This window comes from Paraplanobispora siamensis, assembly GCF_016863175.1.
Lineage (GTDB): Bacteria > Actinomycetota > Actinomycetes > Streptosporangiales > Streptosporangiaceae > Planobispora > Planobispora siamensis.
This window is the reverse complement of record NZ_BOOJ01000033.1, coordinates 56,021-169,595: the sequence shown is the minus strand read 5'-3', so window position 1 is coordinate 169,595 and position 113,575 is coordinate 56,021. Positions and strand designations below refer to the sequence as shown.

The window sequence follows — 113,575 nt, the reverse complement described above, 5'->3', positions numbered from 1 at the left end:
CGCAACTGGCTGCAGACGGCCAGGGCGGCCGTCGAGATCGACCTCCTCACCCCCGACGACCTGCACTTCCTTTGGCTGCCGATGTCCCACTCGTTCGGCAAGCTGCTGGAGGCCGTGGTGATCGCGGCGGGCACGCCGACCGCGATCGACGGCCGCCTGGACCGCATCGCGGCCAACCTGGGCGAGCTGCGGCCCACCGTGATGGCCGCCGCGCCCCGGATCTTCGAGAAGATCCACAACACCGTGACCGCGACCGTGCAGAACGAGGGCGGGATCAAGCTCAGGCTGTTCCGCTGGGCGCGCGCCACCGGCCTGGAGGTCAGCCGCGCCCGGCAGGAGGGCCGTGCCCCGTCCGCCGCCCTGCGCGCCCGGTACGCGATCGCCGACCGGCTCGTCTTCGCCAAGCTCCGCGCCAGGTTCGGCGGGCGGGTGCGCTACTTCATCTCCGGCTCGGCGCCCCTGTCGCTGGAGATGGCGGAGTTCTTCGACGCGGCCGGGCTGCCGATCCTGGAGGGGTACGGCCTGACCGAGTCCTCGGCCGGCAGCTTCGTCAACCTGCCGGGGAAGGTGAAGTTCGGCACGGTCGGCCCGCCGCTGCCCGGCGTCACCGTGCGGATCGCCGACGACGGCGAGATCCTGATCGGCGGGCACGGGATCATGCGCGGTTACCACGGGCTGCCCGAGGAGACCGCCGAGGCGCTCCAGGACGGCTGGCTGCACACCGGCGACATCGGCGAGCTCGACGAGGCCGGGCGGCTGCGCATCACCGACCGCAAGAAGGAGCTGATCAAGACCTCCGGCGGCAAGTACGTCGCGCCCCAGCACCTGGAGGGCCGCATCAAGGCCGCCTGCCCGTTCCTGTCCCACGTCGTGGTCCACGGCGACCGGCGCAACTACTGCACGGCCCTGGTGACGCTGGACCCGGACGTGGTCACCGCCTGGGCCAAGTCCGAGGGCCTGCCCGAGGACCCGGCCGAGCTGGCCTCGCTGCCCGCGCTGCGCGAGAAGGTGCGGGTGGCGATCGACACGGTCAACGCCGGCCTGGCCAGCTACGAGACCATCAAGGACTTCGCGATCCTGCCCGCCGACTTCACCGTGGAGAGCGGCGAGCTGACGCCCAGCATGAAGGTCCGCCGCCGCGAGGTGGAGGACCGCTACAAGGACGTCCTGGACTCTCTGTACGACAAAGCGGTCAAACCAGCCTGAGGTATGACCGGAAAATGAACACGGGCTGAATTCTCCCGGATATCGCCCTGCAGGCGCCGCACCCCTTTTCCTGGCCTCCAATAATCCCCATTACAGGGGATTTTCAGGAAAAGGGGTGAAATGAAACGATCGATCGGCGTCGTCCTGGCGCTGTTGCTCGGCGCCGCGGTCGTGACGGCGGTCGTCCTCGGTAACGGGGACGGCGGCCCGGCCGTGGTGCGGGGTGTGATCGGATCGGAGAAGAAGCCGTTCTTCGACGACCCCAGGGTCCGCGCGGCGTTCGACAGGCACGGGCTGCGGGTGGAGGTGGACACCGCCGGCTCCCGGCAGATCGCGACCGAGGTCGGGCTCGACGACTACGCCTTCGCGTTCCCCTCCAGCCTGCCCGCGGCGGAGAAGATCAAGAAGGATCGGGGGGTCTCCCGGGTCTTCTCCCCCTTCTACTCGCCGATGACCGTGGCGACCTTCCAGCCGATCGTCGAGGTGCTGACCGAGGCGGGGCTGGTGCGCGACTCCGGGCGGGGCTACCAGGTGCTCGACATGGCCCGGTATCTGGAGCTGGTGGCCGAGGGGGCCCGGTGGGACAGGTTCCCCGGCAACACCGCCTACCCGGCGCGCAAGCGGGTGCTGCTGACCACCACCGACGTCAGGACCTCCAACTCCGCGGCCATGTACCTGGCGATGACCAGCTACGTGGCCAACGGCGAGGACGTGGTCACCACCGCCGAGCAGGTGCCCGGGGTGGCCGAGAAGGTCGCGCCGGTCTTCCTCGACCAGGGCTACTCGCAGTCCTCGACCGAGGCGCCGTTCGAGGACTATCTGGTGATGGGCTCGGGCAAGACGCCGATGGTCGTCACCTACGAGGCCCAGTACCTGTCGCGCCTGTTCTCCGGCGACGGCTCGATCACCCCCGAGATGCGGCTGCTCTACCCCGCGCCCACCGTGCTCAGCAAGCACACGCTGGTGCCGCTCACCGAGCAGGGCGGCGAGGTCGGCCGGCTGCTGACCGAGGACCCCGGGCTGCGCCGCCTGGCCGCCGAGCACGGCTTCCGCACCGCCGATCCCAAGACCTTCGCGGACCTGGTCGCCGAGCGCAGGGCCGCCGTCCCCCGCGACCTCGTGGACGTGGTCGAGCCCCCCGTCTACGAGCGCCTGGAACAGCTGATCACCGCCATCGACCGGCTCTACGCCGGCGGCGCCGTACCGCAGGCCGAAGGAGGATCCTGACCGTGGCTCACGACACGGCCGCGAACACGCCCGGGGACACGACGGGCCGCGGGGGCGCGGACACCACCGGCGTCGGCCTCACGCCCACCCCGCCCGACCTGACGCTCACCCCGCCCACGCCGGTGACCGCCGTCCCCGCCGAGCGCGCCGCGACCATGCTGCCGCTGCCCGACGGCCGCGCCGACGAGCTGGCCGCCAAGGCCCGGGACTTCGCCGCGGAGCTGGCCGGGACGGACCCCCGGGTGCCGGAGTTCACCCGCAAGGTGCACGACATCTCCTCGATGGGCGGCTCGGAGATCCGCGCCGCCTCCCAGGTGGCCAACCGCATGCTCAAGCGTCCCGTCGCCGCCCTGGCCTCGGCCAAGGGTGAGGCGGCCGACGCCCAGAGCCGGGTGGCCGGGCAGCTGGCGGCGCTGCGCCGTACGGTGGTGGACCTCGACCCGAAGCAGGCGGCGAGCGGGACGCGCAGGCTGCTCGGGCTGATCCCCTTCGGCGACCGGCTGCGCGACTACTTCGCCAGGTACCAGAACGCGCAGAAGCACATCGACGACATCATCCGGGCGCTGAAGTCCGGCCGGGACGAGCTGCTGAAGGACAACGCCGCGATCGAGGGCGAGAAGGCGAACCTGTGGGAGGCGATGACCCGCCTGCAGGAGTACGCGGTGATGGCCGCCGCACTGGACGCCGCCCTGGAGGAGCGCCTGCTCCATCTGGAGGCCGCCGACCCGGACAGGGCGACCGCGCTGCGCTCCGACGCGCTGTTCACCGTACGGCAGAAGCACCAGGACGTCCTCACCCAGCTGGCCGTCTCCGCCCAGGGCTATCTCGCCCTGGACCTGGTCCGCAAGAACAACCTGGAGCTCATCAAGGGCGTGGGCCGGGCGACCACCACGACGGTCGCCGCGCTGCGCACCGCGGTCACGGTGGCCCAGGCGCTGGCCAACCAGAAGCTGGTGCTCGACCAGATCGGCGCGCTCAACGCCACGACGAGCGACCTGATCCTGGCCACCAGCGAGATGCTGCGCACCCAGGCGGGCGCCATCCAGAACCAGGCGGCCTCCACCACGGTGGACATGGACTCCCTGCGCCGGGCCTTCGACAACGTCTACGCCACCATGGACATGATCGACTCCTTCCGCGCCCAGGCCGTGGAGAGCATGGCGGTCACCGTCCAGAGCCTCGGCGGCGAACTGGAACACGCCAGGACCTACCTGGAGCGGGCCGCGGAGGAGGGCCGATGACCGCCCGGCCGTTCCTGGGAGCGGCGCTGGCGCTGGCTCTCGTGCTCGGCCTGGCCGCGTGCGGGCCCGACGACATCGGCGATGATCCGGACACCCTGCGGATCCTGGCCGGCAGCGAGGTCAAGGACCTCGAACCCCTGCTGTCCCGATCCGGGCTCAAGGTGAAGATCTCCTACACCGGCACCCTGGACGGCGCCGAGCAGGTGGCCGGCGGCGGCGCCGACGGCAGGTACGACGCAGTCTGGTTCTCCTCCAACCGCTACCTGTCGCTGATCGACGGGGCGCCCGCCCGGCTGTCCACCGAGACCAGGATCATGGTCTCCCCCGTGCTGCTCGGCCTGCGGACCGCCAAGGCCCGGGAGCTCGGCTGGCAGGACGGCAAGGCGAGCTGGAAGCAGATCGCCACCGCCGCCCGGGAGGGGAAGTTCACCTTCGGCATGGCGAACCCGGCCTCGTCCAACTCCGGCTTCTCCGCGCTGGTCGGCGTGGCCGCCGCGCTGTCGGACGCCGGGGAGGCCCTCGACGCCGCGCAGGTCTCGGCGGTCACGCCGGAGCTGAAGGAGTTCTTCTCCGCCCAGCGGCTGACCGCGGGGTCGTCGGGCTGGCTGGCCGACGCCTACGCCCGGCAGGGCGGGGTGGACGGCATCGTGAACTACGAGTCGGTGCTGCTGGGCTTGAAGGACCTCACGCTCGTCTACCCGGAGGACGGCGTGGTCACCGCCGACTACCCGCTGACCCTGCTGGCCTCCGCGCCGCCGGAGAAGCGGGAGCTGTACGGCAGGCTCGCCGCCTGGCTGCGCACGCCGGACACGCAGCGGGAGATCATGACCACCACCCACCGGCGGCCGGTCGTGCCCGAGGTCGAGCCCGGACCGGAGTTCGGCACGGCGCCGCTGCTGGAGCTGCCCTTCCCCAACCGCAGGGCCGCCGCCGACCAGCTGATCACCGCCTACCTCGACGAGGCGCGGGTGCCCGCGCACGCCCTGTTCGTGCTGGACACCTCCGGCTCGATGCAGGGCGAGCGCATCGAGGCGCTGCGCGAGGCCCTGGTCATGCTGACCGGCGCCGACCGCTCGGCCTCCGGGACGTTCTCCCGGTTCCGCAGCCGCGAGACCGTGACCATGATCCCGTTCAACGACGGCGTCGAGGCGTCGCGCACCTTCACGCTGCCCGCGGGCGACCCCGGACCGGTGCTGGAGGAGATCGAGGGGTACGCCCAGGGCCTCGGCGCCGACGGCGGGACCGCGATCTACGACGGGCTGCGGGCCGCCTACACCGAGAGCACCCGGGCCGACCCGGACCACTACACCTCGATCGTGCTCATGACCGACGGCGAGAACACCGACGGCGCCTCGCTGGAGGACTTCGAGTCCCTGTACCGGACGCTGCCCGAGGGGCGCCGGCCCCGGACCTTCGTCGTGCTGTTCGGGGAGAGCGACGTGGAGGAGATGAACGCGGTCGCCGAGCTGACCGGGGGCGCCGTCTTCGACGCCCGCGACGGCTCGCTGGCCGCGGCGTTCAAGGAGATCCGTGGCTACCAGTGAGCGGGGAGGCCGCGCACATGCTTGACCGGGTGGTCGGGTACCTCGGCTCGACCAGGAACATCATCGGCTGTGCGCTCGCCCTGGCCGGCCTGCTGGCGCACTTCCTCGGCCTGGCCGGCGCGTTCTGGCCCGTGGTGGTGGCCGGGTTGTACGGCGTGGGCGCGCTGCTGGCCCCGGCGGACCGGACCCGGGCGGCCGTCTCCTACGCCGAGGCCGAGACCGGCCCGCTCCGGGCGGAGCTGGAGGCGCTGCTGGGCCGGGTGCGCGGCTCGGGGCGCTTCCCGGTCGACGTGGTGGCACGGGTCGAGGCCCTGGCCGAGGTGATCGCCGGGGTGCTGGACCGGGCGGAGGCGCTGACCACCTCCCCCGACCACCTGCACGTCGTCTCCCAGACGATCCGCGACTATCTGCCCTCGGGCCTGGAGGCCTACGCCAACCTGCCCCCCGCCTACGCGCTCACCCGCCGCGGCGACCGGGAGCGCAGCGCCCACGAGGAGCTGCTGGTCCAGCTCGACCTGCTGGACTCGGCCCTGCGCACGGTGGCCGAGGCGGTGCACCGGGGCGACGAGCAGGCCCTGCGCGATCAGAGCCGCTTCCTGCGCGACCGCTTCGGCCCCTCCGCCCTCGACCTGTGACCTGAGGCCCGCCAGACGGCGATCCAGGCCGCCTCGGCGGCGGCGTCGAGCAGGTAGGTGGGGCGGATCCGCCCGCTCGGCACGTAGATCAGGTCGATGGCCAGCAGGGTCGCCGAGGTGGCGATCCCGATCCGCCGGGCGTGCCGGACGCCGCCGGGCTCGCCCGCGGCGCGCAGCTGCGACCAGCCCACCCCGACCAGCAGCCCGGCCACCGTACGGACCAGCCAGTCGTCCTCCTTGGGGCCGAAGACCTTCTCGAAGCTGGGCAGGTGCACCAGCGGCCAGACTCCCGACAACACGTTGAACACTCCGTGCGCCCGGGCGAGCGCGGCACCGCCCGGGTCCTTCGCAGCGTCGTCTCCCATGGCCCGCCGATGCCCGATTGTCATCCCGGCAAACCCCCCGCCGAGCAGGGGGGCGGCGGCCGCCGTGAGGCGGACCCCGCCACCCTCCTGGTTTCTCCCCGGCGGGGCGGGTAGGCCACGCCTGCCGGAAGAAGTCTGAAAAAAGGAGATCGACATGGTCAAGGCCCACCCGCGCCCCGAGGCGATGGAGGAGAACGACGTCGTCGACCTGCTGCTGGCCCAGCACTCCCTGATCAGGGACATGTTCGACGAGGTGGAGAAGGCCTCGGCCGCCGAGCGGCCGGAGGCCTTCCAGCGGCTGGTCCGGCTGCTGGCGGTGCACGAGACGGCCGAGGAGGAGATCGTCCACCCCTACGCCCGCAGGAAGCTGGACGGCGGGGACGCCGTGGTCGACGACCGCCTGGCCGAGGAGCACGAGGCCAAGCAGCTGCTGATGAAGATGGACCAGGCCGGTCCCGAGGACCCGCAGTTCATGGAGAACCTGCTGCTGCTGCGCGCGGCCGTGGAGGCGCACGCCCGCAGCGAGGAGCGCTACGAGTTCCAGAAGCTGCGCGCCTACGCCTCCGACGCCGAGCGCCGCGCCATGGCGGCCGGGGTCAAGGCGGCCGAGGCGATGGCCCCGACCCACCCCCACCCGGGGACCGAGTCGGCGACCAAGAACCTGCTGATCGGCACGCCGGTCGCGATGATGGACCGGGTCCGCGACGTGATCCGCCAGGCGATGGGCAAGCAGGGCTGAGGCGGTATCCGCCGGGCGCCGCATCCAGCGCGGCACCCCGGCAGGCGGCCCCGGCAACGCGCCGGACACGGCAGGGCCCGCGACCTCCGGACGAGGTCGCGGGCCCTGCCGTGTCGGCGCCCGGGGGGAGCGAGTGTCAGCGGTCGGCGCGCAGACTGTGGACGGGGTGCGGCCCGTCGGTCTCGTGCCGGTACTCCCGTCCGGCCTTGTTGCGGTTCTCGACGATCACCTGCTCGCTGGGCGCCTGGGACGCGTCGCCGCCGTGGATCGCCTCCTGCATCTGCTCGAAGCGCTCGTGCATGTCCTGCACGTAGCCGGTGCCGATCGTGGTGAAGTCGATCTGCGTGGCCAGCAGCTCTCGCAGGTAGGCCTTGTTCGGCTCGAAGGTCACCGGGGCCGGCAGCTGCGGGGCGACGACCTCCTGGGGGTCGCGGCCGTCGTGCCGCTTGAACAGCTCGGCGGCGATGCGCAGGTGCTCCAGCTCCATGTTGAGGTGCAGCTCCCAGATCGCCTTGACCTTCGGGTCGGACTCGGTCTCCATGAAGGAGTGGTACATGTAGCACTCGTTGTACTCGTGGTTGAGCAGCATCTCCCACCAGGTCTCGCCCGGGTCCACCAGTGACTCGTAGTGGGTGACGTGCTCCTCCTCGATCAGCCCGATCTCCTGGTAGAGCTGGCGGGCGATCGGCTCCATGTAGGTGGGGCCGACGTTCATGTAGAAGTTCATGGTCTGCTGCTCGGCGGCCATGATGGTCAGCGCGTGCAGCTTGGAGATCGGGGCGGCCGCGGTCTTGTCGTACGGCTCGCGCAGGTTGTCGATCGGGTTGCGGTGGTGCAGGTAGGTGGGCCGGCCCGGGGTGACCTCGGTGAGGTTGTCGACGATCTTCTCCGCCTTGCGGTGCTCGATCATCTCGTACAGGTTGGCGTAGCGGTACAGGTGGTCGAAGTCCTCCAGCACGCCGAACTGGTAGGCCTGCTTCAGGTAGGGGTCGGGCTCCATCCGGGCCACCCACGCGGTCAGGTCGACCGCGACCTGCTCGTAGGCGATCGTGGTCTCCAGCACCGAGGCCAGACCGGGCAGCAGCCAGTTGACCACCTTCTGCTGCTGGGCCTCGATGTAGCGGACCTGGGCCAGCTGCTGCTTGACCAGCGGATCCGGGCAGTGCCGGGCGAACTGGTGACTGAACAGGATCGCTTCGACCTCGATGCCGTTCATGGCGATGATCCGGCACCGGGTGTAGGGGTCGGCGTGGTCGGGGTCGATCGGCGTGACGTTCAGCTCGCGCCAGTTGCGCAGCTGGCGGTCCAGCGGGATACCCCGTTCGCGCAGCGGGTTGAAGGTCATGCGTGCTCTCCTCGTTGATTGACCGGCACGGACTGCCTGCCGTACCCCGTTCGGGAGAGCCGTACCGCCCGGCGCCCGCCCCGCCGCGAGGGCGGGCGCTCCCGGCTGGTCAAGACCGAGAAAAATCATCGTCCCCGGCAGGCCCGCCGGGTCAGTCGTCGTCGGCGGAGCCCGGCGCGGGGTCGCTCAGGTCGTGCCCGCGCTCGGTCAGCTCGGCCTCGATCGCGGCGCACACGGTCTCCACCACGGCGACCCGGGCGTAGCGCTTGTCGTCGCCGGGGATCACGTGCCAGGGGGCGTCCGGGTGGTCGGTCCGCTCCAGCATCTCCTCCACCGCGACCTCGTACTCGGCGCGCTTGTCGCGGTTGCGCCAGTCCTCGTCGGTGAGCTTCCAGACCCGCAGCGGGTCGCCGGCCCGGTCCTGGAAACGGCGCAGCTGCTCCTCCTCGGAGACGTGCATCCAGAACTTGACCATGATCATGCCCTCGGCGGCGAGGGTGCGCTCGAACTCCACGATCTCCCCGTAGGCGCGCGACCACTGCTCCTCGGTGGCGAAGCCCTCCACGCGCTCCACCAGCACCCGCCCGTACCAGGAGCGGTCGAGTACGGCCATGCCGCCCCAGCCGGGCAGCACGGGCCAGAAGCGCCACAGGAAGTGGTGACGCTTCTCGTCGTAGGTCGGGGCCGCGAACTGGGCGACCCGCACGTGCCGGGGGTCGAGCGGGCGGACCAGCCGCTTGATCGCCCCGCCCTTGCCGGAGGCGTCCCATCCCTCGAACACCACGCACAGCGGGGGGCCGATGCGCTTGTCGCCGATCTGCCCGCCGAGCATCAGCCGCAGCCGCAGCAGGCGGTGCAGCGCGGCGTCGAGCCGCTCACCGGCGGCCTTCTTCGGGAGCTTGGCGGACAGATCAACTTCAGCCAGTCGTTTCATGCTCCAAGCGTCGCATGTTTCACTTCACGGTGATCCGGAAGACCGCGTCTCCCGAGTAACGCCTGCTCTGCTCGTCGGCGGGGACGCGGTCGGCCGCGCAGCGCCAGCAGTTGGTGAGCGTGACCATGGTCGTGCCGCGCCGCTTGGCGTTGAAGACGAAGTAGCGGGTGCCGCCCGACCCGGCCGCCTCGGACGGGCCCTCGTACTCGTCGCTGATGAAGGAGGCCACCTTCACGTCCGGCAGCGGCCCCATCCGCCAGCTGTCGCCGATGGAGGCGTTGTCCTCGACGGCCAGGGCGAAGCGCGCGCCGGGCGTGAGCTCCACCTCGGCCGTCCTGCCGACCCCGCCCTCGACGATCTTCCCGTAGTGGGAGACGGCCGAGCCCGCGCCGCACCCCGTCCCGCCCGCCACGACCAGCGCCGCCGTCAGCAGGGCGGCCGCCTTCCGGTATCTCACGGGGACCAGGCTATCGAGGCGTCCCCTCGGTGCCGTCCCGCTCCTCCAGCGGCGCCCAGGGGAACAGGCGGCGCAGGGTGGCCTCGCTCAGCTCGGGCGGCGGGGTGAAGGGCAGGCCGAGACCGAGGCAGGCGTCGTAGGTGTGCACGAGCATCTCGTCGCACGCCACGCCCGCGAACCCCGAGACGTCGGCCATGCCGTACGGGTGCCAGCCGCGCGTCCCCTCGGGTGCGCCCCGCGCCACCCGGGCCAGCACCGTGGCGAAGACCTCGACGGTGGCGCTCAGCTCCCCCGGCGGGCTCTCCGGGCGCACCCGCAGGTCCATGGTGCTCAGCTCGCGCTCGCCCGCCGCCAGGTCGTTCGCCTCCATCGGGCGATCATGTCAGAGGCGGCCGCGGTAGACCTCGCGGGCCCGGTCGTACAGGGCCAGGTGGTCGGCGAGCTGCTCCTCGCTCTCGAACCTGCCCTCCTCGCGGACCAGCGCCTCCAGCCCGTCCAGCCACTCCAGGCACCAGCGGACGTCCTCGGGGCGGGCCACGTGGCGGCCGTCCACATCCAGGTAGACCGGGCTGGTGTGGGCGTGCACGCCCGTGGGGTGGAAGCTGCGCTCGTGCGGCCCGCCGCAGACGACCGCGACCACGTAGGTCGGCTCGTCCACGGCCAGCTCGACGGTCAGCCAGCCGCCCGAGCCCTCGGCGAACACCCCGTCGGCGGTGCGGATCTCCAGCCGCTCCACCTCGGGCCCGACCGTCCTGACGGTGATCGTCACCCGGGCCCCCGGCCGCACGTCCAGCGTGTCGCCGGGGCCGTGCCCGTCCACGGTCAGCTCCACCCACGGCCCGGTGGTGGCGAAGGTACGGCCCCGCCGTACCGCCTCGGCGAACGAGGCCGCGGTGAGCGTGCCCTGCACCCGGGCGTAGACCCGCTCCCAGCCGGGCGGGCTGGACTGGCTGCCCCGGCGGGCGAAGGAGACCATGCTGTCGGTCCCCGCGGTGACCGCCAGCCGGTTGCCGGCCCCGATCAGGCGCCGGTAGACCAGCGCGGTGGCCTCCACCGAGGAGTGGTTGAGCACGTCGAGGCTGTCGACGAGGCCCAGCGCCGCGTCGGCGACGATCTCCCGGGAGGAGCAGTTGCGCCGCCACAGCAGCACCTTGTCCGGGCCGTCGGTCTCGGCGAACGGGACGTGGAAGGGGTGGCTGTAGCCGGTGATCGCCCCCAGGTCGCGCAGCTCCCGGCAGGCCTCGCTGTTGGGCGGCCAGTCGGCCGTGCCCAGGAAGCCGGTGTGGAAGCGGGAGGGCGGCGCGCCGGGCCCGAAGGCGTAGAAGTGGCCGAGCAGGTCGTTGCGGTACTCGACGCCGATCCTGGCCAGGTGGGTGGCGTCGGACCAGGGCAGGTCCCGGCCCGCCCAGTGCTCCAGCGCCTCGGCGTCGTAGACCCGTTCGGAGGAGACGTTCCCGGCCACCAGGTTGAGCACGTGCAGGTCCTCGCCGTGCTGCATGGCCGCCGCGAGCGCGGGGGTGCCGACCATGTCCCCGGCCCAGTTGAGGTGGACGTGCATGTCCCCGCCGTACCAGCCCTTGGCCGCCGCGTCGTAGAGCCGCCGGGGGGCGAGCTCGACCAGCGTCTCCCGCCCCGCGACGGGCGTCACCTCGGCCTGCGCGGATTCGTACTCCATGCCGCGCGAGACGCGGACCGTCAGCGGCTCGGCCGGGACCTCCAGCACCACGTCGTCGCCGTGGAAGTAGGGCAGCACGTGGGCGTCGCGCCGGTGCGGGGCGTCCTCGGGGTACCAGCCCTGGCCGTGCTCGCCGTACACGCTCCACCGGCACGGCAGTCCCGCGCGCAGCCGCAGCCGGGCGGGGACGGCCGGGCGGGTCAGGGCCGCGAGGTCGACCGGCTCGCCGTCGGCGACGACCCGGGCGGCCGAGGTGACCTCGACCAGGCGGGCGCCGCGCGGGCCGATCTCGTGGGCCCGGCCGTCCACCAGCACGGTCGCCGGTTCCTCGCGGGCCGAGTCGATCAGCAGCGCCGTGCGCAGGGTCCGCCCGGGCAGTACGGCCTGCGCCTTGGCCTCCAGCTTGACGCCGTCCCCGGTCAGCCGCAGCGCCGCGAGGTTGTCGAGCACCTCCCCGGCCAGGACGTTGCGGATCACCTCGTCCATGTCGAGCGCGGCGAGGTCGTCCTCCAGCTCCCTGAGGTCGGCGCCCGGGTTGCGCGCGGCGGCCATGCCGTAGCACACGCCCCAGAAGTCGCGCGGGCCCATCAGGTAGGCGTCGGTGGCCATGGACTTCACATAGAAGATGGGGTCCTCGCCCCAGGTGACACCGTGCTCCGCCAGCAGCTTGCGATAGTCGTCCAGTGCCCGGGCCATGGCCGGGGACGTACTCGGATCGTCACACATGGGCGTCTCCGCGCATCAGTCCTTCCATGATCGCCGTTATGGTGACATGACGAACACACAGCGCTAGAACCCCGCCTGTCAGACGGGTGTGTTTTTCTCCACCAAGGTAGAGAAATATCCCTACTTGATGGTCTCCAGCTGCCCCGGGCCGGAGGGGGATTTGCCGAGCCGCACCTTCATCGCGTGCTCCACCAGGGTGATGAGGACGTCCTTGCCGGAGGCCCGCCTGCGCGCGTCGCAGAGCATGACCGGGACGTCGGGAGGGAGGGTCAGCCCGAGCCGTACCTCGTCCAGGTCGTAGCGGCGGGCGCCGTCGAAGCAGTTCACCGCCACGATGAAGGGCGTCTGCCGGCGCTCGAAGTAGTCCAGGGAGGGGAAGCAGTCGGCCAGCCTGCGGGTGTCGGCCAGCACGACCGCGCCCAGCGCGCCCAGCGCCAGCTCGTCCCAGAGGAACCAGAAGCGCTCCTGGCCCGGGGTGCCGAACAGGTAGAGGCGGTAGGCGTCGCCGATGGTGATGCGGCCGAAGTCCATCGCGACGGTCGTGGTGGCCTTGCCCTCCACGCCCGACAGGTCGTCGACGCCGACGCTGCGGTCCGTCAGCGTCTCCTCGGTGCGCAGCGGCTCGATCTCGGAGACCGCGCCGACCAGGGTGGTCTTGCCCGCCCCGAAGCCCCCGGCGACCAGGATCTTGATCGCCTTGGGCAGGACCGCCTGCCCGGCGGCGCGGCTAGAGCGCACGGAGTCCATCGAGCACCGCCCTGTACATCCTCTCGTCTTGCATGTCCGTCTCCGACTGTGGTTCTTGCAGGGTGACGAGCCCGTGGTCGAGCAGGTCGCTGAGCAGGACGCGGACGGTGCCCGCCGGGAGGTCGACGTGCGCCGCGATCTCCGCCACCGACTGCGGCTGCCGGCACAGGCGCAGGATGGCGTGGCACTCCGGAGTCACGCCCAGCTCCCCGGGGGACGGGGCGCGGACGGTGACCGCCAGGGTGATGAGGTCGAACCGGCCGCGGGTGGGCTCGGTCCGGCCGCGGGTGAGGACGTACGGCCGGACGATCGGTCCCGCCTCCTCGCCGATCCACTGGGCGTCGGGATGCTCGTCGCGAGGGTTCATCGCAGAGCGTCGCCCCCGTCGGCGGAGCCCGCCGTCCGTGCGGGCGAGGTGAGGTACTGGCCGACCCGGGTGACGAGCATGGCCATCTCGTAGGCGACGAGGCCGACGTCGGCGTCGTCCGCGCAGAGCACCGCCAGGCAGGCGCCCTTGCCCGCGGTGGACACGATCAGGTACGCCGAGCGCATCTCGATGATGGTCTGGCGCACCGCGCCGCCCCTGACCCGGTCGCTGACCCCCCTGCCCAGGCTCTGGATGGCCGAGCCGACCGCGGCCAGGTGCTCGGCGTCGGCGGGGTCGAGTCCCGCCGAGGCCGCCATCAGCAGGCCGTCGGTGGAGAAGACGATTCCGTGCTCGGCTTCCGTCACGCGTGTGACCAGGTCGTCCAGCAACCAGGCCAGATCGGTGGCGGGTCCTGTTCCCTGCACCACTCGTTGTCCTCTTTCTGCCGGCCGCCACCGGGTTCCGGCGGCTCGTCGGCGCGGGGTCTCGTGCGCGAATCGCGATCATCGTCCGGGGTCACATGGGTGGCCGATCGTCCTGCGCGCGGTCACCCCCCTCGATCAGCAGCTGCGCCGCCTCGGAGCGGCCCCGGCGGGTGCCGGCCTGGAAGGAGGAGAAGGCCGCGCGGATCTCCTCCGGCGAGCGCTCGTCGTCGTCCCCGCCCTCCTCCTGCGCCGGCGGGGGCACGGCCTCCTGCTCGCGCAGGGGCTCGGCGAGGTGGGTCTGGGGCACGCGCCTCGGCAGGCCGCCGGGGGTGTGGCTGGTGTCGGGCACCGGCATGATCGACGGCGCCGACGCCGGTGGCGCCGGTACGGACTCCGCGCTCACGTTCCCTCCCTGGACCGGCCCGGGAGCGGGCCCGGACGCCGCCGGCCCCTCCGGGCCCACGTGCGCCGTGGCCATCGGCGTCTGCGGGTTCACGTGCGCCGTCATCGCCGGCACCTCCGAATTCACCGACGCCGTGGTCATCGGCGCCTCCGGCCTCACGTACGCCGGCGCCGTGCCCGTGCCCGGGTGCGGGTGCGGGGCCCGGCCGGGCACCTCGGCGGGCTGCGGGGGCGGCTGGGCGAGCGCCGTACGGGCGCCCTCCCCGACCGCCGGACGGACTCCTTCCGCGACCGCCGGACGGGCGTGGGCGGCGTCCGCGTGGGTCCGGAGGGTCTCCGCGCGGGCGGCGGCCACGGCCGGCTCCGCGGGCCGCGTGCCGGGGACGCCCTCTCCGGCGGGGACGCCGCCGTCGCTGATCAGCCCCTGCGGGATCAGGACGATGACGGTCGTGCCGCCGTACGGCGAGGCCTTGAACGTCACCCTGATGCCGTGCCGTTCGGCCAGGCGGCTGACCACGTACAGTCCCAGGCGGGCGTTGCCCGACAGCTTGAGCTCCGGCGGGTTGGCGATGCGCTCGTTGGCCGCGGCGATGTCCTGCGGGCCCATGCCCAGGCCCCGGTCCTCGATCTCCACCGCGTACCCGTGGGCCACGACGCTCCCGCTGACCTTGACCGTCGTGTAGGGCGGCGAGAAGGAGGCGGCGTTCTCGACCAGTTCGGCCACCAGGTGGATGACGTCGCCGACGGCCCGGCCGTCCAGCGACACCTCGCCCATGGGCAGCACGTCCACCCGGGTGTAGTCCTCGATCTCGGCCAGTGCGCCGCGCACCACGTCGAGCATCGGGACCGCCTCCCGCCAGGCGCGGCCCGGGGCCGCCCCCGACAGGACGAGGAGGTTCTCCGCGTAGCGGCGCATGCGGGTGGCCAGGTGGTCCAGCCGGAACAGGTCCCGCAGCTCCTGCGGGTCCTGCTCGCGCCGCTCCATGGCGTCCAGCACGTTCAGCTGGCGGTGCACGAGGCCCTGGGTGCGGCGGGCGAGGTTGCGCAGGATGTCGGCGATGTCGCGCCGGAGCTGGGCCTGCTCGGCGGCCACCTTGATCGCGGTCTGCTGGACGGCGTTGAAGGCCCTGCCGACCTGGCCGATCTGGTCGTCGCCGAACTCCAGCGGCGGCGCCTCGGCGGCCACGTCCACGTGCTCGCCGTGGCCGATGCGGTCCACCACGCCGGGCAGCCGCTTGTCGGCCAGCTCCCAGGCCGCGGTCCGCAGCTTCTCCAGCTGCTGGACCAGTGCGCGGGCGGTGGTGATGGCCAGGACGACCGAGGCGATGACGGCGACCAGGCCCAGGCCGCCGGCGAGCACGAGCCGGACGATGACGCCGGTGGCCACCGGCACGGCGCGCTCCACCACGCCGCTGCCGGCGGTGAGCACGGTCTGCGCGAACCTCGACAGCGCGGGCTGGGCGTCGCCGCTCCACTTGACCGCGTCGACCAGCCCGAGCGCCACCGCGTTCCGGTTCTCGATGAGCAGGTCCTCCATGGCGGCCAGCCGGACGAACTGCTGGCTGTCGGCCATCTTGCGGTAGGCGTCCTGGTCGGCGGCCGGCAGCTCCGCCACCGCCTGGCCGAGCATGAAGCGCCGGGTGCCGACGATCTGCGTGAAGCGGACGCGGTCGTCGTCGCTGAACCGTCCGGCGGTCAGGGCGCCCATCACCAGGGCGTCCTCCTGGGCCAGCATGTCACGGGCCCGGTTCATCGTGATGAGCGTCCGGGTGTCCTTGGCGAGTTCGTCGTCGTCCAGCGTGGCCAGCGAGTCGTAGACGCGGAAGACGGCGTCGACGACGCCGGTGAACGCCGCGATCGTCCGGGTGCGGTCCGCGCGGCCGTCGTCGATCGCCTTTCGCATGGCCTCCAGGCCGTCCAGCAACCGGATGGTCTCGGCGATGCGGCGATCGAGGGCCGCGCTCCCCAGCAACTCCACGCCGTTGGAGGAGGTGCGCCTGCGGAAGTCGGCGCCGGCCTCGTTGGTGCGTTTGCGCTGAGCGGTCAGCGCCTCCGACCGGGCCTCCGTTCCCGGCTCGCCGAGCATGATCGCGGTGAGTCTGCGCTCGGCCTGCAGTTCGACGATGAGCCGCTCGCCGGGCTCGGCCACATCGGAGTTGAGCGTGGCCACGCCCAGCATGTTCACACCGTCACGGACGGTTACCCAGGCGGTGAATGCCCAGAGTGCGGTGAGTGACACCAGAAGCGCCGTGACCTTGGTCCGCAAGCGCGCGTTGCGCAAGCGCATGGCATCCACCCCGAGAACAGGAAAAGAGCGAGCAATTTCAGCAATCGGCAAATGTGCCGAATAGCCAACACAAGTCACGGCTCAGCGGGATATCCCACCTCACACCCGCCGAACCCTAGCAATGTCCATAAACACACTCAAGGCAGAGGGGAATGAATGATGCCTTCTGTCCCTTTTGTAGGTTTACGGTGGATTTTCAGAGCGGGTCAGAATCTGGTAAGGCCAGCGTCCGCTCCGTCAGATGGAGCGCCCCCAGCACCGCCGCACGGACGATCGTCACCGGCAGGTACAGGTCCTTGTCGACCCACAGAGGCGGCGCCTGCCGGTCACGCAGCTCCAGCAGCCGGCGGTACCCGCGCTCCACGGCATCCCGCGGCCCCGGCCGGTCCCCCGCCGGTGCGCCGGTGAGCGCTCCCGCGAGCGACGTGGCCGGCGACCCGGCGGGCGAGCCGGTGAGCAGCAGGGTCTGCAGCGCGTAGGCGGTCTCCTCGGCGGTGCCCTCCCACCGGCCCCACGACCCGTCCGGACGCTGACCGCCGAGCACCCAGTCCACCGCGCGTCCCACCGCGCCCGCCGACTCGGGGCCGCCGAACTCGTGCAGCGCGATCGCGCAGCAGGCCGTGGCGTAGTACGGCGAGGCGTGCCAGCGGTCCGGCCAGCTCCCGTCACCCCGCTGGAGACCGCGCAGCCAGGCCGACAGCTTGGCCACGACGGCCGTGTGGCGGGGCTCCCCGCCGCGGCGCCGCACGTACTCCCCGAAGGCGTCCAGGACGTGCGCGTTGGTCGTCGGGGACATCCCCTCCTCCCCGCGCCAGGTGCAGAAGTGGGTCTCCGTCTCGAACGACCACAGCCCCCGGGGCTCGTGCGGCTCACCGAGCAGCGCCAGAGCGTGCAGCGCGACGGAGGTGGTGTCGGCGTCGGCCGGCAGCCCCGGCCCGGTGGCCGCCCCCTCGGGGGCCAGCGCCTCCCGCAGGCTCGCCGCCAGCTCGGGCGGCACGTCCACCGGGACCCCGGCACGCCGCAGCCAGCTCAGCGTCCACCCGCGCTCGAACAGGGTGATCGGGAAGGCGCAGGGCACCGGCCCGCCGGAGCGCGCCACCACCGCCTCCAGATACCGCCGGACCGCGGCCTCCCGCTCCGACCGCTCCGGACCGTCCGGTACGGCACCGTCCGCCGCCCGCCGATCCTGCGAGCCGTACGGCGTGGCCTCGTGCACGGACGCCTGCTCCCGCGCGCCGTACCGCGCGGCCAGCCAGGCGGCGCTCGCGGCGGGTGAGGCGCCGACGGCCGCCATCGCGCCGGGCATCGGGGTGGGGGCGACCCCGCAGGCGGCCGCCGCCTCGTGGCCCGCGATCTCCAGTGCGTGCACCAGCTTCTGCGGGACCGCCGCGCCGGAGGCCAGCAGGGCCCGGACCGACGTCAGCCTGGCCTTGCCCATGCCCGGCGGCAGCTCCGGTCCACGGCCCCCGGGACGGCCCTCGCCGGGCAGCCCGGCCTCGAGGTGGCCTTCGATCAAGTCCAGCAGGGACGGCACGATCAGCTCGATCGCCGGCAGGTCCGGCAGGGGCGTGCCGCCGTACGGTCCCTCCTGGAGGGCTTCCAGCCCGCGGGCGGCGGCCTTGGCCAGGAGTCCGGGATCGGCGTGGGAGGCCTCGCGCCGCAGCTCGGCCAGCAGCGCCTCGACCGCGCTCAGGGTGGGCACCAGGGCGTACCCGCCGGGCGGGCCCCAGGCGCCGTCCGCGCGCTGGGCGTCGAGCAGGTAGTCGACCCGGCCGGCGTGGCCCGCCAGCCACGGGGCCAGGCTCACCACCCGGCCCGTCTCGTACGGCGAGGCCGACACCCGGCCCCAGGGCTCGGCCAGCAGCCCGGCCACCAGCTCCCGGGCCTCCGCGACCACGCCGGCTCCCGGTCCGCCCGCCTCCGCGACCACGTCAGTCCTCGGACCGCCCGCCCCCGGCGGAGCCTCCGATCCGGGCGCCCCGGCAGGCGCGGACGGCCGGACCGGGGCATCGGTGGATCCGACGGGCAGGCCCGTACGGCTCACAGCGTCCCCCAGTAGTCGCCCACCTGGTAGAACCCCGCGCAGAAGTCCATCTGCCGCTCCATGTAGGCGGCCAGTCCCGGGTGGGCGCCGCGCAGCGGGGCGAGCAGCTCGCGGGCCCCGGCGGCGAGCTCGGCGACCCGCCGCTCCACCTCCTCGCGGCCGGCGCCCAGCAGCAGGGCGTTGAGGTCGCCCCAGGCGACGTCCCGCTCGTAGGTGCCCAGGTCGTTGAGGAGGCGGATGACCCGCTGCACGGCCCGGCCCGCCTCGCGCAGCGGTCCGATGCCGGCGACCGGGTCCTGACCGGTGACGTGGATCCAGTGGGCGGTGAAGGCGAAGGAGAAGCCCAGGTTGTCGGCGTTGTCGAGATATTCGTCCAGGGTCGGCGTGACCCCGTCGGCCTTCCAGCGCCACTCCGCGAGCATCCCCTCCAGCATGCACCTGAGCTCGTCGCGCCAGACCGGCCCGAGCGCCGCGAAGGCCGGTGAGGCGGCGAGCTCGTCGCGGACGTCGGCGAGCATGCGCGTGAGGTCGTCGCCGGGGAAGGGCGGGGCGCCGGCCGCCACGTCCAGGCACCGCCGGGCGATGTCCTCCACCTCGGCCCGCGAGGTGGCGGCGTAGTCGACCAGCCAGTCCAGGCCGAACGCCCACAGGGAGGTCTTGTTCGCCATCCGCAGCTGGTCGGGGGTGAACCACGGGCCGCTGAAGGCCATGGCCAGTGAGAGCGTGCTGTACAGGGCGGCGTCGAACGGCTTGGCGGAGAACAGGTCCGGATAGGTCTTGGCCCACTCGCGCATGTCCCGCTGGGAGCGGCCGGCGCCGGCGCAGATCGTTCCGCACTCCGCCGCCGTCGGCCGGGCGGCGGGATCGGGCTGGATCGTCATCGGGCGACCGCGCTCCGATCGTGTCCGGCCACGGCGCTCCGGCCGCGCCGGGCGAAGGACACGCCCAGCTCGATCCTTCCCTTGGGGCGCAGCGAGGCGGCCCAGGCCACGGTGTACGGCCCCGGAGTACGCACCGACAGGCGGAAGCGGCTGAGGATGGAGGCCACGATGAGCGGCGCCTCGACGTAGAACAGGTGCTCGCCCAGGCACTTGTGCGGGCCGCCGCCGAAGGGGAAGTAGGAATAGCGGTGCCGGCGCTCCCCGCCTGCGGTCTTCTCCGATGCGAACCGCTCGGGGTCGAACTCGTCGGGGCGCTCCCAGAACTCCTCCAGCCGCTGCGTGGCGTAGGGAGTGATCAGCACCGTCGAACCGCGTTTGATCCGCACACCGCCGATCTCCGCGTCCTCCATGACGTGCCGGGGCACCAGCCAGCCCGACGGGTACAGCCGCAAGGATTCCAGCAGGACCATCCGCGTGTAGGCGAGCTGCGGGACATGCTCGGCGCGGGCGGGCCCGTCCCCCACCACCTCGTCGATCTCCGCCTGGAGCCGGGCCGCGATGTCCGGGTGCCCGTCCAGCAGCAGCCACAGCCAGGTGAGGATCATCGCGGTGGTCTCCGACGCGGCGGTGTACACGCTCACCAGGGCGTCGCGGATCTGCTTGGCGGTGAGCCGCTCGCCGTTCTCGTCGGTGAAGCGGCAGAGCACGGAGACGATGTCGAGGTTGTCGTCGGGGTGGGCCATCGCCTCGCGAACGACCGGGTACACCACGTCGTCGATCTGCTTGATGCCCCTCAGGCAGGCCCGGTCACGCGGGATCCTGATGAAGTAGGGCATGAACGGCATGAGGAAGCGGTAGACGAGCGAGTGGGACACCAGGTCGATGGCGGGGATGATGCGCTCGGCGTCCTGCCGGCTCAGCTTGTCCCCGAACAGCACCCGGTTGACGATGTAGGTGATGATGCCCGACATCTCGGTGGTGGCGTCGATGTCCCGCCCGGTCCGGGCGTGCTCGTCCCACTCCTCGATGCGCCCGGCCACGCGGGCGGCCATCTCCTCGGCGAGCGTGGCGATGTACCTCGTGGTGAACAGGGGCTGCAGGATCGCCCGGCTGGTGCGCCAGTGTTCGCCGTCACTCATGATGCCGTGGCCGAACAGCCGCTCCAGCGGCCGCCAGAACATCCCCACCCGCTGGTAGTTCGTCCACTCCAGGCGCATCACCTGCTGGACGTGGTCGGGGTGGGTCACCAGGTAGGGCCGGAACGGGCCGAGATTCAGCCGGACGACCTGGCCCTCGGCCTCCCGCGCGAACTCCAGCAGCGCGCCCGCCGGGTCGTGCATGAGCCTGCGCACGGTCCTGCGCATAGGGATGGACCTCACCCGCCGGACGGATCCGGCCCCCACGTCGATCGCCATGCCAAGCGTCTCCCACCTCGCGTGAGCGAATCCGCGCAGCGCGGAACACCGTCCGCGTGGCCACGCGGGCGGGACGGCACACCGGGAACCGGGACACCGCTCCGTGCCCCTTCTCCACCCGGGAACGGGTCAGGACCGATCGGCCGCCGGTCCCCCGGACGTTCCCGGGCTTCGCCGTACACCCCTTAGGGGCGTTACACGCTAAAAACGCATCGCATCACAGCATTCGCATTTTCTCCGGATGAAGTATCACATGATCCACTAGTCGTGATCAAGCTCGCATCCAATCCGAATTATCTCTACATCCGGACAAACAGCACTGTTAACGCTAAGTTAACGAGAGTTCCGCGAAGGGACTTTCCGGATTCTCCGGTACGGTCACCCGGCGTGACGGCCGAGCTGTTGCGGGGATCCGCCCTCCCGCAGGAAAGCCGCGAGGATGCGGTCGGCGGCCAGGGCGGGCGTGAGCGTGCCGTCGAGGACCCCGCGCTCGGCCTCGGCGGCGGCCGCCGCCACCGCCGGATGGTCGTGCAGCCGCCGCAGGAGCCGGTCGGTGACCATGGACCAGGTCCAGCCGACCTGCTGGCGCCGCCTCTTGTCGGCCAGCTCGCCGGAGGCCTCCAGGGCGTCGCGGTGCGCGACGATCTGCCGCCACAGCTCCTCCAGCCCGGCGCCCTCCCGCCCGCTGCACGTCAGCACCGGCACCGCCCGCTCCGAGCGCAGCAGCCGCAGCGCCCCGGCCAGTTCCCTGGCGGCCCGGCGGGCGTCCATCTCGTGCGGGCCGTCGGCCTTGTTGACCGCGATCACGTCGGCCAGCTCCAGCACGCCCTTCTTGATGCCCTGGAGCTGGTCGCCGGTCCTGGCCAGCGCCAGCAGCAGGAAGGTGTCCACCATGTCCGCCACGGCGGTCTCCGACTGCCCGACGCCCACGGTCTCCACCAGGACGACGTCGTAGCCGGCCGCCTCGACGACGACCATGGCCTCCCGGGTCGCCTTGGCGACCCCGCCGAGGGTGCCGGAGGTGGGCGAGGGCCGGATGAAGGCGTTGTCGTCGACCGCCAGCCGGGCCATCCGGGTCTTGTCGCCCAGCACGCTGCCGCCGGTCCGGGTGGAGGAGGGGTCCACCGCGAGCACCGCCACCCGGTGGCCCTCCCCCGTCAGCAGGGTGCCGAGCGCGTCGATGAACGTGGACTTGCCCACGCCGGGCACGCCGGAGACGCCCACCCGGCGGGCCCGGCCGGCCAGCGGGGTCAGCTCGACGAGCAGCCGCTGCGCCAGCTCCCGGTGGTCGGCCCTGGTGGACTCCACGAGGGTGACGGCCCGGCCGATCCAGCGCCGGGAGCCCGAGCGCACCCCCCGGACGTAGTCCTCAAGAGTGCTCACGGCTCAGGACCCCGTCACGGCGTACGGCCTCACCGCACGCGGCCTCAGGACTCATGACCCAGCCGGGCCGACAGCTCCGCCAGCAGGCCCAGGGCTGCCTCGGCGATCACGGTGCCCGGCGGGAAGACCGCCGAGGCCCCGGCCGCGCGCAGCTCCTCGACGTCGCCCGGCGGGATGACGCCGCCGACGACGATCATGATGTCCTCGGCGTCCAGGTCGGCCAGGGCCCGCCTCAGCGCGGGCACCAGGGTCAGGTGCCCGGCCGCCAGCGAGGAGACGCCGACCACGTGCACGTCGGCCTCGACCGCCTGGCGGGCGACCTCCTCGGGCGTCTGGAACAGCGGGCCGACGTCGACGTCGAAGCCGAGGTCGGCGAAGGCCGTGGCGATCACCTTCTGGCCCCGGTCGTGGCCGTCCTGGCCCATCTTGGCCACCAGGATGCGCGGGCGGCGCCCTTCGGCCCGCTCGAACGCGGCGCACGCCGTACGGACCTCGTCCACGCCGGACCCCACCTCCTCGCGGTACACCCCGGAGATCGTACGGATCTGGCCGGCGTGCCGCCCGAAGACCTTCTCCAGCGCGTCGGAGATCTCCCCGACCGTGGCCTTGGCCCGGGCCGCGTCCACGGCCAGCGCGAGCAGGTTCTGCTCCAGGCCGGGCGCGCGGGTGCCGTTCACCGCGGCGTCGGCGGCCTTCGTCAGGGCTGCGAGCGCCTCCTCCACCGCGCGCGGGTCGCGCTCGGCGCGCAGCCGGCGCAGCTTGTCCAGCTGGCTGGCCCGCACGGCGGTGTTGTCGACCTTGAGCACCTCGATCGGCTCGTCGGCGTCGGGGCGGTACTTGTTGACGCCGATGACCGGCTGCCGTCCCGAGTCGATGCGCGCCTGGGTGCGGGCGGCGGCCTCCTCGATGCGGAGCTTGGGCAGCCCGGCGTCGATGGCCCTGGCCATGCCGCCGGCCGCCTCGACCTCCTCGATGTGCGCCCGCGCCTTGGCGGCCAGCTCGTGGGTGAGCCGCTCGACGTAGTAGGAGCCGCCCCACGGATCGATCACCCGGCAGGTGCCCGACTCCTGCTGCAGCAGCAGCTGGGTGTTGCGGGCGATGCGCGCGGAGAAGTCGGTGGGCAGCGCCAGCGCCTCGTCCAGGGCGTTGGTGTGCAGCGACTGGGTGTGGCCCTGGGTGGCGGCCATCGCCTCGACGCAGGTGCGCACCACGTTGTTGAACACGTCCTGCGCGGTGAGCGACCAGCCGGAGGTCTGGGAGTGGGTGCGCAGCGACAGCGACTTGGGGTTCTTCGCGCCGAACCCCGCCACCAGCTCCGACCACAGCAGGCGGGCGGCCCGCAGTTTGGCGACCTCCATGAAGAAGTTCATGCCGATGCACCAGAAGAACGACAGGCGCGGCGCGAACCGGTCGACGTCCAGCCCGGCCTCGACGCCCGCCCGCAGGTACTCCACGCCGTCGGCGAGGGTGTAGGCCAGCTCCAGGTCGCACGTGGCCCCGGCCTCCTGGATGTGGTACCCGGAGATCGAGATCGAGTTGAACTTCGGCATCCGCTCGCTGGTGAAGGCGAAGATGTCGGAGATGATCCGCATCGACGGCCCCGGCGGGTAGATGTAGGTGTTGCGGACCATGAACTCCTTGAGGATGTCGTTCTGGATGGTCCCGGCCAGCTGCTCGGGCGCCACCCCCTGCTCCTCGGCGGCCACGATGTACAGCGCCAGGATCGGCAGCACCGCGCCGTTCATGGTCATCGACACGCTCATCCTGTCCAGGGGGATCCCGTCGAACAGCTGCCGCATGTCGTAGATCGAGTCGATCGCCACGCCCGCCATGCCGACGTCGCCGGCCACGCGCGGGTGGTCGGAGTCGTAGCCCCGGTGGGTGGCCAGGTCGAAGGCGACCGACAGGCCCTTCTGCCCGGCGGCCAGGTTGCGCCGGTAGAAGGCGTTGGACTCCTCGGCGGTGGAGAACCCGGCGTACTGCCGGATGGTCCACGGCTGGTTGACGTACATCGTCGGGTACGGCCCGCGCAGGTACGGCACCGCGCCCGGATAGGTGTGCGGGAAGTCCAGATCGGCGATGTCGGCGGCCGTGTAGAGCGGCTTGACCGCGATCCCCTCCGGGGTGTCCCACACCAGATCGCCGGGGCCGTGACCGGTCTCCTCCCGTACGGCCCGCGCCCACCGGTCCGGATCGCCCGGTACGGCGTCCGTCCGGCCGCCCAGCTCAATTCCCGAAAAATCCGGAATCACCGGGTCACCTCCAGGTCGTCGAAGGTCTCGCGGAGCACGGCGAGGGCGTCGCACCCGGCGAAGATCGTGGCGTCCACTCCCCCGTAGGATCCCTTCCCCGCCAGCCACACCTTCCGCGCCCCGGCCGCGCGCAGCGCCGCGGCCACGGCCTCGGCGTGCTCGCCGTACAGCCGGTCGCTGGAGCACAGGCACGCGACCGGCGTGCCGCTCGCGGTGAACGCGGCGGCGATCCGCTCCGGATCGGTCTCCGGTCCGGACAGGACGGTGGCGATGCCCCCGGCCTGGAACAGGTTGGCCGCGAACGAGGCCCGGGCCGTGTGCGCGGCCACCGGGCCGATGGTCGCCAGGAAGACGCTCGGCCGGGTCTCCTGCGCGTCGGCCAGGTCTCGCAGCGCCTCGAAGTCCTGCGCGTAGGCGATCCGCGGCAGCCCGTCGCCGGTCCGCCCGCTCTCCCCCGCCGCCGTGTCCGGCCGGGGCGCCCGTACCGGGATCCGCTCGTTGAGGTCGGGGAACTCGCTGACGCCGGTGATGGGGTCGCGGCGGTGGGCGATGTTGGCCATCCGCCGCTCGCGGGTGCCGGCCAGGCGGCCGGCGACCAGGCCCGAGTCCAGGGCCGCGGCCATGCCGCCCGCGCGCTCGATCTCCCGGAACCACTCCCAGGCCCGGCCCGCGAGGTCCTCGGTGAGCCGCTCGACGTAGAAGGAGCCGCCCGCCGGGTCGGTCACCCGGGCGACGTGCGCCTCCTCCACCAGCAGCGAGTGGGTGTTGCGCGCGATCCGGCGGGAGAAGGCGTCGGGCAGGCCGAGCCGGGTGTCGAACGGCTGGACGGTCACCGCGTCGGCGCCGCCGACCCCGGCGGCGAAGCAGGCCAGGGTGGTGCGGAGCATGTTCACCCACGGGTCCCTGGCCGTCATCATGGCCGAACTGGTCACCGCGTGCTGCGCCTGCCCCGCCCCGTCCACTCCGCAGACCTCGGCCACCCGCGCCCAGAGCCGGCGCGCCGCGCGGAGCTTGGCGACGGTGAGGAACTGGTCGGCGGTGGCGGCGTAGCGGAACTCCAGCTGCCCGAACGCCTGCTCCGGGGTGAGCCCGCCGTCCGTCAGCGCCCGCAGGTAGGCGACACCGGCGGCGATCGAGCAGCCCAGCTCCTCGGCGTCGCTCCCGCCCGCGTCGTGGTACGGCGTCGCGTCCACGACCATCGCCCGCACCCCCGGGAACTCCGCCACGCACCTGCGGGCCAGCTCCACCGCCTCCGCGAGCTCCACGGGCCCCGCGGGCGCGCCGGTGCGGGCACGCAGGCCCAGGGGATCGGCGCCGAGGGCGGCGGTGAGGGCGGTGGAGGCCTTCTCGGCCGGCCCCGCCCTGCGGGCCGCGAGCGCGAACAGGGCCTCGGCGGCCTCGCGGGTGCGCCCGCCCGCCTCCAGCGTCACCGAGATGAGCTCCAGGTGGACCCGCTCCAGCACCTTCGGCAGGTCCTGCGGCTCCAGGGCGAGCCAGAGCGAGGTGACCCCGCTCTCCAGGTCGGCGAGGACGGCCTCGGGGTCGGGCACCTCGTGGCGCTGCCGTACGTCCCAGCCGCCGGCCACCGGGCGGGAGCCGCGCGTGTGGGGCGCCAGGCCCGGCAGGCCGGGGTCGCCCGGCAGGTCGGACAGATCGTAGAGCGGCGCGACGGTCACCCCGTCATAGGTGACCGAGGCCAGCGCCTCCTCCGGAGTGGGGGCCTCCACCCCGGACTTGCGCAGCACTCCCAGCGCCAGCTCCCGCCACTGCTCGCGCGTGGCCGACGGGAACGGCGGAGAGGAGGCGGGCGACGGGGACGCTGCGGCCGGTCGGGGCTCCTCGGGCGGCACGGTCATGCACCGGATAGTAAGCGGCCCCCGTCCAGAACATTACTTCGGGGGCCGCTTGGCGCGTTCCCGGGCGTTCAGGTGACGGGCTCCTCCCAGGAGGCGTTCCAGGTGGCGCGGTCGACCTCCCCGGTCACGGGCAGGCCCTTCTCCCGCTGGAACTTCCGGGCGACCTCGCGGGACTGCGCGCCGTACAGGCCGTCGACGTCGATGTTCCAGCCGCGCGTGCGCATCTGCTGCTGCCAGGTGCGCACGTCCTCGCCGACCATGACCGGCGGGTACTTGAGCGTCCGGCCGGGGAAGGAGGGGTGGGGCTCGGGCGGATCGGGGTCTCCGCCGCCGCCGGGCCGGGGCGCGCCCCGCCTCACCCACGCGTAGAGCGCCTCGCCCGGGCAGGAGGTCGCGTAGCCGTCACGGTGGCCCTTGATCTCCCGGCCGGCGCCGCCGCGGTCGCGGAGGTATTCGACGGCGTCGAGGATGCCGTGCAGCATCTCGTCGTTCGGCTGGACCAGGCCGGAGGAGCCGACCAGGCCGAGCACCGCGTAGTGGTCGCTGTTGAGCCCGGAGCCGTTGGCGGCGGGAAGGCGCTTGGGACCGCGCCCCATGAACACCTTGCGATGCGGACAAGCGATCATGGAGTAGCCGATGTCCATCCATCCGTTGCCGTCCATGTGCTGGTTCTGGATGGACTTCACCAGCGACACGCACTTCGCGTGGTCGCCGACGATCGCCGGGTCGACCCGTCCCCCCGTGTAGTGAACCTTCACCCCTCTCGTCGAGCTGAGCGAGGAGTAGGAACCGCTCGGCGAGCGGGCACCCCATTCACGACGGGACACGAGGTCGATGGCCACAAAAATCTCCAGGGGGTCGAGCAATGGTGGCTAACCGGAGCGTAATAGGTGACGCGGCGCGTGACGGGAGGTTTACCGATTGATTTACCCAGGCTCCTACGTCGCGACTCCGGAAACGGACGATCGCTGACTTTCCGTGAAGTGGCCAGCTAAACCCGCAGCCCTATCCCCGTTCCCGCCCGTGTCGCTAGCCTTGACCGCGTGCCCACGGCTCCGCTGACCCCCGACGACCCCGACAGGCTCGGTGAGTTCCGGCTGGCCGGAAGGCTCGGCGAGGGCGGCCAGGGCGTCGTCTACCTCGCCTACGGCTCCGACGGGCGGCCGGTGGCGGTCAAGCTGCTGTTCCGCTCCGACGCCGAGACGCGCAGGCGGCTGACCAGGGAGCTGTCGGCCCTGGGGAGCGTCGCCCCGTTCTGCACCGCGCGCGTGCTGGACGCCTCGGTGGACGGGCCCCGGCCCTACGTGGTGAGCGAGTTCGTCGACGGCCCCTCCCTTGAGCAGCGGGTCGGCCGGCACGGGCCGCTGCGCGGCGGCGAACTGGAACGCCTGGTCGTCGGCACGGCCACCGCCCTGGCGGCGATCCACGCGGCCGGGGTCGTGCACCGCGACTTCAAGCCGTCCAACGTGCTGCTCGGCCCGGACGGCCCCCGCGTGGTGGACTTCGGCATCGCCAGGGCCGACGGCCCGGCGACCCAGACCTCCGGCCTGATCGGCACCCCCGCCTACCTGTCCCCCGAGCAGATCTCCGGCTCCCAGGCCTCGCCCGCCTCCGACGTGTTCGCCTGGGCGGCCACCATGGTCTACGCGGCGAGCGGCAGGTCGCCCTTCGGCGCCGACACCGTGCCCGCCGTACTGCACCGCGTCATGACCCACCACCCCGAACTGTCGGCCCTGCCCGCCCGCTACCGGGGACTGATCGCCTCCTGCCTGGACAAGGACCCGGCCCACCGCCCGGGGGCCCGCGCCCTGATGGTCAGCCTGATAGACCCCGGGGCGGGGACCGCGCCCTCGACCGAGGACCTGGCCAGGATCGGCAGCGAGATGGCCTCCCCCACCGGCGCCCCGCACGACCCCCGCGGCCACGCCGTACCCGGCCCCCATCCCGCCGCCCCGCCCCGCCACGCCGCCTCCGGTGCCCCGGGGGCCGGCGCCCGCCTCTCCGACCCGGGACGGACGGGCCCCGGATCCTCCGCGCTCACCACCCGGCCGGGACGGAGACGTCGCCGGGGTCTCGTGGTCGGCTCGGTCCTGGTGGCGGTGTCCGCCCTGGTCGTCGCCGGGATCGTCGCCTGGACGGTCCTCGGCGACCGCACCGGTGACGCCCTCGGCGGCGGGACCATGTCGGCCACCGGGTCCGCGTCCGCCGGGCCGACGGGAGACGCCACGGGGAACGCCGCGGGGGAAACCGCCTCCGCGCAACCCGAGAAGACGGGAGAGAGCACCGCGCCCCCGGCGAACGCCCCGAAGATCCCGGACTCCTTCGCCGGGGAGTGGGCCGGTGACGGCATCACCTCCACCAATCCCCTCGCGTCCGGGGCGAAGCGGATCGAGGTCGAGCTTCAGGCGGGCAGGAGCGACGCGGGCTGGGCCGAGCCGGGCAGCAGGTGCACCGGGCGGATCACCTTGCAGCGCGTCGAGCAGGACACCCTGGTCTTCGCGCTGGGAGCCGAAACCGGCTGCGTTCCGGGGACGGTCTGGCTGGCCAGGAAGGACGACCGGCTCACCTACACCTGGAAGGACGAGCCGGGGCTCGGCCTCGTCACCGAGACCGGCGAGCTGTCCAGGACCTCGTGACGCCGGGACGCGGCGGAAAACCCTTCGACCTGTACGGCGGTGACCGGGATCATGGTCGTCATGTCCGTGCTGAAGGAGGTACGTTTCGCACCGGAGCAGCGCCCGGCGGAGCTGCCGATGAACATCTGGCTCGACGACGGCGACACCGCGGTCGACGTCATCGACGCCCTCGCGCTGTCCCCGTTCGCCTCGGGCGACCAGCCCTGGTCCCGTACGGTCGGCCTGGAGCGGGTGCGTTCCGACGCCTCTCTCATGCCCGCCGCCGGGACGCTCGTGCGCTCCGCGAGGGAGGACGACGGCCGTGACTCGCGCCTGATCGTCGGCGAGGGCTGGACGCTGCGCGTGGTCCGCTACAAGAACCGCTCCGCCACGCTCAGCGTGAGCGCGATCAGCGACGAGCTCGCCAGGGCGGTCCTGGAGGAGATCACCGAGGACGCGACGGAGCCCGCTCCGGAGAGCGACCACGTCGAGATGGGCTTCTGGTGGCGGGGCGGCCACGGCAGCCGCCGCTCGGGCAAGCCGATCACCACCACGCCGTGGGAGAGGATCAGGGGCAACTACGCCCGGTCGCTGCACGACCCGCTCTCCCGGCTGATGTCCGTCACCCCGGACGAGGTGCGCGGCCGCCTGGTGCTGCTGCACGGCCCGCCCGGCACCGGCAAGACCACCCTGCTGCGCACCCTCGCCCACGAGTGGCGGTCGTGGTGCCAGGTCGACTGCGTCCTGGACCCCGAGCTGCTGTTCGGCTCCCCCGGCTACCTGATGGAGGTGGCGGTCGGCTCCGACTGCGGCGACGGTGACGGCGGCAAGTGGCGCCTGCTGGTCCTGGAGGACTGCGACGAGCTGATCAGGGGCGGGGCCAAGGAGGCGACGGGGCAGGGCCTGTCCCGCCTGCTCAACCTCACCGACGGCCTCCTCGGCCAGGGCCGCGACGTGCTGGTGGCCATCACCACCAACGAGGATCTGGCCCGCCTGCACCCGGCCGTGGTCCGCCCCGGCCGCTGCCTGGCCCAGATCGAGGTGGGCGCGCTGCCGTACGACGAGGCGTCCGCCTGGCTCGGCACCGGCGAGGGCGTCCCCGCCTCGGGTGCCACGCTCGCCGAGCTGTTCGCCCTCCGCGAGGGCGTGGCCGCCCAGTCCACGGCCCCCGACACCACCGGCCTGTACCTCTAGATCACCTCTGGATCCCGGTGGCGATTCACCGGCCGAGCAGGTTCACCAGCTGAGCAGCAGGGCCAGGGCGAGAGCGAGCAGGAGGGAGTCGAGCCGGTCCAGCAGCCCGCCGGCGCCCGCCAGCCAGGAGGCCGAGTCCTTGACCTCGGCGCCCCGCTTGACCATCGACTCCAGCAGGTCACCCAGCGGGGCGCCGAACGCCACGGCGACCGCCAGGGCGGGGGTGAACGCGCCCAGCAGGGCCAGCACCCCCAGGCCCGCGGCGGTCCCGGCCAGGACACCGCTCCAGTGCTTGGCCGGTGACAGCGGCGAAAGACGCGGCCCGCCCAGCGACCGGCCGCCGAACGAGGCGATGACGTCGGCGACCGACACCGCGGCGAACAGCGCCAGGGCGGCCGGGCCGAGCAGGACCACTCCGATCAACGGGGCGAACCAGACGACGCCGAGCACGCCCAGGCACAACCGGTTCAACCCGCCGGCCGCGTCACCGGACAGCAGCGGGACCAGGGCGACGGCCAGGACGGCGGCGGCGAACAGCCGGGGCAGCTGCGCCGGGGCCAGCCAGGCGGTCACCGGCAGCGCGGCCACGGCGACGCCGAGCACCACCCGGTCCGGTACGGGCAACCGGGTCAGCAGGCCGTACTCGGCGGCGCACACCACGCCCACCGCCGCGGCGAGGGCGGCGGCCCCGCCGGGACCCGCGTACAGGATGGCGACCACCGCGGGTACGGCCACCGCCCAGACACACCACCGCAGGATGTACTCCCGCCGCCGGGACAGCGCGACGGCGACGCCGCCGATCACGAGCGCGGCGGCGATGTAGGGGACCAGATCCCCGACATCGGTCACCCCGCCGCCCGTCACGCCGTGTTCCGCAGATCGCGCCGCAGGTCATGCAGCGCCGCGGCGACGGTCGCGGCGATCCGGGCGTTGGCCGTGGCCTCGCGCACCGCGATCCGTACCGTCCTGCCTTCGAAGACCGGCGACATCGGCGACAGGTCGCGCAGGAACACGCCCTGATCGCGGCACCGGCGGACCAGGCGGGCGGCGCCGGGACCACCGTACGGCAGCGTGAGCAGGACGAAGTTGGCCACCGCTTCCTGCACGTGCACGTCCTCGCCGGCCGCGGCGAGCGCGGCGGCCAGCCCGGTGCGCAGAGTCCCGGTCCGCGCCCAGCGGCCGGCGTAGTATCCGGGGTCGCGCAGGGCGTGAACCGCGGCGATCTGCGCGGGCAGGCTCACCGCCCAGGGCGGACTCCAGCGGCGCAGCTCGGTCGCGAGCCGCTCGGGTGCGGTGAGATAGGCCGCCCGCAGGCCCGACAGCGCGTACATCTTGGACATGGAGGTGCACACGACGGTGTTGTCGGCACTCGCGGCGTACGGTTCCAGGGACTGGCCCGGTCCGGCGTAGCCGACGTAGGCCTCGTCGATCCAGAACCGGGTCCCGCCCGGCGCCGCCGCCAGCACCTCGCGTAAGTCGGCCGGGTCGAGGTGCACCCCGGTGGGGTTGTTGGGATTGACGACGACCACCAGGTCGTAGCGTTCGCGCAGGGTGTCGGCGAGGCGGTCCGGGTCGATCCGCCAGCCCTCCTCGCGCCGGAGTGCGAACCGGTCGGCGCGGGCGCCGATCACCTGCTCGACCACGTGGGCGTACTCGCCGTAGGAGGGGTCGACCAGCAGCACCCGGGAGGAGGCGTCCAGCCAGCCGCGGAACGCGCGGAAGATCAGGTCGGATGAGCCGGCCCCGACGGCGACGGTCTCGGTGGGGAGGCCTCGGCGGACGCCGATCTCCTCGATGAGCCCCTCGGCCCGCGCGGGCGGGGAGGTGCGCGTGATCCAGTCCTGGTGGGCGGCCAGAGCCGCGGCGACGCCGGGGGCGGGCGGGAACCAGGCGTCGAGTACGTCGGCGGGCACGACGTCGCCGTGCGCCTGGAGGGTGTCGAAGCGACGGCCCAGCGCTTCGATCGAGCTGCCGCCGTGCTCGCAGGCGTCCGTGGCGGGCAGGAAGGGCGTATCCAGGCTCCAGCGCACCTCCGGTTCCAGGGCGCGCAGCAGCGGGCCGTACGTCCGCAGCGTCCGCTCGGCGAGGTCGGCCACCTCACCGGTCAGCAACTCGAAGGTCAGCTTCCCCGAACGCACCGGCGCGCCGGTGGAGCTCAGCCCCAGCTCCAGGTACATCGGCAGGAGCTCGCTGCGGCCCAGGGCCACGACGGTACGGCCTCCGTGCGCCATCACCCAGCGCAGCGCCGCGTACATCAGCAGTTTCCCGGTCAGCGCGCCGCGCCGGTCCGGCTCCACGGTCAGGATGCGGATCTCGAACACCCCGTCCCGGTTCAGGACGGGGTGCTCCTCACGCCGGAGGTACTTGTCGATCGAGTAGCGTCCCCGCCACGGGGGCGTCACGCTGATGAACCCGACGGGCCGCCCCCGCCGGGCCGCCACGATGTAGACGTTGCCCTCGTCGAGCTCGTCGCTCAGCCGTCCGGCGTCGTTGACGGCGTGCTGGCCGAGCTCCCGGGCGTACACCTCATGACGGAGCCGGTAGATCCACTCGCGATCGGCCCGCGATCCCGGGCGCAGTTCCAGCTCATCGGCGTCCACGGCCATGGCCTCCCTCAGTGTTCGACGGCCTTTCCGCTTCTCCCCGGACCCGACACCGGAGATGATCGATCGTCGATGGAACCAGCCTGCGCCCATCGTCGCCGATTCGTGGTGAGGCGCGGACGCAAGGATTGTCGGCTCGTCCAATTTGTGGAGTTATACGTAGTGACACGCTGAGCGCCGTGGACGGCGTGCCGGGCAACGACACGCTGAACGGCAGCGCGGGCACCGACAGGTCCTGTCCGCCGCGGGCGACGCCGAAACCGCCTGCGAGCTCAACTAGCCGGCTCAGGACGTTCACGGCATCCGCGGGAGCGGCGGGTCAGTCGTCAGGAGCGGGTGAGGAAGGCGTGCAGGCGGCGGCACTGCCGGGTGAGGCGGTTGGTAGCAGCCCCGACGGCGGCCGCCGCGACCTCGGGGATCTCCCCGCGCGCCCCGGCCCATCCCGCGGTGGCGACGCCCAGCTCGGCCAAGCCCGGCAGCCCGCGGGGCGGTTCCTGCCCGGTGACGGGGAGCAGCCGGGGAAGCATCGCGGCGACCACCCTCCAGACATCCCGGTAGGCACCTTGATGGGCGGCCTGCGCCAGCACCGGGATGATCTCACCGAGAGCGAGCCCGTCCCACCGGACCCTGTACGCGAGCTGCTCGCCCAAGTCGGCGGCGGGCAACCGGCCGCGGGCCGCGAGGGTGAGCAGTTCACTCAGGGCGGCGTCACGGTCGTGGCCGGTGAGCCGGTGCGCGATCAGCAGGGCGAGCGCGGGCCCGTCGGGGCCGTCCGACCAGGCCAGCTCCGCCATGGACCGGAGCTCCGCTCCGGCCCTGTCCCGGCTCGGCAGCAGATACGCCAGCAGGTGCGCGGCGACCACCTCGCGGTGCGAGGGCATGACGGCCGCCCACCAGCCCATGTGCCCACCGTCCCCGGGCTCGCGCCCGGCACCGCCCATCAGGGCGTCGACCAGGTGCAGGCCCGTCGGGACGGCCTCGACCGACACCCTGTCCGTACGGTGCCCGTACAGCTTCGCCGATGCCAGGGCGGACAGGAACTCCGTCCGCCCGTCTGCGGCGCCGTTCCAGCGCACCGTCACCACGGGGTCGGGCAGCGGTCCCTCGGCGAGCCGTCGCGCGGCCCGCCGTCCCGCCCGTGAGGTCAGCCGCTCCGCACGCGTCACGACCTCCGCGTCCACCTGTCGCGGCAGCCGCAGCAGCGCCTGCTGGAAGTCGGCCTCCAGCGGCTCGGTCCCCGCCGCCTCCAGCTCCTCCAGCCGGGCCAGCAGTTCCTCCGCCTCCAGATGCCCGCTGGAGAGGGTGGGGGTGGCCAGCAACAGCGGAGGCAGCCGGTCCGCCACGAGCGCGTCGAAGATCTCCGCGCATCGCAGCAGGAGGACCCGGTGCGGGGCCGAGATCGTCCCCCCGCCGGGAATCCGGCGCGCGGCACGACCCGGTCCTCTGGCCTCCTCGTCCCGGCGCGCGGCGATGACGACCGTCCTCGGGGCGACCTGCGGGGGCCGGCTCCAGAACTGCTCCGCCCCGGGCTCGGCGACCTCCCAGCAGAGGGCACAGATCCAGTCGTCCACCCAGCGCCAGCTGCTCTTACGGAAGATTCGCAGACCGGGCCGGGGCGGGTTCGCCTCAAGGTACGCGCGCAGGCCCCCGGGATCGCGGGCGAGGAGGCGGACGAACCCGGCGAGACAGCGTTCGGCGGCGGCCCAGCCTCCGGAGTCCCGCAGGAGGTCCAGTTCCTCGGCGGTGCCGGGCGGCGGCGGGAGCGGCAGGATCGGCGGCGGGGCGGGAAGCTCCGGAGGGACGGGCTCCTCCTGCGGAGCGCTCCGGCCGGGCGCCACCGGCCACGCCTCGGAGGACCCGGAGGAAGACGACGCCTCGACGGACGCGAGGGACGCGCTTCCGAAGGCGACCGCCAGCCGGGCCGCCGTCAGCCGGGTGGCGGGGTCCGGCGGGAGGGCGGCGACCGCCTCGGTGAGAAGCTCCGCCGCCGGCGGGGTGAAGCGCCCAGCGTGCTTGACCGCGATCCGGGCCGCGTACTCACGGACGTCGGATTCCTCGTGTCCCAGGGCGGTGGCCAGCGCCGGGGCCAGGTCGCCGGCCAGACCGGGCTCGCGACGGACGGCCCGGTCGAGCCAGGTCAGCCCGGCCCGCGCCAGTTTGCGCTCCGGCCGGAACACCGCCGACTCCACGCCCTCGACCAGATCCGCCGGATCGAGCTCCGCGAGGCCGGGGGCCTCCCGGGCGTGACGCAGGGCGAGTTCGGCGACCGGGCCGGGTGCGGCGGGGATCAGCCGCAGGTAGTCGCGGGTGTGGACGGCGGTCTCGGCGGGGAGCGGGCCCAGCGCCCGGTGGAGCCGGACGAAGAACCGCAGGTCCGCGGCCTCTCCCCCGCGCAGGAAACGGCGGACGCACCCGTCCAGCAGCATCTCGCGCGAGACCGTGCCGTCGGCTGCCGCCCTGACGAGGCGGGCCAGCAGCGAGCCATAGCGGTTGCCGTCGTCCCAGCTCAGCGACCTGCCGACGCCCTCGGCCTCGAAGAGCCTGGGCGCCATCACCGCCAGCAGCGGGTCTCCGGCGAGGCCGCCCTCCCGCGGAGCGCCCCGTTCGTTCGCCCAGGCGACGACCAGTGGATCGTGCGGGGGCGGCTCGACCCCCAAGGCGCGCAGGAGGTCCAGGACGAGGGACGCGTCGCGGTCCGGGCGCACCCGTGACGCCAGCCGTACGACCACGTCGGCCTGCCACTCCCGGGGCCGCCGGGCCAGCACCCCGGCCAGCGGGCCCGCCCCACGCACCGAGGTGAACTCGGCCCGCCCCAGCCACGAGGCCGCGGCCGCCGCGCCGCCGATCGTACCCGCCCCGGCCACGAGCATCGCCTCTCCCCGCGCGCCGAGGTCGGCCCAGACCACCTCCCGGGTCGCCCACATCGCGCGCAGATGACCAGGCAGCTCCGCGGCGATCTCCCGGCGCTCCGCAGCGCTGAGCGTGGCGACCCGCTCGGCCACCGCCCCGGTTCTCCCCGAGCCGATTAGCTCCCTGATCTCCGCCCAGGCTCCCTGCACGCCGTACGGCCCCGCCTCGCTCATGGCTTCTCCCCCGCCTCTCCCGTGGACGCGAGCAGGTCGCGCAGGCGGCGGCACTCCTGCAGGAGCCGGTTGTCGCCCCGGCGGGCGGCGACCGCCGTGACCTCGGGGATCTCTCCCCGGGCCCCGGCCCAGCCGGCGAGTCTGCGGGCGAAGGTGAGGAACTCCAGCAGGACCTTGCGGGGCCGCTCGCCGCGGGCGGGGAGGACCGCGGGCAGGATCGCGGCGGTCATCGTCCAGGCGTCGCGGACGGCGCCCTGCCGTACGGTGTCCTCCAGAACCGCCTGCACGTTCTCGATCGTGGCCCAGGATCTGCGCACCCACTGCCCGAGCTCCGCTCCGAGGTGTGCGGCGGGCAGCGCCCCGGTGGCAGCGAGGTGCTGCAGAGCGCGGAGCGGGTGCACCGACACGCCCCCGGCGAGCCGCTCGGCCAGGAGCAGGGCCATCGCCTGCCCGGCCGGGCCCTGCAGCGTGGCGAGATCGGTGAGCCGCCAGTGGAGGGATCCGGTTCCGCGGTAGTACCAGAACCGGATCGGGACCAGGTGCGCGGCGAGCACCTCCCGGTGGGACGGCAGGACGCCCGGCCACCAGTCCTCACACTTGCCGTAGTACCCGTACGCCTCCTCGGCGATCGGGATCGGCGAGGCCAGCAGCTCGGCGAGGAGCGTGTCGAGGGCGCGCCCGAGCGTCCCGGAGCCGTCGGCCGCGGGACCGGCCGGGGTGATGGAGACCACCGCCATCGCCTGCCAGCGCTTGAGCTCTCCATCCGGCTCCCGCTCGTCGAGCCAGTGCCCGGCCGGGCGCTCGCCTCCCGTCCACCACTCCGGCGCCGCGTTCCCCTGCCACCAGCTGCTCTCCTGCCCGGGGGCGCAGAACCACCGGACGGTCACCTCCGGGTCGGGCAGTCCCTCCCCGGCCAGCCACCGGGCCGCTTCGCGTCCGGCGGCGGAGGTCAGCGCGGCGGCCCGGGCCGTCACAGCCGGGTCGATCGTCCGGGGCAGCCGCAGGAGCGCCTGCAGCAGATCCGATGGGAGCGGCTCCGCCCCGGCCTCCTCCAGCTCCGCCAGCCGGGCGACCAGCTCGGCCGGGTCCAGGTGGCCGGTGTCGAGCGTGGGCGTGGCCAGCAGCAGCGGCGGGAGCGTGCCCTCCCGCAGCGCGGTGAGGATCTCCGCGTACCGGTGCAGGATGAACCGGTGCGGCGCGGAAGCCTCCCGCGCTTCGGGGATGTGCTCCGGGGCCGGCCGGGCCGGCGCGGACAGGGACGGGAATCCGGCCGCCTGGCTGATCCCGTTCAGGAATCGCACGGCCCCGTACAGCAAGGCGGACCCCCAGGAATCGTCCGGGGAGCCGGCCTCCCGGGGCTCGTCCGGGAAGGCGGACCCCTCCGGGACGTACCCCACCCCGGGCTGGACGAGCTCTGCCGCGAGCGCGGCGGCCCACTCTTCCGGATACCACCACAGCCGCCTGTCCACGATCGGGGTCCGGTGCGCGGCCAGGGCGTCGCGGAGCCCGGTCCGGTCCCGCGCGGCGTGGCGGACGAATCCGGCGAGGAACAGTTCGGCGGCGGCCCAGTCGTTCTTCCCGTACAGCGCGGCCACCGCCTGCGGCGTCTCCGGCACCGGCGGGAACGCCGCGGCTGAGGGCAGCCTGGGGATCTCTCGAGGTTCGAGGATCTCCTCGGGCTCCGGCTCGGGTGCGGGCTCCTCCTGGAGCTCCCCGCCGAAGACCGCCGCCATCCGGTTGTGCAGGTCGGGCGGGAGCTGCCCGGTCGCCTCCCGCAGCGTCTGGGCGCCGAGCGGGGTGAAGGCGGCGGCGTGCTTGACCGCCAGGCGCACCGCCCGGTCCTGTACGGCGCGCGCCTGGTGTCCCAGGGCCGAGGCCAGCGCCGGGGTCAGGTCGTCGGCCCGCTCCGGATCCGCCTTCAGCCACTCCTCCAGCCAGGCCAGCCCGTCCCGCACCAGGCCGCTCTCGGCCCGGAACAGCAGCCCCTCCAGCGCCTCCGCCACATCGGCCGGATCCAGCGCTTCCGCGCCCCGATCCCGGTCCGGCGCACCCACGACCCCGGCCGCCTCGGCGCCCGGCTCCACAGGGCCCGTGCCCAGGCGGCGCAGGTGCCTGAGCGCCGGCTCCGCCACCGGGCCCGGCGCCACCGGCAGCAGCCGCAGGTAGTCCCGTGCCCGCGCGGCCACCTCGACCTCCGACGGCTCCAGCAGCTCGTGCAGGCGGGCGAAGAAGCGCAGGTCGACGGCGTCCCCGCCGCGCAGGAACCGGCCTGTGCAACCGTCCAGCAGCGTCTCCCGGGAGATCCGGCCCTGCGCGGCCAGAGCCGTCAGCACCCCCAGCCAGGAGTCCGGCGCGGGCGGGTCGGCACGCTCCTCCCGCAGCGCCCGGCCGACCCCCTCCGCCTGGAAGATCCTCGGCACCAGCACGTCGAGCAGCGGGTCCTCCCGCAGCCGGTCGGCGTCCGGGGTCATCGTCACCCAGCCCACCACCAGCGGGTCGTGCTCGGGCGGCGCCGCGCCGAGCTGCCGGAACAGCTCCAGCGCCAGCGGCAGGTGCCGGTCGACCGGGTCGCCGTGCCACTCCACCTGCCCGCGGACGACCCTGACCTTCAGCGCCAGCCGTACCGCCAGGTCGGCCCGCCACTCGGCCGGGCGCGACGCGACGGCCCGCGCCACCGGCCCGGGGGCGTCGGCGGGCGACCGCCAGCGGCCGAAGTCGCGCCGGTTGAGCCAGGAGACCACCGCCGCCACGCCCTCGATCGTGCCCGCGCCGGCGGCGCGCATCGGGTCGATCCAGGAGTCGCGTTCGGCGAAGTACGTGTCGGGGCCCGAGCCGTCCAGCCAGTCGTGGTGCAGGTTGCCCGCCCAGCGGTAGCGGCCCTCCCGGGGAAGCCCGCGCTCGGCGGCATACCGGTCGAACTCCGCCTGCCCCATGTTCATCGCCTCGACACGCTCGACGCGCAGCCGGAGCTGCTTCTCCTCGGCGGCGTGGTGCGCCGCCTCCCGCGCCGCGTCGATGTGGCCGGGCAGCGCCCGGGCGACCTCGCGCCGCTCCGCCTTGCCCAGCTCCGCGACCCGGGTCGCGACCTTGTCCGCGTCGCCCGCGTCGATGAGCGCGCGGACCTCCTCCCACACGCTCACGCCGGGACCTCACGGACTGCGATGCGGGCGGCGAGCACGTGCTTGCAGGGGCCGCGTGAGCCCCGGTGGTCGTACCACCACTCGCAGGTGCACGAGCCCTCCTCCATCCGGACCCGGCGCACGCCGCCGTCCGTGGTGACCTCGGCGGAGTCCGCGCCGGTCAGCCGGACGGCTCCGGCCCCGACGAGCTTGCGGGCGGAGGTGAGGCGGGGGTTGAGCGCCGCGACGTGGGCGCGGTCGTAGGGGAGTTCGCGGTGGAAGTGGGCGGCCTCGGCGAGGTCGTAGCCGACCCGGCCCGCGGTGCCGAGCTGGGTGAGGGCGGCGCGGACACGCTCGACGGACAGGCCGGAGCGCTCGGCGAGCACGCCGAGCTCCAGGGTGGGCTCGAAGTTGAGCAGGACGCCGATCAGGTCGGCGTCGTCGGCGGTCTCCTCGCGGGACAGGTCGTCCAGGACCGCGCCCTCGCCGGAGAAACCGCGCCAGGCCTGCGGGGACAGGGCCAGCGTGTAGCGCATCCCGGGCAGCTCCAGCTCCCAGGCGCTGGAGCCCGAGCCGTCGGCGGGGCCGTACACCCGCAGGGCCTTGGCGAAGCGCAGCAGCCGCGTCATCGTCGCCAGCCGCCCGACCCCGGCCAGGTGGACGCCGCCCGCCCCGGCCCGGTCCGTCACCCGCAGCTCCCGCCAGGCCAGCACCGCCCACACCTCGGCCGAGGCCCGCTTGGGCAGGCCGCGCAGGAACCGTACGGCCTGCGGACCGGGCAGCTCGGCGCGCAGGTCGAAGCCGGAGGCGATCACCTGCACCTCGGCGAAACCGCGCAGCCACCGGCCGGGCAGCGGCACCTTCTTCTCCACGACCGCGCCGTCGGCGGTGGTCACGGTCAGCTCGTCGGGGCCGACGCCCACGTGCAGCGGGTCCCGGCCGCCTACCCTGGCCAGCGCCTCGCGCAGCGGGTTGTTGACGTCCACGTTGGTGGTGCCCCGGTCGAACACCTCGCCGTCGAGGGCGGGGCCGAGCACGTCGAGGCGGGCGTACACGCCGCCGCAGGCGGAGAAGGACTCGAAGCGGAGCCGGTCGCCGCCGCAGGTCACCACGGGGTCGCGGGTGAAGCCGGGCTGCGGCTTGTGGTAGCGGGCCAGCGCCACGTCGGCCACCGCGAGCAGCCCCGCCGCGGCGGGCGCGGCCTGGGTGAGCAGCCCGCTGAAGAAGCGGGGATGGTCGAGGAAACCCGTGGCCGTCCTGCCGCCGGAGGTCGACAGTCCCAGGTGGCCCTCCGCGAGGGTGGAGGGTCCGGCGTAGGAGTACGCCTGTACCGCGTTCGTCATGCCGCGGACAGTAGAGCCGTTCACCGACAAAACCGAATCCGAGCCCGCCGCCGGAACAGCCGTGACGGAACCGATACGGCTCCGGGGCCCGACGTCCGCGCGGGACGCGCGTAAGGTCACGAATGGCGGCATCCCAACAGAGAGTGGGGCATCCGGCATTGACCCGTCCTCAGCCCGGTCACCTGCGCAATCGGTCCTTCCCTCATCCTCCGCCCCCTCCGCCCCACCCCTCACACTCGCCCCACCCCTCACACCCGCCGCACCCCTCACGTCCGGCGCCTCCGCTCCCCCCGGCGTACGCGCCGTTGCCCCCGGTGCCGCACTCCCTGCCGCCCGGCCCCACCGACGCCGACGCCTCCACCGGGCACCTCCCGAAGGCGGGCCCGGTGGCCGTGATCGCCTGGCTGGCCGCCGCGGGCAGCGCCGTGGCGGCGCTGATCCTCCTGCTGTCCGGCGGATCCTCCGAGTCCGATCCGACCTCCCCCGGCCCGCCGTCGATCTTCACCCTGCCGTCCGGCGACGCCGATCCCTCTCCCGGGACCTCCGCCACCGCCACGCCCGGCGCCACCGCCCCGGACAAGCCCGAGTGGGTACCCGGCACCACGGCCCCGCCCTCCGGCGTCAACGGGCAGGTCCAGATCCCCGACCTGCGGGGCTCCGACGGGCAGGCCGCCAGGAGCCGGCTCCAGTCACTGGGGTTCTCCAGCATCGTCATGACGTCGATCCTCGGCGGCGAGGTGACCGACCCGGCCCGGTGGCGGGTGGTGGATCAGTCGCCCGGTCCGGGTATGACCGCCGGGAGCGGGCAGCAGATCACGCTGCGGCTGATCGAGGTCCCCGACTTCTGAGGAGGGGTGGGACGCCGCCGCCCGCCGCGGGTACGGCACAACAGGCACAGGGCAGCAGGCACAGGGCAGCAGGCACGGAGCAACAGGCACAGGGCACCGATCGTTTCCAGGAGTTTCCCCCCATGAGTGAGGTCGCGCAGATCTGCTCGGACCTGATCAGGTTCGACACCACCAACCCCGGAGCCGGTGAGCGGCCCGCGGCCGAGTACGTCGCCGGGCTGCTGTCCGAGGCGGGCGTCGAGCCGGTCGTCTTCGAGTCGGCCCCGCACCGCACGAACGTGGTCGTCAGGATCCCGGGCGACTCGCCCGAGGCCCTGCTGATCCACGGCCATCTCGACGTGGTCCCCGCCGAGCCCGCCGACTGGCGCATCCACCCGTTCTCGGGCGAGGTCGTCGACGGCTGCGTGTGGGGCCGGGGCGCGGTGGACATGAAGGGCACTCTGTCCATGACGCTGGCCCTGGTGCGCGACTGGGCCCGGCGCGGCGTGCGGCCGGGACGCGACCTGGTGCTGGCCTTCCTCGCCGACGAGGAGGCCACCGGGGAGTACGGCTCGCGCTACGCGGCCACCCGGCACCGCGAGCTGTTCGACGGCTGCACCGAGGCGATCAGCGAGTCGGGCGGCTACAGCGTCCAGGCGCCGGACGCCCGGGTCTATCCCGTCGCGGTGGGCGAGCGGGGCACCGCCTGGATGCGCCTGACCGCCCGCGGGGTCGCCGGTCACGGCTCCCGCCCGCCGGTGCGCAACGCGGTCGCCGAGCTGTGCCACGCCGTGTCCCGGATCGCCTCCCACCGCTGGCCGGTACGGCTGACGCCCGCCGTCTCCGCGCTGATCGACTCGCTGGAGGAGATCCTGGGCGAGCGGATCGACCGGGACCGCCTGGAGGAGGAGGCCGAGCGGCTCGGCCGGGTCGGCGCCCTGTTCAGGGCGCAGATCCGCAACTCGGCCAACCCGACGATGCTCCAGGCCGGGTACAAGGTCAACGTGATCCCCGGCTCCGCCGTCGCCCACGTGGACGGCCGGTTCCTGCCGGGGCTGCGCGAGGAGTTCCTGGAGACGATCGACCGGCTCCTCGGCCCGGGTGTGACACGCGAGTTCGTCAACCTGGAGGACGGCCCCTCCGCGCCGATGGAGGCGCCGTTCTTCGAGCGGATGTGCTCGGCGCTGCGGGCCGAGGACCCGGCCGCGCGGCCGGTTCCGTACGTGATGTCGGGCGGCACCGACGCCAAGGCCTTCGCCCGCATCGGCATCGCGGGGTACGGCTTCGCGCCGCTGCTGCTCGACCCCGGCCTGGACTATCTCGGGATGTTCCACGGCGTCGACGAGCGGGTGCCGGTGACGGGCCTGGAGTTCGGCGTGCGGGTGCTGGACCGGCTGCTCTCCTCACCGGGGTCACCTGACGCCTCCCCCGGGCTCACCTGACGCCGGCGCCGGCGAGCCGGCCCATCGGCACCGCCACCGGCTGCGGCAGCAGCTCGAACCAGACCTCGCTGGTCCCCGCCTCCCTGACGACGCCCCACCGGTGGGCCAGCGCGTCCAGCAGGGGAAGGCCGCGGCCCCCGGTGGACTCGGCCGCGGCGCGGGCCAGGAGGGGCGGCTGCGCGGAGCCCTCGTCCCGCACGCTCACCCGTACGCCCCAGGGCGAGCAGGACACCGCGAGGACGAACACCCCGCCGTCGCCCGACCGCGAGTGGAGCACCGCGTTCGTGGCGACCTCGCTGGTGAGAAGGACGCAGTCGTCGTGAAAGGGGTGGTCGCGCCCCAGAGTCGCCGAGACCAGGCGGCGTGCCTGCACCACCTGGTCGGGGGAGCCCTCCAGGCGAAGAGCCCATTCGGTACTGTCGTACTCCGGTGAGTCGTTCATACGGCCCTCCCGATGCTGTCGGCGCCTTTGGAAAGACGCGGCTCTCGGGAGGTGCGATGTCTCGGAAAAGTACGAATTGGATCACTCACCGGACAGGCAGGTGGGACTTGCCCGGCGCGCCCGCGCCTGCGTGTCCACACCTGCCGTCACGTGCGGTTTCCTCTGTCACACCCGGTCCGCCACACCGGGCGCCGACAGTCTGTCAGATCCGGTGCCAGCGGGCCTCGAAGAAGCAGTAGACCGCGAAGAGCAGCAGGCCGATCGCGACGATCCCCAGCAGCCACGGACCCGCGGGGGTCTCGGCCAGCGAGCGGAGCGTCGAGTCGATGCCCTTGGCCTGGTCCGGGTCGTAGGAGATCGCCGCCTGGATGACGAAGACCCCCGCCACCAGGGCGATCACCCCGCGGGCCAGGTAACCGGCGAGCCCGAGCTTCTCGGCGAGCTGACGCGCCTTGGCGGGCATCTCACCGGTGCGCAGGTCCTTCAGGAACTTGCGCTTCCAGCCCTTGTGCACCCAGTACGCGCCCAGCGCGACCAGGCCCAGTCCGACCAGGCCAACGAGGAGCTGCCCGGCGGGCAGGTCCATCAGCTTGGCCGTCAGGTCCTTGGAGTGCTCATCGGTCGAGCCTCCGGTGTCACCGCGGAGCAGCAGGCTCAGCAGCGTGGCCACGATCAGCGCGTAGACCGCCGTGCGCCCCGCCGACTCCACTCTGTCCTTGGTCTGGCCGCGTCCGATGACCGCCTCGGAGAGCTGCCAGAGGGTCAGGGCCGTGAAGCCCACGACCATCAGCCAGAGCAGCACCGTGCCGAAGGGCTGCTCCCGGACCATTTCGATCGCGCCGGTCTTGTCGGCCTCCTTGCCGCCGCTGCCGCCGAAGAAGGCGATCTGCAGGGCCAGGAATCCGATCAGTCCGTACAGGACGCCGCGGCAGATCATGCCCAGACGGGCCAGTCTGTCCAGCGTCCGGCTGTTCGCCGCCCGGTGGGCGGCCCCTTCCATCTGAGCCATGTTCATGGTAACGCGCTCTTACCAGTTCAAAGAACGGTAAACGCGGCCCAGGTGGGAGGGGGTGCGCGTACGGCCGCGGCGCGACGGGCGGGAGGGGCGCCGTCAGCCGGGGAGCGAGTCGAGGTGGCGCAGGATGATCCCCTCGCGCAGCGCCCAGGGGCACACCTCCAGCTCCTCGATGCCGAACAGGTCCATCGTGGCGTCGGCGACGATCGCCCCGGCGGGCAGCTGCCGGACCCGTCCCTCGGAGACGCCGGGCAGCTCCACCCGCTGCCTGGCGTCCATCTCGGCCAGCCGTCCGGCCCACTCGGTGAGGTCGGTGTGCCTGAGCGTCCGGCGGACGCCGCTCCCCTCGCTCGACGGCGCGGCCCCGGCGATCCTGGCCAGCTGCTTGAACGTCTTCGAGGTCGCCACGGCGTGGTCGGCCTGGCCGTACCGGGAGACGTTGCCCACCGAGCGCGCGATCTCCGCCCGCACGTGCTTGCGCAGCGCCCGCACCTCCTCGGCGGGCGGCGGGTCGGCGGTGAACCAGCCGCGGGTCAGCCGGCCGGCGCCCAGCGGGAGCGAGACCGCCACATCGGGCTGCTCGTCGATGCCCGAGGCGATCTCCAGGGAGCCGCCGCCGATGTCGAGCACCAGCAGCCGCCCGGACGACCAGCCGAACCACCGCCGCACGGCCAGGAACGTCAGCGTCGCCTCGTCCTGCCCGGACAGCACCTGGATGTCCACCCGGGTGTCGGCCTTGATGCGGGCGAGCACCTCCTCGCCGTTGACGGCCTCCCGCACCGCCGAGGTGGCGAAGGCCATGAGGTCCTCGATCCCCTTGTCCTCGGCGATCCGCAGGGCCTCCTCGACGCATTCCCGCAACCGTCCGGCCCCGTGCGCCGACAGCCGGTCGCCGTCCTCCATGTGCTCGGCCAGCCGCAGCTCCACCTTGTGGGAGTAGGCGGGCAGCGGCCTGCCTCCCCGATGAGCGTCCATGACCAGCAGGTGCACCGTGTTGGAACCGATATCGAGAACGCCCAGTCGCATGTGTCGAAGTTACTACTGTCCGCCACCCTGTCTGTCCGCAACCGCCCGTTCAGACACACATGTACCGCGGCACCGCTCAGCCCGGGTCACCCCAGAAGCTCGTCCAGGTGCCGCTCCACCCACGACCGCAGCGCGCGCAGCGGCTCGGCGACCCCGACGCCCAGCTCCGTCAGGGCGTACTCCACGTGCAGGGGGACGGCGGGATAGACCGTGCGGTCCACGAACCCGGCCTCCTCCAGCCGGCGCAGCGTCTGGGTGAGCACCTTGGGGCTGACGCCCTCCAGGCGGCGTTGCAGCGCCCCGAAGCGCTGCGGCCCGTCCTCCAGGGCGCCGATCGCCAGCGCGGTCCACTTGTTGGCCAGCATGTCGAGCACGCCTCGGCAGGGGCACTGCTCGGCGTAGACGTCGTGCTTGTCGTGCCGGCCGGTGAGACAGGTGGTGGACATGACGACTCCCCCTCCGGAGCTCAATGCTTTCCAAAAGAAAGTAGGCGCCCTTGATGGTTACTAGGCCCCTGACGATAGCGTCCCTGCCGTCGCCATCACCAATCGGCAAGGAGACGACTGATGACACTCATGCGCGCGATCAGCCAGGACGCCTTCGGCGGTCCGGAGGTTCTGCGTTCCGTACGGCTGCCGCGGCCCGAACCGCTTCCCACGGAGGTCCTGGTCCGCGTCGTGTCGGCCGGGATCAACCCGGTCGACGTCAAGACCCGCGAGGGCGGCGGGATGGCCGGGGTGCTGGGTGAGCCCCCGTTCGTCCTGGGCTGGGACGTCTCGGGAGTGGTGGAGGAGATCGGTTTCGGCGTGCACACCCTGCGTCCGGGGGACGAGGTGTACGGCATGCCGTGGTTCCCCCGTCAGGCCGGGGGCTTCGCCGAGTATGTGACCGCCCCATCCCGGCAGTTCGCCCTCAAGCCGCGTTCCGTCGGCCACGACGAGGCGGCCGCCGTACCGCTGGCCGCGCTGACCGCCTGGCAGGCGCTGGTGGACGCCGCGGACGTGCGGCCCGGGCAGCGGGTGCTCGTGCACGCCGCGGCCGGAGGGGTCGGGCACTTCGCGGTCCAGATCGCCAAGCACCTCGGCGCGCACGTGATCGGCACCGCCCGGGAGGGCAAGCACGAGTGGCTGCGCGGCCTGGGCGCCGACGAGCTGATCGACTACACCGCCGGCCCCTTCGAGAAGGAGGTGGGCGACGTGGACGTGGTCATCGACCTGGTCGGCGACGGGCACGACTCCACCAGCACCCGTTCCCTGGACGTCCTCGTCCCCGGCGGCCTGCTGCTGGCCATCCCCTCCGGCGTCTCCCCCGACCTGCTGCGGCAGGCCGAGCAGCGCGGCCTGCGGGCGGGCGCGTTCCTGGTCGAGCCGGACGGCCCGGCGCTGGCCCGCATCGCCGGCCTGATCGACGACGGCCACGTCAAGGTCGAGGTCGAGGAGGTGCTCCCGCTGGAGCGGGCGGCCGAGGCGCACGAGCGCCTGGCGACCGGCCGCACCCGGGGCAAGCTGGTGCTCCGCGTCGGCGAGCAGGGCACGGCCGCGGGCTGACGGCGGCGTTCCCGCACGCCTGCCGGACACCCGGCCGGCGGCCCCGCGCCGGACCTGCGGCAGCGCCGCGACAGTCCGTCGACAGCGCCGTGACAGCGGGCCCCCGCATCGTGAGGAATCCCGGTCTGAGAGCCAGGCCGGGATCTTCACATCCAAGGGGAACGACATGAACGCGCGTTTCAGGAACGGCCGGTCGGGCCGGCGCCTCCTCGGCGCCGCCGCGGCCGGGCTCGTGACCGCCCAGCTGGTGATCGGCGCCGCCTGGGCCGGCTCGGCCTCGGCCGCCGCGCCCACGACGGAGCGGATCAGCGTCAACAGCGCCGGGCAGCCGGGCGACTCCGTCAGCGACCTGCCCTCGGTCAGCACCGACGGCCGCTTCGTCGCCTTCGACTCCATCAGTGACAACCTCGGCTCCACCGCCGGACGGCAGGTGTACCTGCGCGACCGCACGGCCGGCACGACCACCCTCGTCAGCGTCCGCACCGGCGGGACGCAGGCCGGCCCGAACAGCTCCAACCCGGCGGTCTCCGGCGACGGGCGCTTCGTCGCCTTCCAGTCCTTCGCCTCCGACCTGGTGAGCGGCGACACCAACAACGCCCCGGACGTCTTCGTCCACGACACCGCGACCCGCACCACCAAGCGGGTGAGCGTGGCCACCAACGGCACCCAGGGCAACGGGATCAGCGTCAACCCGGCGATCAGCCCCGACGGCCGCTTCGTCGTCTTCGAGTCGGAGGCCTCGTCCCTGGTCAACGGGGACACCAACGGCGTGCGGGACGTGTTCCTGCACGACCGCGACCTCGGGCTGACCACGCGGGTCAGCCTCGCCGACAACGGCGCCCAGGCCGACGGCGCCAGCACCAACCCCTCGGTCACCCGGGCCGGGACCGCGGTCAGGATCGCCTTCCAGTCGGCCGCGTCCAACCTGGTCCCCGGGGACACCGCGGGAGCCACGGACGTCTTCGTCCGCACGTTGTCCGGCGGCACCGTCCGCGCGAGCGTCTCCTCCTCCGGCGCCCAGGGCGACAACTTCAGCATCAACCCGGTGATCAGCGCCGACGGCCGCTTCGTCGCCTTCGAGTCCCGCGCCGCCAACCTCGAGGGCGGGGACACCAACGGCAGGGACGACGTCTTCCGCCACGACCTGACCAGGCGCACCACGGTCAACGTGGTCAGCGGCCTGTCCAACGTCCCCGGCAACGGCAGCAGCCGCGGCCCGTCCATCAGCGCCGACGGCCGCTTCGTCGCCTTCCGCAGCAACGCCACCAACCTGGTGTTCGGCGGTGACGCCAACGGCGGGACCCAGGACGTCTTCGTCGCCGACCTCAGCCAGGCCGAGGGCTTCCAGAACACCCTGGCCAGTGTCACCTCCACCGGGGCCGCCGCGGACGACCTCAGCGACGAGGCCGCCCTCAGCGCCGACGGCCGGACGGTCGCCTTCGCCTCCGAGGCCGGCAACCTGGTGCCGGGCGACGGCAACCTGGTCAACGACGTCTTCCTGCGCGTCCTGCGGTGATCCCACCGGCGCCGCGGCCGTCGCCTCCCGCGGCCGCCCCGCCCACGGCCCCGGTACGGCCCGCCGTACCGGGGCCTCCGCGTGTCGGCTGGATGCGACCGGTCGCATCCTGGTAGACACCGGACACCGCCGAATCGTGTGAGCCTCGTCCCTTCAGGGAAGTGCCGGACGGTAGAGGGCCGGCCGAGCCCGGTCGCCGGCCGCCCGACGAACAGGAGGCGACCGATGGGAGGGAGGGAGCCGATGTCCGGCGACGGTGAGCAGACATCCGGCTACAGCGGACAGTTGCCCGGCGACGGTGAGCAGATGCTCGGCGAACTGATCGCCGCCCACCACCTGACCTCGGTGGAGGAGCTTCCCGGCATGATCGTCAAGCACGCCGGACCGGCCGGTTTCTCCGAGGTCATGCTGTACCTGGCCGACCTGCAGAACCAGTTCCTGGTGCCATTGCCCGGTCAGCACGACCCCGACGGCAAGGAGCTGGAGCGCCTGCGCATCGACGCCACCGTGGCCGGGCGGGCCTTCCGCACCCTGGAGATCGTGCAGGTCCGCCGCACCGACGACACCGAGCCCGCACCCTCGCACCCGATCACCGACGAGGAGTCCCGGCAGCTGTGGGCGCCGCTGCTGGACGGCACCGAACGCATCGGCGTGCTGGGCATAACCGCCGCCACCGGCGGTGAGACCGTCCGGTGGCAGGCCGCCCAGCTGGCCTCCCTGGTGGCGCTGATCCTGTCCAGCAAGCGTGCCACCAGCGACACCTACGCCCGCCTGGTGCGCACCCAGCCGATGGAGCTGTCGGCCGAGGTGCTGTGGACGCTGCTGCCGATCAGTACCTTCGCCACCGAGCGCGTGGTGATCAGCGCCGCCCTGGAGCCCGCCTACTCCGTGGGCGGGGACGCCTTCGACTACGCGCTGGCCGATGACACCCTGCACCTGTCGATCTTCGACGCCATGGGGCACGACACCGCCGCCGGGCTGACCGCCACCATCGCCATGGGCGCCTGCCGCAACAACCGCCGCCAGGACACCGGTCTGCGGGCCGTCGGTGAGGCGATCGACGCCGCGATCGTCGAGCAGTTCGGCGGCGCCCGCTTCGCCACCGGCATCCTGGCCGACCTCGACACCCGCACCGGAGCGCTGACCTGGATCAACCGGGGGCACCATCCGCCGCTGGTGCTGCGCGGCGGGCGCTGGGTGGCCACGCTGGAGGCCGAGCCCGACCCGCCGATGGGCCTGGGCATGGAGACGTTCACCGAGCCGTCGCGCTACCAGCTGGAGCCCGGGGACCGGCTGCTGTTCTACACCGACGGCGTCATAGAGGCCCAGAGCCCCGACGGGCAGGAGTTCGGCCTGGAGCGCTTCGCCGACTTCGTCATCCGCCGCGAGGCCGACGGCGTATCGCCGCCTGAGACGCTGCGCCGCCTGATCCAGAGCCTCCTCGAGCACCAGCAGGGCCGGCTCCAGGACGACGCCACCGTGCTGCTGGTGGAGTGGCGCACCGAGCAGCAGGAGCAGCTGCTGCTGTGAGTCCCCGGGAGTCCTTGGAGTCCCGGGGCCTCTAGACCCGGAGCCCCCGAGACTGACAGGCCGGTGAGCCGGCGGGCCGGCTCTCGGACCTCTCGGACCTCTCGGACCTCTCGGAGGGCTTAAGCGAGCCAATGCCCCTTTCGTCGTTGCGGTTGGTTGGACGAGGTCTGCTGGTCGGTCAGCCACCGTTTGGCCTACGGGCGCGGCTGGCGCGGACGCCTACCGTCGAAGGTCCTGTCGAAGGTCGGTCGTCGCGGGACCGGCTGGGAAGGCGGGGCTTCGAGGCCAGGTCCAGGCGGAGCGCAGGATGAAGGCCAGGAGCAGCACCTCGATTCCGATGGAGAGGCCGTAGAAGGGGGCCCAGTCCCAGGACTCCCCTGCCGCGTTGAACACCGAGTAGGGGATGTAGAGCGATGCAACGACGAGGTTCGTGGCGCGGTTCACCCGGGCGGGCAGCGTCATGGAGAGCATCACCATCAGGGCCGGGATCGCCATGGACGCGAGCATCATGGTCAACAACGTCGGGCTGATGTCGAACTCAAAGACGACGCCGGCGCGGAGGTTGTCGATGACGCCGGGCTTGTGGAGGTGGAAGTAGTCGACGTAGATGTAGAGGAACATGAGGCTGGTCCACGCGGCGGCGAGCTTGGCCCGCACGGGGACCGGCCGATTGTCGAGCAGGTTCGGGGTTTTCGTTCGGATGGTCATCGGTTCTTCTTTCGAGAGGAGCGGTCCCTCCGCCGGAGTGGCGGCAGGGATGTACCGAGGCCGCGCCCACCTGGACGAGCACATCGCCCCGACCGGGCAGCGGTAGCCCGGACCTCGGACGACTCGAGCGCTGAGGGCAGGCCGTAGCGGTGCCGGTCGGCGGCCCGCATCGTCGTCGCCCCCGGCGGACCCGCCCCCGGCGCCAGGCGTACTCCGGCACTCGATCGCTGTTCGATTCCCACAGAAGCCTCCTCACGTCCGAGCTACGACTCCCGCCGGTTCGTACATCGTACGTCGTACGATGTACTATGAATAGTACGCTGTACCAAGACCGTGCGCCGGACGATTGTCAAGCCGCTCGAGCGAGCGAGAGGAGACCCGTGTCTGCGAGGGAACGACGCCAGGTGGCGTCAGACGCGGCGCTGAGCAGGAAACGGGTGGTGGCCGAGGCGGTCCGGCTCGCCGACCTCGAGGGGGTCGGGGGGCTGAGCATGCGCCGGCTGGCTGGCGCGCTCGGCGCGGGCGCGATGTCGCTCTACTACTACGTGGCGAGCAAGGAGGAGTTGCTGGACGCCATGATCGACGTCGTGTTCGAGGAGATCGAGCTCCCGCCCGAAGAGACCGACTGGCAGTCAGCGATGCGACGTCGGGCGATATCCGCCCGACAGGTTCTCGGACGCCACCCGTGGGCGATCGGCCTGATGGAGTCGCGGACATCGCCGGGGCCCGCGAACCTCCGCCACCGCGAAGCGGTCACCGCCTGCCTGCGGAGGGCCGGCTTCCCGGTCTTGATGGCGACGCACGCCAACTGGTTGCTCGACAGCTACGTCTACGGTTTCGCCCTGCAGGAAGCCAGCCTGCCGTTCGACACCGCCGATGGGTTCGCGGACATGGCCGAGGACGTCTTCCTGCCCCAGCTTCCTCCTGACGAGTTCCCCTACCTCAACGAGTCCGCCGCGGTGCTCGCCGCTGCCGGCTACGACCCGGCGGAGGAGTTCACCTTCGGCCTCGACCTCGTCCTAGCCGCCCTCGAACCCCTGAGAGTGCCCAAGTGAGCCTCCATCCGTGATGTCGTTATGTGATCGCGTGGATTTGTGGTGTTACCGCCAGTCTGCGGGTCCATCTTCCCCATGACCTGCCGCCCAAGGGCGCGACGTACTACTACTTCGCCAAATGGCGCGACGACGGCACCGACAAGACGATCCACGACCTGCTGCGCCGGCACCTGCGCGAGAAGAAGAAGCGATTAGCCGACCCGGGCCTGGTCGTGCTGGACACCCAAAGCGTCCACGTCGCGGCCGGGGTCCCCGCCGGAACGACCGGCCGGGACGTCGCCAAGAAGGTGCCGGGACGCAAGCGAGGCCTGGCCGTAGACGTGCTGGGCCTGGTCATCACGGTCGTCGCGCTCGCGGCCTCAGCCCACGAGAACGCCGCCGGGATCGCCCTGCCGGACCGGGTCGCCGCCGTCACCGAGGGAAGCGTGACCAAGGCGCTGGTCGACCAGGGATTCAAGAACGCGGTCGCCGCCCATGGCGCCGGCCTGGGAATCGACGTGGACATCGTCGAACGCAACCGGTCCGACAAGGGATTCGTGCCCCAGCCGAAACGATGGGTCGTCGAGCAGACCTACGGGATCTTGATGTTCCACCGGCGCCCGGTCCGCGACTACGAGCATCTCCCATCGAGTTCCGAATCACGGGTTTACTGGGCGATGACGGATGTGATGTCCCGGCGTCCGACCCCTTCGACGCCGTCGTGGCGGTGGACGTGACCAGGCCCGATACCCGCCCGATCCCGGAACCTGGCTCGCGGACCGGCTGGATGCCCGAGAACAGGCCCTGACCCGCCGGATCGAGCAGACCCAGACCGACATCGACTCCTTGACCGCGCGGCTCGGTGAGCTCAGCCGGGAGGCCGAGCATGTGCGGATCAGCCGCAAGACGCTCCTGTCCCTCGCTGAAGCGGACCCCGCTCCGGCCGAACCGGACGCGCCGCGGCTGGTCGGCTTCGATCATCCCTACTACCAGCAGATCCTCACCGTCTTCGGCCAGGCCGAGGGCTCTCTACGCGCCCGCGACCTGGCGCTGGCGATGGGCCTGCCCCTGACGCCCAACGGCATCCGAAACGTCCGCGCCAAGCTCGAACGCCTGGCCAGCCGCGCCATCCTCGTCGAAACCGGGCCCGGCTTGTTCACCCAGCCGCACCCGTAGACCGAACAGAGCGACCCACCGACCCGCAGACCTCATCCAACCGCGACGACGAAAGGGGGCATCAGCTCGCGTAACGCACTCTCAGACCTCTCGGACCTCCAGCAGGGTCTTGCCGACGGTGGCCCTCGACTGGATGGCGGCGTGGGCGTCGGCCGCCCGCTCCAGCGGGAAGCGCTGCCCGATCACCGGGCGCAGCCGGCCGGCCGCGGCCTCGGCGAGCGCGCTCTCGGTGAACCCGCGCATCTCCTCAGGGGAGGCCTGCGCCCGTACCAGGCTCACCCCGCGCTCCGCGGCGGTCTCCTCCGGGATGCTCGCCCACTGCCCGCTCGCGAGCCCGAAGCTGAGCATCCGCCCGCCCCGGCCGAGCAGCTCGAACGCCGAGAGCGCGACCGCGCCGCCGACCCCGTCGAAGACGACGTCGACCCCGCCCGTCGCCTCGCGCACCCGGTCCACCCAGTCCGGCTCCAGATAGTCGATCGCCGCGTCCGCGCCGAGATCGCGGGCCAGCGCCACCTTGCGCGCGCCGCCGGCCACGGCGACGACCTCGGCGCCGGCCGCCGCGGCCAGCTGGACCAGCAGGGTGCCCACCCCGCCCGCGGCGGCCTCGACCAGCACGCGCTCCCCCGCGCGCACCCCGGCGGCCCGCAGCATCATGGTCGCCGTACGACCGTCGGCCAGCAGCGCCACGGCGGCGTCCAGCTCCAGGCCGTCCGGGACCTCGATCAGACCGCCGGCGTCGACCGCGACGCGCTCGGCGTACCCGCCGGAGCCGCCGGTGCCGGTGACCACCCGCCTGCCGACCAGGGCCTCATCCACTCCCACGCCGACCGCCGTGACCACCCCGCCGACGCCGTTGCCCGGGATCATCGGCAGCTCCGGCCGGAACGGCCCGGCCCCGCCGGCGCGGAGCTGGGTCTCCACGAAGGTGATGTTGACGAACGCCACCTCGACCAGCGCCTGCCCGGGCCCGGCCACCGGATCGGGCGTCTCCGCCACGACCAGCACCTCGGGCCCGCCGAACTCCTTCAACCACACCGCACGCATCAGTCCGCTCCTCCGGCTCGATTTCCGTGATCAAGCCTGCGACCTCAACCGCTCTTGAGGTCAAGCGGTCCCCGCCCACCGGGGAGCGCGCCTCCGCGGCGGGCGGACGCGGCCGGGCTAGCCTGGCCGTACGGCAGGCCGTACGGCCGGGCCGTGCGGGGCCGCACAGAGGGTCGCACAGGGGGCACAGGGGCCGTACGGGAGGCGGGGGCGAGCGGTGACGGAGACGACAGAGACCATCGGTGCCGCGGAGGCCGCCGGTGACACGGCGCCGCACATGATGCCCGCGGCGTTCTTCGGGCACGGCAGCCCGATGAACGCGCTGGAGAGCAACCGCTACACCCAGGCGTGGCGGGCCTTCGGTGAGGCGGTCCCGCGGCCGCGCGCCGTGCTGGTGATCTCGGCACACTGGTACATCAACGCCACCGCCGTCACTGCGATGCCCCGTCCCCGCACCATCCACGACTTCTACGGCTTCCCCCAGCGCCTGTTCGACGTCGACTATCCCGCCCCCGGCCTGCCGGAGCTGACCGAGGAGATCGCCGACACCGTCCGCCCCACCTGGGTGGGCGCCGACATCGACAGCTGGGGCATCGACCACGGCACCTGGTCGGTCCTGGTGCACGCCTTCCCGCTGGCGGACGTCCCGGTCGTGCAGCTGAGCATCAACGCCGACAAGGACTTCGGCTATCACCTCGACCTCGGCGCCCGGCTCGCGCCGCTGCGCGAGCGCGGGGTGCTGATCGCCGGGAGCGGCAACGTCGTGCACAACCTGCGCGGCATGAACGGCGCACTGCCCGACAGCGGTTACGACTGGGCGCAGCGCTTCGACGAGCAGGCCAAGGAGACGATGCTCGGCGATCCCGTCGCCGCCGCCTCCCTCGACGGCCACCGCGACTTCGGGCGCGCCGTACCCACGCCCGACCACTTCATCCCGCTGCTCTATCTCGCCGGACTGGCCGGCACCGAGGGCGGCACCACCGAGGTCCTCGTGGACGGGTACGCCTACGGCTCGTTGTCCATGACCGCCTACACCCTCGGGCTGACCTGCCCCGGGGCCGCCGACGGCACCGGGCCCGCGGCTCCGCTGCCCGACGGCGTGCCCCCCGACGGGTCGAACATCTGACCCGTCGATCAGCGGCCGGCCAGCGCGGAATCGAGCCAGGGACGCAGGACGGGCAGGACGTGCCCGGGCTGCATGGCCTGCGTGTGGTCGAGGCCGTCCAGCACCCGCACCTCCCAGCCGAGGGACTCCAGCTCCGCGCGCTGCCCGGCGAACGGACCGGCGATGTCCACCACCACGCCGCCCCAGCGCTCGTCGTAGGTGATCGTGTCGGCCGACCCGGCGAAGCACAGGCGCGGGCAGGTGAGCCGCTCCTGGACGGCCCGGTCGTCGAACCCCCGGAGCGCCCGGTACAGCGTGACGAACTGCCGGGTCTGCGGCTCGGTCATCGTCATCTCCGAGGCCGACCAGTCGTAGTCGTCCGTGCTCTGCGGAGCCTGCGTGTCCTGTGCCGTCCATCCGGAGGTGCCGGCTGCGGCGGCGGAGGCGTCAGCGTCGGGCGCCTCGGTCCCGGCCGTGCCGGTGCCGGACGCGTCGGTGCCGGCCGCTTCAGTCCCGGACGCGTCGGCGCCGGGGGCTTCAGTCCCGGACGGGGAGACCGCCAGTTCGTGGGTCGCCTCGGTGACCCGCAGCATCTGCGCGTACGGCCCGTCGATCGGCGGGAATCCGCCCATGACCAGCGCCGACAGGCGGTCGGTGCGGATCGCCAGCTGCAGCCCGCTCAAGGCCAGCCACGAGTATCCGTAGTAGGCGAACCGGTCGGCGCCGACCGCGTCGGCCACGGCGAGGATGTCGTCGGCGATGGCCTGCGGGGTCAGGCTGTCCGGCTTGGGATTGGCCAGGACGTGGCCCTCGTAGTCGAAGGCGACCACCCGGAACGCGTCGGCGAGCCCGTCGATGAGGGAACGGCCCAGGGCGGGGTCCATCCCCCACCGGCGCAGCTCGTCGGCCTTGGCCCCCTCGGCGGGGCGCGGGTTCACCGGCAGCAGCACGACGGGGCCGGTGCCGTACGACTCCACCTCGATGCCGCTTCCGTCGTGCAGTTTCGCTTCGGTCAGCTTCGCTTCGCCCATCGGATGCCTCCACCTCCGGTCCATCGGATGACGACGGTAATCCCGTATGCTGTAGATCGATACGATAATACCTTACGCCATAAGGAGTTCGACGGTGAGCATCTTCGCCGGCCAGGGAGACGCGGGCCGGTCGATGGCCCTGCTGTGGGCGCCCCGGGCCCAGGCCACGGGCTCGTCGCCGGGGCCCAAGCCCACGCTGAGCGTCGAGGCGATCGTGGAGGCGGGCATCGCGGTGGCCGACGCCGACACCCTGGCGGGGCTGTCGATGCGCACCGTGGCCCAGCGGCTCGGGCGCTCCTCCATGGCCCTGTACACCTACGTGCCCGGCAAGGCGGAACTGCTGGACCTGATGTACGACCGGGTGCACGCCGAGATGCCGCCCGCCCGGAACCTGGGCGGCTCAGGTGGAGACTTGGGCGGGGGCCCGGACGGGGGCCCGGACGGAGGATGGCGGGAGGCGGTGACGGCGTGGGCCCGGGAACTGTGGTCGCTCTATCTGCGGCACCCGTGGGTGGTGCAGGTGTCCTACGCGCGCCCTGTCCTCGGCCCCAACGAGCAGGCCGTCATGGAGCAGCTGGTGGGCATCCTGTACGGCGCCGGCCTCGACGCCGGGACGCTGCGCGGGACGGTGACCGCGCTGTTCCACTTCGTCCGCGGGACGGCGCAGACCGTGGCCGAGGCACGGCTCGCCGCGGCGGCGACCGGCGTGTCCGACCAGGAGTGGTGGGCCGGCCGCTCGGCCCTGCTGAGTGAGCTGGCGCCCGACTTCGCCGAACGCTTCCCCATGTCGGCCCGGCTCGCCGGGGAGACGGCGGCGGGACACGGGGACGGCGCCGTACAGGACCCGCCCGGGGACGACGCGGTGCCGTACCTGGAGCGGCAGATGGACCGTACGTTCACGGTCGGCCTCACCGTCCTGCTGGACGGGATCGAGGCGGCCGTCAGGGGCTGCGGCTGAAGGACGGGTACGGCGACGAGTATCGGGTGGTGATCCTGCCCGTAGGGCACATCCGTCCAGGTGGTGGGCGCGTCCATGGCGGGACGGGTATCGCCCACCCGTGGGGCACGTCCGTGGCCGGCCGCGTGTCGCCCACCCCGGCTGCGCCGCAGGGCAGCCGGGTGAGGGCGTCATGGAGAGGCAGGCGGGTACGGCGGCGGGTAACGGCTGGCGAATCTGCTGGCGAGGGGTCGGATTCAGGCGGCGGGCCCGTCCGCGGTGAGCCCGGTGTCGCCCACCCGTGAGCCACGTCCGTGGCCGGCCGCGTGTCGCCCACCCGGCTGCGCCTCACAACAACCGCACCTGCCCACACTCCCAGGGCACCGACTACCCCGGGACTCGACGAACGCCGAGTCCCGGGGACCATCCTCGATCACAGCCCACAAGTGATCACTGACCCCCCGACGGGACGTCAGGCTCATTCGCCCGGCCGCCGTACGGCGCAGCCCGGGCGGGCGACACCCGGCCCACCACGGACGCGCCCCACGGGCGGGCGGCACCCGACCCACCGGGGACGCCCCATCACTGGCCCAGCGCCCCGCGGGTGGCAGCCCGGCCCACTACGGCCCGCCCGGCGCGCACCGCCGTACCCGCCCCCCCTTCAGGACCCGCTCCTCCGATCAGGACAGGCCCTCAGAACCGGACAGGCCCTCAGAACCCCTGGGCCAGGCGGTAGTAGGCCTGGTTCCAGCGGATCTCCTTGGTGAACTGGCGGGTGGTGGTCCCGGCGTCGATGACCAGCAGCTCGACGCCGAGCATGTCGGCGAAGTCGGCGAGCTCCTCGGTGCCGACCGCGGACGAAAGCACGGTGTGGTGCGGGGCGCCGGCCGTCAGCCAGGCCTCGGCCGAGGTGCGCAGGTCCGGCCGGGGGCGCCACACGGCGCGGGCCACCGGCAGGCGGGGCAGCGGCTCGGCGGGGGCGACCACGTCGATCTCGTTGGCGACCAGCCGGAAGCGCTCGCCCATGTCCGCCAGGCCCACCACCACCGCGGGACCGGGCTGGGCGTCGAAGACCAGCCGGACCGGGTCCTCACGGCCGCCGATGCTCAGCGGGTGGATCTCGCACGACGGCGTGTTCGCGGCGATGGTCGGGCAGACCTCCAGCATGTGCGCGCCGAGGATGAGCTCCTGGCCCGGCACGAGGTGGTAGGTGTAGTCCTCCATGAACGACGTGCCGCCGTCCAGTCCGGCGGACATCACCTTCAGCGTGCGCAGCAGCACCGAGGTCTTCCAGTCGCCCTCGCCGCCGAAGCCGTACCCGTCGGCCATCAGCCGCTGCACGGCCAGGCCGGGCAGCTGGCGCAGGCCGCCGAGGTCCTCGAAGTTCGTGGTGAACGCCTTGAAGCCGCCGCTCTCCAGGAAGCCGCGCAGGCCGAGCTCGATCCGGGCGGCGTAGCGCAGGGAGTCGTGCCGGTCGCCGCCGGAGCGCAGCTCGGGGGCCATCTTGTAGAGGTCCTCGTACTCCGCGGTGAGCGTGTCCACCTCGGCGTCGGAGGCGGCATCGACCGCGGCCACCAGGTCGTTGACCCCGTAGGTGTTGACCGAGACCCCGAAGCGCCGCTGGGCCTCCACCTTGTCGCCCTCGGTGACGGCCACGTCGCGCATGTTGTCGCCGAACCTGGCCAGCTTGAGCGAGCCCACCTCGGCGCGCCCGGCCGCGGCCCGGGCCCAGGCCCCGATCCGCTCGGCGACCGACGGGTCGCTCACGTGCCCGGCGACGGTCTTGCGGGGCACGCCGAGCCGGGCCTGGATGTAGCCGAACTCGCGGTCGCCGTGGGCGGCCTGGTTCAGGTTCATGAAGTCCATGTCGATGGAGTCCCACGGCAACTCCATGTTGGCCTGGGTGTGCAGGTGCAGCAGCGGGGTGCGCAACGCGTCCAGGCCGGCGATCCACATCTTGGCCGGGGAGAAGGTGTGCATCCAGGCGACCACCCCGACGCACGCGTCCGAGGCGTTGGCCTCCAGGCACATCCGCCGGATCGCCTCGGCGTCGGTGAGCACCGGCTTCCACACCACGGTGAACGGCAGGGCCTCGTCCAGAGCCTCCGCGATCTGCCGGGACTGCTCGGCCACCTGCCGCAGCGTGGCCTCGCCGTACAGTCCCTGGCTGCCGGTGAGGAACCAGATCTCACGCTCGTGTCGGGTCAACGCGGACTCCTCTGTCCATAGACATTCTGGTAACGGTCGTACAGGCTGTCGATGTCCCCCTGCGGGATGGGCAGCGGCTCGCCCAGCTGCCGGGCGACGTGCACCGTCCGGGCGACGTCCTCGCACATCACGGCGGCCTTGACCGCCGCCTTGGCCGAGGCCCCGATGGTGAAGACCCCGTGGTTGCGCATCAGGACCGCCGGGGAGCGGCGCCCCTCCAGGGTGGCCACGATGCCCTTGCCGATGTCGTCGCCGCCGATCAGCGCGAACGGCCCGACCGGGATCTCGCCGCCGAACTCGTCGGCCATCGCGGTGAGCACGCACGGGATCGCCTCGCCGCGCGCCGCCCAGGCCGAGGCGTAGGTCGAGTGCGTGTGCACGACGCCGCCGACGTGCGGCATGGCCCGGTAGACGTAGGCGTGGGCGGCGGTGTCGCTGGATGGGGACAGCTCTCCCTCGACGAGGTTGCCGTCGAGGTCGCACACGACGATCGACTCCGGGGTCAGGTCGTCGTAGGAGACGCCGCTCGGCTTGATGACGAACAGGTCCTCCCCCGGCACCCGGCCCGAGACGTTGCCCGCGGTCCAGGCGACGAGGTTGTAGCGGACCAGCTCGTCGTGGAGGGCGCAGACGGTCTCCTTGAGCTCTCGCACCAGGGAGTTCACGCGCTCACCTCGTTCCGCAGGGCGCGCAGGCGGTGCAGAACGTCGTTGCCATGGGGGTGCTCTCCTCGTCCGAAATGGTCGTGCAGGTGGCAGTACTCGGCGTACAGCCGGTCGTAGGCGTCGGCGCGCCCGGCGTCGGGCACGTAGGCGGCCTCGGTGCGCTTGCCCATGGCCGCGGCGGCCTCCTCGATGCCCGGGTAGGCCCCGGCGGCGACGGCCGCGTGGATCGCCGAGCCGAGCGCCGGGCCCTGGTCCGAGCCGATCACCGAGATGGGCCGGCCCAGCACGTCGGCGTAGACCTGCATGAGGAAGCGGTTCTTCAGCAGGCCGCCGGCGGCGACGAACTCCTCCACCGGCACGCCGGAGTCCTCGAACGTCTCGACGATCATGCGGGCGCCGAAGGCGGTGGCCTCGATGAGCGCCCGGTAGGTGTGCTCGGGGCGGGTCGCGAGCGTCTGGCCGACGATCACCGCGGACAGGTCGTGGTCGACCAGGACCGACCGGTTGCCGTTGTGCCAGTCCAGCGCCACCAGGCCGTGCTCGCCGACCTTCTGCGCGGCGGCCAGCTCGGTGAGGTGCTCGTGCACGGTACGGCCCAGCCGCTCGGCCTCGCGTTCGTAGGAGCCGGGCACGCAGGTCTCGACGAACCAGCCGAAGATGTCGCCGACGCCGGACTGGCCGGCCTCGTAGCCCCACAGGCCCGGCACGATCCCGTCGCGCACCACGCCGCACATGCCCGGCACCTCGGCCAGGGAGTCGGACGACATGACGTGGCAGGTGGAGGTGCCCATGATGGCGACCATCTGGCCGGGCCGCACGGCGTCGGCGGCGGCGGCCGTGACGTGGGCGTCGACGTTGCCCACCGCGACGGCGATGCCCTCGGGCAGCTTGGTCCACTCGGCGGCCTCGGCCGTCAGGCGGCCCGCCAGGCCGCCGAGTGGAGCCAGTTCCCGGCCGAGCTTGCCGGTGAAACCGGCGAAGGCGGGATTGAGCTCGGCCAGGAAGTCCTCGGAGGGATAGTCCCCGTCCTGGTAGATCCCCTTGTATCCGGCGGTGCAGATGTTGCGGGTCTCCACCCCGGCCAGCTGCCAGATGATCCAGTCGGCGGCCTCGATCCAGCGCTCGGCCAGGTCGTAGACCTCCGGGTCCTCCTCCAGCACCTGCAGCGCCTTGGCGAACTCCCACTCGGAGGAGATCTTGCCGCCGTAGCGCGCCAGCCAGGACTCGCCGCGCGCGGCCGCCAGGGCGTTGATCCGGTCGGCGTGCGGCTGGGCGGAGTGGTGCTTCCAGAGCTTGGGCCAGGCGTGCGGCCGGGCGGCCAGCCCCTCGACCTCGCACAGCGGGGTTCCGCCGGCGGTGGCCGGCAGCACCGTGCAGGCCGTGAAGTCGGTGCCGATGCCGATGACCTGCGACGGGGAGACGCCGGAGACCGCCACCGCCTCGGGGACCGCGGTGCGCAGCACCTCGCGCCAGTCCTCGGGCGACTGCAGCGCCCAGTCCGGGCCCAGCCTCACGTCCGTGCCGGGCAGCCGGTCCTCGATCACGCGGTGGGCGTACTCGTGCACGGCGCTGCCCACCTCCGCGCCGTCGGAGACCCGCACCACGACGGCGCGGCCGGACAGCGTGCCGAAGTCGACGCCGACGACGTAGCTGTCGTTGTTAGCGCTCACAATTTCTCCAGGGTCAGAGGGGTCCATGGGGGCGCGGCCCGGCGTTACGAGCGCCGGGCCGTGATGAGGCGCTGGAGCAGGATGAAGACGAACAGCAGCATGCCGATGAAGATCTTCGTCCACCAGGAGCTCAGGGTGCCCTCGAAGCTGATGATCGTCTGGATCAGGCCGAGGACGAGGACGCCCAGCACGGTTCCCAGCACGTAACCCGATCCGCCGGTCAGCAGCGTGCCGCCGATGACCACCGCCGCGATCGCGTCCAGCTCCATGCCGACCGCGTGCAGGCCGTACCCGGAGAGCATGTAGAACGACAGCAGCACACCGCCGAGCGCGGAGCAGAAGCCGCTGATCGTGTAGACCGCGATCTTCGTACGGGCCACGGGCAGGCCCATCAGCATCGCGGACTGCTCGTTCCCGCCGACCGCGTAGACGTTGCGGCCCAGACGGGTGTAGTGCAGCACGTAGGTGGCGACCACGACCACCGCCAGGGCGATGAGGACGCTGGGCGAGATGAACATCTCGGCCGACAGGTCGATCCGCGTCTGGGCGATGGCGGTGTAGGTCTCGTCGGTGATCGGGATCGAGTCGGTGCCGATCGTGTAGCACAGGCCCCGCGCCAGGAACATCCCGGCCAGCGTGACGATGAACGGCTGGATGTCGAAGTAGTGGATGATGCTGCCCATCGCGAAGCCGAGCGCCGCGCCGATGAGCAGGACCAGCGGGATCACCACCAGCGGCGGCCAGCCCTGACCCGTCACCAGGCTCGCCGAGATCATCGTGGACAGCGCGACCACCGAGCCGACCGACAGGTCGATGCCGCCGGTGAGGATCACGAAGGTCATGCCGATCGCGACGACGAGCAGGAAGGCGTTGTCGATGAAGACGTTGAGCACGATCTGCCCCGAGGCGAAGGCCTCGTAGCGCATCCCGCCGACCACGAACATGGCCAGCAGCAGGGCGCCCGTCGCCATGACGGGGATGTACCTCTCCCTGCCGCGCAGCACCGCGGCGCGGGACGGACGGCCCGTGGCGCTCCCCTTGGGGCCGGAGGAGCCCGAGGAGCCGGAGGAACCGGAGGGGCCGGAGGTCGCGACGTCCGAACTCATGCCGGCACCTTCACCTTCGGATCGGCGCTCGTCGGCGACGCGCCCGGGCGCCGGCCGCGGCGGTGGAAGACCTTCTCGCGGAAGGCGGGGGACTGCAGGAGGCACACGACGGTCACCACGAGCGCCTTGAACAGCAGCGTGGTCTCCGGCGGGATGCCGACGGAGTAGATCGTGGTGGTCAGCGTCTGGATGACGAGCGCGCCGAGCACGGTGCCGCCGAGGGAGAAGCGGCCGCCGACGAGGGAGGTGCCGCCGATCACCACGGCGAGGATGGCGTCGAGCTCGATCCACAGGCCCGCGTTGTTGCCGTCGGCGCTGGAGACGTTCGAGCTGATCATCAGACCGGCGATGCCGGCGCACAGCGCGCAGAACGCGTAGACCGTGATGATCAGTCCGCGGGACCTGATGCCCGCCAGCCGGCTGGCGGTCGCGTTGCCGCCGACGGACTCGATGAGCAGGCCCAGGGCCAGCCGGCGGGTGAGGAACGCGGTGATCGCCAGGACGGCCGCCACGACGATGATGCCGAACGGCAGGGTGAGCCAGTAGCCGCCGCCGATGAGCTTGTAGGGGCTGCTGTTGATCGTGATGATCTGACCGTCGGTGATCAGCTGGGCGAGGCCGCGGCCGGCCACCATGAGGATCAGCGTGGCGATGATCGGCTGGATCCCGAAGCCCGCCACCAGGAAGCCGTTCCACAGGCCCAGCACCAGCGACAGGCCCAGCGCCAGGCCGACGGCGACGAGCACGCCGCCCACGTCCTGCTGGTCGCCCAGGCCGCTGATCCACAGGCAGGACAGCGCTCCGGAGATCGCCACCACCGAGCCGACCGACAGGTCGATGCCGCCGGTGGCGATGACGAGGGTCATGCCGACCGCGACCAGGATCAGCGGCGCGCCGAACCTGGCGATGTCGACGAGGCTGCCGTAGAGGTGGCCGTCCTTCATCTGGATCGACAGGAAGCCGGGCGTGAACAGCACGTTGGCCAGCAGCAGCAGAGCCAGCACGACGCCGGGCCAGAACAGCCGGTGCCCGATCACGGCGGTCAGGCCCGCCTTACGGCCCGGGCGGGCCGCGGCGGTCGCGGTGGGCGCGGCAGCCGTGTCGGTCGTGCCGGTCGCGGCAGCCGGGTCGGTCGCAGCGGTCTCGGGAGCCGCCTCGGATGAGCCGGACCGGGCCACGGTCACGGACGGGTCGGCCCCCGTCCCGGGCTCGGCGGGGTCCGCGCCGGTCATGGGCGGACGTCCGGTGGGAGCGGTCATGTACGGCCTCCGCTCGCGATGGTCTCCATCAGGACTCCGGTGGTCAGGTCGTCGTCGTTGGGCAGCTCGGCCACCAGCCGGCGGTCGCGCAGGACGCCGACCTTGTGGCTGAGGCGCAGCACCTCCTCCAGCTCGGCGGAGATGAACAGCACCGCCATGCCTCCGTCGGCCAGGGAGGCGACCAGGCGCTGGATCTCGGCCTTGGCCCCGACGTCGATGCCCCGGGTGGGCTCGTCGAGGATGAGCAGCCGCGGCTCGACGATGAGCCAGCGGGCCAGCAGCACCTTCTGCTGGTTGCCGCCGCTGAGGTTCTTCACGAGCTGGTCGGGGTTGGCGGGGCTGATCCTCAGCGCCTGGATGTACTTGTCGACCAGCTCGTCCTGCCGGCGGCGCGGGATCGGCCGGGACCACCCGCGGGCGGCCTGCAGGGCCAGGACGATGTTCTCCCGGACGGTGAGGTCGGGGATCAGTCCCTCGGCCCGGCGGTTCTCCGAGCAGAAGGCGATCCCGCGGGCCGTGGCGGCCCGGGGGGTGCGCAGCGCCACCGGCGTGCCGCCGACGGACACCTCCCCCGTGGTGGCGTGGTCGGCCCCGAACAGCAGGCGCGCCACCTCGGTGCGGCCCGAGCCGAGCAGCCCGGCCAGGCCGACCACCTCGCCCTCGTGGATGGTGAGCGTGAACGGCTCGACGGATCCGGAGCGGCCCAGCGAGCGCGCCTCCACGAAGGGCTGCGAGCGCTCGACGGCCTCCAGCTCCTTGGGCTTCTCGTCGAGCTCGGTCAGGTCCTCGAGCTCCTTGCCGATCATCTTGCCGACCAGTTCGACCTGGCCGAGCTCGCTGGTGAGGTACTCCCCCACCAGCCTGCCGTTGCGCAGGATCGTCATGCGGTCGGCGATCTCGTAGATCTGGTCGAGGAAGTGCGAGACGAACAGGATCGCGATGCCCTCGTCCTTGAGCCGGCGCATCACCCGGAACAGCTGCTCGACCTCGCCGGCGTCGAGGCTGGAGGTCGGCTCGTCCAGGACGAGGACCCGGGCGGAGATGTCGACGGCGCGGGCGATGGCGACCATCTGCTGGACGGCCAGGGAGTAGGCCGACAGGGGCGCCGTCACGTCGATGTCGAGGTCGAGCCTGCCCAGCAGCTGGGAGGCCCGCCGCCGCATCTCCCGCCAGCGGATCCGGCCCAGGCGGCGCGGCTCGCGGCCGATGAAGATGTTCTCCGCCACCGAGAGGTTCGCGCAGAGGTTGACCTCCTGGTAGACCGTGCTGATGCCGGCCTGCTGCGCCTGCAGGGGGTTGGCGAAGGCGACCTTCGCGCCGTCCAGAGTGATCTCTCCGGCGTCGATGTCGTAGACCCCGGTGAGGACCTTGATCAGGGTCGACTTGCCGGCGCCGTTCTCCCCCATCAGGGCGTGCACCTCTCCCGGCATGAGCCGGAAGTCGACGTCGCTCAGCGCCCTGACGCCGGGGAACTCTTTGCAGATCCCGCTCATCCGCAGGATCGGGACGGGTGGGGCCATGCGGCGTCCCTTCCTCGGGGGGAACGGGCCGCTCCGAAGTGCGAGTTCGGAGCGACCCGTCGGGTCATCAGTACTGGCGGGTGGGCAGGGCTTCCTTGGCCTGCTCCTGGGTGAAGGTGGTCTCCTCGGTCACCACGCGGGCGGGCACCTGCTCCCCCGCGACGACCTTCTTGGCGAGGTCCATCAGTTGCGGGCCGAGCAGCGGGCTGCACTCGACGATGAAGTTGATCTTCCCGTCGGCCAGCGCCTGCATGCCGTCCTTGACGGCGTCGACCGTGATGATCTTGATGTCCTTGCCCGGGACCTTGCCCGCGCCCTCGATCGCCTCGATCGCACCCAGACCCATGTCGTCGTTGTGCGCGTACAGCACGTCGATGTCCGGGTTGGACTTCAGGAAGGCCTCCATGACCTCCTTGCCCTTGGCGCGGGTGAAGTCACCGGTCTGCGAGGCGATGATCTTGAACTTGGGGTCCGATCCGATGACCTCGGCGAAGCCCGCCTTGCGGTCGTTGGCCGGGGCCGAGCCGGTGGTGCCCTGCAGCTCGACGATGTTCACCGTGTCGGTGGAGTCCTTGTACTCCTCCACCAGCCACTGACCGGCCTTCTTGCCCTCCTCCACGAAGTCCGAGCCGAGGAAGGTCTTGTAGAGGCTGGTGTCCTTGGAGTCCACCGCGCGGTCGGTGAGGATCACCGGGATCTTGGCGTTCTGGGCCTCCTTCAGCACGGTGTCCCAGCCGGACTCGACGACCGGCGAGAAGGCGATGACGTCGACCTTCTGCTGGATGTACGAGCGGATCGCCTTGATCTGGTTCTCCTGCTTCTGCTGCGCGTCGGAGAACTTCAGCTCGATGCCGGCCGTCTTGGCCGAGTCCTGCACGGACTTGGTGTTGGCGGTACGCCAGCCGCTCTCCGCGCCGACCTGGGAGAAGCCCATGGTGATGGTGTTGTCACCGCTGCCGCCGCCCGACCCGGTGGTGGCGCTGTCGTTGCCACCGCCGCCGCAGCCGGCCATCGTCATGGCGACGGCTCCGGTCAGCAGAAGCACGGACATCTTCTTCAACACTGTGGGGGGTTCCTTCCTTTATGTGAGCGCTAACACCTACAGCGGAGTTGTGGCGCCCTGTTTCTTCCTGTACGGCTATCGCCGGGCCGACGAGGTGCTGGCCCTGACTTTGAACTCCGGCGGGACGACGAATCGTTCGCGGGACCGCGCCTGACCCTCCTCGATCTGCTTGAGCAACATCGCGATGCTGTGCCTGCCCACCGCCCCGAAGTCCTGGCGGACCGTGGTGAGCGGCGGAGAGAAGAACTCCGACTCCGGGACGTCGTCGAACCCGGCGACGCTGATGCGTCCGGGCACGTCGACGCCCGCCTCGGCGAACGCCCGCAGCACGCCGAGCGCCATCTGGTCGTTGGCCACGAACACGGCGGTGACCTCCGGTATCCGGGCCAGCAGCCGTCCGGCCTCGTAGCCCGAGCGCGGGCTCCAATCGCCGGGCAGCGGCTCGGGGACCGGCCGACCGGCCATGTTCAGGGCGGCCCGCCAGCCGGCGATCCGTCCTTCGGCCTCCAGCCAGTCCAGCGGCCCCCGCACGTGCCAGACCGTCTCGTGGCCCAGGCCGATCAGGTGCTCGGTCGCCAGGCGGGCACCCTCGAACTGGTCGACGCTGACCACGCTGACGTCCCCGCCGTGGTCGCCTTCGACGGCGACGGCCGGGACGCCGGGCGGCAGGTCGGCCAGCGCGCTGGCCGCCGAGCGCTGCGGCGCGACCACGACGATGCCGTCGACGCCCTGCTCGGCGAGATAGTCCAGGGCCTCGCGCACACCGGCCCTGTCGATGGTGCGCAGGCTGACGATGCTGACGAAGTAGCCGGCCGCCCTGGCCGCCTGCTCGATCCCGTAGACCGTGCTGGCCGGGCCGTACAGGGTGGTGTCGAAGCTGACCACGCCGAGCGTGCGCGAGTGGCGGGTGACGAGTGCGCGGGCGACGAGGTTGCGGCGGTAGCCGAGCTGGTCGATCGCGGCCAGGACCCGGGTGCGGGTCTCGGTGCGCACGTTGGGGTGATCGTTGAGCACGCGGGAGACGGTCTGGTGGGACACACCGGCCACCCTGGCCACATCGGCCATCACCGGGGAGCGGCGCTCCTGCCTCGAACTCACGGTCACTTCCTTTCCTGGCTTGGAGTGACTGTGAACGTTAACAACGGGTGTCGTCAAGGAGTTCGCCGGTTACGGTCTGGTCACATGGAAACACCCCGTTAACCCCTCTTGACGAGGAGCCTCCGGGTTCCTACCGTTGTCGCGGTCAGCATTGTTAACGTTAACCATCCCTCCCGGACCGCCCCCTCGGAGAAGCCACGGATGAGCGGTGACGCAACGGCATGGGCAGACGCTCGACCCCCTCGTGCTCCGCTTCGCCGAGCAGGATCTCCACGGCCCGCCGGCCGAGCCACTGGTGCGGCAGGGCGACGCTGGTGAGCTGCGGCCGTAGCCAGGTGGCGAGGTCGGAGTCGTCGAAGGAGACGACCGAGACGTCCTCCGGGATGCCCAGCCCCGCCTCCTGCAGCGCCTGGTAGGCGCCGAGGGCGACCCGGTCGTTCATGCAGATCAGCGCCTTGGGGAGGTGTCCGGCCGCCAGGAAGGCCGCCATGGCCTCGTAGGCCGACTCGGGCCACCAGGCGCAGTCCACCGATCCGGCCAGGGAGACCCCCGCCGCGCCCAGGGCGGCCTCGATGCCCTGGATGCGCTCGCTGCCGGCGATCAGGTGCGGGGCCCGCTCGCCGACCAGGTGGATGCCATCCCGGTGCCCGGCGTCGATCAGCGCCTGCGCCGCCGTACGGCCCGCTCCCACCTCGTCGGGGACCACGGCCGGGATCTCCCGCCCCGCCGCGCAGTTGAGCAGGACCAGCCGCTGGCCGCGCAGGCTGCGCGGGACGCGCGCCCGCCGGGTGTACATGGTGGCGTAGATGAACCCGTCGACCTGACGGTCCAGCAGGTCGTTGATCAGGCGTTCCTCCAGGACGGGATCGCCCTCCGTCTCGCATATGAACAGCAGGTGCCGGCGTTCGGCGGCGGCGGCCAGGCTGCCGTACACGATCTGCCCGGCGTACTGCTCGGTGGCGATCGTGTCGGAGATCAGCGCGATCGTCTGGGTCACCTTGCTGCGCAGGCTGCGCGCCATCAGGTTGGGCCGGTAGTTCAGTTCGTGTGCGACCCGCAGGACCCGGTCGCGGGTCTCCACGGAGATCCGCATGTCGGTGCGCCCGGTCATGACGAAGGAGGCCGTCGTGGGGGAGACACCCGCCCGCCGGGCCACCTCCGTCAGCGTCGCGCGGTGTTGCGTCATCCGACCATGATCGGCATACCGGAAACGATTGCGCAACGGTCTATTGACACTCCGGAAATGGCGGAGGACGGTCGGGCTAACAGGGTTTAGCAGATGTGAAACCCACTCTCCCGTGCGCCGAGGAGCGATGACATGCGGCTGCGCACACGACGGGACACGCCGGGGGGCACGCCGGGGGGCAGGCTGCCGGCGGTACTGCTGGCCGGGATCCTGCTGGCGGTCGCGGCCTGCGGCCAGGGCGGCGCCGGCACCGGCCGCGCGGCGTCGCAGAGCGAGGGCGGCGGCACCCTGACCATCTGGACCGACGACAAGCGGGCCCCGGCCCTGAAGGCCGCCGCCGACAGGTTCTCCAAGGAGACCGGGGTCACGGTGAGGATCCAGACCGTGCCGGGAGAGACCAGGCAGGTCGACTTCGTCACCGCCTCGCAGGGCGGCAAGGCCCCGGACCTGGTGATGGGCGCGCACGACTGGATCGGCAACCTGGTCCGCAACGGCGCGATCGACCCGATCACGATGACCGAGGACCAGAAGGCCGCCTTCAACGCCCTGGCGCTCAAGGGCGTGACGTTCGACGGCCAGATCTACGGCATCCCCTTCGCGCTGGAGAACGTGGTGCTCTTCCGCAACACCGACCTCGCCCCGGACGCGCCCGAGTCCTTCGAGGATCTGGTGGCCGCGGGCAAGAGGCTCAAGAGCGAGGGCAAGGTGTCGGAGGTCCTGGCCTTCCCGGTGGGCCAGAACGGCGACGCCTACTACGGCTACCCGCTGTACACCGCCGGCGGCGGCTACCTGTTCGGCCAGGCGGACGACGGCGACTACGACCCCGGCGACCTCGGCCTGGCCAGGCCCGAAGCGGCCGAGGCGATGGAGAACTTCGCCAGGTACGGAGAGAAGGGCGAGGGGGTGCTCAAGCGCTCCATCGGGACCGACAACGTGGCGAGCGTGTTCACCGGCGGCAAGAGCGCCTTCCTCGTGGGCGGCCCCTGGTTCATCTCCGAGATCCAGAAGGCCGGGATCGACTACGACATCTCCCCCGTCCCCGGCTTCGGCGACACCCGGGCCAAGCCGTTCGTCGGCGTGCAGGCCCTGTTCGTCGCCTCCAAGGGCCCCAGCAAGGTCCTCGCCCAGGAGTTCGCGACCAACTACTTCGCCCAGCCCGACGTCGCCCTCGCCTTCTACCGGGCCGACCCGCGCCCGCCGGCGCTGATCGCCGCCTTCGACCAGGCCAAGACCACCGACGAGGACCTGCCGAAGCTGCTGTCCGCCGGCGAGGGCGGCGACATCATGCCGGCGATCCCCGCCATGAACGCGGTCTGGGACCCGTGGGGCAAGGCCATCGCCGCGGTGGTCGGCGGCGCCGACCCCGCCGGCACCACGCAGTCGGCGGCCGAGACGATCCAGTCGGCGATCGAGTAGCCGGGACACCCCGGCCCAGGAGAGCGTCATGTCCGACACAACTGAGATCTCCGAGGAACGCGCCTCCCACGAGCCCGGCCACCGCCGGCCCCGGTTCGGCCTGAGCGGCGGCGACGGCACCGTCACCACCGGCAGGCTCGTCATCAGGATCACCGTGCTCGGCGTGGCGGCGGCGCTCGCGCTGTGGGCCGCCTTCCCGCTGGTCGACCAGGGCAACTGGATCGGCCTGGGGATCCTGGTGGCGGTGACGGCCCTGCTGTTCTACATCTACCTCTCCCCCAGGGCGATCCCGGCGAAGTACCTGATCCCTGGCACCCTCTTCCTGATCGCCTTCCAGGTCGTCCCGGTGATCTACACGGTCACCACGGCGTTCACGAACTTCGGCGACGGCCACCGCGGCACCAAACAGGAGGCGATCACCGCGATCCAGGACGCCTCGGTGCGGCAGGTGCCGGGCTCCACCGTCTACGTCCTGTCCATCGCCACCACCGGGGACCCGGCGAGCGGGGACCTCGTCTTCCTGCTGACCGACCCCGGCACCGACGCCTTCTTCGCCGGGACGGCCGGCGGGCTGCGGGAGCTCCCCGCCGGCGCGGTGCAGGCCGATCCCGCAGGCAAGATCCAGCAGGCTCAGGGGTACACGATCCTGACCATCGGCCAGGCCGCGGCCCGCAGTCCCGAGATCGCCGCCTTCAAGGTCCCCACCCAGGCGGGGGCCCTGTACAGTCAAGGCCTGTCCCGGGCGTTCGAGGGAGCCCCGCAGCAGACCTACGAGGCCGGGTGCGACTGCATCAGGGACGCCGTGTCCGGGCGTACCTGGACGGCCGACGAGTCCGACGGATCCTTCGTCGACCAGCAGGGGCAGCGGCTGGCCCAGGGCTGGAAGGTCAACGTCGGGCTGCGCAACTTCACCGACGTCGTGACCGACCAGGAGATCCGCAGTTCCTTCCTGAAGATGCTGCTGTGGAACTTCGTGTTCGCCGGCGGCACCGTCCTGATCACCTTCGCGCTCGGGCTGGTGGTCGCAATCACCCTCAACCGGCCGGGCATGCGCGGCCAGCGCGTCTACCGGTCACTGATCATCCTGCCGTACGCCATGCCGGCGGTGGTCATGCTCCTGGTGTGGCGGGACATGTTCAACACCGAGTTCGGCCTGATCAACCGGATGACCGGCCTGGAGGTCAACTGGTTCGGCACGCCGCCGACCGCGCAGATCGCCGTCCTGCTGGTGCAGCTGTGGCTGGGCTACAACTACATGTTCCTGGTGTGCACCGGCGCCCTGCAGTCGATCCCCGCCGACCTGACCGAGGCGGCCTCCATCGACGGCGCCAGACCGCTGTACGCCTTCCGCACCGTGACCTTCCCGCTGCTGCTCATCGCCCTGGCCCCCCTGCTGATCTCCTCCTTCGCCTTCAACTTCAACAACTTCGCGGGGATCTATCTGGTCAGCGGCGGCGGGCCCTTCCCGCCGGACAACCCGAACGCCGGGGCGACGGACATCCTGATCACCTACACCTACCGGCTGGCCTTCGGCGGCGCCGGGGCGCAGTACGGCTTCGCCGCGGCCGTCTCGGTGTTCATCTTCGTCATCGTGGCGACCGTGTCGATCATCGGCTTCCGGCGCACACGGAGCCTGGAGGAGATCAACTGATGACCGCAACCAACGAGGTCGTACGGCTCGGCAGCGCCAAGGGCGGCTGGTTCCGCCAGTTCGGCTGGCGCCATCTCGTCGGGCTGCTCGCGCTGGCCTTCTCCCTGTTCCCGATCCTGTTCGTGATCTCCGCCTCGCTCAACCCGCTGGGCACGCTCAGCTCCTCGACCCTCATCCCGCCCGACACGGGCCTGGAGAACTTCACCAAGCTGTTCGGCACGACCTCGTTCTCGCGGTGGTTCCTCAACACCCTGCTCATCGGGGTCCTGTCGGCGGTGCTGTCCATGTTCATCTCCGCGGCGGCCGCCTTCGCCTTCTCCCGCCACAGGTTCAAAGGACGGCGGATCGGGCTGGTCAGCCTGCTGCTGGTGCAGATGTTCCCGCAGTTCCTGGCGATCGTGGCGCTGTACCTGATCTTCGCCGAGATCACCGACCTGTACCCGGCCATCGGCCTGAACACCGCCTGGGGGCTGATCCTGCTGTACCTGGGCGGGGCGCTGGGGGTCAACACCTGGCTGATGAAGGGCTTCTTCGACACCATCCCCAAGGACCTCGACGAGTCGGCGAAGGTGGACGGCGCCACGCACTCGCAGATCTTCTTCGGCATCATCCTGCCGCTGGTGGTGCCCATCCTCGCGGTCACCGGCCTGCTCGGCTTCATCAACACGGTGAACGAGTTCCTCATCGCCAGCGTGTTCCTGACCGACGACAGCTCGAAGACGGCCGCGGTGGGCCTGTACGGGCTCATCTCCGGCGAGCGCAACGCGAACTTCGGGGTCTTCTCCGCCGGCGCCGTGATCCTGGCGATCCCCACGGTCGTGCTCTTCCAGTTCCTGCAGCGCTACATCGTCGGCGGGCTGACCTCGGGGGCGGTGAAGGGATGACCTCCCCCGCCCGGCCCCGGCCGGCGCCGCCCCACGACGGCGCGGCACTGAACGCGCCGCACCACGACGGCGCGGCGCTGTACGTCGCCGACGAGGCGCCGGCGCTGGGCGACACGGTCACGGTGCTGGTGCGCGTGCCCCGCGGCGACGGGGCCGAGCGGGTCTGGATCAGGTCCCCGCACGACGGCGAGCCCGTCTTCTGCGCGGGCACCGTCGACCGGGTCACCTCCGCGGAGACCTGGTGGCGCTGCGGCCTGCGCGTGCGCAACCCGGTCACCGGCTACCGGTTCCTGCTGGACGGCGGCCCGCGCGGCTACCGCTGGCTCAACGGCGCGGGCGTGCACGCCCACGACGTCCCGGACACCGCCGACTTCCGGCTGTCCGTCGCGGACCCGCCGCCGGACTGGGCCAGGGACGGGTACGTCTACCAGATCTTCCTGGACCGCTTCGCCCGCTCCGCCGCCGCGGCGGAGCGCCCGCCGCCGCCGTGGGCCGAGCCCGCGGAGTGGGACGACCCCGTCGCCTCCACGGGCGTGGCGGCCGGCCGCCAGTTCTACGGCGGCGATCTGGACGGCGTCACCGAGCACCTGGACCACCTCGGCGCGCTCGGCGTCGACACGCTCTATCTCACGCCGTTCTTCCCGGCCGAGTCCAACCACCGCTACAACGCCTCCAGCTTCCACGCCGTGGACCCGCTGCTGGGCGGGGACGAGGCCCTGGTACGGCTGGCGCGGCAGGTCCACGCGCGCGGCTGGCACCTGCTCGGCGACCTGACGGTCAACCACTGCGGCGACACGCACCCGTGGTTCCGGCGGGCGCTGGCCGACCCGGAGGCCGCCGAGCGCCGCTTCTTCTACTTCGCCGGCCCGCGCAGCGACCGGTACGCCGACTGGCTGGGCCACCCGTCCCTGCCGAAGTTCCGGCACACCTCCGCCGAGCTGCGGCGCCGGCTGCTCGACGGCCCGAAGTCGGTGGCCGGGCGGTGGCTCGACCCGCCCTACGGGCTCGACGGCTGGCGGGCAGACGTGGCCAACATGGCCGGCCGGCACGGCGCCGAGGACGTCAACGCCGAGGTCGCGCGCGGCCTGCGGGCGACCCTGCGGCAGGTCAACCCGCAGGCGCTGCTGCTGGCCGAGCACTGCCACGACGCCTCCGCCGACCTGGCGGGCGACGGCTGGCACGGGACCATGAACTACTCCGGCTTCACCCGGCCGCTGTGGGCGTGGGTGCGCTCGCCGGAACCGCAGGACCACCACCACCTCGGGCTGCCGGTGCGGACGCCCCGGCTGGGCGCGGAGTCCTTCGTGCGCGCCGTACGGGCCTTCTCCGCCGCCGTGCCGTGGCGCTCGGCGGCCGCCTCGTGGTCGCTGCTGGGCTCGCACGACTCGGCGCGGATCCGCACCGTCGTGGGCAGCGCCGAGGTCGCGGAGGTCGCCGCGGGCCTGCTGTTCACGATGGTGGGCACGCCCATGGTGTTCGCCGGCGACGAGATCGGCATGGAGGGCCGGCTCGGGGAGGACGCCCGCCGCCCGTTCCCCTGGCACCGGCGCGACCGGTGGGACCGCCGCACGATGGTGTGCTACCGCCGGCTGGCCCGGCTGCGCCGCGAGCACGAGGCCCTGCGCCGGGGCGGCCTGCGCTGGGTCCACGCCGCCGGGGACGCGCTGTGCTTCCTGCGGGAGAGCGCGCGCGAGCGGCTGCTGATCCTGGCCGCCCGCGCCCCGCACCGGCCGCTGCGGCTGCCCGCCACGCCCCTCGGCCTCACCGGCGAGGCACCCAACCTGTACGGCGGAGCCGACCCGCTCAGGGCCGTCCCCGGTGAACCCGTGACGCTGCCCGGCGACGGGCCGGCGTTCCAGGTCTGGCGGCTCACCTGAACATCCAGCTCCCGGAGGGAAGCCATGGCAGAGGTCGTCCTCGACAAGATCAACAAGCGGTACGAGAACGGGTTCCATGCGGTCAAGGACCTCGACATCGCCATCGCCGACGGTGAGTTCCTCGTCCTGGTGGGCCCGTCGGGCTGCGGCAAGACGACCGCGTTGCGGATGGTGGCCGGTCTCGAGGACATCACCAGCGGCACCATGACGATCGGCGGCAAGGTGGTGAACACCCTGCCGCCCAAGGACCGCGACATCGCGATGGTCTTCCAGTCGTACGCGCTCTACCCGCACATGAGCGTGGCCGACAACATCGCCTACGGGCTGAAGATCCGCAGGATGGACGCCGCCGAGATCTCCCGCCGGGTCGAGCGCGCCGCGCAGATGCTGGAGCTGGGCAACCTGCTGGACCGCAAGCCCAAGCAGCTGTCCGGCGGGCAGCGCCAGCGGGTCGCGATGGGCCGGGCGATCGTCAGGGAGCCCCAGGTCTTCCTGATGGACGAGCCCCTGTCGAACCTCGACGCCAAGCTGCGGGTGCAGATGCGCGCCGAGATCGCCCAGGTGCAGCAGGACCTCAACGTGACCACGATCTACGTCACGCACGACCAGATCGAGGCCATGACCATGGGCGACCGGGTGGCCGTGATGAAGGCCGGCGTCCTGCAGCAGATCGGCGACCCCCAGCACCTCTACGACCACCCGGACAACATCTTCGTCGCCGGCTTCATCGGCTCGCCCCCGATGAACATGGCCCTGGGCCGGGTCGAGGCGGGCAACGGCGACCTGGCGGTGCGCCTGGGCGCCGCGACCCTCGCCCTGCCCGGCGCCGTCGCCGCCGCGCGCCCGGCCCTGGCCGGCTACGCCGGACGCGACGTCGCGGTGGGCATCCGCAGCGAGGACATGGAGGACGCCCGGCTGGCCCGCGGCGGTGACGACCTGCCGAGACTGAGCACCACGGTGACGATGACCGAGGCGCTGGGCTCGGAGATCGTCGTGCACTTCGTCCTCGACGCGCCCAAGGTGGTCACCGAGGACACCAAGGCCCTGGAGAAGGACGCCCACAGCTCCGACGTCGCCCTCCACGACCGCGGCACCCGCTTCCGCGCCTCCTTCGGCCCGCGCTCGCGGGTCCGCAACGGCGACGAGATCGAGGTGGTGGTCGACACCGAGCGGGTGCACTTCTTCGACCCGGAGACGGGCGCGGCGATCCGCTCGTGACAAGGCGTCCCGGGTCCGGGCCTGAGGCGAATCCGGGCCCGGCACCGTCCCGATCTGTCCGCGCGTCTGTGTCCGCGCGTCTGTGTCCGCGCGTCGGCGGCTCCGGTCCCGCCCGTGCGAGGAGGCGCCGGTCTTCCCGCGCAAGGGGGGCGCCCGTTCCCCCGCGCGAAGGGGCGATGCCGGTTTCCCCGTGCGAAGGGGCTGTGCCGTTGCAACCCCCTGCAACCCTTCCCCGGCACGGCCCGCGGCGCGTACCACTGCCTCACCACCCACTGCCCACGACCCACGACCCACGGCCGCACGGCCGGGAACGGCGGGAGGGACGCCATGTCAGAGATCGACGAGATCACGCTGCTCGACGCCTACCGGATGATGCGCACGATCCGGGCCTTCGAGGAGCGCGTCCACGAGGAGTTCGCCACCGGGGAGATCCCGGGCTTCGTGCACCTGTACGCGGGCGAGGAGGCCTCCGCCACGGGAGTGTGCATGCACCTGGACGCGCGCGACACCATCGCCAGCACCCACCGGGGACACGGCCACTGCATCGCCAAGGGCGTCGACGTCAAGGCCATGATGGCCGAGATCTACGGCCGCGGCACGGGATCGTGCCGCGGCAAGGGCGGCTCGATGCACATCGCCGACCTGACCAAGGGGATGCTCGGGGCCAACGGCATCGTGGGCGGCGGCCCACCGCTCATCTGCGGCACGGCCCTGGCCGCCAAGCACGAGGGCGCCGGCGGCGTCGGCGTGGCCTTCTTCGGCGACGGCGCCAGCAACCAGGGCACCACGCTGGAGTCCCTGAACCTCGCCTCCGTCTGGAACCTGCCGGCGGTCTTCGTCGCGGAGAACAACGGCTACGCCGAGGCCACCTCCAGCAGCTGGTCGGTCGCCTGCGACAACATCGCCGACCGGGCCGCCGCCTTCGGCATGCCCGGCGTGATCGTCGACGGGTTCGACTTCTTCGCCGTGCACGAGGCGGCGGGCGAGGCGATCTCCCGCGCCCGGCGGGGCGGCGGGCCCACGCTCATCGAGGTCAAGCTCACCCGCTACTTCGGGCACTTCGAGGGCGACCAGCAGACCTACCGCGCCGGCGAGGTGGCCCACGCCAGGGAGAACCTGGACTGCCTGCTGCGCTTCCGTACCCGCGTGACCGAGCGGGATCTTCTGACCGACAAGCAGCTCGACGCGGTCGACGTCGAGGTCGACGCCCTCATCGACGCCGCCGTGGCCGAGGCCAAGCGCGCGCCGCGACCGGCCCCGGGCGATCTCGCCACCGACGTCTACGTCACGTACTGATACGCCACGTACTGAGGAGAACGGCCATGGCCAGGACGATCAGCTACCGCGAGGCGATCAACGAGGCGCTCGCGCAGGAGATGGAACGCGACCCCCGCGTCATCGTCATGGGCGAGGACAACGCCGGGGGCGCGGGCAGCCCGGGCGAGGACGACGCGTGGGGCGGCGTGCTCGGCGTGACCAAGGGGCTCTACCACCGCTTCCCCGGACGGGTGCTCGACACCCCGATCTCGGAGTCGGCGTTCATCGGCGCCGCGATCGGCGCGGCCACCCGGGGCATGCGCCCGGTGGCCGAGCTGATGTTCATCGACTTCATGGGGGTCTGCTTCGACCAGATCTTCAACCAGGCGGCCAAGTTCCGCTACATGTTCGGCGGCCGGGCGATCACCCCGGTGACCGTCCGCACGATGTACGGCGCGGGCCTGCGGGCCGCCGCCCAGCACTCGCAGTCGCTCTACCCGATCTTCACGCACATCCCGGGGCTGAAGGTCGTGCTGCCCTCCAGCCCCTACGAGGCCAAGGGGCTGATGATCCAGTCGATCCGCGACGACGACCCGGTGATCTTCTGCGAGCACAAGATGCTCTACGACACCGTCGGCGAGGTGCCAGAGGAGAGCTACGCCATCCCCTTCGGCGAGGCCGGCATCGTGCGCGAGGGCGGGGACGTCACGGTCGTGGCCTTCGGCCGGATGGTGGGGATGGCCGAGCAGGCCGCCGGGCAGCTGGCCGGCGACGGGATCGAGTGCGAGGTCATCGACCCGCGTACGACCAGCCCGCTCGACACCGAGACCATCCTGGAGAGCGTCGAGAGCACCGGCAGGCTCGTGGTGGTCGACGAGGCCACGCCCCGGTGCAACATGGCCACCGACGTCTGCGCGCTGGTGGCGCAGGAGGCCTTCGGCGCGCTGCGGGCGCCGGTCCAGATGGTGACCGCGCCGCACGCGCCGGTGCCGTTCAGCGACGCGCTGGAGGACCTGTACATCCCCGATCCCCAGCGCATCGCCAACGCCGTCAAGAGCGTCGCCGGGTGGAAGCGATGACGGTCCGGGGCCTGGCCGTCCCCAAGTGGGGCCTGTCCATGACGACCGGCAGGATCCTCGCCTGGCTGGTCTCGGAGGGCGCGGAGGTCGAGGAGGGCACGGAGCTCGCCGAGATCGACACCGACAAGATCAACGGCGTGCTGGAGTCGCCCTGGCCGGGCGTCGTGCGCAGGATCGTCGCACCGGTCGGCGCGACGGTCCCGGTGGGGGCGGTCATCGCGGTGATCGCCCCGGCCGGCGCGGCCGAGGAGGAGGTCGAGCGGGTGGCCGCCGAGGCGCGCGAGCGGCTGGCCGCCGGGGTCGTCCCCGAGGAGTCCGGGGCCGTCTTCGGCACCGTCGAGGTGGAGGGACGGCAGATCTGCTACGCCACGCTGGGTGAAGGGCCGGAGGTGATCGTCCTCGTGCACGGCTACGGCGGCGACAAGGACTCCTGGCTGTTCGTCCAGGAACCGCTGGCCCGCAGGCACACCGTGCACGCGATCGACCTGCCCGGGCACGGCGGGTCCGGCAAGCGGGTGGAGGACTTCGAGAGCCTGACCGGCGCGGTGGCGGGATTCCTCGACGCGATCGGGGCGCCGCCCGCCCACCTGGTCGGCCACTCGCTCGGCGGAGCCGTGGTCGCGGCCGTCGCGGCCGCGCGCCCCGACCGGGTGCGCTCGCTCACGCTGGTGGCCCCGGCCGGGTTCGGCACGGAGATCGACGCCGGATACGTCCGGGCCTTCGCCGCCGCCTCGTCCCGGCGCGAGCTGAAACCGCAGCTCGGCAAGCTCTTCGCCGACCCCGGCCAGGTCACCGGCAGGCTGGTGGACGACCTGCTGCGCTACAAGCGCCTGGACGGCGTGGCGGAGGCGCTGAAGACCGTGTCGGAGTCCATGCTCGACGGCGACCGGCAGGCGATCGACGTGACCGCCCTGCACGCCGGCCTGGCCGTCCCGACGGTGGTGATGTGGGGCGGGTCCGACCGGATCCTGCCGTACGGCGGGGCGGGCCGGCCCCCCGGCGTACGGCTCGTCGACGGCGCCGGGCACATGGTCCACATGGAGGCGCCCGCCGCGGTGGTGGCGGCCGTGGAGGAGTCCGTGGAGGCCGCGGACAGCACCTGACCCGGCGGCCCGGCCCGGCAGGTCGCGAGCGCCGGGCCGGGCCGGGCCGGCCGAGGCCATGGAGTACGGCGGGTGGGTTCACCCGCCCGGTACGCGCTGCCGTACCCGCACCACCGTGCCCGCCTGCTGCTTCAGGACTCACTCGTTTGGGCGCCTGGACCATCCTCGGCCACGGCCCACAGCCGAGCACCGAGCGCCTTGGCGGGATTTCACGGGCAGGGCCGTGTCTCCGTCCACTCTGGGGGACATCGTCCTCTGTTTGATGGTCTGGGATGCTGTGCGGCATGATTACTACGCCTTCCGATCTCGCCCAGCGCCAGCTTGACGCCTACAACGCCCATGACCTCGACGCCTTCATCGCGTGCTACGCGGAGGACGTCGTCGTGCTCAATGGTGACCAGGTCCAGGGCAAGGGCCATGACTATCTGCGGGAGCGCTACTCGCCGCAGTTCGCCGCGAAGTCCTGCCACGCCGACCTGCTGGGCCGGATGGCCGAGGGCGAGTGGGTGGTGGACCACGAGCACGCGGTCGGCACCGCTCGCGGCGACTTGGACGTGCTGGTCTCCTACCGCGTCAGGGAAGGCGCGATCGACCGCGTGATCTTCATGTCCTGAGGGCGGTCTCCATACCCTGAGCGCGATTCTCATGTCCTGAGTGTGATCTCCCCCTGCATGGGCCGTGACGGTGCCGCCGTCACGGCCCATAGGTATGCGCAGAGGAAAGGGAACAGTACTCAGAACTCATCCGGCATGTGTGGATAAATGCATGGAACGCTCCATCACGACGGTGTCCCCTGACCGGCACAAGGGAGGTCATCTGCACACGAAGGAGTCCGCACATGGTTCGAGTGTTCATGTCCGTCGCGTTTCTCATCGCCGTCCTGCTGGCCGGTACGGCCGCGCCCGCCAATGCCCGGGCGAGCGGCTGCGAGGTCGTCGTCATCTCGGTGACCGCGAACGACGTTCAGGAAGACGACGAGGGGTTCGACGACATCTGGGTCAAAGTGGCCGGGTCCTGGTTCCCGACCTATCTGCGCTCCATCCGCATCGACGAGGGCCGGACGCTCACCAACTCCGAACTCAACAATCCCAAGGCCACCAAGCCGTCGGTGACGGTGTCGATCTACGAGGACGACCCCTTCCCCCAGGGGAACGACTTCCTCGGGTCGTTCAGCGAAGACTGCTCGGACGGCGGGACGGGGCCGGGAGGAGCCGTGCAGACCATCGGGAGCGGCGGGGTCGGCTACACGGTGAGCTACTTCGCCCGCCGGGTTTAGACGGGTGAGCCCGAACTCGCACAAGCCGCTGACCCCGAGCTCGCACGAGCCGCGGACGCGGTGCTGAACCGTCAGGCGGCAGTGGAGGACGGACCAAAGTCCTGCGGACGTCATGACCTTGGTGGCGTAGGCACCGCCATACGCCCATGAGGAAGAGCAGGGCCGGGCCGGTGGAATGGAGACCGCACGGGCAGGACGCCTCGGGAGGGCCGGGCCGTGCGACCCGGAGCCGGGGCACCGGCTCCCGTCCGGCGGCCCCGGCCTCCATGATCGACGTCGGGCCGGCCTGCGGCAGGGGAACAGCGCGGAAGCGGCAGCGGTGAACGGAAGGGAACGACATGCAATCCGATCCGAAGTGCGTGATCGATCAATCCCGCCCCTGCGGAGGGTGCAGCGCACTCGCTCCGTGGGAGTGCCCTTACGCCTATGTGCTGGAGACGACGGAGTCCCGCCCGGTCGCCGAGGCGAGCTAGCACGGCCGGGTGCCGAGATCGGCGCGGGCCTGTCCGCGGCGGATGTCATGGTCGTGGCCACGACTGTCATGGTCGTGGCCACGATCGGCCGACATGACATCGGGCCGCCGGGTACGGCCACGCCGCTCCGGCGCCCCGGGAGAGATCCGTCATCGTGCGTCGCGCAGCCCGAGGACGTACGCCGCGGTGAGCGCGACGGTGCGGTCCTCGTCATGTGACAGATCCGCGAGGGCCCGTGACGCCGTGGCTCCCGGGATGTCCGCGAGCGCCTGGGTCAGCCGCCGGCGTGCGGACGGTTCGGCGCCGCCGGGGGCGAGGCGTTCGACGAGCCCGGCGGCGATCCGGTCCGCCTGCGCGGAACGGCTCGCCAGCGCGTTCAGGGCGTCGGCCGCGTCGACGTCGTTCGTCCCCTCGACGACCATGCCGATGAGCGTCGGGATCGCGTCGGCCACTCCGCGGGTCCCGAGCGCCAGAGCCGCATACCTGCCGACCACGGGGTCGGCGTTCGCGAGGGCGTCCCGCAGCAGGGCGGTCGCCTTGTCGCCCGGGATCTCGGCGATGGACTGGACGGCGCGTTTGCGCACCTCGGCCGCCGGTGAGCCGAGGCCCTCCGCCAGCAGCGCCAGACCGTCGTCGCCCGACTGCGCCAGAGCCCAGCGGAGGGCTCCGGCGACGTTGGGGTCCGTTTCGCTCAGCGCCGCCTCGACCAGCGCCTCCACCGGGAGCGGAACCTCCTCGACCGAGGACAGGGCCGCGCGCTGGCGGCTGCCGGCGCTCTTCGACCCCAGCGCCTGCAGGAGTGCGACGACCTGGAGGACGTCCTCCCAGTCGGCGGGTCCTGCGGCGTCGATCCGGCGCAGGCGCGTGAGCAGCTCCGTCTCGGCCGCGATGCGTTCCCGCGTCTGGCGGATGAGGTCGCCGACGAGCTCCGAGGGCGTGAAACGGGGATCGTCGAGCGCGCGCCCGACCTCACGCAGCGACAGCCCCAGGGACCGCAGGCTCTCGATATGGAAGATCCGCCGGACGTCCTCGCTGGAGTACTCCCGGTAGCCGGCGCCGCTACGACCCGTCGGCCGCACCAGGCCGAGCGACTCGTAGTGCCTGAGCATGCGGGCGCTGACCCCGGACCGTCGCGCCACATCGCCGATCAACACCGCCCGTCACTCCTCCTTGCCTGCGCCGCCGAGGGCCACGACGCGCTTGGCCTCCTCAATCGCGAACTCGAATCCGGCCTCAGGGTCGCGCAGCAGCCGTTCCGTGGCGATCGCGTGCGCGCGCACACGCGGGTCGGGATCCGTCACCGCGGCGCGCAGCATGGGCACGATCACCTCACCGAGCGCGACCAGCGCCCGGCTGAGGCTCAGCTGCGTCTCACGTCCGCCGCGCCCGAGCTGTCCCGACAACACCGCGGCCAGCCCGTGCTCCTCCCCCTCGGGAACGAGCACGACCGCCGTCCGCCAGGCGCTCCGCGCCACCTCGTCGTCGGCGTCGGACAGAAGCTCCCGCGTGATCGCCGGCCACGCCCGCCGATCCCCGATCTTGGACAGCGTGTGCAGCGCCTGGCTCCGTGCCTGCGCACGCTCCGAGCGGAGTTCCTTGAGAAGCTCCGGAACCGTCATGGACGCCGGATGGCGGGTGAGCGCCCACGTCAGCATATCGCGCACATAGAACTCGGGTTCGATCGCGCATCGTGCGACGAGCTCGCCGATGAAGCGCGGGTCGGGGGCCGTGCCCAGCGCCATCGCCGCCCGCAGCCGCACCGACGGGCGGCCGTCCTCCAGCTGCCGGAAAGCCCGGATCACATCCGTGTCCTGTTTCTGCATGGTCATCGCGACCACCTCCTCGACAGCAGTGAAGGCCTTGTCACTGTGTCAAGGTCAAGCCGAGGCGCGCCGCGGGGCCATGGCGATCTCGGACAGTGAGGTTCAGACTCACGGTGAGACGGAGGTCGAGGCCGGGAGAGCAGAGGTCGAGGCCGGGAGGCCGAGGTCGGGAGCGGCGGTTGCGGCGCCAGCGGCTGGAAGCGGCGGTGCCGGCGGGTTCTGATCCCCGCCGGCACGCCCGCGTGCTCGCGCAGGTCTACTGCGCCACGCTGGCCGGGCAGGCGCCGCCCGCCCTCCCCCGGCGGGTCATCGACGCCTCCTGGCGCCGGGTGCGCGGCTACGGGGTGGACCCCGACCGCGGTGGCGGGGCCGTACCGCTGCGCTATGAGGAGGTCGAGCACCGGCGCAGGGACTCGCTGATCGGCGAGGTCCTGGACACCCTGCGGCACGGCCTGGCGGGGGTCGCCCACGACGCCTCGCAGATCATGGTGGTGACCGACGGCGAAGGGCGCGTGCTCTGGCGGGAGGGCAGCTCCGCCGTACGGCGCAGGGCCGACCGGCTGGGGTTCGTCGAGGGCGCCAGCTGGCGGGAGGAGACCGTCGGCACCAACGCCATCGGCACCGCGCTGGCCGTACGGCGTCCCATCCAGGTGTACTCCGCCGAGCACTACGTGCGCACCCACCACGCCTGGACGTGCGCCGCCGCTCCCGTGCACGATCCCCGCAGCGGACGGCTGATCGGGATCGCCGACGTGAGCGGTCCCGCGGCCACCATCCACCCCAACACGCTCGCGCTGGTAGACGCCGTGGCCCGGCTGGCCGAGGCGGAGCTGCGCACCCTCCACCACCGCGACCTGGAACGGCTCCGCGCGGTCGCGGCTCCCGTGGTGGCGCGGCCCGGCGGGCCGGTGCTCGTCGTGGACCCGCACGGCTGGGTCGCCGCCGCCTCCGGGTGTGAGCCGGTGGCCCGGCTGCCCGTCCCCGACGTCGTGGACGCCGGAGGCGTGTGGCTGCCGTCCCTGGGCACCTGCGTGATGGAACCCCTGCCGGGAGGCTGGATCGTCCGGCCCGACCCGGCGGGCGAGCAGCCCGCCACGCGCGTCCGGCTCGACCTGCGGAGCGCGGCCTCGCCGACGGTCACGCTGAGCGGCCCCAGCGGCTCCTGGCACCACCGGCTCAGTCCCCGGCACGCGGAGATCCTGCTCCTGCTGGCCTGCCGGCAGGAGGGCCGCACGGCCACCGAACTGGCCGGCGACCTGTTCGGCGACCCGACGAGGACCGTCACGGTCCGGGCGGAGATGTCCCGCCTGCGCCGTCATCTGGGCGGCGTGCTGTGCCACCGGCCGTACCGCTTCCACGACCGCGCCGAGGTCGAGGTCGCCTGGCCCGCCGATCCGGCCGATCTGCTGCCCGCCTCGGACGCGCCGGCGGTCCGCCGCCTGCGCGCCGTGACCGGTCAGCCCGGCACGGGCGTCTGAGTCCGGTGGTCGGTCAGGTGCAGTTCGCCGCCGATCTTCTCCTGCACGCGCTCCAGCACCTTACGGGTGGACAGCGCGGTCCACAGGTGTCCGACCAGGTGCGGGTTGTACTCGGGGGCGGCGTCCATCCACTCGTCCTTGCCCTGCTGGGTGGCGAAGGTGGTGAGGAAGAACTCCCCCATCGACGTCTTGCAGTGTCCCTGCCGCAGCTCGGTCGCCTCGATCTGGATGTCCGGCTTGCAGTCGAGCTTGGCGGCCAGGTCCTCGACGGTGAGCGTCTTCTCCCGGGCCACGGCCTCGCCGTACCCGTCGCCGGAACCACCGGCCGGGGCACCGCCGGCGGGGGCGCCGTTGGAGGAGCAGGCTGCGGAGAGCGCGACCGCGAGGGCGAGCGCGGCGATGCGCGGATATGTCATCACGCCCCGAGATACGCACCCCTCCCCCGCCGGGTTCACCTCCGGCACGGCCTTCCCGCCGATTCCCCCTGTCCCGTTCGTGACAGCTGTCTTGCCCTGTGACCGCTGTCCCATCCATGATCACAGCAGCGAGGAATTCACAATCGCGTAGCAACGGTGCAACCCGGCAGCGGCGTCGAAAGCGAAGGATCGCAGCATGGCGAAAACCGGTCCCACCCGTTCCCGCCGTGGTCCTCTCCCGGCGGGGGAAACCGTCCCGCGCCCGCCCGCCCGCGCCGAGCGGTCGGTGGAGGAGCTCGCCGACCTCCTGCTGCGGCGCCGGGAGGAGGCCCGCGCCCGGCGCGGGCGCCCGTCCCGCTCCCGGCCCGAGGACGGCGCCGCCGAACGGCGCGCCGCAGCCCGGGCCGTCTCCGGCCGGGGCCCCCTGACGTCCCCCCACCACCTCGCGACCCTGCACAGCATCTTCGCGGCGGTCACCCCGGAAGACCACGACGGCGACCCGCGGGCGCGGGACCGCCGCAGGACATAGGCCGACCGCACAGATCACAGAAAGCGCGAAACTCATCATTCTTCTCTGGAACGTGTGAACCTGGTGCACGCGCCGCACGTCTTCTCCCCACCGGCCCCCCAGCCACGGGAGAAACTCGATGCACATGCGTTCCACCGCCGCCGTCCTCGCGGCGGCCTGCCTGACGGTCACGTTCGCGCCGATCGCACCGGCCTCGGCCACCGTGCCGAAGGGCACGAAGAAGGCGACCGTCGTGAAGATCGTGGACGGTGACACGATCGACGTCCGCTTCACCGCGACCGGCCCGGTCGTCCGCGTGCAACTGCTGGAGGTCGACACCCCTGAGCGGGGCCGGTGCTGGCACCAGGAGGCGACGGCCCGCGCCGGGACGCTGCTGCCGGTGGGCAAGGCGGTACGGCTGCTGCCCGACAAGGACCCGAAGGACCGCTACGGGCGGTCGCTGTTCTACGCGTGGAACGCCTCGGGCGTGTTCGTCAACCGCAACCTGGTGCGCTACGGGTACGGCAAGGCGGTGCTGTACAAGCCGAACGACAAGTACATCGCGATCATGCGGGCCGAGCAGGACAAGGCCCGCAAGGAGAGGCTGCGCATCTGGTCGGGCAGGTGCGGCACCGGCGGCACCCCCGCGCCGACGCCGACGCCGACCCCCGAGCCCACGACGCCCGGCGGGCCCGACCGGGACCTCGACCGGCGCTACCGGACATGCGCCGAGGCCAACAGCGCCGGTCTCGGCCCGTACCGCAAGGGCGTGGACCCGGAGTACGACTGGTACCAGGACCGCGACGGCGACGGAGTGGTCTGCGAGCCCTGAGCCGTACGCGGAACACCGGGCCGGCGTGAACGGGACACCGGCCCCGTGGACCTGAAAACCCAGTGGAGGGGCCTGACACCGGTGTGAACACGGGCAGCGGACCGCGGGCCGGATCCTGTGAAGAGGCCGGGCGCCGACGTGGACCGCGGACATCGGACCGCGGACCGAAACCTTGTGATGAGGTCTGGCGCCGACGTGGGCGGCGGCGAAGAATGCCGACATGCCCGAGCACCTTCCCGCCGCCGTCGACGACTGGCGCGCCCGCGGTCGCATGATGATCCACGCCGGTCAGGAGATCTTCGTCTCCGAGACGGGCGAGGGGCCGCCGGTCCTGCTGTTGCACGGCTTCCCCGGCTCGTCCTTCGACTGGCGCGCCGTCGCGGCCGGGCTGACCGGTCACCGGCGCGTGGTGACCTTCGACTTCCTGGGGTTCGGGCTGTCGGACAAGCCTGCCGACAGCTCCTACTCGCTGTTCGAGCAGGCGGACCTGGCCGTCGCGGTCGCGACCGCGTGCGGGATCGAGCGCTGCGCCCTGGTGGCCCATGACATGGGTGACACCGTCGCGGCGGAGCTGCTGGTACGGCAGGCCGCCGGAGAGCTGCCGTTCGTGGTCGAGCAGGTGGTCCTCACCAACGGGTCGATCTTCATCGATCAGGCGCATCTCACCGACGGTCAGCTGTTCCTGCTCTCCCTCCCCGACGAGCCCCTCACCGACGGGCTGCCCGCCGGTCTGCTGGCGGGCGGCCTGGCCGAGACCTTCCCGTCCGGGAAGGCGCCGAACGGCGAGCTGACCGCGATGGTCGCCCTGATCCGCCACGAGGGCGGCGACCGGCTGATGCCCCGCCTGATCCGCTACGTCGAGGAACGCCGCACCCACCAGGAACGCTGGACCGCGGGCCTGACCGGCTTCCCCGGCCCGCTGACCGCGATATGGGGCGGCCTCGACCCGATCGCCGTGGTGGACATGGTCCACCGCCTGCTCGAACTGCGCCCGCAGACCGAGGTGGAGGTGTGGCCGGACGTCGGCCACTGGCCTCTCATCGAGTCCCCCGACCGGCTGGCCGAAGCCATCCTCAAGCATCTGTGACCTCCGGAGGGGCACCCGGGGCCGCCGAGGACGGCGGTCGCCGTACCCGCGCGGACCGCGATCGGGGAGACCGCCCCGTGAGCCGCGTCCGGGTGCACACTGGGCGGGTGGACGAGCAGGCGCGAGCCGACGAACGGGCACGGGCCGACGAGCAGGTGCGGGTCGACGTGCGGGTCGAGGGCCTCGTGCAGGGCGTCGGGTTCCGGCCCTTCGTCTACGGCCTGGCGGTCCGGCTCGGTCTCGCCGGGTGCGTGGGAAACGACGCGAACGGGGTGTTCGTCGAGGCCGAGGGGGCATCGGCGCGGGTCGAGGAGTTCCTGGTCGCGCTGGAACGGGAGGCTCCCCCGCTCGCCAGGGTCGACCGGATCAGCGTCGTGCCCCGCGCCCCCGCGAAGGCCGGGATCGAGGAGCCGGACGGGAGCGGAGCCCGCAGGGACGAGCGTCCCGGGAAGCCCGCCGAGATCGGCGGGGAGGCTGCCGGGATCGAGGGCGGAGAGCGTGGCGGGGGTGCGGCGGGGGCGTTCACGATCGTGGACAGCGACGCCTCGGGGCGGCCACGGGCCCTGGTCTCGCCGGACGGGGCGACCTGCGCCGACTGCCTGAGGGAGCTGGCCGACCCCGGTGACCGCCGTTTTGGGTACGCCTTCGTCAACTGCACCAACTGCGGGCCGCGTTTCACCATCGTGCGCGGCGTGCCGTACGACCGCCCCCTGACGACCATGGCGGGGTTCGCGATGTGCGCGGCCTGCGCCGCCGAGTACCACGACCCGGCCGACCGGCGCTTCCACGCCCAGCCCGTGTGCTGCCCGGACTGCGGTCCCCGGCTGCGGCTGCTGGACTCGCGCGGCGCCGAGCTGCCCGGTGACCCGGTCGGCGGGTGCGCCGGGCTGCTGCGCGCCGGGCGGGTGGTGGCGGTCAAGGGGCTGGGCGGTTACCACCTGGCGGCCCTGGCCTCCGACGAGGACGCGGTCGCGGCCCTGCGGCGGCGCAAGCACCGCGAGGACAAGCCGTTCGCGGTGATGGCCGCCGACCTGGAGCAGGCGGGGTTGCTGTGCGAGGTCGACGCGCCGGCCGCCGCGCTGCTCGCCGACCGGGCCCGGCCGATCGTCCTGCTGCAGCGGCGGGCCGGCGCGCCGGTGGCCGCCTCGGCGGCGCCCGGCAACCGCAGGCTCGGCGTCATGCTGCCCTACACCCCGCTGCACCACCTGCTGCTCGCCGCCGTGGCCGAGCCGATCGTGCTGACCAGCGGCAACGTCTCGGACGAGCCGATCGTCCACCGCGACTCCGACGCGCTGGCCAGGCTCGGCGGCATCGCCGACGCCTTCCTCACCCACGACCGGCCCATCCACGTCCGCACCGACGACTCGGTCGTGCGCCCGTTCCGCGGGCGCGGGTCGGTGCTGCGCCGCTCACGGGGCTACGTGCCCGACCCCGTCGAGCTGCGCCGGACCGCCCCGCGACCGATCCTGGCCTGCGGCGCGGAGCTGAAGAGCACCTTCTGCCTGGCCGAGGGGGACCGGGCCTTCGTCTCCCACCACATCGGCGACCTGGAGAACTACGAGACGCTGCGGTCGTTCACCGAGGGCGTCGAGCACTTCTCCGCGCTGTTCGGCATCCGGCCGAGGGTCGTCGCGCACGACCTGCACCCGGAGTACCTGTCCACCAAGTACGCCGTGGAGCTGGCGGACACGCTGGAGGACGCCGAGCTGGTCGGCGTGCAGCACCACCACGCGCACATCGCCTCCTGCCTGGCCGACAACGGCGAGCCGGGACCGGTGCTCGGGGTGGCCTTCGACGGGCTCGGCCTGGGGCCCGACGGGACCGTCTGGGGCGGCGAGTTCCTCCTGGCCGGCCTGACCTCCTTCGAGCGGGCCGGTCACCTGGCGCCGGTGCCGATGCCGGGCGGCACGGCGGCGATCAGGCAGCCGTGGCGGATGGCCGCCGCCTATCTCCAGGCCGCCTACGGCGGACAGGCGCCGGAGGAACTGGCGGTGGCCGTACGCAACCGCGCCCGGTGGACCGACGTCCTGGCACTGACCCGCGCGGGGGTGAACTCCCCGCTCACCTCCAGCGCGGGCCGGCTGTTCGACGCGGTGTCCGCGCTGTTGGGCCTGCGCGACGCGATCACCTACGAGGGCCAGGCCGCGATCGAGCTGGAACAGCACGCCGATCCCGCCGAACGCGGCCGCTACCGCGCGTCGATCTCCCCCGGCGGGCCGCTGGTGGTGGCGGGGGCCGACCTGGTGCGGGCCGCGGCCGAGGATCTGCTGGCGGGCACCGATCCCGCGGTCATCGCCGCCCGGTTCCACAACGGGGTGGCCGATCTCGTCGTGCGCTGCTGCGTCGCGCTCCGGGACGCGACCGGGGTGCGCACGGCCGCCCTGTCCGGCGGGGTCTTCCAGAACCTGCTGCTGCTGGAGCGGGCGGTGGACGGGCTGTCCGCCGCCGGGTTCCGGGTCCTGACCCACTCCAGGGTCCCGGCCAACGACGGGGGGATCAGCCTGGGTCAGGCGGCGGTCGCGGCCGCACGGGACCGCCTGCGCGGCTGAGCACCCGAGCACCCGAGCACCCGTACCCGCCTGCGCGGCCGAGCACCCGTGCGGAACCGAACCCGCCTGCGCGGCCGAGCACCCGTGTGGAACCGTACCCGCCTGCGCGGCTGAGCGCCCGAGCATCCGTACCGAACCCGCCTGCGCGGCCGGGCACCCGCCCGACGGAGCGCCGCCGCGTCACATGTTGCGGATCTTGATGTACCGCTTGATGTCCGGCACCGATCTGATGATCAGGGTCACCACCAGCACCAGCAGCATTATCTTCAGCACGCGCGTCACCATGGCCCGGTCTCCTCTCGGTCGAGAAGGGCGGAGATCGCGCCGTCCCAGCTGGGCAGCGCGTTGCGGGACTTGAAGCGTTGCAGCGCGTCGAGGGTCTCGCGGCGTACGCGCAGCCACGCGCTGCCGGGGAAGTGCAGGTCGACCGTCTCGCGCCACACCTCGACCGGCATCGGGTAGGAGGTCTCCTTGCTCCACGGCACCTGCTGCACCTGGATCCGGCCGTCGCGGGTGCCGAACACCGTGCCGCTGAACAGCAGCAGCAGGGGGACCACGCCGTCGTCCAGCCCGCTGAAGTAGCGGGTGGAGGCGATCTCCAGGTCGTAGGTGACCGGCAGCGCGAGCTCGACGGTCGTGCCGCCGGTGAACCCGGGCACCATCGTGGACAGCGTGGCCAGCTGCAGCGGCTTGAGGGTGTCCGACCAGCGCCCGGGGTCGCCGAACAGGTCGTGCAGGCGCTCGGCCTCGGCGGCCGAGTAGTGCCGCCGGTGGGGCTCAATGCGGATCTGGCAGCGCAGGGCGATCGCCTCCACCCGCTCGCCGCCGGTCTCGGTGACGCGCAGCTGCAGCGTCATGCCCGGGGTGACGGCGTAGCGGTCGGCGCGGGCGCCGAGGCAGTCGAAGAACAGGTCGGCCACGTCATCCCTCCGGGGGGTGGAAGGGCCGGGACCGGGAGCGCACCTCGGCGAAGAACTCCTCGATCCGCTCGTGCGCCTCCTGACCGCCGTCGAACCCCTTCCAGTACATCCGTACGGTGCCCGCCAGCCTGTAGCAGGCGTCGATCGGGACCAGATAGCACTCCACCCCGTCGGGGGTCTCGCGGATGAGCACGGCCTCCACCTCGGGCGCCGCCGCCTTCAGCAGCGGGTGGCGCTCGGCCAGCCCGGCCCAGGCCTGCAGGTCCAGCAGGCACTCGGTCGCCCCGGCCGGGCTCGGGTAGAAGGCGGTGACGCCGGACTCGCCGCGCAGGAAGAAGGCCGAGCCGACCGGGATCCCCAGCCTCCGCCACTCCTGCGGGGCCAGCGGCCGCTCCGGATCGTAGAGGTAGCGCCCGGGCACCGCCCGGTAGCGGCCGCCGCCCTCCTCCCAGGTGAACAGCATGAAGCAGGCCCGGCACACGCACATCAGGGCGCGGTTGTCCACGTCGACCACGTGTCCGTGGTCGAAGCCGACGAGGATCCCGCACATGTCACATTTGTCCGTGGCGGCCGACGGCGTGGAACGCGCGCCGACGAACCGGCGCAGCCCCTCGCCGCCGCCCGTCACGACGGCACCGCCACGCGCACGCCGTGACTGTCGGACAGCAGCGGCACCGGATCCAGGTGGCGGGCGGGGTCCTCCATCCCGCGCCCGGCCACCCGGACGTTGTAGTGCGCGTCGCAGGCGGGGCAGGCCAGCACGTGCCCGTTGAGCGTCCCGCCCGACAGCGTGGAGCCGCAGGCGGGGCAGGCGTCCCGGTAGGCGTACAGCGTGCCGCGCACCGAGCACACCATGATCGTCACATCGCCGGCCGTCACGCTCACCGGGCGGCCGGTCGGCGGCCCCAGATCCGGAAGCGCGGTCCAGCCGGTACGGGTGGGGTCCCCCTCGCCGGTGTCGTCACCCCATCCGTCCGGTGGACGCGATCCGATCTGCAGCAGCTCGACCGGCCGCGGCTCCGACACGCCGGCGACCTCGATCCCGGTGACCTCCGGTGCGGCGTCCAGGACCGCCCCCTCGATGGCCGCCTTCACGGTGAGCGTCGAGGACGGGCAGCCGTTGCAGGTGCCCTCCAGGCTGAGCCGGGCGACGCCCCGCTCGTCGACGCCGAGGTATTCCACCCCGCCGGCGTGCGACCCCAGGTAGGGGCGCACCCGGTCCAGCGCCCGCTGGATCCGGGAGTCCACATCCAGCGGGTGCAGGTCGTGCAGGAGCAGCAGGCTGCCCACCAGGTCGTCCTCGGCCAGCCGGGACACCAGGACCGGATCGTGCCCGCCGAGCAGGGTGACGATCCGTTTCAGGCCCTCGCCGTACATCCCGACCAGCAGGCCGACCAGCTCCTCGGCGGCCTGCCTGTCACGCCCGGCGCGCAGGCCGGCCAGGAGCTGCTCGATGCGGTCGCCCACCGCCCGGGGGTCGCCGGCCATCAGTACTCGGCGTTGAAGGCGTGGGGGGTGTGCAGTTTGCGCAGCACCTTGCCGGTGCCCAGCGACATGTGCACGCCGCAGGGCAGGCAGGGGTCGAAGCTGCGCACCGCCCGCATGATGTCGATGCCCTTGAAGTTGTCCGGCGGGTTCTCCTCGAAGATCGGAGTGTTCTGGACGGCGTCCTCGTAGGGGCCGGGGGTGCCGAAGCTGTCGCGGACGCTGCCGTTCCACGGGGTCGGCGGGTAGGGGTGGTAGTTGGCGATCCGCCCGTCCCTGATGACCATGTGGTGGGACAGCACGCCGCGTACCGCCTCGGTGAAGCCGCAGCTGACCGCGTCGTCGGGCACCGTGAACGGCTCCCACGTCCTGGTGTTGCCGCTGCGGATCTCGGCCAGCGCCTTCTGGCAGAAGGTCAGCGCGAGCGCGGCGGAGTAGGCCTGGAAGTAGGTGCGGGCCCGGTTGCGCTCCAGGGCGTTGCTCCACCGGGGGATCTTCCACTCGAAGGTCGTCTCCGGCCTGGCCACGGTGCGCGGCAGGGTGATCTGCACGCTGTTGCCGGTGGCCCTGATGTAGTCGGTCTGCACCAGCCCGGCCAGCGCGGTCGTCCACAGCCGGGCCAGCGGCCCGCCCCCGGTGTCCAGCGCCAGGTGGTCGGTGCCGTCGAACCAGCGCGGCGACATGGTCCAGGAGTACTTGTCGTCGAAGTCGCGCTTGGCCGGCCGGGGGATGGTGTGCTGGTTCCACGGGTGCCTGCGGTCCACCGGGTTGCCCAGCGGGTCGCGGGTGACGAACATCTCCTGGTCCTCCCAGTCCTCGTAGAACGAGTGGCCCAGAAGGATGCGGATGCCCAGGTTGATGTCGACCAGGCCGGTGGTGAGCAGCTTGCCGTCCACCACGACGCCGGGCGTGACGAACATCTTGCGGCCCCAGGCGTTCATGTTCTCGTAGGTGAAGTCGCAGTGGGCGGGGTCGTTCAGGCTTCCCCAGCAGCCCAGCAGGACCCGGCGCCGGCCGACGTTCTCGTAGCCGGGCAGGGCCTCGTAGAAGAAGTCGAACAGGTCGTCGTGCATGGGCACGACCTTCTTCATGAACTCCACGTAGCGCATGAGCCGGGTCAGGTAGTCGGTGAACAGCTGCACCGTGGCGACGGTCCCCACCCCTCCGGGGTAGAGCGTCGAGGGGTGGACGTGCCTGCCCTCCATCAGGCAGAACATCTCCCGGGTGTAGCGGCTGACCTGCAGCGCCTCCCGGTAGAACTCGCCCTCCAGCGGGTTGAGCGAGCGCATGATGTCGCCGATGGTCCGGTAGCCGTGCGCGCCGGCGTGCGGCGACTCGGTCCGGTTGGCCAGCTCCAGCACGCCGGGGTTGGTCTCGGCGACCATCCGCTCGCAGTAGTCGACCCCGACCAGGTTCTCCTGGAAGATGTTGTGGTCGAACATGTACTCGGCGGCCTCGCCCAGGTTGAGGATCCACTCGCCGAGGTGCGGGGGGCGCACGCCGTACGCCATGTTCTGCGCGTAGACCGAGCAGGTGGCGTGGTTGTCGCCGCAGATCCCGCAGATCCGGCTGGTGATGAAGTGGGCGTCGCGGGGGTCCTTGCCCTTCATGAATATGCTGTAGCCGCGGAAGATCGACGAGGTGCTGTGACACTCGACGACCTGCTTCTGAGCGAAGTCGATCTTCGTGTAGATGCCGAGGCTGCCGACGATCCTGGTGATCGGGTCCCAGGACATCTCGACCAGGTTGTCGTCCTTCGAACTGGTCATGGTGTCACCACGTGCTCTTGTAGCCGCTCAGAAGGTCGTCGCCCTTGCGGCGCCATTTGGGCTCCTCGTCCACGGTGCGCATGGTGACGCCGCGGAGTGCTCGGATGACCGTGCCGTACATGGTGCTGGCCACGGTCGAGACGTTGGCTCCGGGCGGCTCGTCCATGAACGGCATGAACTTGTCCGGGAAGCCGGGCATGGTGCAGGCGATGCAGATGCCGCCGACGTTGGGGCACCCGCCGACGCCGTTGATCCAGCCGCGCTTGGGCACGTTGCACTTGACCACCGGTCCCCAGCAGCCCAGCTTGACCAGGCACTTGGGCGAGTCGTACTCCTTGGCGAACTCGCCCTGCTCGTAGTAGCCGGCCCGGTCGCAGCCCTCGTGCACGGTGGCGCCGAACAGCCAGGTGGGCCGCAGCGCCTCGTCCAGCGGGATCATCGGCGCCTGCCCGGCGGCCTGGTACAGCAGGTACAGGATCGTCTCGGACAGGTTGTCGGGGTGGATCGGGCAGCCCGGCACGCACACGATCGGGATGCCGGCCTTGGAGCGCCACTCCCAGCCGAGATAGTCGGGCACGCCCATGGCGCCGGTGGGGTTGCCGGCCATCGCGTGGATGCCGCCGTAGGTGGCGCAGGTGCCCACCGCCAGGACCGCCAGGGCCTTGGGCGCCAGGCGGTCGAGCCACTCGCTGGTGGTCATCGGCTGGCCGGTGGCCGGGTTGTTGCCGAACCCGCACCAGTAGCCCTCGGACTTGATGGCCTCGTTGGGGATGGACCCCTCGACCACCAGGACGAACGGCTCCAGCTCCCCGCGATCGGCCTTGTGCCACCACTCGATGAAGTTGTCGGCGCCCTGCTCGGGCCCGCACTCGAAGTCGATCAGCGGCCAGTGCATCGCGATCTTCGGCAGCCCGGGGAGGGCGCCCAGCGCGATCTCCTCGATGCTCGGCTGGGTGGCCGCGGTCAACGCGACGGAGTCCCCGTCGCAGCTGAGGCCACCGTTCATCCAGAGAATGTGGATCACCTGATCGGTATCCGCCTCCGCCATCGGTGACCTCCTCGCGGGAAATTAATTTCGTCGGCCACGGGAGAACGTTAAATCCGTACGGCGACGGCGGCAAGCATATTCCAATAATGGCCGGACACAAGTGTCAGATGAATATGTCGCCGATGTGAGGAGTACTCTGATCGGGTGATCGACCCTCCGGACATGCCGCTGGAGAACCCGATCGAGGTGCTCCCGGTCGTCGTGCTATCCAGGATTTTCCCGGCCCGCCCATCCTCGATTCCGGAAATCCAGGAATTCGTCCGTCGCGGACTCGCCGATTCTTCGCTCCCCGAGAACGAGAATCGCTCTCTCACCCAGCGGGTATTTCGCGCGCTGCTCCACGCGGCCGGCCCCGAGGGCACTATTCAGATATCCATTCGCATTTTCCCGCAGGACGTCGAGGTGGACGTTCTGCACTCCGACGGCGAGCGGCCCGGCCCGGCGGCGGTCCCCTCCCCGGCCGGCTCCGCGCCGCGCACGTTCGCCGAGTGGATGTCCGACACCCTGCGCAGGGAGGGTCTCACCCAGGAGGCCGCGGCCCGCCAGCTCGGCGTCTCGGTCAGGACCGTGAGCAGGTGGCTCGGCGGGGAGACCGAGCCGCGTCTGCGCGACCTGCGCCGCATCCGCGAACGCTTCGGCGACATCCCCCTGCCCTGACCCCTGCCCCGACCTCCGCCCCGACCCCTGCCCCGACCTCCGCTCCGGCCTCCGGCCCGGTCCTTCCCTCGGGGGGCCCTGTTCCGTACGGTGCCCGTATGGCGATATCCGTCGGTCCCGCCCGCGGCACGCTGATCCTGCGCACCTCCCGGCAGGGCCTGGCCGCCCAGGCCGGCCACGACCTGACCATCGAGGTGACCCGCTGGTCCGGGGAGGCCGTCGTGGCCGAGGACCCGGCGGCGAGCACGATCACCGTCACCGCCGACACCGGCTCGCTGCGGGTCGTGGCGGGCACCGGCGGGGTCAAACCGCTGAGCGAGCGCGAGAAGCAGGAGATCGCCGCCACGGCCCGCCGGCTGCTGGACTCCGACCGGCGGCCGGAGGCCACGTTCACCTCCGCCGAGGTCACCCCCGGCGCCGACGGCGGCGGAACCGTCACCGGGACGCTCGCGCTGCTGGGCCGCGAGCGCCCGCTCCGCCTGGAGGTCGCCCACCTGGGCGGCGGCCGTTACCGCGCGACCGGCAGGATCGTGCAGTCCGAGTACGGCGTCAAGCCGTATTCGGCGTTCTTCGGCGCGCTCAAACTGGCCGACGCCGTCGAGGTGGAGGTCGAGATCGACCTGTCGGTTCCCGGGGCTCCCGGGGGCTGAAGGCCCCCGCGGCCGCGGCCCGCGCAAGCCGCCCGCGCAAGCCGCCCGCGGAGGCCGCTCACGGAGGCTGCCGGAAGGCCCGTTTCCCGGCCTCGCAGCGGCTGCCGCCCCATCCGTGATGGGTTGTCCTTGATCCCCTGACCTGGGCGCCAACTTCCTTTCAACACCGATTGACGCCGTCCGTAACCGGGTGGACACTTGTGGCTTCTCCCACGGACAGAGGTGTCGGGATGAACTCTCACCGACCAGACCCGGTCCGAGAACGCCATTGGATGTGCGCGCAGCGCCTGCGCGGTAGGCGGCTCGCACTGGGGCTCACCCAGCACGAGGTCGCCACGCGTCTGCAGGGGCGCGGCAATCCGACGACCAACCGGACGCTGAGCGCCATGGAGCACGGCCACGGGCTGGACCTCGGCCTGCTGCCCGACCTCGCCGACGTCCTCGGCTGCACCGTCACCTACCTGCTGGGACTCACCCACGATCCGTCGGCATGGCAGCCCGACCCCGCCACACCCGCCGACCAGCCGCAGCTCCCGGTGAACGGGTCGGGGATCCTCGGTTCCCCGGCCGCCGGCTTCGCCGTCCCGAGCGAGGCGCGGACACGCTGAGGAATGGAAGGTGACACTCATGTCACCATCGCACCGCGTCACTGTCACGGAGCTGGCACGGCGCCGGGCCGCACCGCTGGAGGACCTCGCCGGACAGGCGGCCGACGTGGCCCGCGCCTGCCAGGCCATGGCCGCCCGTTTCCAGCGCGGCGGCAAGCTGCTCGCCTTCGGCAGCGGTACGGCGAGCACCGACGCCCAGCACGTGGCGGTCGAGTTCGTCCACCCGGTGATCGTCGGCAAGCGCGCGCTTCCGGCGATCTCGCTGGCCTCCGACGTGGCCACGCTCACCGGCACCGGGCTGACCGACGCCTTCGCCCACCAGATCCGCCACCTGGCCGAGCCGGTCGACATCGCGCTGGCGATCTCCGCCGACGGCCGGTGCGAGAACGTCCTGCGCGGGCTCAAACAGGCGGGCGACATCGGCCTGTTACGCGTCGCGCTGGCCGGCGGGGACGGCGGCGCCATCGCCGCCTCGGGGTCGGCCGACCACCTGCTGCTGGCCGCCTCCGGCGACCCCCGCGTGGTCAAGGAGATCCACGTGACCGTCTACCACGTGCTGTGGGAGCTGGTGCACGTCTTCCTCGAGCGCCCGGGAGCCCTGCGATGAGCGACTGCTCCGGTGAGACCTGCGTCACCTGCTCCGACACGGCGGTCCCGGTCGTCGTCGTGCGGTTGCTCGACGACGATCTCGCGCTGGTCGACGCCGGCGGCGGCCGGGAGGAGGTGAGCGTCGCCCTGGTCGAGGCCCGGGCCGGCGACACCGTCCTGGTGCACGCCCGCGAGGCGCTGGCCGTACTCCACCGACCGGGGGACGGTGCGCCATGAGCCTGGACTCCCTCTACCCGTTCCTGTCCTCCGGCGACTCCGCCACGGCGGCGGACGTGCTGGAGGAGGTGTGCCGGTCCACCGAGGCCAAGGTGCGCGAGACCGCCGAACTGCGCGCGCTCGTGCTGGAGCGCGAGGGGCGGCGCCTGCCGGAGTGCGCGGACCGGATGGCCGAGCGGTTCGCCGCCGGCGGGCGGCTGCTGGCCTTCGGCAACGGCGGCAGCTCGACCGACGCCCAGGACCTGGCGGCGCTGTTCCTCGGCTCGGGCCGGGGCGCGCTGTGCCTGACCAACGACATCGCGGCCGTCACCGCGCTGAGCAACGACGTCGGCTTCGACGTCGTGTTCTCCCGGCAGATCGCCGCCTTCGGCCGCCCCCGGGACATCGCGGTGGGACTGTCGACCAGCGGCAACTCGGCGAACCTGCTGCGGGCCTTCGAGGAGGCCGACCGGCGCGGCATGCTCACGGTGGGCCTGGCCGGCTACGACGGCGGCAGGATGGCCGAGATCGACGCCATGGACTATCTGTTCACGGTGCCGTCCCCCTCGGTGCACCGCATCCAGGAGGCGCAGACCACCCTGTACCACGCCCTGTGGGAGCTCACCGTGGACCGCGCGAAATGAACGACCCGAGATGACCTGCCCGAGATGACCGACCCCGAGATGGGCGACCGTGATGAACGGCCTGAGATGAACACCACAGCGGAGCAGGCCCGGGCGATCGCCGACGCGGTGCTCTACGAGGGTTACCTGCTCTACCCGTACCGCGCCTCGGCCGCCAAGAACAGGGTGCGCTGGCAGTGGGGCGTGCTGGCGCCGCCCGGCTGCCCCGGGGAGTCCTCGCGCTCGCGGACCGAACTGCTCGCCGAGGCGCGGGCCGGGGCCGTGCTCCACGTGCGGCTGCGGTTCCTGCATCTTCAGGAGAGGGTCGTCCAGGACGGCGTGGGTACGGCGGTGCCGTCGCTGCGGGTGGCCGGCGCCGAGCACACCACCTGGGATGAGGCGGTCGAGCGGGAGGTCGACGCGGCGCTGCGGGTGGCCGACCTGCTCGCCGGTGACAACCGGGTGCCGTTCGAGGTGCCCGGCGGCGTGGACGTGGAGTCGATCCCGGGCGGCGACGGGGCGCGGCTGGTCCGCCGCCGCCTGCCGCTCCGCGGTGAGCTGCTGCTGCGCGCCGACCCCCTGCCCGGCCCGTACGGCGGGCTGCGGTTGCGGCTGTGCGTGGCAAACACCGCGGACGCCTCCCCGGAGGCGGCCGGAGGGAGCAGGCCTGAGGCGCTGAAGAGCGCGCTGATCGCCGCGCACGCGCTGCTGTCGATCACCTCCGGCGGGTTCCTGTCCTCGCTGGACCCCCCGGAGTGGGCCGCGGCGCAGGCGCGCGCGTGCCGCAACGAGGGCATGTGGCCGGTGCTGGTCGGCGAGCCCGGCCGGCGCGACACCGTGCTCTGCTCGCCGATCATCCTCTACGACTATCCGGCGGTCGCCGAGGAGAGCCCGGGCGAGCTGTTCGACGGCACCGAGATCGACGAGATCCTCACCCTGCGCACGATGGCGCTCACCGAGGAGGAGAAGCGGCAGGCCCGGGCCACCGACCCGCGCGCGGCCGAGCTGATCGACCGGGTGGACCACCTGCCCGCGGAGGCGCTGGCCCGGCTGCACGGCGCGGTGCGGGACCTGCGCGCGGTCACCGGGCGGCAGCGGAAGCCGCCGGGCGGGTCGCGGGAGCCGGCCGGGCGGCCGGACGAGCCGTGGCCGGAGGTGACCGGGGAGTCGCGGGAGTCGCGGCCGGAGGTCACCGGCCGGCCGGCGGTGCCGTGGTGGGATCCGGGTGCCGACGCCTCGGTGTCCCCGGAGACCGACGCCGTGGTCGTGGCCGGGGTCAGGGTGGCGAAGGGCTCGCCGGTACGGCTGCGCCCCGGCCGCCGGGCCGACGCCCAGGACATGTTCCTGGCCGGGCGCACGGCGACCGTGGCGGCGGTGCTGCACGACGTGGACGGCGACGTGCACCTGGCGGTGGCGCTCGACGGGGACGGCGAGGAGGACGCCTACGCCGCCCACGGCAGGTTCCGCTACTTCGCCCCGGACGAGGTGGAACCGCTGTGACCGCCGCCGTCCCGCCCCCGCGGGATTCAGGAGGGAACTCGGCCGCGCGGATCCTGGTGGCCGGGGTCGGCAACGTGTTCCTCGGCGACGACGGCTTCGGGGTGGAGGTCGCCCACCGGCTGTCCGGCCTGGCGCTGCCGGCGGGGGTGCGGGTCGCGGACTACGGCATCCGCGGCATGCACCTGGCCTACGACACGGTGGACGGCGACTACGACGTGATGATCATGGTTGACGCGGTCGGCCTGGGCGACCCGCCCGGCACGGTCTCCGTCATCGAACTGGAGGCCGGGGCCCCGACCGGTCTCGACGCCCACGGCATGCAGCCGGAGGCCGTCCTGTCCCTGATGGGCATGCTCGGCCGGCTGCCCGGGCGGATACTGCTGGTGGGCTGCGAACCCGCGACGCTCGTGCAGCGGATGGGGCTGAGTCCCACCGTCGAGCGGGCCGTCGGCACCGCCATGGAGGCGGTCGTCGACCTGATCGAAAGGGAGCGGACATGTGCCTGGGAATCCCGGGAGAGGTGATCGAGATCCTGTCCGACCGGCCCGATCTGGCCCGGGTCGACGTGAGCGGGGTCAAGCGCGCCATCAACATCGGTCTGCTGGCCGGGGAGCGGGTGGAGCCGGGCGACTGGGTGCTCATCCATGTCGGCTTCGCGCTCTCCAAGATCGACGAGGCGGAGGCCAGGGCCGCGACGGAGTTCCTGGAGAGCATCGGCAAGGCCTACGAGGACGAGATCGCGGCGCTGCGCGAGTCCCGGATCATCTAGGAGACCGGTATGCGGTTCGTTGACGAGTTCCGGAACGCCGAGACGGCCAGGGCGCTGTCGGCCAAGATCGCCGCTCTGTGCGAGCCCGGACGGGAGTACAAGTTCATGGAGGTGTGCGGCGGGCACACCCACACGATCTACAAGCACGGGCTGGAGGACTACCTACCCGAGAACGTCACGCTGGTCCACGGCCCGGGATGCCCGGTGTGCGTCATCCCGATGGGGCGCATCGACGACGCGATCCACATCGCCCGGCGTCCGGAGGTGCTGATGACCTCCTTCGGCGACATGATGCGGGTGCCGGGCAGCGGCGGGAACTTCTTCGACTCCAACGCCGAGGGCACCAGCATCCGGATGGTCTACTCGCCGCTGGACTCCCTGAAGATCGCCCGGCAGAACCCGGAGCGGCAGGTGGTGTTCATGGCCATCGGGTTCGAGACGACCGCGCCGTCGACCGCGATGACCGTGCTGCGGGCGGCCAAGGAGGGGCTGGAGAACTTCTCCGTCTTCTGCAACCACATCATGATCATTCCGGCGATCAAGGCCATCCTGGACTCCCCCGACCTGCGGCTGGACGGGTTCATCGGCCCCGGGCACGTCTCCACGGTCATCGGCTGCCGGCCGTACGAGTTCATCGCCCGCGACTACGGCAAGCCGCTCGTGGTGGCCGGGTTCGAGCCGCTGGACATCCTGCAGTCGATCTACATGCTGCTGCTGCAGCTGCGCGAGGGCCGCGCCGAGGTGGAGAACCAGTACTCGCGCGTGGTCCCCTGGGACGGCAACCCGACCGCGCTGCGCGTGATCGGCGAGGTGATGGAGCTGCGGCCGTACTTCGAGTGGCGGGGGCTGGGGTTCATCTCCCACTCCGCGCTGCGGATGCGGCAGCGGTACGCCGCCTTCGACGCCGAACTGCTGTTCGAGACGCCCGGGGTGCGGGTGGCCGACCCCAAGGCGTGCCAGTGCGGCGAGGTGCTCAAGGGCGTGCTGAAACCGTGGGAGTGCAAGGTGTTCGGTACGGCCTGCACGCCGGAGACGCCGATCGGCACCTGCATGGTCTCGCCGGAGGGCGCCTGCGCCGCCTACTACAACTTCGGCAGGTTCACCCGCACCAGGGTCCGGGAGGCGAGCGTCACGTGAACCCGGAGGAGCAGGTCCTGGACCGGATCGAGCGGGCCAGGCGGCGGCGTCCGAAGGTACGCGAGGAGCGCGTCACCCTCGCCCACGGCTCGGGCGGGAAGGCCACCCAGACGCTGGTCGAGGCGATCTTCCTGGAGGCGTTCCGCAACCCGCTGCTGGAGCCGCTGGAGGACGCCGCCGCGCTGTCGGTGGACGGCGCGCGGCTGGCGCTGACCACCGACTCGTTCGTGGTCTCGCCGCTGTTCTTCCCCGGCGGGGACATCGGCGACCTGGCGGTCAACGGCACGGTGAACGACCTGGCGGTCTCCGGGGCCAGGCCGCTGTACCTGACGGCCGGCTTCATCCTGGAGGAGGGCTTCCCGATCGCCGACCTGACCCGGATCGTGGACTCGATGCGCGCTGCGGCGCAGGCGGCCGGGGTCGCGGTGGTCACCGGGGACACCAAGGTGGTGCAGCGCGGCAAGGGCGACGGCTGTTACGTCAACACCGCCGGGGTGGGGGTGGTCGACCACCCCGGCCGGCTGGGCGCCGCGACCGTGCGGCCCGGCGACGCGGTCCTGGTCTCCGGCCCGGTCGGCGCCCACGGCATCACGATCATGCTGGCCCGCGGCGAGCTCGACATCGAGGCCGACCTGGTCTCCGACACCGCGCCGCTGCACGGCCTGACGGCCGCGCTGCTGGCCGCCGCGCCGGGGGTGCGCGCGATGCGTGACGCCACCCGGGGCGGGGTGGCCACGGTGCTCAACGAGGTGGCCAGGGCGGCCGGTGTCGCGGTGGTCGTCGACGAGCAGGCGGTGCCGGTGGAGCCAGAGGTGCGCGGGGCCTCGGAGCTGCTGGGCATCGACCCGCTGTACGTGGCGTGCGAGGGGCGGATGGTGGTCTTCGTGGACGGCGCCGAGGCGGACGCCGCGCTCGCCGCCATGCGCGGCCACCCCCTCGGCGGGCGGGCCGCGCTGATCGGCCGGGTCAAGGACGACCCGCCGGGCCTGGTGCTGCTGAACACCGTGTTCGGCGGGACCCGGATCTGCGACCTGCTGGTGGGCGACCCGCTGCCGAGGATCTGCTGATGCACGAGCTGTCCCTCGCCCAGGCGGTCGTCGAGGCCGTCGCCGAGCGGACCGGCGGCGCGAGGGTGACCCTCGTGCGCCTGGAGATCGGCCGGCTGTCGGGGGTGGTGGTGGAGTCCATCGCCTTCTGCTTCGACCTGGTCACCGAGGGGACCGCGCTGGAGGGGGCCGTGCTGGAGGTCGGGGAACCGCCCGGCCGCTGCCGGTGCCGCGGGTGCGGCACGGCGTTCGAGACCGGCGACCCGCTCGTCCTGTGCCCGGCGTGCGACGGGGCCGACGTGGCCGTGCTGTCCGGGCGGCAGATGCTGATCGCTTCGGTGGAGGTGGAGAGCGCATGTGCGGCACCTGCGGCTGCGCGGAGTACGGCGACCCCGGACGCGGGGCCGGACACGACCACGGGATCGGGGCCGGACCCGGAGGCGGCCACGGGATCGGGGCCGGGCACGAATCCGGACGCGCGGCCGGGCACGACCACGGACCCGGTCGCGGCCGGACCGTCACCGTCGAGCAGCGGATCCTGGCCCGCAACGACGACCTCGCCGAGCTCAACCGGGCGTGGCTGGCCGGGCGGGGCGTCCTCGCGGTCAACCTGATGAGCTCCCCGGGGTCGGGCAAGACCACCCTGCTGGAGCGGACGATCCGCGACATGGGCGGCGGGCGCGGGGTCTCGGTGGTGGAGGGCGACCAGGAGACCGCCTTCGACGCCGAGCGGATCCGGGCGACCGGCTGCCGGGCGGTGCAGGTGAACACCGGGGCCGGCTGCCACCTCGACGCCGCCATGCTCGCCGGCGCGCTGCGGGAGCTCGATCCGGCCCCGGGCTCGGTGGTGTTCGTCGAGAACGTGGGGAACCTGGTGTGCCCCGCGCTGTTCGACCTGGGCGAGTCGCGCCGGGTCGTGATCATGTCGGTCACCGAGGGCCCGGACAAGCCGCTGAAGTACCCGCACATGTTCCGCACCGCCGACGCCGTGGTGCTCAACAAGGTCGACCTGCTGCCGTACGTGGACTTCCCCGACGAACTGTTCCGGGACCATCTGCACCGGGTGAACCCCGCGGTCCCGGTGATCCCGGTCTCGGCGACGCGCGGCGACGGCGTCGCGGCCTGGCACGCCTGGCTGCGCCACCAGGCCGGCGCCCATCACCCGCCGCACCGCCGCTGACCGGGACGCGGCGCCGTACGGCGCCCTCACCCCGGGGAGGGGCTCACAGCCCGGAGCCGCCCGTGGCGTCGACGACCCGGCCGGTCACCCAGCGCGCGTCGTCGGAGACGAGGAAGGCCACCACGTCGGCCACGTCCTCCGGCTGCCCGACCCGGCCGAGGGCGGCCAGGGACGCCGCGTGCGCCCAGGCCTGCGGGTCGCCGCGCAGCCAGCCGGCGTTGACGTCCGTGTCGATGATCCCGGGGGCCACCGAGTTCACCGTGATGCCCCGGGGGCCCAGTTCCTTGGCGAGGTTGAGGGTGAAGGTGTCCAGCGCCCCCTTGGTCGCGCCGTAGGCGATGATCTCCGGCATGGCCAGGCGGGCCGCGCCGCTGGAGACGTTGACGATCCGGCCCCCGTCGCGCAGGCGGGCCAGCCCCTGCTGCACGATGAAGAACGGCGCGCGCACGTTCACCGCGAACACCTCGTCGAAGCCGTCCTCCGTCAGCGAGGCCAGCGGCGCGCTGCGGCCTATCCCGGCGTTGTTGACGATGATGTCGAGCCTCCCGTCGGGCGCGTGCTCCCCGGCCGCGGCGTCGAAGGCGGCCCACAGCCGGGCCGCGTCCCCGTGCCGACCCAGCTCCGCGCGCAACGCGAACGCCCGGCCGCCGTCCTTGCGGATGCGTTCGACGGTCTCGTCCGCCGCCGCCTCGTCACGGGCGTAGGCGACGGCGACGGCGGCGCCGTCCCGGGCGAGCCGCTGCGCGACGGCCCGGCCGATCCCCCGGCTGCCGCCGGTCACCAGCGCGACCTTGCCCTGCAGTGCTCCTGCTGCCATGACGGCCTCCCATCCCTATTTATTGAGTGATTGCTCAAGAAGGAACGTAACACACTTTTTTGAGGGATCGCTCTAGAATTAGGGGCATGAGTGGGACAGGGGCGAGGCGGGGGCGCCCGCCGGCATTCGACCGCGCGACGGCCCTGGAGGCCGCCACCCGGCTGTTCTGGGAACACGGCTACGAGGCCACCTCCGTCGGCGAGCTGACCCGGGTCATGGGTATCAAGCCCGGCAGCCTGTACGCGGCGTTCGGGGACAAGAAGTCCCTGTTCGAAGAGGTGGTCCACGCCTACGGCCGCTCCCCGGCCGGCGCGTTCGCCGGTGCCGCCCTGCGGGAGGAGCCCACCGCCCGCGGGGCGTTCCGCCGCATCCTGCGCGAGGCGGCGGCCTTCTATCCCGGCCCCGGCCACCCGCCCGGCTGCCTGACCATCAGCGCCGCCACCAACGTCACCGTCCAGGACGCCGAGGTCGCGGCGTTCCTGCGCGACCTGCGCAACACGAACCTGGCCGCCTTCGAGGCACGCCTGGAGACCGCGCGGCGCGAAGGCGAGCTCCCCGCCACGGCCGACCCCCGGGCCCTGGCCGCCTACTTCGCCGCGGTCATCCAGGGCATGTCCCAGCGGGCCCGCGACGGCGCCACCGCGGCGGAGCTCACCGAGACGGCCGAACTGGCCCTGGCCGCCTGGCCCCGTACCGGCACCTGAGCGTCACGCCGGTCCCTCGCCGATCGGCGTGCGCGCCCTCCCGGCACCGGTCACCGGATCTCCTTCCCCGCTCACCGCACCCTCTCGGGCAGGTAGACCCACCCCGTGCCGTGACGGCGGGTCACCTCGGACCAGGTGCCCCCGTCGCAGTCCCGGGCCGCGAGCCTGTTGAAGGCGTCGTCGCTCAAGAAATGCGTGCGCGACAGGTCCAGCCAGCTGTCCTTGCGCGCACGTCTGTCCCACCGCGCGGTCGGGATCTGCATGCAGTCGTATCGATGGGACTTGTCCTGGCTCGTTATCTTCAGGACCTCGACGCCGTGCGCGTGTGTGCGGACCACGAGGCAGGGACGGACCTTGGATCCCGATCCGTCGGCGAACGGCACGGCCGCCCACCAGATCTGTCCCGGCGACGGCCGGCTGTACCAGCTCGGGTCGGGCGGCTCCGGGTGGATCGACGGCCGAGATTGCCTGAGGCGCCTGACCGCCCACGCCAGGAAGGCGATCAATCCGAAGACGAAGGCCCAGAACCCGAAGACCTTGAGAAGGCCGAGGATCACCTCGAATCCGTCACCTGAGTAGGATTCCTGATACCAGCCTTCAAACCGGTAATGCAGCATAATACTCCTTTCTTTAGGACATACAGTGACACTCAAACCAAGAGGAGCAAGAATCGCACTCAACCTGGGGTTGCGGGGCTCTTTCTTGACCGCTTAGGTGTCATTTGCCGCTTACGCCAGGCAGGATTCCTCACGGCACTGCCGTTCCGCCAGCCTCAACGGTGCACGGAACGGCGGCGGCATCCGAAAAGCGTGATCACCTCCGGTTTTACGAGCACGAACGGAACACGATGGGCGGCACGGAACAGACCTCCGCGGGAACCGGCAGGGATCGGACCGGGCGACCGGCTGATCTGATCCGCTCCCTGGCGGAGGGGACGGGAAAGAGGGGGCAGCGGGAACAGGCCAGAGCGCTCGGGGTGTCGACGACCAGACTGAACGCCTACCTGAAAGGCGCGATTCCTCCGGAGGAGACCCTCATCAAGATGCTGCGCGCCGCAGGGGTGCCGGAAAGCAAGCATGTCGTTTATCTGCGGGTGCGAAATCAGGCTTTAGCCACTAAATCCGACAAGCCCTATAAAGACGACAATTCATTACATGACACGCAGCCATCCCTGACCGATCAGAACGTGACGCCTCCGGCTGTCATCACACCCGGCCACGGCGAGGGCGGTGAGCACGATCACGAGGCGATCGGCGAACACGACCACGGTGAGCGCGGTGAACACGACCACGGTGAGCGCGGTGAACACGACCACGGGGCGAACGGCGAGCAGGCGAAGGGGGGTCCCCGGCTCCCGTCGCGGATGCCGCAGGCGGCCGTCGCCGGTGCCGTCCTCCTGGCCGCAGCGCTGTACGCCCTCCTCCCCACCGGGAAAGCGGATCCGGCCGCCCCCGCGACCCCGGCCGCGGGCGAGGCCCGGTGCGCCTACGTGATCGAGGAATCGGCCCCGGTCTACCCCGAACCCGACGCGACCGCCGTAGCGATCAAGTTCAAGTACCGGCAGGACCGCGTCGAGCTTCTGGCGGGGCCGCATCCGCCGGGGTGGGTCGCCGTGCGCACTCCCAGGGACAGGCCCGGGTTCAACTGGATGCGGTCGGCGGTCCTCGGCGCCTCCGGCCCCTGCCTTCCCGGCCGCCCCGGATGAGACCGCATATCCACATGAACACTGCTACCGTCCTCGTAACCCCCGCGGGAACGAGGAGGAGACGGATGAGCGAGGCGTCTCAGCGGCCGGCGGGCCTGTCGGCCGGCACTCCCAACGTCGCCCGGATGAACGACTACTTCCTGGGCGGCAAGGACAACTTCGCCGCCGACCGGGCGGCCGCGGAGAAGGTCCTGGCACTCGCGCCGGAGGCCAAGGCCATGGGCAGGCACGTCCAGGCCTTCCGGGAGAACGTCGTGCGGTATCTCGTCGAGCAGGGCGTCGGGCAGTTCGTCCACGTGGGCTCGTGGATGCCCACCCAGCGCAACCTCCACGAGGTCGCCCGGTCGCTCGCTCCCGAGAGCCGCGTGGCGTACGTCGCCGACGACCCCGTCGCGCTCAACCACGCCCGGGCCTTCCTGGCCGTCGACGACCGGACGACGGCGGTGGAGGGGGACATCCTCCACCCCGACGAACTGCTAGACGACCCCGGCCTGCGCAAGCTGATCGACCTCGACCGGCCCGTCGCCGTCCTGATCTTCGGCACCCTGCAGTACATCCCCGACGAGGACGGGCCGTTCGAGAGCGTGGCGCGGCTGTGCGGGCGGCTGCCGTCCGGCAGCTATCTCGGCCTGACCCACGCCGTCTTCGACACCCGCCCGGACATCGCCGAGCGGATCGCCGACATCTACCGCAAGGTCCTCGACAAGCCCGGTGGCGGCCCCCGTACCCGCGACCAGGCGCTGCGCTTCTTCGACGGGCTGGAGCTGGTGGAGCCCGGCTTCGTCTACGTCCGCCAGTGGCGGCCACCGGCCCCGGTGCCCGACCGGCTGGCGCAGAAGTCCTGGGTCGTCGCCGGGCTCGCCCGCAAGCCCTGAGACCCCGGCGCCGCCGGCCGCCATCGACGGCCCGGTCGAGGCCCCGGCCCGGATCGTCCTCAGCCGCCGTCGGTGTTCAGGCTGGGACCGTCGTCGCCGCCGGACCGCTCGTGGGTGACCGGGCCGGTGGGCTCGGGGCCGGCGGGCCTGCCGTTCCGGGGTATGTCCATGGGCACCGCCTCGCACGGGGCGACGGCTCCCCGCACGACCGCCAGCGACATCCCGGCCGGCGCCTGCTCCGGGCGGGCCCGGTCGAAGGAGACCGCCAGCACCAGCGTCTCACCGGCCCCGACCTGCCCCTTGCCGATCCGGAACGTGATCCCCCCGCCCCCGGTGACCTGCACCTGCATCGGCTCGTCCGGCCGCCCCGCCTCGCCCCGCTCGCCCCGCGGCTCCCGGCAGGTCTGCCCCTGCGGCAGATAGTCCACCACGGCGGTGACCCCCTTCCCGGCGAGCGCGGCCTCCAGTTCCTCCGGCTCGCGGAACTCGTCGATCCGCACCTCGACCGACCCGTCCGCCCGCTCCTCCACCGCGAAGGCCGGGTTGCCGGCCCCGCCGATCAGTGTGAAGGCCACCGTGGCGGCCGCCGCGACCCCCGTCACTCCGGCGGCCAGCCCCAGCAGGCGGCGGTTCGGGCCGCGGCGCGCCCGCGTCACCGTCGCGGCCGCCTCCCGCCCGGCCGGCTCCCTGGCGGCCATGTCCTGCTTGAGCGCGCTGAGCAGGCGCTCTTCGAAGTTGCTCATGCCGATCCCTCCATCTGCCGTACGGTCGGCGAAACGACGCCCTGGAGGGCTCGTCTGGCCCGGTGCAGGCGGACCCGGGCGGTCACCTGCCGGACGCCCAGGGCCTCGGCGGCCTGGGTGACGGTGAGCTGGTCGATCGCCACGAGCTCCAGTACGGCCCGCTCGCCGTCGGGCAGGTCCGCCATCGCGCGGAAGGCCTCGCGCATCCGCCGCTCGGCGTCGATCCGCTCCTCCATCCGGCCTAGATCGTCGTCGTCCATCATCCGCCGCCCCGCGACGCGCCCGGCCAGCCGCGCGTCCCGGGCCGCCCTGCGGTGCTGGGCCGACACGACGTTGCGCGCTATGCCGTACAGCCACGCCACCTCGCTGCCCCGGCCGGGGCGGTAGGTGTGCGCCGAGTCCAGGACCGCCAGGAAGACGTCGGCGGTCAGGTCGGCCGCCAGGTGAGGATCGCTCACCCGGCGTACGACGAACCGCATGACCGCATCGATGTGACGGCGATAGAAGGCCTCAAAGGCCACAGGGTCTTCGTTGAGGCGCACCGGCCTCGCTCCCTTCGTCGTTCGCCCTTACACCTCTGCTTGGTCGCAGCCGGGCCGGGCGTTTCCGCGCCCCGGCGGGCCGGTCAGGGTCGGGGCCGCGCCGGCGGGTCCGCGACGGGGCCGAGCAGGGACCAGCTGCGCTCGTCGCCCCAGGTCGAGGAGGCGTCCACGTACGGCCGCAGCAGCGCGGTGAGCTCGGCGTCGCCCCGGCCGTTGAGCTCCTCGGAAGCGATCTTCCGCGCGGCCCCGGCCAGGACGTCGGCGACCTGGACGCGCGGGTCCGACCGGGAGTCGACGAGCCGCAGCCCGGTCAGCCCGCCCGCCACCGGTATCTCCCTGAGCTGGGCGATGCGCTCTTCGGTCAGCGTGGTCTGCATGTCGTGGACGATCGAGACGGGCCTCCCGCCCGCCGTCCAATGCGCGACGGTCCGCACGATGGCCGGGATCAGGGGGTCCAGGGCCGGGACCGTACCGGGCCCTGCGGACAGCAGGGCCCGGAAGGAGCCCGCCCGCGACCGGGCCTCCCACAGCAGCCCCACGATCTCATCGGCCCGGCCCCGTGCGCCGTCGGGGCGGGCGCGCGCGGTCTCGACGATGCGGGAGAACTCCTCGGCGTGCGCCGCCGCCTCCCCCGGCTCCCTGGCGCGCGCCAGATCGTTGAACGCCTCCAGCAGCGCCGCCCAGCGTCCGGGTCCGAAGACCTCCGGCCCCTCGCGGTACAGCACGCGGGCCACGGCCCCGGCGTCCCCGGCCCACCGCTCCGGGCGCGGACCCGCCCCCGCCGGTCGTACCGCGCTCCCGGTCAGCAGCCCGGCGAGCCTGCCGACGGCGAAGAACGTCTTGTCGACCAGGTGGACGTGGGTCCTGCCCCGCAGCGGCCCCGACGGGCCGAGCAGCCACACCAGGGCGGAGCGGTGCTTGCCCCGCAGCAGGATGTTCGCCTTGTACTCCAGCGCCGGTGAGGGCGCCCTGCGCCGGATCTCCCGCATGCACCCGGCGGCGTCGCCGACGTCCAGCGACACGCTGGCGTGGGTGAAGACGTCGGTGTTGCCGCCGACGAGCTTCTCCCCCTCCGAGCCCGACTCGTCGCAGGCGATCTCCAGCGCGGCGGGCGGGCCCGCCGCCGGAACCCGGCCGGAGGCGTCCGCCCGCGTCACATCGCAGAGCACAGGATCACCGGACGCCGACACGCCCCCATCCAAAACGCCCCCGGCCACCCGGCACAACAGGTTTCCCGCCCGCCCCGGCCCCCGGGCACGGCCCGTCCCCGCGGAACCGCGCGGGCGGGCCGTACTCCGGAGGGATCCACCGGCCCCGGCGGGCGGGGTTCATCCCGCCAGGGCCCTGCGCGCGTAGGCGCGGACGTCGGCGTCGGTGTCGGCCAGAGCGCCGCGCAGGGCCGTGGCCACCTCGGGGCGGGCCGCCCACGGGGCCAGGGAGAGCACGGCCGCCTTGCGGACGTCGAGGTTGCCGTCGGTCAGCGCCTCGGCCAGCGGGCCGGCCGCGTCCTGCGGGTCGCACGCCCCCAGGCACCGGGCCGCGCCGGTCCGCACCTCCCACTCCGGATCCCGCAGGGCCCGTACGGCCTGCTCCCGCAGGGGGGAGCCGGTGGCGCCGGAGGCCTCCAGGGCCGCCGCCCTGACCAGCGGGTCCGTGTCGCCGGCGAGTTCGGCCAGCACCTCGGCGGGCTTGCCGATCGTGCCCAGTCCCTTGGCCACCCGGACGCGGACCTCGCGGGAGGGGTCGCCCGCCGCGGCGGCCACCAGGCCGGACTCGTCGAGGGAGACCAGGCCCCTGATCGCCTCGATGCGCACCCGGTGGTCGGGGTCGCGCGTCCCGGCGGCGAAGACCTCCCGCGTGCCCAGGCGCAGCGCGCGCAGGACGTCCAGCACGGTGCCGCGGACCGCGGCGTCGGAGCTCTCCGCCCGCGCGGCGAGGGCGGCACCGAGCCCGGGGGTGGCGGGCAGCACCTCGACCAGCTCGCGCAGGCCGCTCGCCGCGGCCCGCCGTACCGTCCCGTGGTCGTCGGCCAGCGCGGCGGCCAGCGCCTCGCCCACGCCCTCCGGCGCGGTCTCGGTCAGCGCCGCGATCGCCGCCCGGCGCACCTTGGGGTCGGTGTCGGACAGGTAGGGGGCCAGCCGCTCCAGGGACGGCTGCTCCTCCGCGAGCCGGTGCAGTTCGAGGATGCGCGGCGAGCGCCCGACGGCGGCCCGTCCGGTGCGCGTCCCGGTGGCCCGGCGCACCGCGGTGCTCGTGTGGGCGCCGACGACCACCGGCTCCGCCGGGACCGGCCGGAACTCCTCGACGGGCACCAGGTACGGCTCGACCGGGCGCTTGAGGAACTCCATCGCGCCGTCGGGCCGCTTGCGCAGGTTCAGGTGGAACAGCCAGGAGGCGTCGTCGCGGGCGGGCAGGTCGGCCCGCTCGTGGTACAGGCCCCAGCGGCTCTCGGTGCGCACCAGCGAGGAGCGGGCGGCCATCTCCGCGCAGTCGCGGATGAAGTCCACCTCCGCGCAGCGCATCAGCTCGTGCGGGGTGCGCGCGCCCATCGTGGCGATCTCCTCGCGCATGCGCTCGAAGGACTCCAGCGCGATCTCCAGCTTGGCGCCGGTCTTGGGCGGGGCCACGTAGTCGTTGACGAAGCGGCGCAGCTTGTACTCCACCTGCGGCTGCGGCGGCCCGTCGGGGTTGCGCAGCGGGCGGTAGACGAGCTCGTGGGCGGCGGCGACCTGGTCCTCGGGGAGCGCGTCCGGGACGGTGTGGTGCGCGGCGGCGTGCGCCCCGGCGAGGTCGCCGAAGACGAAGGCGCCGATCATGTAGTTGTGCGGGACGCACGCCAGGTCCCCGGCGGCGTACAGGCCCGGGACGGTCGTGGCGCCGTTCTCGTCCACCCACACGCCGGAGGCCGAGTGGCCGCCGCACAGGCCGATCTCGGAGATGTGCATCTCCACGTCGTGGGTGCGGTAGTCGTGGCCGCGCCCGGCGTGGAAGGTGCCGCGGGTGGGCCGCTCGGTGGAGTGCAGGATGGTCTCCACCGCGCTGACGGTCTCCTCGGGCAGGTGGGAGAGCTTGAGATAGATGGGGCCGCGGGCGGAGGCGATCTCGGAGGCGACCTCGGCCATCATCTGGCCCGACCAGTAGTCGGAGTCGACGAAGCGCTCCCCCCGGTTGTTGACCTGGTAGCCGCCGAACGGGTTGGCGACGTAGGCGCAGGCCGGGCCGTTGTAGTCCTTGATCAGCGGGTTGATCTGGAAGCACTCGATGCCGCTGAGCTCGGCTCCGGCGTGGTAGGCCATGGCGTAACCGTCACCGGCGTTGGTCGGGTTCTCGTAGGTGCCGTAGAGATAGCCGCTGGCCGGCAGGCCGAGCCGCCCGCAGGCGCCGGTGGCCAGGATGACCGCCCCGGCCCGCACGGTGACGAACCCGCCGCCGCGCGTGTCGAACCCGGCCACGCCCACCGCCCGGCCGCCCTCGGTCAGGACCCGGACCGGCATGACCCGGTTCTCGATGCGGACCCGCTGCCTGATGTCGCGGCGGCGCAGCACCCGGTACAGGACCTTCTTGACGTCCTTGCCCTCGGGCATGGGCAGCACGTAGCTGCCGGAGCGGTGCACGCGGCGCACGGCGTACTCGCCGTACTCGTCCTTCTCGAACTTGACGCCGTAGCCTTCGAGCCTGCGGACCATCTCGTGGCCGCGGGTGGCGGTCTGGTAGACCGTCCTCTGGTTGACGATGCCGTCGTTGGCCCGGGTGATCTCGGCGACGTAGTCCTCGGGGGGGGCCTTGCCGGGGATGACGGCGTTGTTGACCCCGTCCATGCCCATGGCCAGGGCCCCGCTGTGCCGTACGTGGGCCTTCTCCAGCAGCAGCACCCGCGCGCCCCGCTCGGCCGCGGTGATCGCGGCCATCGTGCCGGCGGTCCCGCCGCCGACGACGAGCACCTCGCACTCCAGCTCGAGGCGGTCCTCGATCGGCGGGATCTCCATCACAACTCCTCCAGGATGCGTTCACGCAGGTTCGTACGGGCGTCGTCGCCGGGCGGCACGTCCAGGACGGCCCGCACGCCGGTGCGGCCCAGCACCGCGACGCGGTCGGCCAGCAGCAGCGCCTCCTCCACGTCGTGGGTGACGAACACGACCGTCGCGGAGGTCTCGCGCAGCACCTCCAGCAGCAGGCGCTGCATCTCCGCGCGGGTCTGGGCGTCCAGCGCGCCGAACGGCTCGTCCATCAGCACCGCGCGCGGGGCGCCGACCAGGGCGCGGGCCAGCTGCACGCGCTGGCGCATGCCGCCCGACAGCTCGCGGGGCAGGTGCCGGGCGAACCCGGCCAGGCCGACCTTCTCGATCCACTCCTGCGCGGCCCGCCCGCGCTCGCCCCGCGGCACGCCGCGGATGCGCAGCGGCAGCTCGACGTTGCGCCGGACCGAGCGCCACGGCAGCAGCCCGTCGTCCTGGAAGACCATCGCGCGGTCCGCCGAGGGGCCGGTGACCTCCCGCCCGCCGGCCAGGATCCGGCCCTCGCGCGGCGGGAGCAGCCCGGCCAGGGCGCGCAGCAGGGTGGACTTGCCGGAGCCGGAGGCGCCCACGACGACTAGGACCTCGCCCGGCGCCACCTCCAGCTCGACGTCCCGCAGCACCGCGTCCCGGCCGTAGCCCAGGCCCGCCCGTTCCAGCCGGAAGGCGAGCCCCGCACCGGCGGCGCCGTCCTCTCGGCGGGCTTCGTCCACCGGGGCCCGTCCGGTGGCGTTCTCCGCGACCGACGTCATCGCCTGCTCCCTTCCGCGCGGGGCAGCCAGCCGGTG

Annotated in this window: 104 protein-coding genes (2 of these 104 cut by a window edge); 49 read left to right on the top strand and 55 right to left on the bottom strand. The window is 72.5% G+C overall.

Features of this window, described 5'->3' with window-relative positions; genetic code table 11:
• The 5 genes from Psi01_RS21120 to Psi01_RS21100 form a co-directional block, all read left to right on the top strand.
• On the top strand, positions 1–1,206 hold the 3' portion of the coding sequence (locus tag Psi01_RS21120; RefSeq protein ID WP_239127892.1) for an AMP-dependent synthetase/ligase. 597 nt of this gene lie to the left of the window's left edge; the window shows 1,206 of its 1,803 coding nt (coding positions 598–1,803); its start codon lies off the left edge, out of view; the stop codon is at positions 1,204–1,206.
• Positions 1,207–1,326: 120 nt separating this feature from the next.
• Positions 1,327–2,433 (top strand): hypothetical protein, encoded by a 1,107-nt coding sequence (locus tag Psi01_RS21115; protein WP_204065776.1) that lies wholly within the window; start codon positions 1,327–1,329, stop codon positions 2,431–2,433.
• Between the two features lie 2 nt (positions 2,434–2,435).
• Entirely contained in the window at positions 2,436–3,674 is a 1,239-nt protein-coding gene (locus tag Psi01_RS21110) for a toxic anion resistance protein (RefSeq protein WP_239127891.1), read from the top strand.
• Positions 3,671–5,218: a VWA domain-containing protein gene (locus Psi01_RS21105; protein WP_204065775.1), complete on the top strand. Its 1,548-nt coding sequence runs from the start codon at positions 3,671–3,673 to the stop codon at positions 5,216–5,218. The genes Psi01_RS21110 and Psi01_RS21105 overlap by 4 nt, the downstream gene beginning before the upstream one ends.
• Before the next feature lie 17 nt (positions 5,219–5,235).
• Complete coding sequence (locus Psi01_RS21100; protein WP_204065774.1) at positions 5,236–5,853, top strand: hypothetical protein; 618 nt, start codon at positions 5,236–5,238, stop codon at positions 5,851–5,853.
• On the opposite strand, the gene Psi01_RS21095 is transcribed toward Psi01_RS21100, so the two are convergent.
• Positions 5,802–6,218 (bottom strand): hypothetical protein, encoded by a 417-nt coding sequence (locus Psi01_RS21095; protein ID WP_204065773.1) that lies wholly within the window; start codon positions 6,216–6,218, stop codon positions 5,802–5,804. The two genes, Psi01_RS21100 and Psi01_RS21095, sit on opposite strands and share 52 nt — an antisense overlap.
• Positions 6,219–6,372: 154 nt before the next feature.
• Here Psi01_RS21095 and Psi01_RS21090 point away from each other — a divergent pair, with 154 nt between their 5' ends.
• The gene (locus Psi01_RS21090) at positions 6,373–6,957 is read left to right on the top strand and encodes a hemerythrin domain-containing protein (protein WP_239127890.1); all 585 of its coding nucleotides are present in this window, start codon (positions 6,373–6,375) and stop codon (positions 6,955–6,957) included.
• Positions 6,958–7,093: 136 nt separating this feature from the next.
• Here Psi01_RS21090 and Psi01_RS21085 read toward each other — a convergent pair whose 3' ends face one another.
• The 16 genes from Psi01_RS21085 to Psi01_RS21010 all read right to left on the bottom strand — a co-directional run bounded on the left by Psi01_RS21085 (position 7,094) and on the right by Psi01_RS21010 (position 26,995).
• A complete protein-coding gene (locus Psi01_RS21085; protein WP_204065772.1) occupies positions 7,094–8,302 on the bottom strand; it encodes a hypothetical protein in 1,209 nt (402 codons plus the stop codon).
• Between the two features lie 151 nt (positions 8,303–8,453).
• Entirely contained in the window at positions 8,454–9,236 is a 783-nt protein-coding gene (locus Psi01_RS21080) for a polyphosphate kinase 2 family protein (protein ID WP_204065771.1), read from the bottom strand.
• A gap of 19 nt (positions 9,237–9,255) precedes the next feature.
• On the bottom strand, positions 9,256–9,693 hold the full coding sequence (locus tag Psi01_RS21075; protein WP_239127889.1) for a protease inhibitor I42 family protein: 438 nt from the start codon (positions 9,691–9,693) through the stop codon (positions 9,256–9,258).
• A gap of 10 nt (positions 9,694–9,703) precedes the next feature.
• On the bottom strand, positions 9,704–10,063 hold the full coding sequence (locus Psi01_RS21070; protein ID WP_204065770.1) for a hypothetical protein: 360 nt from the start codon (positions 10,061–10,063) through the stop codon (positions 9,704–9,706).
• Between the two features lie 12 nt (positions 10,064–10,075).
• The gene (locus Psi01_RS21065; protein WP_204065769.1) at positions 10,076–12,094 is read right to left on the bottom strand and encodes a CehA/McbA family metallohydrolase; all 2,019 of its coding nucleotides are present in this window, start codon (positions 12,092–12,094) and stop codon (positions 10,076–10,078) included.
• A gap of 120 nt (positions 12,095–12,214) precedes the next feature.
• Positions 12,215–12,841, bottom strand: coding sequence for a GTP-binding protein (locus Psi01_RS21060; protein WP_204065768.1), 627 nt, complete (start codon positions 12,839–12,841; stop codon positions 12,215–12,217).
• Positions 12,822–13,208 carry a DUF742 domain-containing protein gene (locus Psi01_RS21055; protein ID WP_204065767.1) on the bottom strand — a complete coding sequence of 129 codons (387 nt, stop codon included), beginning with the start codon at positions 13,206–13,208 and terminating at the stop codon, positions 12,822–12,824. Before Psi01_RS21055 ends, Psi01_RS21060 begins: the two co-directional genes overlap by 20 nt.
• Positions 13,205–13,636 (bottom strand): roadblock/LC7 domain-containing protein, encoded by a 432-nt coding sequence (locus Psi01_RS21050; RefSeq protein WP_204065766.1) that lies wholly within the window; start codon positions 13,634–13,636, stop codon positions 13,205–13,207. The genes Psi01_RS21055 and Psi01_RS21050 overlap by 4 nt, the downstream gene beginning before the upstream one ends.
• A gap of 88 nt (positions 13,637–13,724) precedes the next feature.
• Positions 13,725–16,322 carry a sensor histidine kinase gene (locus tag Psi01_RS21045; protein WP_204065765.1) on the bottom strand — a complete coding sequence of 866 codons (2,598 nt, stop codon included), beginning with the start codon at positions 16,320–16,322 and terminating at the stop codon, positions 13,725–13,727.
• Positions 16,323–16,518: 196 nt separating this feature from the next.
• Complete coding sequence (locus tag Psi01_RS21040) at positions 16,519–18,219, bottom strand: prenyltransferase/squalene oxidase repeat-containing protein (protein WP_239127888.1); 1,701 nt, start codon at positions 18,217–18,219, stop codon at positions 16,519–16,521.
• Between the two features lie 143 nt (positions 18,220–18,362).
• On the bottom strand, positions 18,363–19,247 hold the full coding sequence (locus Psi01_RS21035; RefSeq protein WP_204065763.1) for a terpene synthase family protein: 885 nt from the start codon (positions 19,245–19,247) through the stop codon (positions 18,363–18,365).
• Complete coding sequence (locus Psi01_RS21030) at positions 19,244–20,662, bottom strand: cytochrome P450 (RefSeq protein WP_204065762.1); 1,419 nt, start codon at positions 20,660–20,662, stop codon at positions 19,244–19,246. Before Psi01_RS21030 ends, Psi01_RS21035 begins: the two co-directional genes overlap by 4 nt.
• Positions 20,663–21,040: 378 nt before the next feature.
• Complete coding sequence (gene meaB, locus Psi01_RS21025) at positions 21,041–22,045, bottom strand: methylmalonyl Co-A mutase-associated GTPase MeaB (protein ID WP_204065761.1); 1,005 nt, start codon at positions 22,043–22,045, stop codon at positions 21,041–21,043.
• 44 nt (positions 22,046–22,089) lie between these two features.
• Positions 22,090–24,297 carry a methylmalonyl-CoA mutase gene (gene scpA, locus Psi01_RS21020; protein WP_204065760.1) on the bottom strand — a complete coding sequence of 736 codons (2,208 nt, stop codon included), beginning with the start codon at positions 24,295–24,297 and terminating at the stop codon, positions 22,090–22,092.
• On the bottom strand, positions 24,294–26,153 hold the full coding sequence (locus tag Psi01_RS21015) for a methylmalonyl-CoA mutase family protein (protein WP_204065759.1): 1,860 nt from the start codon (positions 26,151–26,153) through the stop codon (positions 24,294–24,296). The genes scpA and Psi01_RS21015 overlap by 4 nt, the downstream gene beginning before the upstream one ends.
• 68 nt (positions 26,154–26,221) lie before the next feature.
• A complete protein-coding gene (locus Psi01_RS21010; protein WP_204065758.1) occupies positions 26,222–26,995 on the bottom strand; it encodes a peptidoglycan recognition protein family protein in 774 nt (257 codons plus the stop codon).
• A 201-nt stretch (positions 26,996–27,196) separates the two neighbouring features.
• Between Psi01_RS21010 and Psi01_RS21005 the strand changes: the two genes are divergently transcribed.
• Both Psi01_RS21005 and Psi01_RS21000 read left to right on the top strand, forming a co-directional pair.
• Complete coding sequence (locus tag Psi01_RS21005; protein WP_204065757.1) at positions 27,197–28,789, top strand: serine/threonine-protein kinase; 1,593 nt, start codon at positions 27,197–27,199, stop codon at positions 28,787–28,789.
• A 60-nt stretch (positions 28,790–28,849) separates the two neighbouring features.
• Positions 28,850–29,962: a DUF5925 domain-containing protein gene (locus tag Psi01_RS21000; RefSeq protein WP_239127887.1), complete on the top strand. Its 1,113-nt coding sequence runs from the start codon at positions 28,850–28,852 to the stop codon at positions 29,960–29,962.
• A gap of 42 nt (positions 29,963–30,004) precedes the next feature.
• On the opposite strand, the gene Psi01_RS20995 is transcribed toward Psi01_RS21000, so the two are convergent.
• From Psi01_RS20995 to Psi01_RS20975, 5 genes are all read right to left on the bottom strand, one after another.
• Positions 30,005–30,811, bottom strand: coding sequence for a phosphatidate cytidylyltransferase (locus Psi01_RS20995; RefSeq protein WP_204065755.1), 807 nt, complete (start codon positions 30,809–30,811; stop codon positions 30,005–30,007).
• A gap of 11 nt (positions 30,812–30,822) precedes the next feature.
• Positions 30,823–32,562, bottom strand: a complete 1,740-nt coding sequence (locus Psi01_RS20990; protein WP_204065754.1) for a histidinol-phosphate aminotransferase family protein — start codon at positions 32,560–32,562, stop codon at positions 30,823–30,825.
• A gap of 329 nt (positions 32,563–32,891) precedes the next feature.
• Positions 32,892–35,648, bottom strand: coding sequence for a DUF6493 family protein (locus Psi01_RS20985; RefSeq protein WP_204065753.1), 2,757 nt, complete (start codon positions 35,646–35,648; stop codon positions 32,892–32,894).
• The gene (locus Psi01_RS20980; protein WP_204065752.1) at positions 35,645–38,788 is read right to left on the bottom strand and encodes a DUF7824 domain-containing protein; all 3,144 of its coding nucleotides are present in this window, start codon (positions 38,786–38,788) and stop codon (positions 35,645–35,647) included. Before Psi01_RS20980 ends, Psi01_RS20985 begins: the two co-directional genes overlap by 4 nt.
• The gene (locus tag Psi01_RS20975) at positions 38,785–40,110 is read right to left on the bottom strand and encodes an SWIM zinc finger family protein (protein WP_204065751.1); all 1,326 of its coding nucleotides are present in this window, start codon (positions 40,108–40,110) and stop codon (positions 38,785–38,787) included. The genes Psi01_RS20980 and Psi01_RS20975 overlap by 4 nt, the downstream gene beginning before the upstream one ends.
• A 314-nt stretch (positions 40,111–40,424) precedes the next feature.
• Here Psi01_RS20975 and Psi01_RS20970 point away from each other — a divergent pair, with 314 nt between their 5' ends.
• Positions 40,425–40,958 carry a PASTA domain-containing protein gene (locus Psi01_RS20970; RefSeq protein WP_204065750.1) on the top strand — a complete coding sequence of 178 codons (534 nt, stop codon included), beginning with the start codon at positions 40,425–40,427 and terminating at the stop codon, positions 40,956–40,958.
• Positions 40,959–41,080: 122 nt separating this feature from the next.
• On the top strand, positions 41,081–42,379 hold the full coding sequence (locus Psi01_RS20965) for a M20/M25/M40 family metallo-hydrolase (RefSeq protein WP_204065749.1): 1,299 nt from the start codon (positions 41,081–41,083) through the stop codon (positions 42,377–42,379).
• Here the strand turns inward: Psi01_RS20965 and Psi01_RS20960 are convergent.
• The 4 genes from Psi01_RS20960 to Psi01_RS20945 form a co-directional block, all read right to left on the bottom strand.
• Complete coding sequence (locus Psi01_RS20960; RefSeq protein ID WP_204065748.1) at positions 42,372–42,821, bottom strand: ATP-binding protein; 450 nt, start codon at positions 42,819–42,821, stop codon at positions 42,372–42,374. The genes Psi01_RS20965 and Psi01_RS20960 overlap by 8 nt on opposite strands.
• 202 nt (positions 42,822–43,023) lie before the next feature.
• Positions 43,024–43,830 carry a DUF1206 domain-containing protein gene (locus Psi01_RS20955; RefSeq protein WP_239127886.1) on the bottom strand — a complete coding sequence of 269 codons (807 nt, stop codon included), beginning with the start codon at positions 43,828–43,830 and terminating at the stop codon, positions 43,024–43,026.
• A 102-nt stretch (positions 43,831–43,932) separates the two neighbouring features.
• Positions 43,933–44,862: a Ppx/GppA family phosphatase gene (locus Psi01_RS20950; protein WP_204065746.1), complete on the bottom strand. Its 930-nt coding sequence runs from the start codon at positions 44,860–44,862 to the stop codon at positions 43,933–43,935.
• 86 nt (positions 44,863–44,948) lie between these two features.
• Positions 44,949–45,308, bottom strand: coding sequence for a winged helix-turn-helix transcriptional regulator (locus tag Psi01_RS20945; RefSeq protein WP_204065745.1), 360 nt, complete (start codon positions 45,306–45,308; stop codon positions 44,949–44,951).
• A 120-nt stretch (positions 45,309–45,428) separates the two neighbouring features.
• Here Psi01_RS20945 and Psi01_RS20940 point away from each other — a divergent pair, with 120 nt between their 5' ends.
• The 3 genes from Psi01_RS20940 (at position 45,429) to Psi01_RS20930 (ending at position 49,455) form a co-directional block, all read left to right on the top strand.
• A complete protein-coding gene (locus tag Psi01_RS20940) occupies positions 45,429–46,409 on the top strand; it encodes an NADP-dependent oxidoreductase (RefSeq protein WP_239127885.1) in 981 nt (326 codons plus the stop codon).
• 166 nt (positions 46,410–46,575) lie between these two features.
• Entirely contained in the window at positions 46,576–47,925 is a 1,350-nt protein-coding gene (locus tag Psi01_RS20935; RefSeq protein ID WP_204065744.1) for a TolB family protein, read from the top strand.
• Positions 47,926–48,168: 243 nt separating this feature from the next.
• Complete coding sequence (locus Psi01_RS20930) at positions 48,169–49,455, top strand: PP2C family protein-serine/threonine phosphatase (RefSeq protein ID WP_239127884.1); 1,287 nt, start codon at positions 48,169–48,171, stop codon at positions 49,453–49,455.
• 219 nt (positions 49,456–49,674) lie between these two features.
• Here Psi01_RS20930 and Psi01_RS20925 read toward each other — a convergent pair whose 3' ends face one another.
• Positions 49,675–50,163 carry a DUF6326 family protein gene (locus Psi01_RS20925; protein WP_204065743.1) on the bottom strand — a complete coding sequence of 163 codons (489 nt, stop codon included), beginning with the start codon at positions 50,161–50,163 and terminating at the stop codon, positions 49,675–49,677.
• 404 nt (positions 50,164–50,567) lie between these two features.
• Between Psi01_RS20925 and Psi01_RS20920 the strand changes: the two genes are divergently transcribed.
• The 3 genes from Psi01_RS20920 (at position 50,568) to Psi01_RS20910 (ending at position 52,373) form a co-directional block, all read left to right on the top strand.
• Complete coding sequence (locus tag Psi01_RS20920) at positions 50,568–51,218, top strand: TetR/AcrR family transcriptional regulator C-terminal domain-containing protein (RefSeq protein WP_239127883.1); 651 nt, start codon at positions 50,568–50,570, stop codon at positions 51,216–51,218.
• A gap of 23 nt (positions 51,219–51,241) precedes the next feature.
• Complete coding sequence (locus Psi01_RS20915) at positions 51,242–51,934, top strand: transposase (protein WP_204065741.1); 693 nt, start codon at positions 51,242–51,244, stop codon at positions 51,932–51,934.
• Positions 51,935–52,043: 109 nt separating this feature from the next.
• A complete protein-coding gene (locus Psi01_RS20910; RefSeq protein WP_204065740.1) occupies positions 52,044–52,373 on the top strand; it encodes a hypothetical protein in 330 nt (109 codons plus the stop codon).
• 81 nt (positions 52,374–52,454) lie between these two features.
• Here the strand turns inward: Psi01_RS20910 and Psi01_RS20905 are convergent, their stop codons facing one another.
• Positions 52,455–53,417, bottom strand: a complete 963-nt coding sequence (locus tag Psi01_RS20905; RefSeq protein ID WP_204065739.1) for a zinc-binding dehydrogenase — start codon at positions 53,415–53,417, stop codon at positions 52,455–52,457.
• Positions 53,418–53,634: 217 nt separating this feature from the next.
• Here Psi01_RS20905 and ygiD point away from each other — a divergent pair, with 217 nt between their 5' ends.
• Positions 53,635–54,543, top strand: coding sequence for a 4,5-DOPA-extradiol-dioxygenase (ygiD, locus tag Psi01_RS20900; RefSeq protein WP_239127882.1), 909 nt, complete (start codon positions 53,635–53,637; stop codon positions 54,541–54,543).
• Between the two features lie 8 nt (positions 54,544–54,551).
• Here ygiD and Psi01_RS20895 read toward each other — a convergent pair whose 3' ends face one another.
• Positions 54,552–55,553, bottom strand: coding sequence for an alpha/beta fold hydrolase (locus tag Psi01_RS20895; protein ID WP_239127881.1), 1,002 nt, complete (start codon positions 55,551–55,553; stop codon positions 54,552–54,554).
• 94 nt (positions 55,554–55,647) lie between these two features.
• Here Psi01_RS20895 and Psi01_RS20890 point away from each other — a divergent pair, with 94 nt between their 5' ends.
• The gene (locus Psi01_RS20890; RefSeq protein ID WP_204065738.1) at positions 55,648–56,511 is read left to right on the top strand and encodes a TetR/AcrR family transcriptional regulator; all 864 of its coding nucleotides are present in this window, start codon (positions 55,648–55,650) and stop codon (positions 56,509–56,511) included.
• 690 nt (positions 56,512–57,201) lie between these two features.
• Here Psi01_RS20890 and araA read toward each other — a convergent pair.
• From araA to Psi01_RS20845, 9 genes are all read right to left on the bottom strand, one after another.
• The gene (araA, locus tag Psi01_RS20885) at positions 57,202–58,698 is read right to left on the bottom strand and encodes an L-arabinose isomerase (RefSeq protein WP_204065737.1); all 1,497 of its coding nucleotides are present in this window, start codon (positions 58,696–58,698) and stop codon (positions 57,202–57,204) included.
• Positions 58,695–59,363: an L-ribulose-5-phosphate 4-epimerase gene (locus Psi01_RS20880; protein ID WP_239127880.1), complete on the bottom strand. Its 669-nt coding sequence runs from the start codon at positions 59,361–59,363 to the stop codon at positions 58,695–58,697. Before Psi01_RS20880 ends, araA begins: the two co-directional genes overlap by 4 nt.
• Entirely contained in the window at positions 59,360–61,060 is a 1,701-nt protein-coding gene (araB, locus tag Psi01_RS20875; RefSeq protein ID WP_204065736.1) for a ribulokinase, read from the bottom strand. The genes Psi01_RS20880 and araB overlap by 4 nt, the downstream gene beginning before the upstream one ends.
• A 17-nt stretch (positions 61,061–61,077) precedes the next feature.
• Positions 61,078–62,139: a galactofuranose ABC transporter, permease protein YjfF gene (gene yjfF, locus Psi01_RS20870; protein WP_204065735.1), complete on the bottom strand. Its 1,062-nt coding sequence runs from the start codon at positions 62,137–62,139 to the stop codon at positions 61,078–61,080.
• Complete coding sequence (locus Psi01_RS20865; protein WP_239127879.1) at positions 62,136–63,398, bottom strand: ABC transporter permease; 1,263 nt, start codon at positions 63,396–63,398, stop codon at positions 62,136–62,138. Before Psi01_RS20865 ends, yjfF begins: the two co-directional genes overlap by 4 nt.
• Positions 63,395–64,918 carry a sugar ABC transporter ATP-binding protein gene (locus tag Psi01_RS20860; RefSeq protein ID WP_204065734.1) on the bottom strand — a complete coding sequence of 508 codons (1,524 nt, stop codon included), beginning with the start codon at positions 64,916–64,918 and terminating at the stop codon, positions 63,395–63,397. The genes Psi01_RS20865 and Psi01_RS20860 overlap by 4 nt, the downstream gene beginning before the upstream one ends.
• A gap of 67 nt (positions 64,919–64,985) precedes the next feature.
• The gene (locus Psi01_RS20855) at positions 64,986–65,969 is read right to left on the bottom strand and encodes an ABC transporter substrate-binding protein (RefSeq protein WP_239127878.1); all 984 of its coding nucleotides are present in this window, start codon (positions 65,967–65,969) and stop codon (positions 64,986–64,988) included.
• 87 nt (positions 65,970–66,056) lie between these two features.
• A complete protein-coding gene (locus tag Psi01_RS20850; RefSeq protein WP_444980716.1) occupies positions 66,057–67,079 on the bottom strand; it encodes a LacI family DNA-binding transcriptional regulator in 1,023 nt (340 codons plus the stop codon).
• A 160-nt stretch (positions 67,080–67,239) separates the two neighbouring features.
• The gene (locus Psi01_RS20845; protein ID WP_204065732.1) at positions 67,240–68,265 is read right to left on the bottom strand and encodes a LacI family DNA-binding transcriptional regulator; all 1,026 of its coding nucleotides are present in this window, start codon (positions 68,263–68,265) and stop codon (positions 67,240–67,242) included.
• Between the two features lie 132 nt (positions 68,266–68,397).
• Between Psi01_RS20845 and Psi01_RS20840 the strand changes: the two genes are divergently transcribed.
• The 10 genes from Psi01_RS20840 (at position 68,398) to Psi01_RS20795 (ending at position 80,026) form a co-directional block, all read left to right on the top strand.
• Positions 68,398–69,681, top strand: a complete 1,284-nt coding sequence (locus Psi01_RS20840; RefSeq protein ID WP_204065731.1) for a sugar ABC transporter substrate-binding protein — start codon at positions 68,398–68,400, stop codon at positions 69,679–69,681.
• A 28-nt stretch (positions 69,682–69,709) separates the two neighbouring features.
• On the top strand, positions 69,710–71,332 hold the full coding sequence (locus Psi01_RS20835) for an ABC transporter permease subunit (RefSeq protein ID WP_204065730.1): 1,623 nt from the start codon (positions 69,710–69,712) through the stop codon (positions 71,330–71,332).
• Positions 71,332–72,216, top strand: a complete 885-nt coding sequence (locus tag Psi01_RS20830) for a sugar ABC transporter permease (RefSeq protein WP_204065729.1) — start codon at positions 71,332–71,334, stop codon at positions 72,214–72,216. Before Psi01_RS20835 ends, Psi01_RS20830 begins: the two co-directional genes overlap by 1 nt.
• Positions 72,213–74,093, top strand: a complete 1,881-nt coding sequence (locus Psi01_RS20825) for a glycoside hydrolase family 13 protein (protein ID WP_204065728.1) — start codon at positions 72,213–72,215, stop codon at positions 74,091–74,093. The genes Psi01_RS20830 and Psi01_RS20825 overlap by 4 nt, the downstream gene beginning before the upstream one ends.
• A 24-nt stretch (positions 74,094–74,117) precedes the next feature.
• Complete coding sequence (locus Psi01_RS20820; protein ID WP_204065727.1) at positions 74,118–75,311, top strand: ABC transporter ATP-binding protein; 1,194 nt, start codon at positions 74,118–74,120, stop codon at positions 75,309–75,311.
• A gap of 327 nt (positions 75,312–75,638) precedes the next feature.
• A complete protein-coding gene (locus Psi01_RS20815; protein WP_204065726.1) occupies positions 75,639–76,607 on the top strand; it encodes a thiamine pyrophosphate-dependent dehydrogenase E1 component subunit alpha in 969 nt (322 codons plus the stop codon).
• 26 nt (positions 76,608–76,633) lie between these two features.
• Complete coding sequence (locus tag Psi01_RS20810) at positions 76,634–77,647, top strand: alpha-ketoacid dehydrogenase subunit beta (protein ID WP_204065725.1); 1,014 nt, start codon at positions 76,634–76,636, stop codon at positions 77,645–77,647.
• The gene (locus Psi01_RS20805; RefSeq protein WP_275424586.1) at positions 77,644–78,750 is read left to right on the top strand and encodes an acetoin dehydrogenase dihydrolipoyllysine-residue acetyltransferase subunit; all 1,107 of its coding nucleotides are present in this window, start codon (positions 77,644–77,646) and stop codon (positions 78,748–78,750) included. Before Psi01_RS20810 ends, Psi01_RS20805 begins: the two co-directional genes overlap by 4 nt.
• Positions 78,751–79,034: 284 nt before the next feature.
• Complete coding sequence (locus Psi01_RS20800; RefSeq protein WP_204065723.1) at positions 79,035–79,364, top strand: nuclear transport factor 2 family protein; 330 nt, start codon at positions 79,035–79,037, stop codon at positions 79,362–79,364.
• A gap of 224 nt (positions 79,365–79,588) precedes the next feature.
• Positions 79,589–80,026 (top strand): hypothetical protein, encoded by a 438-nt coding sequence (locus Psi01_RS20795; RefSeq protein ID WP_204065722.1) that lies wholly within the window; start codon positions 79,589–79,591, stop codon positions 80,024–80,026.
• 622 nt (positions 80,027–80,648) lie between these two features.
• On the opposite strand, the gene Psi01_RS20790 is transcribed toward Psi01_RS20795, so the two are convergent.
• Positions 80,649–81,653 carry a HEAT repeat domain-containing protein gene (locus Psi01_RS20790; RefSeq protein ID WP_204065721.1) on the bottom strand — a complete coding sequence of 335 codons (1,005 nt, stop codon included), beginning with the start codon at positions 81,651–81,653 and terminating at the stop codon, positions 80,649–80,651.
• Between the two features lie 6 nt (positions 81,654–81,659).
• The gene (locus Psi01_RS20785; protein WP_204065720.1) at positions 81,660–82,328 is read right to left on the bottom strand and encodes a HEAT repeat domain-containing protein; all 669 of its coding nucleotides are present in this window, start codon (positions 82,326–82,328) and stop codon (positions 81,660–81,662) included.
• 200 nt (positions 82,329–82,528) lie between these two features.
• Between Psi01_RS20785 and Psi01_RS20780 the strand changes: the two genes are divergently transcribed.
• Entirely contained in the window at positions 82,529–83,800 is a 1,272-nt protein-coding gene (locus Psi01_RS20780) for a GAF domain-containing protein (protein WP_239127877.1), read from the top strand.
• Here the strand turns inward: Psi01_RS20780 and Psi01_RS20775 are convergent.
• Positions 83,779–84,216 (bottom strand): hypothetical protein, encoded by a 438-nt coding sequence (locus tag Psi01_RS20775; protein WP_239127876.1) that lies wholly within the window; start codon positions 84,214–84,216, stop codon positions 83,779–83,781. The two genes, Psi01_RS20780 and Psi01_RS20775, sit on opposite strands and share 22 nt — an antisense overlap.
• 196 nt (positions 84,217–84,412) lie before the next feature.
• Here Psi01_RS20775 and Psi01_RS20770 point away from each other — a divergent pair, with 196 nt between their 5' ends.
• The 4 genes from Psi01_RS20770 (at position 84,413) to hypF (ending at position 89,192) form a co-directional block, all read left to right on the top strand.
• On the top strand, positions 84,413–84,745 hold the full coding sequence (locus Psi01_RS20770) for a hypothetical protein (RefSeq protein WP_204065717.1): 333 nt from the start codon (positions 84,413–84,415) through the stop codon (positions 84,743–84,745).
• A gap of 118 nt (positions 84,746–84,863) precedes the next feature.
• Positions 84,864–85,556 carry a thermonuclease family protein gene (locus Psi01_RS20765; RefSeq protein ID WP_204065716.1) on the top strand — a complete coding sequence of 231 codons (693 nt, stop codon included), beginning with the start codon at positions 84,864–84,866 and terminating at the stop codon, positions 85,554–85,556.
• Positions 85,557–85,776: 220 nt separating this feature from the next.
• The gene (locus tag Psi01_RS20760) at positions 85,777–86,643 is read left to right on the top strand and encodes an alpha/beta fold hydrolase (protein ID WP_204065715.1); all 867 of its coding nucleotides are present in this window, start codon (positions 85,777–85,779) and stop codon (positions 86,641–86,643) included.
• Between the two features lie 77 nt (positions 86,644–86,720).
• Complete coding sequence (gene hypF / locus Psi01_RS20755; RefSeq protein WP_239127875.1) at positions 86,721–89,192, top strand: carbamoyltransferase HypF; 2,472 nt, start codon at positions 86,721–86,723, stop codon at positions 89,190–89,192.
• Between the two features lie 180 nt (positions 89,193–89,372).
• Here the strand turns inward: hypF and Psi01_RS44580 are convergent, their stop codons facing one another.
• The 6 genes from Psi01_RS44580 to Psi01_RS20730 are packed head-to-tail and all read right to left on the bottom strand — an operon-like array spanning position 89,373 to position 94,372.
• Complete coding sequence (locus Psi01_RS44580) at positions 89,373–89,477, bottom strand: DUF6893 family small protein (protein ID WP_373872506.1); 105 nt, start codon at positions 89,475–89,477, stop codon at positions 89,373–89,375.
• Complete coding sequence (locus Psi01_RS20750) at positions 89,471–90,112, bottom strand: DUF6084 family protein (protein WP_204065714.1); 642 nt, start codon at positions 90,110–90,112, stop codon at positions 89,471–89,473. Before Psi01_RS20750 ends, Psi01_RS44580 begins: the two co-directional genes overlap by 7 nt.
• 1 nt (position 90,113) lies before the next feature.
• Positions 90,114–90,740 carry a DUF5947 family protein gene (locus tag Psi01_RS20745; protein ID WP_204065713.1) on the bottom strand — a complete coding sequence of 209 codons (627 nt, stop codon included), beginning with the start codon at positions 90,738–90,740 and terminating at the stop codon, positions 90,114–90,116.
• Positions 90,737–91,600 carry a NifU family protein gene (locus Psi01_RS20740; protein ID WP_204065712.1) on the bottom strand — a complete coding sequence of 288 codons (864 nt, stop codon included), beginning with the start codon at positions 91,598–91,600 and terminating at the stop codon, positions 90,737–90,739. Before Psi01_RS20740 ends, Psi01_RS20745 begins: the two co-directional genes overlap by 4 nt.
• On the bottom strand, positions 91,600–93,366 hold the full coding sequence (locus Psi01_RS20735) for a nickel-dependent hydrogenase large subunit (RefSeq protein ID WP_204065711.1): 1,767 nt from the start codon (positions 93,364–93,366) through the stop codon (positions 91,600–91,602). The genes Psi01_RS20740 and Psi01_RS20735 overlap by 1 nt, the downstream gene beginning before the upstream one ends.
• A 4-nt stretch (positions 93,367–93,370) precedes the next feature.
• Complete coding sequence (locus Psi01_RS20730; protein WP_239127874.1) at positions 93,371–94,372, bottom strand: NADH-quinone oxidoreductase subunit B family protein; 1,002 nt, start codon at positions 94,370–94,372, stop codon at positions 93,371–93,373.
• 444 nt (positions 94,373–94,816) lie between these two features.
• Here Psi01_RS20730 and Psi01_RS20725 point away from each other — a divergent pair, with 444 nt between their 5' ends.
• From Psi01_RS20725 to hypB, 13 genes are all read left to right on the top strand, one after another.
• Complete coding sequence (locus Psi01_RS20725) at positions 94,817–95,071, top strand: helix-turn-helix domain-containing protein (RefSeq protein WP_204065709.1); 255 nt, start codon at positions 94,817–94,819, stop codon at positions 95,069–95,071.
• Positions 95,072–95,169: 98 nt separating this feature from the next.
• Positions 95,170–95,721 carry a YceI family protein gene (locus Psi01_RS20720; RefSeq protein ID WP_204065708.1) on the top strand — a complete coding sequence of 184 codons (552 nt, stop codon included), beginning with the start codon at positions 95,170–95,172 and terminating at the stop codon, positions 95,719–95,721.
• A gap of 272 nt (positions 95,722–95,993) precedes the next feature.
• Complete coding sequence (locus Psi01_RS20715) at positions 95,994–96,329, top strand: helix-turn-helix domain-containing protein (RefSeq protein WP_204065707.1); 336 nt, start codon at positions 95,994–95,996, stop codon at positions 96,327–96,329.
• Positions 96,330–96,348: 19 nt separating this feature from the next.
• The gene (locus Psi01_RS20710; RefSeq protein ID WP_204065706.1) at positions 96,349–96,936 is read left to right on the top strand and encodes a D-sedoheptulose-7-phosphate isomerase; all 588 of its coding nucleotides are present in this window, start codon (positions 96,349–96,351) and stop codon (positions 96,934–96,936) included.
• Positions 96,933–97,154: a HypC/HybG/HupF family hydrogenase formation chaperone gene (locus tag Psi01_RS20705; RefSeq protein WP_204065705.1), complete on the top strand. Its 222-nt coding sequence runs from the start codon at positions 96,933–96,935 to the stop codon at positions 97,152–97,154. Before Psi01_RS20710 ends, Psi01_RS20705 begins: the two co-directional genes overlap by 4 nt.
• Entirely contained in the window at positions 97,151–97,777 is a 627-nt protein-coding gene (locus tag Psi01_RS20700; RefSeq protein ID WP_204065704.1) for a D-sedoheptulose-7-phosphate isomerase, read from the top strand. Before Psi01_RS20705 ends, Psi01_RS20700 begins: the two co-directional genes overlap by 4 nt.
• A 66-nt stretch (positions 97,778–97,843) precedes the next feature.
• Positions 97,844–99,256, top strand: a complete 1,413-nt coding sequence (locus Psi01_RS20695) for a hypothetical protein (protein ID WP_204065703.1) — start codon at positions 97,844–97,846, stop codon at positions 99,254–99,256.
• On the top strand, positions 99,253–99,780 hold the full coding sequence (locus Psi01_RS20690) for a hydrogenase maturation protease (RefSeq protein ID WP_204065702.1): 528 nt from the start codon (positions 99,253–99,255) through the stop codon (positions 99,778–99,780). The genes Psi01_RS20695 and Psi01_RS20690 overlap by 4 nt, the downstream gene beginning before the upstream one ends.
• Positions 99,753–100,025: a HypC/HybG/HupF family hydrogenase formation chaperone gene (locus Psi01_RS20685; protein ID WP_204065701.1), complete on the top strand. Its 273-nt coding sequence runs from the start codon at positions 99,753–99,755 to the stop codon at positions 100,023–100,025. Before Psi01_RS20690 ends, Psi01_RS20685 begins: the two co-directional genes overlap by 28 nt.
• A 9-nt stretch (positions 100,026–100,034) precedes the next feature.
• Positions 100,035–101,162: a hydrogenase formation protein HypD gene (gene hypD / locus Psi01_RS20680; protein WP_204065700.1), complete on the top strand. Its 1,128-nt coding sequence runs from the start codon at positions 100,035–100,037 to the stop codon at positions 101,160–101,162.
• Positions 101,159–102,229: a hydrogenase expression/formation protein HypE gene (hypE, locus tag Psi01_RS20675; RefSeq protein ID WP_275424582.1), complete on the top strand. Its 1,071-nt coding sequence runs from the start codon at positions 101,159–101,161 to the stop codon at positions 102,227–102,229. Before hypD ends, hypE begins: the two co-directional genes overlap by 4 nt.
• Entirely contained in the window at positions 102,229–102,822 is a 594-nt protein-coding gene (gene hypA, locus Psi01_RS20670; RefSeq protein WP_204065699.1) for a hydrogenase maturation nickel metallochaperone HypA, read from the top strand. Before hypE ends, hypA begins: the two co-directional genes overlap by 1 nt.
• On the top strand, positions 102,744–103,388 hold the full coding sequence (gene hypB, locus Psi01_RS20665) for a hydrogenase nickel incorporation protein HypB (protein ID WP_239127895.1): 645 nt from the start codon (positions 102,744–102,746) through the stop codon (positions 103,386–103,388). The genes hypA and hypB overlap by 79 nt, the downstream gene beginning before the upstream one ends.
• A gap of 43 nt (positions 103,389–103,431) precedes the next feature.
• On the opposite strand, the gene Psi01_RS20660 is transcribed toward hypB, so the two are convergent.
• Positions 103,432–104,205 carry a glucose 1-dehydrogenase gene (locus tag Psi01_RS20660; protein WP_204065698.1) on the bottom strand — a complete coding sequence of 258 codons (774 nt, stop codon included), beginning with the start codon at positions 104,203–104,205 and terminating at the stop codon, positions 103,432–103,434.
• Between the two features lie 86 nt (positions 104,206–104,291).
• On the opposite strand from Psi01_RS20660, the gene Psi01_RS20655 reads away from it, so the two are divergent.
• Complete coding sequence (locus tag Psi01_RS20655) at positions 104,292–104,909, top strand: TetR/AcrR family transcriptional regulator (RefSeq protein WP_204065697.1); 618 nt, start codon at positions 104,292–104,294, stop codon at positions 104,907–104,909.
• 71 nt (positions 104,910–104,980) lie between these two features.
• On the opposite strand, the gene Psi01_RS20650 is transcribed toward Psi01_RS20655, so the two are convergent.
• Positions 104,981–105,526, bottom strand: coding sequence for a type II toxin-antitoxin system PemK/MazF family toxin (locus Psi01_RS20650; RefSeq protein ID WP_204065696.1), 546 nt, complete (start codon positions 105,524–105,526; stop codon positions 104,981–104,983).
• Positions 105,527–105,756: 230 nt separating this feature from the next.
• Here Psi01_RS20650 and Psi01_RS20645 point away from each other — a divergent pair, with 230 nt between their 5' ends.
• Positions 105,757–106,614: a helix-turn-helix domain-containing protein gene (locus Psi01_RS20645; RefSeq protein ID WP_275424585.1), complete on the top strand. Its 858-nt coding sequence runs from the start codon at positions 105,757–105,759 to the stop codon at positions 106,612–106,614.
• Positions 106,615–106,679: 65 nt separating this feature from the next.
• Complete coding sequence (locus tag Psi01_RS20640; RefSeq protein ID WP_204065694.1) at positions 106,680–107,489, top strand: SAM-dependent methyltransferase; 810 nt, start codon at positions 106,680–106,682, stop codon at positions 107,487–107,489.
• A gap of 59 nt (positions 107,490–107,548) precedes the next feature.
• Here the strand turns inward: Psi01_RS20640 and Psi01_RS20635 are convergent, their stop codons facing one another.
• The 6 genes from Psi01_RS20635 to Psi01_RS20610 all read right to left on the bottom strand — a co-directional run.
• A complete protein-coding gene (locus Psi01_RS20635) occupies positions 107,549–108,232 on the bottom strand; it encodes a hypothetical protein (protein ID WP_204065693.1) in 684 nt (227 codons plus the stop codon).
• A complete protein-coding gene (locus tag Psi01_RS20630; protein WP_275424584.1) occupies positions 108,229–108,753 on the bottom strand; it encodes an RNA polymerase sigma factor in 525 nt (174 codons plus the stop codon). Before Psi01_RS20630 ends, Psi01_RS20635 begins: the two co-directional genes overlap by 4 nt.
• A gap of 104 nt (positions 108,754–108,857) precedes the next feature.
• Positions 108,858–109,931 (bottom strand): hypothetical protein, encoded by a 1,074-nt coding sequence (locus tag Psi01_RS20625; protein WP_239127872.1) that lies wholly within the window; start codon positions 109,929–109,931, stop codon positions 108,858–108,860.
• 171 nt (positions 109,932–110,102) lie between these two features.
• Positions 110,103–112,760, bottom strand: coding sequence for a fumarate reductase/succinate dehydrogenase flavoprotein subunit (locus Psi01_RS20620; protein WP_204065691.1), 2,658 nt, complete (start codon positions 112,758–112,760; stop codon positions 110,103–110,105).
• Positions 112,760–113,539, bottom strand: a complete 780-nt coding sequence (locus Psi01_RS20615; protein ID WP_204065690.1) for an ABC transporter ATP-binding protein — start codon at positions 113,537–113,539, stop codon at positions 112,760–112,762. The genes Psi01_RS20620 and Psi01_RS20615 overlap by 1 nt, the downstream gene beginning before the upstream one ends.
• Positions 113,536–113,575: the 3' portion of an ABC transporter permease gene (locus Psi01_RS20610; RefSeq protein WP_204065689.1), read on the bottom strand. It continues 986 nt past the right edge of the window; the window shows 40 of its 1,026 coding nt (coding positions 987–1,026); its start codon lies beyond the right edge, outside the window; the stop codon is at positions 113,536–113,538. Before Psi01_RS20610 ends, Psi01_RS20615 begins: the two co-directional genes overlap by 4 nt.

Excerpts from the sequence above, each read along its gene's own strand:
- Psi01_RS21115 (WP_204065776.1), top strand. The coding sequence starts at position 1,327 with ATGAAACGATCGATCGGCGTCGTCCTGGCGCTGTTGCTCGGCGCCGCG.
- Psi01_RS21105 (WP_204065775.1), top strand. The coding sequence starts at position 3,671 with ATGACCGCCCGGCCGTTCCTGGGAGCGGCGCTGGCGCTGGCTCTCGTG.
- Psi01_RS21100 (WP_204065774.1), top strand. The coding sequence starts at position 5,236 with ATGCTTGACCGGGTGGTCGGGTACCTCGGCTCGACCAGGAACATCATC.
- Psi01_RS21095 (WP_204065773.1), bottom strand. The coding sequence starts at position 6,218 with ATGGGAGACGACGCTGCGAAGGACCCGGGCGGTGCCGCGCTCGCCCGG.
- Psi01_RS21090 (WP_239127890.1), top strand. The coding sequence starts at position 6,373 with ATGGTCAAGGCCCACCCGCGCCCCGAGGCGATGGAGGAGAACGACGTC.
- Psi01_RS21085 (WP_204065772.1), bottom strand. The coding sequence starts at position 8,302 with ATGACCTTCAACCCGCTGCGCGAACGGGGTATCCCGCTGGACCGCCAG.
- Psi01_RS21080 (WP_204065771.1), bottom strand. The coding sequence starts at position 9,236 with ATGAAACGACTGGCTGAAGTTGATCTGTCCGCCAAGCTCCCGAAGAAG.
- Psi01_RS21070 (WP_204065770.1), bottom strand. The coding sequence starts at position 10,063 with ATGGAGGCGAACGACCTGGCGGCGGGCGAGCGCGAGCTGAGCACCATG.
- Psi01_RS21065 (WP_204065769.1), bottom strand. The coding sequence starts at position 12,094 with ATGTGTGACGATCCGAGTACGTCCCCGGCCATGGCCCGGGCACTGGAC.
- Psi01_RS21060 (WP_204065768.1), bottom strand. The coding sequence starts at position 12,841 with ATGGACTCCGTGCGCTCTAGCCGCGCCGCCGGGCAGGCGGTCCTGCCC.
- Psi01_RS21055 (WP_204065767.1), bottom strand. The coding sequence starts at position 13,208 with ATGAACCCTCGCGACGAGCATCCCGACGCCCAGTGGATCGGCGAGGAG.
- Psi01_RS21045 (WP_204065765.1), bottom strand. The coding sequence starts at position 16,322 with ATGCGCTTGCGCAACGCGCGCTTGCGGACCAAGGTCACGGCGCTTCTG.
- Psi01_RS21035 (WP_204065763.1), bottom strand. The coding sequence starts at position 19,247 with ATGACGATCCAGCCCGATCCCGCCGCCCGGCCGACGGCGGCGGAGTGC.
- Psi01_RS21030 (WP_204065762.1), bottom strand. The coding sequence starts at position 20,662 with ATGGCGATCGACGTGGGGGCCGGATCCGTCCGGCGGGTGAGGTCCATC.
- Psi01_RS21015 (WP_204065759.1), bottom strand. The coding sequence starts at position 26,153 with ATGACCGTGCCGCCCGAGGAGCCCCGACCGGCCGCAGCGTCCCCGTCG.
- Psi01_RS21000 (WP_239127887.1), top strand. The coding sequence starts at position 28,850 with ATGTCCGTGCTGAAGGAGGTACGTTTCGCACCGGAGCAGCGCCCGGCG.
- Psi01_RS20985 (WP_204065753.1), bottom strand. The coding sequence starts at position 35,648 with ATGAGCGAGGCGGGGCCGTACGGCGTGCAGGGAGCCTGGGCGGAGATC.
- Psi01_RS20975 (WP_204065751.1), bottom strand. The coding sequence starts at position 40,110 with ATGACGAACGCGGTACAGGCGTACTCCTACGCCGGACCCTCCACCCTC.
- Psi01_RS20965 (WP_204065749.1), top strand. The coding sequence starts at position 41,081 with ATGAGTGAGGTCGCGCAGATCTGCTCGGACCTGATCAGGTTCGACACC.
- Psi01_RS20960 (WP_204065748.1), bottom strand. The coding sequence starts at position 42,821 with ATGAACGACTCACCGGAGTACGACAGTACCGAATGGGCTCTTCGCCTG.
- Psi01_RS20955 (WP_239127886.1), bottom strand. The coding sequence starts at position 43,830 with ATGGCTCAGATGGAAGGGGCCGCCCACCGGGCGGCGAACAGCCGGACG.
- Psi01_RS20950 (WP_204065746.1), bottom strand. The coding sequence starts at position 44,862 with ATGCGACTGGGCGTTCTCGATATCGGTTCCAACACGGTGCACCTGCTG.
- Psi01_RS20945 (WP_204065745.1), bottom strand. The coding sequence starts at position 45,308 with ATGTCCACCACCTGTCTCACCGGCCGGCACGACAAGCACGACGTCTAC.
- Psi01_RS20940 (WP_239127885.1), top strand. The coding sequence starts at position 45,429 with ATGACACTCATGCGCGCGATCAGCCAGGACGCCTTCGGCGGTCCGGAG.
- Psi01_RS20935 (WP_204065744.1), top strand. The coding sequence starts at position 46,576 with ATGAACGCGCGTTTCAGGAACGGCCGGTCGGGCCGGCGCCTCCTCGGC.
- Psi01_RS20930 (WP_239127884.1), top strand. The coding sequence starts at position 48,169 with ATGTCCGGCGACGGTGAGCAGACATCCGGCTACAGCGGACAGTTGCCC.
- Psi01_RS20925 (WP_204065743.1), bottom strand. The coding sequence starts at position 50,163 with ATGACCATCCGAACGAAAACCCCGAACCTGCTCGACAATCGGCCGGTC.
- Psi01_RS20905 (WP_204065739.1), bottom strand. The coding sequence starts at position 53,417 with ATGCGTGCGGTGTGGTTGAAGGAGTTCGGCGGGCCCGAGGTGCTGGTC.
- Psi01_RS20895 (WP_239127881.1), bottom strand. The coding sequence starts at position 55,553 with ATGGGCGAAGCGAAGCTGACCGAAGCGAAACTGCACGACGGAAGCGGC.
- araB (WP_204065736.1), bottom strand. The coding sequence starts at position 61,060 with ATGGACCCCTCTGACCCTGGAGAAATTGTGAGCGCTAACAACGACAGC.
- yjfF (WP_204065735.1), bottom strand. The coding sequence starts at position 62,139 with ATGAGTTCGGACGTCGCGACCTCCGGCCCCTCCGGTTCCTCCGGCTCC.
- Psi01_RS20865 (WP_239127879.1), bottom strand. The coding sequence starts at position 63,398 with ATGACCGCTCCCACCGGACGTCCGCCCATGACCGGCGCGGACCCCGCC.
- Psi01_RS20860 (WP_204065734.1), bottom strand. The coding sequence starts at position 64,918 with ATGGCCCCACCCGTCCCGATCCTGCGGATGAGCGGGATCTGCAAAGAG.
- Psi01_RS20855 (WP_239127878.1), bottom strand. The coding sequence starts at position 65,969 with ATGTCCGTGCTTCTGCTGACCGGAGCCGTCGCCATGACGATGGCCGGC.
- Psi01_RS20845 (WP_204065732.1), bottom strand. The coding sequence starts at position 68,265 with ATGACGCAACACCGCGCGACGCTGACGGAGGTGGCCCGGCGGGCGGGT.
- Psi01_RS20840 (WP_204065731.1), top strand. The coding sequence starts at position 68,398 with ATGCGGCTGCGCACACGACGGGACACGCCGGGGGGCACGCCGGGGGGC.
- Psi01_RS20835 (WP_204065730.1), top strand. The coding sequence starts at position 69,710 with ATGTCCGACACAACTGAGATCTCCGAGGAACGCGCCTCCCACGAGCCC.
- Psi01_RS20830 (WP_204065729.1), top strand. The coding sequence starts at position 71,332 with ATGACCGCAACCAACGAGGTCGTACGGCTCGGCAGCGCCAAGGGCGGC.
- Psi01_RS20825 (WP_204065728.1), top strand. The coding sequence starts at position 72,213 with ATGACCTCCCCCGCCCGGCCCCGGCCGGCGCCGCCCCACGACGGCGCG.
- Psi01_RS20820 (WP_204065727.1), top strand. The coding sequence starts at position 74,118 with ATGGCAGAGGTCGTCCTCGACAAGATCAACAAGCGGTACGAGAACGGG.
- Psi01_RS20815 (WP_204065726.1), top strand. The coding sequence starts at position 75,639 with ATGTCAGAGATCGACGAGATCACGCTGCTCGACGCCTACCGGATGATG.
- Psi01_RS20810 (WP_204065725.1), top strand. The coding sequence starts at position 76,634 with ATGGCCAGGACGATCAGCTACCGCGAGGCGATCAACGAGGCGCTCGCG.
- Psi01_RS20805 (WP_275424586.1), top strand. The coding sequence starts at position 77,644 with ATGACGGTCCGGGGCCTGGCCGTCCCCAAGTGGGGCCTGTCCATGACG.
- Psi01_RS20800 (WP_204065723.1), top strand. The coding sequence starts at position 79,035 with ATGATTACTACGCCTTCCGATCTCGCCCAGCGCCAGCTTGACGCCTAC.
- Psi01_RS20795 (WP_204065722.1), top strand. The coding sequence starts at position 79,589 with ATGGTTCGAGTGTTCATGTCCGTCGCGTTTCTCATCGCCGTCCTGCTG.
- Psi01_RS20785 (WP_204065720.1), bottom strand. The coding sequence starts at position 82,328 with ATGACCATGCAGAAACAGGACACGGATGTGATCCGGGCTTTCCGGCAG.
- Psi01_RS20775 (WP_239127876.1), bottom strand. The coding sequence starts at position 84,216 with ATGACATATCCGCGCATCGCCGCGCTCGCCCTCGCGGTCGCGCTCTCC.
- Psi01_RS20770 (WP_204065717.1), top strand. The coding sequence starts at position 84,413 with ATGGCGAAAACCGGTCCCACCCGTTCCCGCCGTGGTCCTCTCCCGGCG.
- Psi01_RS20765 (WP_204065716.1), top strand. The coding sequence starts at position 84,864 with ATGCACATGCGTTCCACCGCCGCCGTCCTCGCGGCGGCCTGCCTGACG.
- Psi01_RS20760 (WP_204065715.1), top strand. The coding sequence starts at position 85,777 with ATGCCCGAGCACCTTCCCGCCGCCGTCGACGACTGGCGCGCCCGCGGT.
- Psi01_RS44580 (WP_373872506.1), bottom strand. The coding sequence starts at position 89,477 with ATGGTGACGCGCGTGCTGAAGATAATGCTGCTGGTGCTGGTGGTGACC.
- Psi01_RS20740 (WP_204065712.1), bottom strand. The coding sequence starts at position 91,600 with ATGGCCGGCGACCCCCGGGCGGTGGGCGACCGCATCGAGCAGCTCCTG.
- Psi01_RS20735 (WP_204065711.1), bottom strand. The coding sequence starts at position 93,366 with ATGACCAGTTCGAAGGACGACAACCTGGTCGAGATGTCCTGGGACCCG.
- Psi01_RS20730 (WP_239127874.1), bottom strand. The coding sequence starts at position 94,372 with ATGAACGGTGGCCTCAGCTGCGACGGGGACTCCGTCGCGTTGACCGCG.
- Psi01_RS20720 (WP_204065708.1), top strand. The coding sequence starts at position 95,170 with ATGGCGATATCCGTCGGTCCCGCCCGCGGCACGCTGATCCTGCGCACC.
- Psi01_RS20715 (WP_204065707.1), top strand. The coding sequence starts at position 95,994 with ATGTGCGCGCAGCGCCTGCGCGGTAGGCGGCTCGCACTGGGGCTCACC.
- Psi01_RS20710 (WP_204065706.1), top strand. The coding sequence starts at position 96,349 with ATGTCACCATCGCACCGCGTCACTGTCACGGAGCTGGCACGGCGCCGG.
- Psi01_RS20705 (WP_204065705.1), top strand. The coding sequence starts at position 96,933 with ATGAGCGACTGCTCCGGTGAGACCTGCGTCACCTGCTCCGACACGGCG.
- Psi01_RS20700 (WP_204065704.1), top strand. The coding sequence starts at position 97,151 with ATGAGCCTGGACTCCCTCTACCCGTTCCTGTCCTCCGGCGACTCCGCC.
- Psi01_RS20695 (WP_204065703.1), top strand. The coding sequence starts at position 97,844 with ATGAACACCACAGCGGAGCAGGCCCGGGCGATCGCCGACGCGGTGCTC.
- Psi01_RS20685 (WP_204065701.1), top strand. The coding sequence starts at position 99,753 with ATGTGCCTGGGAATCCCGGGAGAGGTGATCGAGATCCTGTCCGACCGG.
- hypD (WP_204065700.1), top strand. The coding sequence starts at position 100,035 with ATGCGGTTCGTTGACGAGTTCCGGAACGCCGAGACGGCCAGGGCGCTG.
- hypA (WP_204065699.1), top strand. The coding sequence starts at position 102,229 with ATGCACGAGCTGTCCCTCGCCCAGGCGGTCGTCGAGGCCGTCGCCGAG.
- Psi01_RS20660 (WP_204065698.1), bottom strand. The coding sequence starts at position 104,205 with ATGGCAGCAGGAGCACTGCAGGGCAAGGTCGCGCTGGTGACCGGCGGC.
- Psi01_RS20655 (WP_204065697.1), top strand. The coding sequence starts at position 104,292 with ATGAGTGGGACAGGGGCGAGGCGGGGGCGCCCGCCGGCATTCGACCGC.
- Psi01_RS20650 (WP_204065696.1), bottom strand. The coding sequence starts at position 105,526 with ATGCTGCATTACCGGTTTGAAGGCTGGTATCAGGAATCCTACTCAGGT.
- Psi01_RS20645 (WP_275424585.1), top strand. The coding sequence starts at position 105,757 with ATGGGCGGCACGGAACAGACCTCCGCGGGAACCGGCAGGGATCGGACC.
- Psi01_RS20640 (WP_204065694.1), top strand. The coding sequence starts at position 106,680 with ATGAGCGAGGCGTCTCAGCGGCCGGCGGGCCTGTCGGCCGGCACTCCC.
- Psi01_RS20635 (WP_204065693.1), bottom strand. The coding sequence starts at position 108,232 with ATGAGCAACTTCGAAGAGCGCCTGCTCAGCGCGCTCAAGCAGGACATG.
- Psi01_RS20620 (WP_204065691.1), bottom strand. The coding sequence starts at position 112,760 with ATGGAGATCCCGCCGATCGAGGACCGCCTCGAGCTGGAGTGCGAGGTG.
- Psi01_RS20615 (WP_204065690.1), bottom strand. The coding sequence starts at position 113,539 with ATGACGTCGGTCGCGGAGAACGCCACCGGACGGGCCCCGGTGGACGAA.